This window comes from Rossellomorea sp. NRS-1567 (assembly GCF_050467885.1).
GTDB classification, from domain to species: domain Bacteria; phylum Bacillota; class Bacilli; order Bacillales; family Bacillaceae_B; genus Rossellomorea; species Rossellomorea aquimaris_C.
Window position 1 is genome coordinate 56,639 of record NZ_JBITPL010000025.1, and the last position, 115,343, is coordinate 171,981.

Below are 115,343 nucleotides of genomic sequence, written 5' to 3' on the forward strand. Positions count from 1 at the left end.
CTGACTTAAACATTAAAGATAAAGATCTTAAAAAAGCATTTGATCAAGTGCTGAACCCTGCGGCTGCACCTGAAGGCGGAGAAGCTCCTGCTGTACCTGAAGGAGAAGAAGCTCCAGCACCTGCCGAAGAGTAGACCAAAAAGGCCTGACGGATCCACTCCATCAGGCCTTTTTATTCTCTATGATCAAGACGTAAGTTGACGTCTCCGCTCCTTCTCCTCTTTCATACGATGAATGTAGACTTCTCCTTCTTTCTCTATCCACTCATCTTCCATATTCTTTTCTTCCTTAGCTGATTTAATCGTCATAAAGGCACTCCCGAAAATCCCTGCTACAACCAAGTACATCCAAATAGGTAGTGTCATTTGCTTCATCTCCTTATAGGTTTGTCCTCTTTATTAACACTATATGTAGTGAAGAGATAAAACATAACTGGATTTAATCTTTTATTCTACTAAAAAGACCCCGCTCCTTTATCCGGGGTCTAACAGGTTACCTATTTATGAAAAGTCGGTTTATAGAATGAACGATTATCAAGGGCAAATACTCTTTCTGTATACTCCCCTGGTTTCACCCGTTCCAATGCACGATCCAGCATATTCATCTTTGCATCCACGTTATCGATGTAATGCAGGATTTCAGCTTCACGAATGAGCGGCGGCTTAGGACTACCCCATTCCGCTTTTCCATGATGACTCAATACGAGATGTTGAAGGATCATCACTTCTTCCCCTTCAATTCCAAGCTCATCTGCAGCTTTTCCAATCTCGTTCACCATGATCGAAATATGACCGATCAGATTCCCTTCAATCGTATACGTAGTAGAGGTTGGACCTGAAAGCTCTATGACTTTGCCTAAATCATGAAGAATGACCCCGGCGTACAATAGGTCTGAATCCAGGGATGGATACAGTCCTGCAATGGCCTTCGAGAGGTCCAGCATCGATACAACATGATACGCAAGGCCTGACACAAATTCATGATGATTCTTGGTAGCCGCCGGATATTCCAGGAAAGGCTTCTGATATTTTTTAATCAAGTGCCTTGTGATGCGTTGTATATTTGGATTTCTCATTTCAAAAATATACTGAGTGATTTTACTCGTCATTTCCTCAATGCTTACTGGCGCCGTTTCCAGGAAGTCCGAAATGGCATAACCATCTGCCGGGGAAGCCGGGCGAATCTGCTTGATCTTGAGCTGACTCTTTCCACGATAACTATGTATGTCTCCAACAACCTGTACGATTGTTTCAGGTTGGTATGCCTTCTCATCCTGCTCAGAAGCATCCCAAAGCTTAGCTTCCATGTTTCCACTCTTATCTTGCAGAATCAGCGTTAAAAACGGCTTACCTGTATTTGTCGTGCCTTTGGTCATTTGTTTAATTAATAGGGGTAATTCGATTGTTTCTCCGACATTAAATTGGGTAATCCCAGACATCTCTTCTCCTCCGTCCAACTATATTAGTAGTAGTTTCAGTATATCATATTTCGATAGAGTACAGGGGTGGAAAGGGTTGGAGCGTGATGCGGGCCAGGATTGTGCCAAACGATGATCAAATTCCAGAGGTCCGTCCCTCTCTTTCCACAACAAAAAAACCGCCCCCACCCGGAGACGGTACTAAAGCCTAATTCACCAATGCTTTTTTTTGTTTCTTGCTAATCCAGACTTTCGTCGCTACCAGTCCTACGAGCATAATGAATGCTCCGAAGAAGTAGGGAATATGTATATTCCACTCAAACAGTGTCCCGGCAAGTAACGGTCCAGCGACATTACCAAGACTGAGAAATGAGTTGTTCAGCCCCATGACGGTCCCCTGTCGTTCTCCTGCCAGTTTTGAAATAAGGGAATTCAACGATGGACGGAGCAAGGAGTTTCCGACAAAGAAAACGGCGGTTGTGATCAAGACCCCTACAAAGTTAGTGGCAAATGTCATGATGACAAATCCCAGTGCACTGAGGAGCAATGAGCCGGTTACGACCTTTTCCTCACCGAAGATCTTCGTCGCCCTTCCCACACCCACTCCTTGAACAAGAGTACCGATGATACCAATGATCAAAATGATGATCCCGACTTCCTGTGGACCATAGCCATATCGTTCAAGTGCATAGTAGCTGAAGATTGATTGGAAATTCGCCAATCCAAAGCTCATGATGAATACGAGTACCAACAGAAACCCGACCGGACTCATCACCGCATTCTTCATGACCACGAAGCGGTTTTCACGTTTTTCATTCGGGTCAAAGGTTCTTTTTTCCTTTGGATAGGATTCCGGTAATATGATGACCGAAACGATTGCTGCAATGGAGGCGGCGATCCCTGCAAAGATAAATGGATAGGAGAGATTGATTTCTGCCAGCCATCCTCCGATTCCAGGCCCGATGACGATTCCAAGACCCATGGCGGCACCAAGGATCCCCATCCCTTGCCCCCGATTGTCCTCATCCGTAACATCTGATACATAGGCCATGGCAGTCGGCATTAATGCTGAGCCGAAAACGCCTGCCAGGATCCTGGACAGAAATAGCATCCATAATCCTACAGCAAAGGCAAAAATGAATTCAGCTATGGCAAACCCTATCAGGCCGATGGTGATTAATGGTTTCCTCCCGATTCGATCAGATAACCGTCCCCAGATAGGAGCAAATAAAAACTGCATAAAGGCAAATACAGCCACCAACGCTCCAAGCGTTTGAGCATTGGCGTTGAATTTTTCGACGTAGAAAGGAAGAATGGGGATGACCAGCCCGATTCCAACCATGACGATAAATAAGTTAAAGCTCAGTAGTGCCAGCGGTCCCCGATTTCGTTTGGACCCTTTTGTTTTTGTCATACTATGTGTTCCTTCTTTCTGACTTTCATTTCATTCCCGTGCTCGTGTAAACAAACTCCTTGTAGTATTGTAACGAATCTGAGAAATTATTGCCAATTCAAATTCTTTAAAGAATCATGCATTTCGGATCGATTCCTTATCCATTCGCTTTAACACGATCATTTCATCCTTGGTAAACTCATTTCTTATATGAGAATGGCAGGTGAAGAACAGAGTCTGATGGTTCGTTGCCATTTTCCTCAACAGCTTTAGAAATGCGTTCGTTCTTTCCCGATCAAAGTTGACTACGCCATCGTCGATCATTACCGGCAATGGGTACTTGTCCCGGAAAGATTGAATGAGGGCAAAGCGAATCGAGATGTATAACTGTTCTTTCGTTCCTTGACTGAGTTCCACTGCATGGAAAACTGCACCGTCCTTCCTCTCTACCCTGATCATCTCATCATCCCGTAAGAAGATCCGTAGATAGTGCCCTTCCGTCAGCTCTCTAAAGTTCTCCTCTGCAAGCTCCATCACTTTAGGCATCTTCGATTTCTGGTAAAGATCCATTGTTTTCCTTAAGGCCACTTGTGCTAACGTATATTTGGACCAGTCATACGCAAGTTCTTGAAGCTCAGCCTTTTTGCTTTGAAACTCCTGAAGGATCGTGGAGTAGCTCTTTCCTTCCTCCAGCACTTTTATTTCATACGAAATGGTAGCGAGCTCTTTTTGATGAGCAGAGAGCTCAGTTGAAAGCTCTTCGATTCGTTTCGATACCCATTTTAATTTTTTTCTGCTATCTTCCTCTGAATCAAACCGAAGAAACGTGTTGAGTGTTCGTTCGGTCAGCCTCGTTTTCATTCCATTATATTGAGCCGATAGGTCCATTCTCTCTTCGGCGTGAAGTTTTTTTTCTCGAAATTCCGTTTCTTCCATGCACCCTGCAGATTGGAGAAGCGTTCCAACCTCTTCACGGATCTTTCCACCTTCAATTCTGAGCTTCTCTATCTCGAAAGAAAGAGGCTCGAGCTCCGTTTGGATGCTATTGATTATGAGGGTTTTCTTTTCAATATCCTGCATGATTCCCTTCAGTTTAATTATGGCCTCATCCACTGTGGTAAACGTGAGAGAGTGTCGGTGGAACCATTCCTGACAATGGTCCCTATACTCATTCAACTTTCGGACCACATATTCTTGTTCTTCTTTAAGTTGGATATAAGCCTCATAATTCGAGACGGTCTCTTTCATTTTGACAAACGCATCAGGCAGCCACTTCCAGTGAAAATCAGAAGGTAAACAGAGCTCTGATTTCAGACCGGATATCCTCTCATCTCCTGAAACAATTTCTTTCTCTACTTCCTTCTGTTTTGCATGGAGCTTCTGGAGTTTTGCCTGTTGCTCTTCTAATGAAAGAATTCGCTGCTTCCACTCGTTCCTCAACTCCATTTGCTGCTTTAGGCTTTGCTCAGCCCTATCCAAAGAGTGAAATTCCATTTGACCTTCCGGCTGAAACTCTTTTGCTCGTGCTTTAGTTTGTTGAAGGATGCTGGATTCTTCTCTCAGATTACCCCTCGCCTGCATTCCCGATGCACCTACTACAATGAGAAGAAGCAAGCTGATACCGATAATGAGCCCATTTCCGTTCACGATTGCCCATGACCCAATCCCGAATAAAAGAAGGAGTGCTGCACCCATTAAGAAGAGCTGCCGGGAGAAGGAGGACTTTTTTCTGATGAAACGTTCTTCAGCCTCTTTCACTTGCAGGCTCATCCAATGTGCCTGGTCCCGTGAAGCTTGCCGGGAAGATTCCATTTTCACCGTTCTTTGCAATTCTTGATACTCATCTTCTTCCATCAGCCGGTCCTCTAAGCTATCACACTTCCTTTCGATGTTGTGAAGTTCTTCTTCTTCCTCTTGGTAATGCTTCTGAAAGCTTTCCCGTTCATGAAGGAGCTTTGATTGCTGATCCAGTGCGTTTTGAATACGGTCAGACATCATTAAGCTAGTATCCAGGGCCGGGATGTCCTCCATCTCTATTGTTAATCCCAATTCACGGATCGTAGCGTTGATCTTACTACGCACCGTTTTCAGATCTCTGCTCCGTTCACTGCTTTCTTCTTTCCATTTCATATAAAAAGACTGTTGAGACAATATCTTTTCTATAAAAGGAAGGTCTTCAACCAGGGAAGGATCAATCACTTCTGACTCTAATTTATCATGCAGATTTTCTTGTTTCGTCACCAAGGTTTCAAGATATGCCGACACTTGTCTTTCTTCCGTTTTAAGTTCGTTTAAACGCTCTAATCCTTTTGCAGGAAACTCAATTGTTTCCAATTGGGTAAGCCTCTCCTCCACTCCTTTGAAGCTAGTGAGTGCTTCCCAGTTTTCATTAACTGAAATCAGGTTCTCTTTCTTTTCAGCAAGAGATGCCTTTTCGGTCTCTAAGGATGAAATCCGGGTTTCTAACGATTTTTGCTTTGCTATGAGAGGACGGTATTGATCATTTTTTTCTTTTCCTTCCTTTACTTGTTTTTCAAGGAGTTTTAATTGTGTCAACACTGCGTTGATCATCGGCTTTCTTCCCGATTTCTTAAACAGCTGTTCCCTTTCTTTCTGCCAATTCTGTTCCATCTGTAACAGGAGGTCCGTCCCTGTAGAGCCTGCAGAGAATAGGTAGCGGTTCAGTTCATCTTTTTTGAGGCGCTGAATGTTTTGCAGGCCTTCGAGGTTGAATGAGAATATGTTTTGGTAAGTTGTCCTGTCCATATTTCCGAGCAGGTGTTTAAGGGTTTCTTCTCCTTCGGTTCTTCCGTCCTCGAATTGAACGGTCACGTCCCCTGTGGCCTTCCCTTTAACCCGCTCGATAGTGAGGAGTCCTTGTCCTTCCATGCTGCAAAGAATTCTCCCCCCATACTCTGTAGTAGATTTCGGTTCATACCTGAGAAGGGATTGCTGCTTCGTCGGAAACCCGAACAAAATGCTATGTATGAACGACATAATCGTTGATTTACCAGCTTCGTTTTCCCCATAGAATAATTGAAGGTCACCCATCGTATAGTGCTTGTTTTCTATTTTTCCGTATCCATAAATATGAAGTTCGAGCAGTTTCACCCCATTCACCTCCACGATCAGCCTTTATCTTGTAACAAGTGCTCTGTTTCTTCTATTAAAGATTTCTTCTCTTCTTCCTTTAAGGGATCCAGAAAGCGGTAAATAGAAGGGTGCTCAAACAGTTCTGCCAGGGCATCCTTCCATTCTTCTTCACCCATGTTTTCCAGAGTCTCCATTACTTCCTGTTTGAATGGATCCTGTTCCATTCCACGACTTGCTTGTGTATGATTCCATCGTATTGAATGAATCCACTTCAACCCCCGGTGACTCTCGTATTCTGACTGCAATGCTTCCAGTAGATCACCATTTTCTATTTTGCCAGCCATGTCTTGAGGGAGTGATTCATCATCCGTCAAGATCACCTCAATTAACACATCCCCTTCTTCAAGAGATTCCAGAGCTTGCTGGATACGCTGAAAGATTTCCCCAAAGCGCTGAACACCCTGAAGGGATACGGTGCATGTCTTCCACATCAAGTCGTGAGTCGGGATAAATGTTAATTCTGTATGGTGATGATCAAGCACCACTTCATAGCATCCTTTTTCACCTGTTTCTTTTCGATGTCTTCCCTGGATGTTACCTGGATACACGATGTAGGGCTCTTCGTGCAGAATCTGCCGCTCATGGATATGCCCCAAAGCCCAGTAGTGATAATTCTTCTCCAATAGTTCCCTTACTGCAAAAGGAGCGTACGTTTCATGTGAAGAATGCACACTTCCTTCGCTTCCATGGAGGATGCCTATCGTATAGCGGTCAACGGAACGTTTGGGATAATCAGCAATCCTTCTCTCCTGGATATGTCTTGTACCATAGCTGAATCCGACTATATCCACAGTTGTCCCATTCTTTACAGTAAGCTGTTTCGCTTCTGTTTCTGTGTTAAAAATATGTATGTTATCCGGCATATCGAGCTCTAATCGAAAGCTTCCAAGATGATCATGATTCCCGTGAACAACGTATACAGGAATGTTGTTTGAATGTAACAGCTTGAATTGCTTCAATAATTTCGCCTGCGCACGAATGCTGCGATCTTCTTCGTCAAACAGATCCCCGCTGATAATCATGAAGTCAATTTGTCTATGAATCGCTTCCCTTACCACTTTTTCAAAAGAGGCAAAGGTACTATTATGTATTCGTTCGAACAATTCTTTCGGTAAATGTTTTAGTCCGATAAAAGGACTATCAAGATGTAGATCTGCTACATGAAAAAACCGGATCTTCCCCATGAAGTTCCCTCCCTGCACTACGAATATACGTTCTTATATTCTTTCATTATATCCTAAAACCGGCGATAATTTCAGTATATATTCAACATTTCACGCGATTCATAGAGAAAGACTGCCCCGGACGACGGAGACAGCCTGCTCTTACCTATTATTTTTTCGATGTGATATCGATTGCTTTTTTAATATCTTTATATGAATTAGATTTTCCGTATAGGAGCACTCCTCCGCGATACACCCTTGCTCCAAATACTCCAAGAATAATGATCGTCACAAGGAGGACCACAATTCCTATAACGGGTTCATACACTGGAAGATTCAGCATCCCTACACGAAGGAACATAACCATCGGTGTAAAGAACGGGATATACGAAGTGATCGTGACAAAACTGGATTCCGGATTTCCAAGACCGAACATGGAGATGAAGAATCCAATCATGATCAGGAAGGTCATCGGCATGATCATCTGCTGTACATCTTCGATTCTACTGACAAGAGATCCCAGTAATGCAGCCAGCGTTGCATACAGGAAATACCCTAATAAAAAGAATAAGACCGCATATATGATGACACCTACAGATAGAGATTCAAATCCGAATCCTTCAAAGAAACCCCCGACCAGTTCATCTTTCTTTTGAATCATTGTAAAATAGCCTACAGCCAGGATTACGGCTAACTGTGTTAACCCTGCGAGGCCGATTCCAATAATTTTGGCAAACATTTGTTTCACCGGGGAGACACTCGATATGAGGATTTCCATGACCCGGGAGCTTTTCTCTGTCGCGACTTCCATGGCTGTCATGTTGGCGTAAGCGATGACAGAGAAATAAATAAAGAATAATAGAACATATACAATACCCCTTGCCTGACTTAGTTCTTCTTCAGACTTGGCTCCTACAACAAGGGCTTCCTTCTCAAAGGCAACAGGAACGCTAAGAAGTGCCAGCTCTTCACCGGAAAGCTCCAGAATACTTGCAGCCAGTGAAGACTTTACATTTTGCAGGGCGATTTGTAATTCCCCGGTCACATTGGACTCTGATAACGAATTGGATTTATACAGAGCTTGTGGAAGGCCTTCAGCGCTTTCACTCAAAATGAGTAATCCTTTTATTTCTTCAGATTCTATTTTCTTTTCGATTTCTTCCATCGATTGAGTGGCAGGTTCAAGCTCAATCTCGCTATTCATGATCTCCAGCTGTTGCACAAGCGGATCATACAGCTTGCCCGTTTCGTCCTGAACCGCTATCTTACTCGTGTCATCATCACTGAAGTTCGATATGATACTGTCAAAATTGGCCAATAATACAAGGGCTGCGGCAATGATGACGGTGGATATGATAAAAGATTTAGCCTTAAGCTTAGATAAATAAGAGTGACTAAGGATCAAGAAGAAATTATTCATAAGAAGTTCCCACCTTTTCTATGAAGATATCGTTCAGGGAAGGTTCTTCTAATTCGAACTTACGAAGGAATCCCTTTTGAACAACATCATGAAATACCCCCTGGGCAGCAGCCTCAGACTCGACCTGAAGAAGCACTCCTTCCGTTGTTTCTTTCAGCTTCGTCACTCCTTTCAAATCCTTCAGATATAGAAGATCAAAATCGGAGTGAATCACCACATTCTTCTTCCCAAAAGAACGCTTGATCTCCTTCAAGCCACCATGCACGACGGGACGCCCTTTATGCATGATGCACAGGCTTTCACAGAGCTCCTCCACATGCTCCATGCGGTGACTGGAGAACACGATTGTCGTTCCATTATTCTTGATTTCCCGGACCGCATCCTTTAACAGTTCAACATTAACCGGATCGAGACCGCTGAACGGTTCGTCGAGAATCAGTAAACTGGGCTTATGAATAACCGATGCGATAAACTGTATTTTTTGCTGATTTCCTTTTGAAAGTTCTTCTACTTTCTTGTTGACGTTTTGAGGAACATTGAATCGTTCCAGCCAGTAATCCAGTTCCTTCAGGATAATCTTTTTCTCCATCCCACGAAGACGGGCCAGAAAGACGATCTGATCGCTCACCTTCATTTTCGGATATAGTCCTCTTTCTTCAGGCAGATATCCAATTTCCGGACTTGTAGAATAATCGATCCGTTTCCCTTTCCACGTAATCTGCCCTTCCGTTGCATCTAACAACCCTAACACCATTCGAAATGTCGTCGTCTTCCCGGCCCCATTGGCGCCCAGGAACCCAAACATTTCACCCGGTGGGATGTTCAGTGACAGCTGATCAACTGCTGTAAATTGTCCAAACCGTTTGGTTACCTGTTGTATATTCAAACCCATTTCAGCATTTCCCTCCCATACCCATAAAACGAGCATCTTTTTTCTCTCTAGTACTCTACGATTCTATCCAAAAAAGGTTTCATTTTCCATCCTTTTTTCTTTATCAAACTATTTAGACTTTCCAAAAAAATGATAATATGAAAAAATAAAAGAGTACATGAATTCTATACAAAGGGGTATATCACAATGAAAGTATACAAATTGACGGTTTTTGAAAAAGACGGAAAAAAGATTCTGGATGAATCATTCGAAGCTTCATCCGACAGCGACGCAAAGAAAATGGGAGAATCCATGTTAGAAGAAAAGGGGTACTCCGATCATACTCATCGCTGTACTTCTCCTCTGGGGAAACTGTTGTTGTTTCATGTGTAAGGCTTACATCCTGCATTGCGGGTCACGTCAAGTGGCTTGTAATGCATTTTTAAATTAAAAGGCTGAATGTATAATAAAAAAGAACCAACCCCTTCAGGTTAGTTCTTTTTAACTATTATTCTCCCTTAAATTCAGGTCTTCTTTTCTCCACAAATGCGCGAATGCCTTCCTGGTGATCCGAGGTTTGGCGCATGAGCCATTGCCCTTCTTTTTCCAGATCAAGTGCCCGCTGAAGTCTTTCTTTGTTTAATGTGACATATACATCTTTCGTTTTCAGCATCGCCTTCGTCGGTGCACTTAATACTTGTTTTGTATAGCGTTCTATGCCTTCTTCCAATTTTCCTGAAGGAATCGCTTCGTCAACCAGTCCCTTCATAAGAGCCTCTTGCCCTTCCAATACTTTACCGTTCCAAATCAATCGTTTCGCTTTATGTGTTCCCAGGCGCTCCTGCAGAAGAAAATGACTTCCACCATCCGGAATCAGTGCGATGCCGATAAAGTTCATGGCGAGCTTGCTGTCTTCTTCACACAAAATATAGTCGGAGCAAAGCGCCAGGCTGAAACCAAGACCTGCAGCAGCACCATGTATACCTGTTAGAACAATTTTCGGCATGGTGTAAAGCGTCATCACCAGTTCACTGATGGTATCCATAATACTTGAGAACTGTTCTTCTCCGCTTAATGAAAGCATGGATTTAATATCTCCTCCAGAAGAAAACCCCTTTCCTTCCCCTGTCAGGACCAATAAAGAAATCGATGGGTCATTTTTCACTTCTTTTAACGCAGCCAGGAGCTCTCCCATAAGCCCTGCATCCAACGCATTCAGAGATTGAGGCCGGTTCAGCTGAAGCCTTGCCACCTTACCTTCTTTATGTAATTTTACTGTTTCGTATTGATTTGACACTGTCAAAAAAATCCCTCCCCTTTCTTCTAGCATAGCGTAATATCCTATTTTTAGGAATCATTATTTTGAATAGTATAATAATTCAAAAGAGAGGTCGACTTCGTACCGACCTCTCATACGATTTATGTTTGTTTCATTTTAACCTGTACTTGATCCCGCAAGGCTCTCTTCAAAAATTTACCTACTGACGTTTTGGGAATCTCATCAAGGAACAGTATCTCATCCGGCAGCCACCATTTGGCAAACTGTGGTTTCAGAAAGTCCATGATTTCTTCTTTGGACACATTTCCTTTTCCCGAGTCTCTTAACACCACACAAGCGATCGGGCGTTCCTGCCATTCTTCATGGGGAACGGCAACTACCGCTGCTTCGAAGATATGTTCATGTGCCATGAGGGCATTTTCAAGGTCTACAGAAGAAATCCATTCCCCACCTGATTTGATCAAGTCCTTTGTGCGGTCAACGATTTTAATGTAGCCCTCTTCGTCGATGGTGACCACATCACCTGTATACAGCCAGCCATCACGGAATGCTTCCTGTGTTCTTTCATCTTCATAGTATTCAGAAGCAATCCAAGGACCTCTCAGGGCAAGCTCTCCCATTTCCTTTCCATCCCAAGCCACTTCTCCGTCTTTCCCGACGATTTTCATGTCTAGTCCAGGGACGAGAATCCCTTGCTTTGCTTTCAGATCAAGCTTTTCTTCTGGGGAAAGATCATCATGATAGCTTTTCGAAGCAGCAATCACGGCAAGCGGACTTGTTTCCGTCATTCCATATGCATGCATGAACGGAATGCCGAATTTCTCTTCAAAGGTTCTAATCATTCCTTTAGGAGCCGCAGAACCCCCGCATAGAACGGAACGAAGGCTGGAGAGATCATATTCATTTTTCTCTAATTCATTGAGCAAGCCAAGCCAAATGGTCGGGACCCCTGCAGAGATGGTTACCTTCTCATCCTGCATTAACTGAGCCAGCAATCCAGGAGTGAAATATGGTCCAGGAAGAACCTGCTTCGTCCCGAACCACACCGAGGCAAATGGAAGTCCCCATGCATTCACATGGAACATCGGTACGACAGGCAGGGCCACGTCTCTTTCACAAACACCAGTGGTATCAGCAAGCCCCAGCGCCATGGCATGCAGGACGATTCCACGATGAGAATAAATGACCCCTTTAGGATTTCCGGTTGTGGCTGAGGTGTAACACATCCCGGCAGGAGCATTTTCATCAATGTCAGTACGGAATTGGAAAGCAGGGTCGCCTTCCTCCAGCAATCTCTCATAATGATAAACCGGTTCCAAAGTGGTTTCCGGCAAGTCTCCATCGGTCATTACAATGAACGCTTTGACTGTCGGTATCTGGTCTTTGATTTTTTCAATGAGCGGTACGATGTCTGAGTCGATGAGCAATACCTGGTCCTTGGCATGATTGATGATATATACGATGTGCTGAGGTGATAAGCGAATGTTGATCGTATGTAGGACAGCCCCACTACAAGGAATCGCAAAATAGGATTCAAGATGTCGATGGTGGTTCCAGGCAAGTGTCCCGACCTTATCCCCTTCTTCAACCCCAAGTTTTGATAGGCTGCTTGCAAGTCTTCTTGTTCTTTCTCCCCACTGTTTATACGTGAAGCGGCTTATTCCGGACTCAGTACGTGAAACAATTTCTTTGTTAGGAAAATACTTTTCGGCTCGTTCAATCATTTGTGTCAAAAGCAGAGGTGTTTGCATCATATTCGATCTCTCCCCTCAATATTAGTAAGCGTTTACAAAAATATTTTCTGAATTTCTATGTCTACCTTACTAATTCGACCTTTTCAGATGTAATCCTTTAAGTATTGTTGAAAAATTCCGTTAGTCATTCATATAGCAACACGTCCTTAAATATAAATAAAAGCCGTCCAGAAGTTCTCTGGACAGCTTGTTATTATGAAAATAAGTCATTGAGGATCTTGATCTTCTTATCGGTATATTCTTTGAATCCCAGGTTGTAGGCGTTTGGCTCTTTCGGATTGGCAAAATGCGTGATCTTTCCGGTCTTCGGATCGATGAATTTACTCGCAGCGCCACAGCCGATGCCAATGATGGTTTGGACCTCTTCCATGATCATGATGTTATAGAGGCTATCCTGCCCCGGGAGAGCATAGCCGACATTTTCGAGGTTACCCAGAATGTTCTTCTGACGATATAAGTAATAGGGATCATAACCGTGTGCCTTGGTCCACTCTTCAGCAAGGTCCATCATCTTCTCGATTTCCACCCGGTCTGCCACTTTATACTTATCTTTATTCTTCGTCATTTCAGACGCGCGCTTGAAGGACAAAGTGTGGACGGTCAACGATTCAGGCATGAGCTTTTCGGTTTCATCCAGTGAATGCTGAAGTTCTGGAAGCTCTTCACCCGGTAGTCCGATAATGAGATCCATGTTGATGTTGTTCATTCCCATGTTGCGGGATAAATGAAATTTATCAATGGTCTCTTCCACGGTGTGATGACGGCCGATCGCTTTTAATGTTTCTTGTGTATACGACTGAGGATTGATGGAAATACGGTCGATATTCCATTTCTTTAGTACCTCTAGTTTATCTGGGGAAATTGTATCCGGTCTCCCTGCTTCTACCGTCACTTCCCTTACCGCGTCCACATCGGGGAATGATTGATACATTTCTTCATATAGGGCATCCATTTCTTCTGCCGTGATGCTTGTCGGTGTACCTCCACCATAGTAAATCGTCGTAATCTTGACATTATTCTCTTTGAGCCAGCGTCCCATTTCCTGGATTTCGTAGTGAAGCCCGGCCAGGAACGAATCGACCCTACCTTGTTTACCGAGAATCGCGTATGCAGGAAATGTACAATACGCACATTTGGTAGGGCAAAACGGGATTCCGATATAGATGCTCACTTCATTCTGGAGATCATAGAGATCCGGCACAACCGATAACTGACGGTCCACGATGTTTTGCATCAGCTGAATTTTTTCGTCGGTAATGAGGTATTCTTCCTTCAATTTCGCTTGAATCTCCTCCTGGGGAATCCCTAGCTGAGTCTGCTTATGTAAAAGCTTGGTAGGACGGATCCCCGTTAAGATCCCCCACTTTTGCCTGATTCCCGTCAGGTCTTGAAGTACATTCAGATACACATGAGATACTGCTGTTTTCAGCTGTTTGAAACGTTCCTTTTCATTTTCATATGATGTCCAGCCACGTTCATAGGCCGCAGTGTATGATTCGTCAGAAGACGGCTTTGTCAACACGGCTTTCGCTTCAATCTTTTCTTCTATTGAAAGTTCTATTTTGACTTGAAGATCCATGTCGTCACAACGGCCAAAGTGAATCACGGATTCTTCAAAAAATAAATTCGCAATCAATCGCAGGGGGCGCTCAAAACGCTCATCCTCGATTCCTTTTATCAAAACATTCACGTTCTAATCACCTTCCACCAAATCTAATAAGCTTTTATAAGTGTACAGAATGGGGTGGGAATGGTCAATGGTAGGCAGCCCCACTGAAATAAATACAGCGAGCCTGGGACAAAACTAAAATGCCACGATATAAAGACGAACAATAGAAGTGTAGGTTCTTAATACCGCTAATGATTTCCGTGCAAGACTACGCTTTCCGCGGGTAGCCCGTGAGCCTCCTCGGCAAGCCTGCGGGGTCTCACATAAGCTACTTTTCCCGCAGGAGTCTTCGTCTTGCACTCCAATCAACCGCTGGAAACAGCTAAAATCAAATGTACCGAAATAAATAATAAACCCGAACAAATCTGCCTTCTGAGAAGCAGATTTGTTCGGGTTTTACTTAGACTAAAACACTTTTGTCCCGGCCTCGTATCGGTTTATGATTTAATGATGTTCATTTTCTTCAGGAAAGGAATCGGGTGCTGCTTGCGGAATAGTTCTGTAACAAAATACGGGATGCCTTTTTCGCTTTGGCTCCGTGTAATCCAGTTCGCTGCATCTCTTACCTGTCTTGGGGCATCTCCCATAGCAACTCCAAGACCACAGCATTCCAAGGAGTCGATGTCATCCAGCCCCGATCCGACCATCACGATTTGATCCTTCTTCACTCCGAGACGTTCAGACAGATACATCAACCCTCGAAGCTTTGATACGCCCCTTGGCACGATATCCAGTTTATAGTCGGATGTCGGAATGGCGTCCACTTCTTCATACATTCCTTTTAAAGAAGCGACTACGTCCCACACATCTTCCCGATGCTCCATGACAACAGATATCTTCGGAACCGACATTGGATTCTCTAAGAGATGATCACTTACACGATCCACAAACTGCTTACTATAAAGTAATTTTGACTCCCTTTGCCAAGAGACTTTGGCCATATCCCTTGCCTGGGAATTGGCTTTGCCAATGATTGACCTCTTCTCATGGGATAGAGCTACTTGGCTTGAGAACCCTTCAAGAAATTGAGCAATTTCATACGTAATGTCCTCGGCAATCTTTTTTACATACATCGGTTTTTCAAGCTCCCCAGCAATGTAGGCACCACTATGTGTGACTAGCGGGGTTTTGAGCTTAAGGGCTTTGGCTACTTTCTTTGCTGAAGCAAAGCTTCTGCTTGTAACCAATGTGACCGGTACACCTTTATCTTGAACGTACTCAATTGCATCCTTTGTTTCCTTCGCAATTTTTCCGTTTTCATTTACAATCGTTCCATCAATATTTAACGCTAACATTCTATAGATTATCATTGGTGTCCCCCCTATATGTTGTCTACTCCCTTTCTTTACTTTTATGAAGGAGGGGAGACAAATATGACAAGGGGTGGGAGCAATTCGGAAATTATATGGAGCAGCTGGTAGAACTCAAAAAAAAAGACTAACCCCCGATCCGGAGGTTAGTCCCTTTGGTATCCATATTATTTCTGCATTGAACCGTAAAGTTCTTCAAGTGGTTTCATGATGACTTTGTTCAAGTCATTGATGACCATGCTCATGCGTTGCTCAGCTTCCATAAGCTTTGCGATTATTTCGTGTTGCTGAACAAGTTGAGCAGTCTTTTGAGCTTGCTCTACTTCTTCTTGAGAGATTTCTTCACCGCTCATTTGTTTTTGTTGAAGGGTCATTTGGATGTTTCTGAAGTTTTCAAACATCTTGCTAGCAGATTCGTCATTGTTTACTTCGTCATACATCTTCTTCAGTTCTAGAAATTCATCGCTTTGACGTAAAGCACTTTCCAATTCGTTCGCTTGATCGTATAAGTTAATAGCCAAAATACGTACCTCCTATAATTTCACTCTTTGTTTCCTACACCACTATAACAAACTATAGAGTGAAATTCTAGGAAGGACCCTTGAGCCTTGTTGAATTAAGAGATAAAGAGGGCTATGACCCCTTGAACGATTCCGATCACTCCTCCTAGTAATGCCCCTAAATAGGTAATCATTTTGAATTCACGACGGGAAATGCCGAGAACCAACTCTTCCAATCTTCCAACTGAAAATGATTCAACCTGCTCCTGCACAATATGCTGCAGGTGCATCTTCTCCATCAGGTTCGGAATCTTCTTCGATAAGAGGTCCGTCCCTCTATCCACCCATCTTGGAAGCTGCTTATGGAAGAAGGAATCCTTGTGAGGCTCAAGAAAGGTTCTGAGCGGCTTGGATAGGTGCCCTTCGATGTTGACGAGTTTGACCAGGGATGCCTGGACGGATTGAATCAAGTCTTCTTCCGGTAATCGATCGATGAACTCATTAAGCTGCATTTGTTTCAGTTTGGACCATTCTTTTGTCAGAAGATTGAACAGGATTTCCTGGGTTCCTTCATGCTTGATGAACTTTACGATTTCAGGCTGTACTTTGTCCGCAACAGACGTGTTGCCGAGGAACATTCCAAGCATGTTTCCGAGCATGCCCCGTTCTTTCAGAAAATCATCGATCATGATCTTCACTTTCATTTTCCCTTCAGGGCTCGTGAAATAAGTTTCCGCACGGTTTGCGATGAAGTCAACAAGCTTCGGAATGCTTTCTTCGACTTTTTCCTGCCACTTTTCAGGAAGAGCCTCCTCCAGCTTTTTAGAGGTGTAGGCTGCTTTCGTATCTTTCATTTTTACAGCTACCCACTCTTCAAGCCATTCATTAAGACGATCGGAGGATACAGGGATCTGCAGGATATCCAGCCACTCATTCACTGTTTTGTCCGATGTGAAGACAGGCTGTAATTCTTCCGCTAGCCAATGGGTTACATCCCTTTGAAAATCATCGTTCATCACTTTTTTTTGAAGACTTTCAGGAGTGATTAAATGATCGACCACCATTTTCCCGAGTTGTTTCGCTAATTCCCCCCGGCGTTTTGGGATCAACCCTGGTGTGAATGGTACTTTAAATTTTCCGATATAGTAAGCCCTATAAGGTCTGAATAACATTTTTATGGCTAATGAATTGGTGACTCCTCCAATGAGGGCTCCAATCAAAACCATGAACAGTATTAGGATGAAAGCATCCAGCATGATTGCACCTTCCTTTTCTACTTCTCTGTTTGAACATTTTTCCTGGGTTTACATAGAATGCTATATCAACATTAGCCCAATAAATCATTATAGAATCATTCGTACGGGTTATGCAAACGGGGAATAACTGATGAAGATAAAATGTTCATTTAGTTCGCATAAACATCAACATGATCATCATCACTTGTATATACCGAAGCAGATGATGAATCGATATCCTTTTCAACGAAACATGACGCTTAAATGTGGCAACTCTTCTCTTAACGTCATATGCAGGGAGGCATCCTCTGATTCTTTACAGATTATGTTAGAAACAAGCGATTCATTATTCTCCTCCATGCCAAATTTGGAAAATATATGGATATCCATCGATTCAAGGCATAGCGTCATTCATATAGGGCCGGTTGTTGCCCTATTAATCAACCAATTCGCTCTCAACACATTTCATTCTCACTCTTTAAAAGATTATTTTACAGAGTGTCAGACCTGGTTTCAACGAAAAGGTGGATTCTTTTATCTTATTCCGCTCTCTTCTTTTGTTAGGGACCTTCCTGAAGGGGTGGTATTTCTTGATCAAGACTGGGAGCTTAAACCACTTCCTGTTCCTCACGTCATTTACAATCGATGTCATTCAAGAAAGGTAGAAAGAACCCCTTCCTTTGAAAAAGCGCTCACTCAATCTGAAGAACGGAACATTCATGTTTTCAATTCCGGGTTTCTATCGAAAGACGAGGTTTACAATGCGCTGAAAGACAGCCCGCCCTTAGTACAACAAATGCCGAAAACCGTGCAGGGATTCCATTCATTGGAGGAAATGCTTTCCTTATATAAGGATGTTTTCGTTAAGGGGATAAACGGGAGCAAGGGACGTTACATTATGCGAATCCAAAAAAGAGAGAACGAGTTTATCATGTACCAGAACTCTTTCACATCACAGAGTCCACTTTCTTTCTCAACCTACTCTTCACTCTATAAGCAAATTCGATCCTGGTGCAACCCATCTTCTTATTTGGTTCAGGAAACCATTCCTTTTCTTACAGTGGAAGAGCAGCCATTAGATTTTCGATTTCTTTGCCACTTGAATGGAAAGGGAAATTGGGAAATCGTTTCTTCTGTTGCCCGGATTGCTTCTCGTGATCAATTCGTGGCAAATGTCGATCAGGGAGGACGAATCGCAAAGCCTCTTCCGATCCTTCAAGCTGTTTTTTCACCTAAGGAAAGCATTCGGGTCCTAAATGACATGAAGAAGTTATGTACGTCTTCTGCCCGACTCCTTTCTGACACGGTAGAAGGGCATTACGCCGAGCTCGGCATTGATGTTGGCATCGATGAAAGCGGGAAGCCATGGCTGATCGAAGTCAATTCCAAGCCTTCTAAACGAACATACTTGGAGAACGACCGGATTCGTCCGTCGGTTAAAGCACTCTATGAATATAGTTTCACAAAATGGATGAACAAGGAGGATTAAAACGATGAACCAATCATTGGGCATTATGACCCTTAATCCGCAAGTAACGAACAGCTACTTTCTTGGAATAGCGCAACAATCCCTCTCTTATCCTATTGATCTTTATCTGTTCTCCCCCAAAGGAATCTCTCCATTAAACGAAACCGTGGATGGATTCTATTTCAATAAAGAGTCACAATCATGGGAAAATGAAGCCTTTGAGATTCCAGAATATATTTACGACCGTACGTATTATCAAAAGGATATGCAGTCCCAGCAGGCAAAGGCCGTCGTTCAGTGGTTGAAAAATCAGGGACACATTCGATTTCTCGGCTATGGATTGCCAAACAAATGGCATCTATACGAAAAACTTAAAAAGACGCCCATCTCCCCTTATATTCCCGAAACGTATCTTCTGACCGATGGAAATCATTTATTAAATCTACTTACTGAACATAAAGATATAATAATCAAACCAGTCGATGGGGCTCATGGATTTGCTATTTATCATCTTGTGGAAAGCCAGGGGGGCATTGTCGTTCGAACAACGAAAAAGGAAGGGATCATGGAACAATCCTTCCAAAGGAAAGGAATCTTTATCAAGTGGGCGAACCGAATCCTTCAGCAGCATACATTCATTTGTCAAAAGCGGATTCTCAATCTGACGAAAGAGGGGGCTCCTTTTGATTTGCGCATCCTTTTGAATAAAAACGTTCATGGAGAATGGAGAGAATTTCAGCGGGCGATTCGAGTGGGGGAACAGCAGGCTATTCTGACCAATATCAGTATGGGGGCTTCATATAAATCATACAGTGATTGGAAGACTCTCCATGATTCCTCCTGGGACACTATAGAAGAAGAACTCACTGACATTATGGAGGAAATGCCTTTAATACTTGAAGAACATTTTTCAGCCCTGTTTGAAATTGGGGTTGATATTATGATTGCTGAGGATCAATCACTGTGGATTCTGGATATGAACTCCAAGCCGGGACATAAGGTGGTAGATGCATTGGGACAAGAGAAACTGCCATCCTTATACAATGCTCCATTAGATTATTGTGAGTTCTTGGCATCACAATCACTAACATCCTTAAGACGAGGTGATTTCTAATGCTTAAAACGTACAAAATAGAACAATTCCAAGATGAAGAAAGCCTTCTCTACCTCCCCTCTGGTTTTAAGCTGGAGGAAAAAATGTTCCCTCATACAGTGATCCTGGGAACTGCACGGCAATCCGCGGAATGTAAGCGACATCCGAATGGACGTAACGTCATTGGCATTAGCTCCGGCTTAGCGGGGAAGCTACATCTTCCTCCTAAAGTAAATTCCCTTTCCCTCTTTTGTAAAGAGGATTGTTTATATGTAGGGGTGCTCATTGGCATATTCACTTCAGGATTCACAAGCTTTAGCTTAAGCCCGATTGGTGAGCGGTCCTATTTCTTCAAAAAGCTCTTATCTGTTCAATCATCCCTTGGAGTCATTCCCTTTGTGTTTGGAGAGCGTCATATTAATTGGGAGAACGGACTGATAAAGGGATATTTTCACTTTGGAGAAGGATGGGAAATCGAGGAGATTCCTTTTCCCAATGTTATCTATGACAGACTACCGAACCGCCGCAGCGAAAAGCGGAAAACGTACCAGAGCATCAAAGAAAGACTTCAGAGGGAATACGGTATTCCCTGGTACAATCCAGGTTTTTTTAATAAGCTTGATTTGTTTGAACGACTGGAAAACGATTCTTCAGTCCAGCATCTGCTGCCGGAAACACATTCATTTCAATCATTTGACGAGATGGAAAGAATGCTTTCCTCCTATCATCACATTTATCTTAAACCGAAAAATGGCAGTCTCGGCAACGGCATCCACAAGATTACGTATAACCGCTCTTCCGAAGAATATTATTGCCGATTCAGGGATGGGGATCGTAAAAATCGCTTACTGAAATTTAAGTCCTTGGAGCAACTTGTCAATACGGTCTTTAGGAGTCGAAATCTTGATACTTTTATCGTCCAGCAGGGAATTTCCCTGTTGCAGGAAAATAACCGGCCAATCGACTTCCGGGTTCATACGAACAAAGGTGAGGATGGGACCTGGCAAGTAAGTGCAATAGCCGGGAAAGTGGCAGGATCAGGAAGTGTGACCACCCATGCGAATAACGGTGGAGAAGTGAAAATATTATCGGAGCTGTTTCCAGACGAAGCAGTTCGAGAAGTTATTGAAGGGGCGCTAAAGGAGGCAGCGTTAAGACTATCACATAGCATCGAACGGAATTTGGAAGGGTATATTGGAGAAATCGGCTTTGACTTCGGAGTGGACGAAAATCACCGAATTTGGATGTTCGAAGCAAACTCTAAGCCGGGAAGATCTATTTTTTCCCACCCCCATTTGAGGAGCTTTGATTTATTAACAAGAAAACTTGCCTTGTCATTCGGGATCTTTCTCACTCAGCAAAGCTTGAATCATCCTGAGGAAATGATTCCATGAACATCCTTTATGATCGGGTGAAGAAGACCTTTTTTCATGTGGAAGAATCCATCACGACCTATGGGTTTGCGAAGAATTCCTTTCTGCTTTCTTCTAAGGATTCAAAAGATTGCTATCAATTCACCATCTCACCCCATCATAAGAATATTCCGGCGGTCCCCCTTATCGGAATCGTAGCAAGTAAGGAGGAAAGGAATAAATACAAGGGGAATTTTGAATTGTTTCGATCGATTCAACTGGATGTTGAACAGGCAGGTGGAATCTGTTTTGTCTTCTCTCCCCAAGATGTTTTCGGTGATTCCATTTCCGGGATCATGTACAATCAGCCATTAAACAAATGGGTGAAATGCCTATTTCCCGTTCCAAACGTCATATACAATCGCGTTCCTTCGAGGCATGCTGAGCAAAATCATGCCTACGAGAAGCTCCTCCATTTTATCAAGGAACATAAAATTCCATTTTTCAACCCTCATTTCTTTAACAAATGGAAAATATACGAGCTTCTGTCCAACAGTCGTGAACTCGATCCATACCTGCCTCAAACTGAACTTGTCACAAATGAAGAGTCCTTCACCCACTTTCTTACGACGCATAAAAAAGTGTACGTGAAACACTCTCTCGCTTCACAAGGAAAAGGAATCAGACTCATCGAGATCGATGACAATGGACGTATCCTGTGCAAAAGCATTAAAAAAATGGAGAGGTTCTTAAACGTATCCCGCCTGTTTCAATCATACAGCGAATGGTTTAATAGTAACCAGTGGATCATGCAGGAAGCCGTCTCCTGTAAAACATTGCATGATCATCGTTATGACTTCCGTATTTTAGTCCTTCACACCGGAGAAGATTTTCGTTTAATAGGCATTGGCGTCCGCATGTCTCAGCGACAGGAAGTCACCACTCATGTACCTACCGGTGGGAAGATTATTTCACTTAAAGAAGTCGCAGATGCTCATACCAAAAAGGAAATCTCACGGATCGTTCAAACATGTGGGGAAGAGCTTGCTAAATCCTTTGGGTATGTTGGAGAGTTCTCCATCGACTTAGCTCCCCGGGAACATGGGGGATTTGTATTATTTGAAATCAATTCAAAGCCCATGAGCTTCGATGAAGAAGAAATTGAAAGCAAACGCCGAAAACAGCTTGTCCGCACATTCCTCACACTCAGTGCCAAAAATAACGAAGGTTGAATCCAGGTGGTTCAACCTTTTTCATTCTTACCGTAATGAATTATAGATAGTAGAAAATCTCGTAGCATGTTCCATTTCATCAGTCATGGCAATAAAAAGGGGCTTATAGGCTTGTTGATTGGGAATCTCCAGCAGCATGTCCCTGTAGAATTCTGCAGCCTCAAGCTCATCCTTCAGTGCCCTCAGGACTCCTTCTTTAAAAGTAGTAAACCCTACCTTCTCTTTCTTGTGCTCGTAATACTCCCCCGTTAATAAATAATGGAGGTATTGGAACATTTCATAATGCACTTTTTCATCCTTCCGGGCATGATCGATAAACTCTACATATAATGGATTATTCGTCCGCCCTTTTAATTCTTTATAGAAATAATAGGCTGTCCATTCATCACTTATCGCCTTTTGCAAATCACGAATAAACGAATTCATTCTTCGTCCCTCCTCTATCTCTTCAATAAATTCTATTAGAGGAGAATTCCATTTATGATACATTTAACACCCACACCTACACAGCATGTAGTAAAACGTTTACAATAATAGTGGAGGTGATGAAAAATGATTCAACATTTTCAATATAAAAGCATGTTCGAAAATAAACAGCTCCCCGGCTGGACGTTTTCCTTTTACTTCAGCGGGACAAAATATCAAGGGAATTACCATAAAGACGGTAAAATTGAATGGACCGGAGCCACTCCTCCGGCTGATAAGGAAGACTCCCTTAAGAAGCAGCTTCATGAACTGATGCTATTCCACGTTTATGATTGATGGAACGTACATAATTCACCTAAAAAAAAGAAATTAATGAGCCTTCATGTATAACTTCAGCTTCCTTTCCAAAACTAAAGTAAGGAGGCTGATGAGCATGAAAAAAGATGATCAATTCCTTCCTGATACCAATTACGAAGGAAAAGAAAAAGCATTTCTCGATGTGGACCGTTTTATCAACGAAGGCATGTCCGGTGGTTCCGTCCACATGAGGGAAAACACAACCAACATCGAAGAAGCAATCGAAATAACGGACTACGAAGAACCACCGAAATAGAAAAGCGGAGGGGGCTTGCCCAGAGGCGACAAGCATAAGACGAGAATGCCGGAAAGGCGCTCTTTGCCTTTTTGGCATTTTTGGCTAATGACCTCGAGCCTCTAGCCACCGGAGCTGGACAAATAGAAAAGCGGAAGCGCCTTGTTCAGCCCTGACAAGCATAAGACGGGCTTGCTGGAAAGGCGCTTTTGGCCTTTTTAGCAAGACTGACTTATGACCTCGAGGGGCTAGGCGCTGGAGCTGGACAAACAAAAAAGCTGCCAAAAAGGATCATGATCCTTCGGCAGCTTTTAGTATTTATCGACTTCTGACAAGCATATTGACGGCTTCTTGAATGGCTTCTTCTGCGTTGATGCCCTCTTCTTCCGATTCACGTATGCAGGCTTCCAGGTTCTTCGCAACGATGAGACCTAATGTACGATCAACGGCAGTACGTACGGCAGATAATTGAGTCACAACATCCTTACAATGTTTTTCCTCTTCCATCATTTTCAATACGCCGCGCACTTGACCTTCAAGACGTTTCATTCGATTCGTAACTTCTTTAGTATATTCCATTTAGGACACCCCATAATGATTTATTCATTCTTCAATAGTATTAAAATTAGCGATTTTTTGCAATCATGCACACTTTGATTAATCCAACTATTTCAGTACAATAGACATTATAACCTTTTTTACTATAATAATGAACAAAGAGGGATGACATGTTTACATCTTTACGTAAAAAATTTCCTGCTGCCATAATCCAAAACCATTATCCAACCAGTCTTGCATCCACAAAGATTTGGTTTGCAAATGAAGAAGAAGATGAATACATAGGCATTGATAGAAGTGAGATCACTCAAGAGGAAATGGAGTTATTACACTGCTTGTTCAAAGAAATCATAAGTCCATCCGGATCATTCAATGATTCTCCCGACTCAATGGAATGGTTCAACTTTTTATATAAGAATGGGCCAATGCCTTCAAATACAGACGGCGAATTCCGTATCATTCAATTCTCAATGAAGGAGAGTTTGGACCGGCTTCTGTTAACAGAGGCGTTCCAACATCTTTTGCCTCTCAACACGATTCTTGTATTACAAGATGATAACATGGGGTTGCTCATTGAAGGGAAAAATGAATGGAATTTGGATGAAGCGCAATTACTGTCGATTTCCCATGTAATTGAATCGGACTTCTTCGTCAGTCTTTCTTATTTCATAGGACAATTCCATGAGGTTCCACAATTCCCTCTCACCTTTAAATATGAGCGGGAATTGTTTTCATTCTCAAGAACCGTGCAGAAGCAGGCATTCATTCAATCCGTGGTGACGGTTCTGCCTGAATTTGCTCTGCATCATTTACCTCTGGAATGGAAAAGACAGATTTTCACAAAGGTGGCTGACACCTTTCAGGAAGATCCTGAATTGATTCAAACTGTTAAAGCTTTTCTCGAACATCAATCAAATATCAGTCAGACTGCCAAGAAACTATTTATGCATCGGAATAGCGTACAGTATCGAATTGATAAGTTCATTGAAAAAACCAATATTGATATTAAAACGTTTCAAGGTGGAATTTTAGCCTATTTCGCATGCTTGAACTTTCAATCTGACAACCTGCATAAAAAAAAATAATGAACTTTGTGCAGGTTGACCATATCGTTTTGAATCCGCTTTCTCTACAATAGGGCTATAGATGAAAACGATTGCATTTCAAGGAGGAGAAGGTAAAATGGCTGAATTAAAATTAGAAAATATCCACAAAATTTATGATGGTAAGGTTACGGCAGTAAATGACTTTAATCTTCATATTCAAGATAAAGAGTTTATCGTATTTGTAGGACCTTCAGGTTGCGGGAAGTCCACGACTTTGCGTATGATTGCTGGACTGGAAGAAATCTCTAAAGGAGATTTCTCTATCAATGGAAAGCGCGTAAACGATGTGGCACCGAAAGACCGTGACATCGCCATGGTTTTCCAGAACTATGCCTTATACCCACACATGAGCGTATATGATAATATGGCCTTTGGTCTTAAATTACGTAAGTTCGATAAACAAGAAATTGACCGTCGTGTTCAAGAAGCGGCTAAGATCCTTGGTCTTGAAGCACTGCTTGATCGTAAACCAAAAGCATTATCAGGTGGTCAGCGCCAGCGTGTAGCACTTGGCCGTGCCATCGTTCGTGATGCGAAAGTGTTCTTAATGGATGAGCCATTATCCAACCTTGATGCTAAGCTTCGTGTGCAAATGCGTGCAGAGATCGCCAAGCTTCACCAACGTTTACAAACTACTACGATCTACGTCACACATGATCAGACAGAAGCTATGACAATGGCAACACGCATTGTTGTCATGAAAGATGGAGTCATCCAACAAGTTGGTTCTCCTAAAGAAGTATACGATAAGCCTGAAAATGTTTTCGTAGGCGGATTCATCGGATCTCCTGCCATGAACTTCTTCCACGGATCCCTTGAAGATGGGAAATTCGTCATTGGAAATACGAAAGTTTCTGTACCTGAAGGAAAAATGAAAGTGCTTCGCGAACAAGGTCATGTAGGCAAGAGCATTGTTCTGGGAGTGCGTCCTGAAGATATTCATGATGAGCCACTTTTCCTGGATACTGCTCAAGGTGCGAAAATCACTGCGAAGATTGAAGTATCTGAGTTAACAGGTGCTGAAACAATGCTTTACTCTCAATTAGAAGGACAAGAGTTTGTAGCCCGCGTTGACTCTCGTACCGATATCGCTGCCGGTCAAACAATTGAACTTGCTTTTGATATGAACAAAGCTCATTTCTTTGATTCAGAATCTGAGTCAAGAATTCGATAAAATAAAAGCTTATATTTCTTCATTAAAAAAATGCCGCACTCATTCACGAGTGCGGCATTTTTTGCCATCGTTTAAAACTCTGTCAAATCTATGCTTTTCCCCTCTTCTTCCCCACATCGTATGCATGTGAAAAGATGAAGGCAAGTATCAGAGCAGCTGCTATTCGGAATGCCATCGGCTAATTGTACATGCTGGATATCCATATAGGCACTGTACTCATCATAAAAATCATAATATCTTCCCTGATCTGTTGTAGAGTCCCCGCACTTACGGCAAAGTCCCCTGTATTCAACGATCCCATTACATAATGCGCAAGCTTTCATGCTGTGTCACCATACTTTCAATCTAATTCATTGTATAGTGGTATCTTTTTTACAATCACGATGATTTATGTAGAAAACTTATAGGAAGTTAACAGGAATAAATTCCCTGTCATCACGTTGAATATATTGCCCCAAACAAACCATAATACCTAGTAACAAGGCAGTAACAAAGCATTCTCTTACTCCACTCGATGGGTTACGCCATTATTAGAATGGTCGCTCATGGAATAGCGGGCTGGTGCAAATCCAGCTAACCCAACCAAAAAAAAATCTTATACATTTTAAGGAGATGACAGATTATGCAACAGCAACAATCTCGCAGCAATTCATCTAACCAACTAGTAGCTCCAGGAGCTCAACAAGCAATCGACCAAATGAAGTACGAAATCGCTTCTGAATTTGGCGTACAATTAGGACCAGATGCTACAGCTCGTGCTAACGGTTCTGTAGGTGGAGAAATCACTAAACGCCTGGTTCAAATGGCTGAACAACAAATCGGTGGCGGGTACCAAAAATAATCAGCAATTTCATTTGGATAAAGCCCCCGGTCTGTTTGCCGGGGGTTTTCATTTTGGCTGTCTCTCCTATTTAAAAAGAACTGACTCTGGCAGGAGCCGACAATTCATACTATTTATTATGAACCATGCTTGCCGGATCGATCCACTTATCATACTCCTCTTCTGTCAGATATCCTGATTCGATGGCTGCTTCTTTTAATGTAGAGCCATTGTTGTGGGCTTTCTTGGCTATTTCAGCCGCTTTTTCATACCCTATATAAGGATTTAAAGCGGTTACGAGCATAAGGGACCTTTGAACAAAGTCTTCTATCACCTCTACGTTCGCTTCAAGTCCTTTCACACACTTATCATTAAATGACTTTATACCATCTGTAAGCAGGCGTACAGATTGCAGCATGTTATAGATGATGACCGGTTTAAATACATTAAGTTCGAAGTTTCCTTGGCTAGCGGCAAATCCGATGGCCGCGTCGTTCCCAAATACTTGTGTCACTACCATCGTCACTGCTTCACTCTGGGTGGGATTCACTTTACCCGGCATGATCGAACTTCCTGGTTCATTGGCAGGTATGGTTAATTCGCCAATCCCACTACGTGGACCGCTCGCTAACCACCTGACATCGTTGGCTATTTTCATCAGATCTGCTGCCAGTGCTTTTACAGCTCCGTGCACGTACACGATTTCATCGTGGGACGTTAGGGCATGAAACTTATTATCAGATGAGATAAACTTGATGCCTGTCTGAGCTTCTAATTGCCTTGCCACTTTGGCACCGAATTCCGGATCGGCGTTGATCCCCGTACCGACAGCCGTCCCGCCGATAGCCAAGTTGACTAATTGATGAACGCTTTCCCTCAGCATACTATAGGATTTCTCCATCATGGCGCGCCATCCGCTGATTTCCTGACCGAGGGTCAATGGTGTTGCATCCTGAAGATGGGTACGGCCGATTTTAATAATGTCACTGAATTGGTCTTCTTTTTCTCTTAGTGTCGCAGTGAATTCCTGAATGACAGGAAACAGCGTTGCTTCGATTTCCTGGTACGCTGCGATATGCATGGCTGTAGGGAATGTATCATTGGAGCTTTGGGACATGTTCACATCATCATTCGGATGGACTTTTTCATCCGATCCTTTATCTTTGAGAATTTCATTCGCACGATAGGAAACGACTTCATTTATGTTCATATTGGATTGTGTACCGCTTCCTGTTTGCCATACTACAAGGGGAAAATGGGCATCCCACTTTCCTTCGAGGATTTCATCACATGCCTCTCCGATTGCCTTCTTCTTGGCATCTGAAAGCTTACCAAGTGAGTGATTGACGACTGCGGCGGCTTTCTTTAACTGTGCGAAGGCATATGTAACCTCAATGGGCATTTTCTCTGTACCGATTTGGAAGTTTTCTTTACTTCGCTGCGTCTGCGCTCCCCAATATTTTTCCTTGGGTACCTTCATCTCTCCGATTGTGTCACGTTCTATACGATATTCCATTCTAGTTCCTCCCTTAAATGACTCATCTATTACCATATTTCCACTAATCAGGGTGATCTAACCTTTTTCAGAAAAGTTTATTAGTCTCACCTCACATTATGACCATAAACCTAAAAAAAGATGAATGAGCATGAGTCTCATTCATCTTTTACAATTTATTGTATTAAGTTCAGGAATTGTTTCGTACGTTCGTTCTTAGGGTGTTCAAACACTTCTTGAGGAGAGCCTTCTTCAACGATATACCCACCATCCATGAAGATGACTTTATCAGCTGCTTCTTTGGCAAATCTCATTTCATGAGTCACGACAATCATGGTCATTCCTTCTTCAGCAAGGTCCTTCATTACTTTTAGAACCTCTCCAACCAATTCAGGATCTAGTGCTGAGGTTGGTTCATCGAAGAGCATCACTTCAGGCTCTATCGCTAATGCTCTTGCGATTCCGACTCGCTGCTGCTGTCCTCCTGAGAGCTGGAATGGATAGTAGTCCACTTTGTCACCGAGTCCTACTTTTTCAAGCAATCTTATCGCTTTTTGCTTTGTTTCGGACTTATTGCGTTTTTGGACGACATTTGGTCCTTCCATTACGTTCTCCAGTGCGGTCATGTGGGGAAACAGATTATAGTTTTGGAACACCATGCCTGTTTTCCGTCTAAGTTTAATAAGCTCCTGCTTGGAAACCTTCTTATTGAAATCAACGGAAGTCCCGCCAATTGAAACGGTTCCGTCATTCGGTGATTCCAGTGCATTTATACAACGCAGGAAGGTTGTCTTTCCTGAACCCGACGGGCCGATAAGGACGATCACCTGGCCTTTATTGACTTCAACATTCATTCCTTTTAATACTTCTAATTGATCAAATCGTTTGGTTAATCCTTTGATGGAAATCATATTCAATCTCCTTTAATATTACTTGGCAATATATCGGTCCAGTCTTGTCTCGATACGCCCTTGAATGATGGATAGAATAAAGCAAATGATCCAGTACAGCAAAGCAGCCTCCATGTACATGAGCAGGAACTCATAGTTTGTGGCAGCGATTTCCTGTGCTTTTCTGAACATTTCCGTTACGAGAATTAAAGAAGCAAGCGAGGTATCCTTCACCAAACTAATGAACGAGTTCGATAGCGGTGGGATGGATACTCTGGTAGCCTGCGGCAGGATGATTCTCTTTAAGGCCTGTGAATACGTCATACCAATAGAATAACCCGCTTCCCATTGGCCCTTAGGAATCGATTGAATCGCTGCACGGACGATTTCAGAGGAGTAGGCACCTTTATTCAATGAAAAAGCAATGATGGCAGACGGGAACGGATCAAACTTTATTCCAAGTGTCGGTAAGCCGTAGAAAATAATGAACAATTGAACGAGTAAAGGTGTTCCCCTGATGGCAGATACATAGAATCGTGCAATTCCCCTTAGAATCGATACATTGGACAATCGGGCAAGGGCTGTAAGGACGGCCAGGATCATTCCTAAAGCAAAAGAAATCAGCGTCAGAGGGATAGAATAATACAAAGCTCCCTCTAGCATTGGAAGCAGGGAGCTTTGTAAAATATCAATCATTGCTTCAGGATCCTGGTAGATACTACTTAGGAGATACATCTTCTCCGAACCATTTCTCAGAAATCTCTTTGTACGTACCGTCTTCTTTCATTTCCTCTAACGCTTTGTTTACTTCTTCCACTAACTTGTCGTTACCTTTACGGAACATGAGACCACTTTGACCGGCATCTTCAGCTTCAGCCGCAATTTTGACATTGGCATTCGGCTGTTTCTTTAAATAATCCAGGATAGAGATTTTATCGTTCACTGTTACGTCCACTCTCCCTTGTTCAAGGAGTTGGATGGATTGTGACAGCCCCTCTACACCTTGGATTTCTGCACCATTTTTTTCAGCGATGTCGCGGTAGTTACTTGTCAGTGATTGAGCAGAAGTTAATCCCTTTATGTCTTCAAATGATGTAACGTCTTTATTGTCTTTCGATACAACCACTACTGCACTTGATTCAATATATGGTTTTGAGAAATCATATTTCTCCTGGCGATCTTCACGAATTCCCACTTGGTTTGCAATCATATCAAAACGTTTGGAGTTCAGTCCTTCAAACATTGCGTCCCACTGAGTTTCCTGGAATTTCGCCTCGACACCAAGACGCTTCGCTACTTCACGGGCAATCTCTACGTCAAACCCAGTCAGTTCCCCGGATTCGTCGTGGAATGTGAAAGGAGGATATGTACCTTCCGTGCCAACAAGTAATTCTCCTTCTTCCTTCACTTGATCGTAAAGTGAAGTTTCAGAACCTTCTTTAGAATCACCGCTGGAGTCTTCTTTATCATTAGATTGACCACACGCAGCTAATACCATGGATAAAGCAATTAGCATGATGATGGATAATTTCCATTTTTTCATTGTAAAACCCCCACTATTCTTATCGGATTTAAAACTATTACGAATGTCATCATAAAACGATACAAGGAATAAGTCAATACAAAAGTTTCAATTCGAGACTTTTTCATTCTCCACACTCATTAGTATGTATTCTCATAGGCTCAATCATGTAAAGAATAACGATTTTGCGATAAACTATTTCTAATGGGAAAAGGGAGGTCATAATGATGAAAATCGCTTTATTTGGAAGTACGGGGCGAGTCGGTTCTGTTGTCTTTCAACAAGCAAACTCCACACATGAAGTGAATCGCCTGGTTAGAAAATATAGGGATGGACAAACATCTGATATGGATATTGCTGGTGATGTATTGAATGAAGCAGATGTTATGAAAACCATAGAGGGGTGCGATGCGGTGATCAGCTGCTTGAATACGGATAAAAATGACGTACTTTCAAAGAGCATGCCCATCCTCTTAAAAGCAATGAGGCATCATGGTGTAAAACGTATCATTACCTGTGGAACAGCAGGGATCCTTCAAGCCCGAAAGGAATCCAGTCTGTATCGATTTCAGTCAAGTGAATCTAAACGAAGAAGCACGACTGCTGCCGAAGACCATTTAAGAGCCTATTTAATTTTAAAAGCTTCAGAAATGGATTGGACGATTGTTTGTCCCACTTATTTACCAGATGGAGAGCGCATTGGGGAATACCGGACAGAGGATGATGTCCTTCCCGAAGACGGAAAAAGCATCTCCATATATGACACGGGGGATTTCATCTACCAACAGCTGGAAGATGATCGCTATATCAGAACTCGCGTGGGGATTTGTTACTAAGTGTCGGGACGCAGATCTCTTGTCCCAAATTGACCAAAAAAAAGTAGGGACAGTCCCCTGTCCCTACTACCCATTATTTGAATATAGTTGAAATGATTTCGTCTGTTGTCATTCCGCTCTCGACTTCGAAAGTACCAGGGCGCAAATCATTCTCAAGTCCGCGCTTTTCAACTTCTTTGTAGAAGTCGAGGCCGCTTTTGATGATGTTTGCGTTTTCCAGGGCATTTCCGACATCAATACTTGTCATACCGGTAGAAACAGTCAATATGGTCTTGTAAACGACCTTATCGTCCGTTTTTTCCTCTTTCTTATCTTCCGCTTTCTCTTCCTGTTTCTCGGTCATGGCTGAAAGCTGCTTGTTCCACTCTGCTTCTGTATGTATAACAAAACCGTTTGAAGTCAGTTGTTTTACCATTTCTTCCTCTGAAAGCTTCTCCGTTTTAACGGTTTCCACTTTCGCTGTACTCTCGGCTTCCGAAGGACCAAACATATAAACGGCACCGATTGACGTCGTTGCGATTAAGAGACCTGCAGCAAAACTGCGCAATGAATTAGGTGTCACTCTCATTGTGCTACTAAGCTCCTTTCAGTCTTCCTTGTCATGTAAGGAGCAAGCATGCGCTCTACCGCATTCGGTGGGAGCTGTTTTTTGGATGCAATGCTTTCAATAGAATACCCTCTTTTATGTAAGTCAAGCATCTCACGCAGCATAAACCGTTCTTCCGATTCCGCTGGTGCTGCCCCAGACTGTTGTGCTGTAATTTCAGCATCTAATTGAATATTCCGTAACTGCTTCTCCAGGTCATGTACTTCATTCAATACTGAAATTGAAACATGCTCTATTTGTTGTTCAAGTTGCGAGTTGGATTGTGTCGTTTTAATAAACGATATAATGAGCAGCACGACGGCTGTCCCAAATAAAATGGCGATTGCCCATCCCATCATAGGATCCTCCCTTTATGAAACTTTTTTATCAATTAAATTATACATTGATTAAGAAAGAAATTCGATTTAAAACGACAAAATCCCACAAAAGTCCTGTTTTCTTTGCAGAAAATTGTATTTATGCAGAAATCACGGGGGTATTTGATTGTACCTCAGACTGTTTTTCTACCAAAAGAAGATAAAGGGCATCCGACTCCATTCGTCAGATGCCCTTCCCCCATTACCCTGCCATGTCTCCTTGTGATCCCTGCTGAAGCTGATACATTTGATAATAACGGCCTTTCTGCTTCATCAGTTCGTCATGATTGCCCCTTTCCACAATTTCTCCCCGATCCAATACAATTATTTGGTCGGCACTCTTAATCGTGGATAGTCGATGTGCGATGATGAAGGTCGTTCTGCCCTTTTTCAAGATTTCCATCGCTTCCTGAATGACTGCTTCCGTCTCTGTGTCAATGCTCGACGTAGCTTCATCCAAAATCAGGATCGCTGGATTAAAGGCAAGGGCCCTTGCAAAGGAAATCAATTGACGCTGCCCTGAAGAAAGGGTGCTTCCTTTCTCGATCACCGGTTCGTCATAGCCGTTCTCCAGGTTTTTGAACACTTTTTCAGCACCGACGGCTTTGAGTGCTGCTTCCACCTGTTCCCTTGAAATTCTGGGGTCATTCAAGCTTACATTGGATGCGATGGTTCCCGTAAACAAATAAGGGTCCTGCAAGACAATTCCCATATGCTCACGAATCGTTTGATAGGGAATATCTACAATGTCTTTTCCGTCAATCAGGATTTTCCCTTCATTGCTATCGTAAAAGCGGAACAATAGATTCATGATTGAGCTTTTCCCTGAACCTGTGTGCCCCACCAGGGCAACGGTTTCGCCTTTGCTTGCGGTAAACGTGATATCCTTCAGCACATATTCATTTTCCTTGTATCCAAAGAAGACATGTTCAAAGCTGACATTTCCGTCATACCTGCTCATTTTCTCATCTTCAACCGGGGTTCCGGTCTCTTCCAACAGTCGAAAAACCCGTTCCCCTGCTACAAGTGCCTGCTCAAGGTTTGCCAGCTGATTGACGATTCCTGTCACTGGCTGGAACAATCGGTTGATGTAATCGACGAAGGCATAGAGCACTCCCAATGTGACAACCGATCCCACTCCCATAGAAGCGCCTCCGAAATACCATATGAATGCGACAAAGGTGATGTTTCTCAGTACCCCGACCAGGTTGTGGGATGTCATGGAATTCAAGCTCAAGAGTTTATTTTGATACTTGAAATGCGTCTCGTTCAACTCTTCGAATTCTTCATTCGTTTTCTTTTCTCTGCTGAAAGCCTGAATGATATTCATACCCTGGATCGACTCATTGATCATGGCATTGATATCACTCACTTTCGATCTGATGATATGATTGTATTTAGACGCATAGATACGATACAGGTACGTCCATACAACCAGGATCGGAATCAGGATCAAGCAAATGGCTGCTAATTTTGCATCAAGTATAAAGAGTGCGATGTATATTCCAATAATGTAAATCGTACTGGAGAAAAAGGTTGATAAGACTGTTACATACAGATCCCGGATTGCTTCAGTATCGTTTGTGATCCTCGCTACGACCTTTCCTGCCGGCAGATTATCAAAATAGCGGATCGGAAGCTTCTGGATATGCTGGAACACATCATTACGCATTTTTTGAATGACCCGGTTTGCTGCCTTTTGCAAATAGTATCGCTGACCGTATTGGAAAAAGGCAGCGACTACAAGCAGCCCAAAATAGAAGGCAATCAATTTTATGATCTTCGGGATTTCAGGATTATAAAAACGCAGCAGCTCTTCTCCGGTCAACTTCTCGGCGGGATAAGCGGCCGACTCATCGCCTTTCGTGATCGTCATTTCACCTGAATTGACCGACCTTTCTCCGTCGAAGGAGACGGTGGAAGGAACGAAATAAAACTCTCTCCCGACCTGTAAGATACGGATATCATCTTTTCTCGTCTCCCCTTCTGAAAAATATTGTTCACGTTTATACCATTTCCCCTTATAGGATACAGCTTCTTTCCCCTCCACCGTTTCATACCAGGTGGATTCGATTCCAAGTATATGATCATCGATCAGTTTCTTCGCAATAAAGGGACCTGCAAGTTCAGCCGCTACTGACACACTCAGCATCAAAAGGGCAGCAATGATGATTTTTTTATAAATAAGGGCATACTCGGTTAGTCTTCTTCCGACGTTCATGCGCCCACCTCCTCGCGTGAGGAATCTTCAACTTGTTGGCGATCGAATTGTTCTTTATACCAACCACCATTTTCAAGGAGTCGTTCATGCACCCCTTCTTCTACCACTTTCCCATCTTCAAACACGATAATCCAGTCTGCATGCTGAACGGCGGAGAGACGATGAGTCGTAATAATCGTTGTTTTCCCTTCACGTTCTTTTCGTATATTGTCAATAATCTTCGCTTCTGTTTTGGCATCAACAGCCGATAGCGAGTCATCCAGAATCAGGATTTCCGGATTTTTGATCAGCGCCCTGGCAATCGAAATCCGCTGCTTCTGACCACCTGACAGGGCCACACCCTTTTCTCCTACAAGAGTGGTCAATCCGTCCGGAAGCATTTCAAGATCTTTTTTGAAATCAGCCAGTTCAATGGCTTGTTCCAGGTCTTGCTCAGTCGCATCATGTCTTCCGAACAGAATGTTTTCTCTGACGGTCCTTGAGAAAAGGACATGATCCTGGGGCACGTAACCGATCCAGTCCCTAACCTGCTGGATGGTCAAGTCACTGATCGGGACCCCTCCAATGGATAAAGACCCTTTTCCGGCAGGGTATTCCCGGAGGAGCTGCTTGATTAAGGTTGTTTTTCCGCTTCCTGTCTTCCCGACAATTCCAAGGGTACCTCCTTGTTGGATGTTCACATTGATATCGGAAAGGTTCAGTACATTTGAGGATGGGTATTGAAAGTCCACTTCCTTAAATCCGATATGCTCAGGTGAATCAATCCATTTAGGGTTCTCAGAGTCTTGAACGTCCTGCACATAATCAAGTGTCTCTTGAACCCGGTCAAGTGATGCATTCCCGCGCTGCATGATATTGATCAACTCTCCGATGGCAAACATCGGCCATATCAGCATCCCGAGGTACACGTTAAAGGAAACAAGCTCTCCCAATGTGATCGATTGGTGAAACACAAGATATGCTCCATAACCAAGTCCGATCAAATAGCTCAACCCGACAAGGACTTTGATTGTTGGTTCAAAGAGGGAATCAATCTTTGCCACTCCGATATTCTTGTTATAGACGTCTTCAGTCATATCAGCGAAACGCTTCTCATCCGCTCTTTCCTGTACATACGCACGAATGACACGGACACCTGCAATCGACTCAAGCACTTTATCATTCAAGTCACCGAATGAATCCTGGGCTTCCGTGAATCGCTTATGAATTCTAGCACCGTACACCTTCATCAACATAGCCATGATCGGAAGCGGCAATATCGCTGCGATAGTCAATTTCCAACTGATAAGAAATCCCATTGTGAAAAGGATCGTTAACATAAAGACACTGGAATCGATTAGTGTCAAAACCCCGAAACCGGCTGTAACCGAGATGGCCTTCAGATCATTCGTTGCCCTTGCCATTAAATCTCCCGTACGATTCTTTTCAAAAAAAGTCGGAGTCATCTTTAATAAATGTCCCATAAATTTACCGCGAAGCTTACGCTCAACGAGAAAGGCCCCGCCAAATAATTGATACATCCATACATACGTCATTGCGTACGAAATGAGTGCGATTCCGGAGATCAGCCATAGATATTTCACGACGACTTCCCATGTCATCGCACCCAGGTGAATGTCATCAATGGCATTACCCACAAGCTTTGGTGGAATCACATCAAGGATTCCGACAATCGTCAATAAAACGATCGCCACCGTATATCTCTTCCAATTTTCAATAAAAAACCACGATAATTTCTTAAAAATACTAAACATTCCACATTACCCCCTCTTGTTGACTTTCTTCACTATCCGCCTTCTGTCTCCACAGCAGACATCATCTTCTTCATTTGAATGATTAACATAATCATTTCCTCCTTATGAAATTAAGTTTTGATATGTGATCAAGGATGGTCCTTGGGTACACCGAAACGAAAAAAAAGACAGACGCCTAAGGCATTTACCACAAGATCCGATAGGGATTCCTTCCGAATCCCCACCAATCTGTTGCGCCTTAAAAACGTCCGTCTTTGTTTTTGGACATAGAAAAGCACAGATTATATGCATAACCTGTGCCATTAATATTCATATGACAGAATGATTAAGGAGTTACTGGTTATGTGATGATATGAAATTGGTATTGAACACTGCTGATACTCCATGTATTGTATACACTTTCATCATCACAAACCCTCCATTCATTTTTATTATTTATTCCATTAATAACCATACTATACGCCGATAATTGTGTCAATATTATTTTTATTGAAAATTTTCCATATACTATATGTTTTTCCACAGTATAAGTGAACCACAAAGGCAGAATTATTCCACGACGACAGCCGTTCCGTAAGCAATAATTTCAGAAGCATTTTGCATGACCGCTGACGTTTCTAAACGAACGGCAATAACAGCATTGGCACCTTTTTGAGAAGCTTCTTCCATCATACGATCAATCGCTTGCTTTCTTGCTTCCTCCATCAACTCACTATATTCGCTTATTTCTCCGCCAATGATGGTTTTAAGACCGGCAATGATGTCTTTGCCAATATGCTTCGCTTGGACGGTACTTCCCCTTACAAATCCTCTTAATTCTTTTACTTCCTTACCCGGTACAAAATCGGTTGTCACTATAATCATGATTCCCTCTCCCCTGCCTTGAATTTTGTCCAAATCTTCTTTGCAAATATGAAATAAAAGATGAGTGGAAATGGACACTGAATCAATCCCCAGATCCCCCAGAACCAATAGTTATGTCCGTTCTTCCGGGCATCGATGAACAGGTAAATACTTTGAGTCAGAAGAATCGGAATGACAAGTGGTAAGATATAGAGCTCTTCTTTTGTCATGTCCTATTCACCTTTTTCGTATATGTTATGCCAGTAAAAATCGAGGCTCCCACAAAGATGGCAACTTGAAGGAGAAGAAATAGAATCGGCATTTGAAATAACGTAAGGGAAAACACAGTCAAGATACAACAGGCCAGAAGAAGAAAGATGGTGAGATCTCGTTTAAACCTGGCTTTAAGCTCCACCTGCTGATCCTCTACTAATTGCTCAAACCACTGCAGGGACGGGGTGCTTTCGTCAATGTCTTCATCAATTGACTGGAATCCGTCCTCCAGTAATTTCTTTAATTCATCGCTATGTTCCTGATGGTTGTTCATCTATTTTCAACTCCTTTCTCAGCCGGATGATTCCATGATGAACACGTGATTTCACTGTCCCAGGTGGTATTTCTGTCAATTGACCAATCTCTTCATAGGAATAACCGTAGTAATGTTTCAGGATGATAGGGAGCCTGATATCTTCTGATAGAGTGGACAAGGCTGCCAGCACATCATTCCATTCTTCATTCCTTGACTCCATCTCCCATTTTAATTTTCTAACGTTTACTTCTTCATTCTGCCAGTTCTGTTCTCTTTTCTTTTTACGCTGCAGATCAATATAACGATGGGTTGCGATGGAAATCAGCCATGATGAGAATTTTGATTTCCCATTGTATTGATGAATCTTCTCTACACATTTTGCCATTGTATCCTGCGCAAGCTCCTCTGCCTGATCCCGATTCATTGTCACTTTCATTAAGTATTTCACTAGAAAAGGATAATGTTCTCGAAAAAGAATGGCAAAGGCTTCGTGATTCCCTTTTTTCGCCCGTTTGATCAGATCTCTCTCTTCCATCCTTTACTGTCCTTTCTTTCCACCCCAGCCTGCGAGTTCATTTATAAGACGCACAACAGGAAGAATCGTTCATAAAATCATTATACTTTTTTTGAAATACTTTCATTCTTTTTCAAAGGCTCTTTTCGTAAAGTTTGTTGCTATTGTAGAGGAGAAAGCAATAGTTGATTTCCGCTCCAGGATGCTCGCTTTCCGCGGGGCTGGCGGTGAGCCTCCTCGGCTCCGCCTCCGGGGTCTCACCTGTCCAGCTATTCCCGCAGGAGTCGAGCATCCTTCCGCTCCAATCAACTTTCTGAGCATGTATCCTTAATGAAAAACAATAAAAACAAAAATTTTAGCAAATAATCTTATTTAAGGTCAGTAGAGATTGATTCTCCTTATAGGGAAGATGGATTATTTTTTTCTAGTTACATTGTTTTCTTGTACACCTTGAAGCTCTGTCATGAAAATCATGTTAAAGATGGTGAGGGGAACTGCGCAGACTCCTGCGGAAGTACGGGCGTGCCGAGACCCCGTTCGGCTAGACTGAGGAGGCTCGGCCGAACGCTAGCTGCAAGCGGAGCAGTTCCCCTCACCATCCAGCATAAACTGGTTGACAGAGCCCTGCAGATTTTAAATTAGAAAACAACAATCTTTGCGAATAGAGCTTTTTCAAAATAAAAAATCCCCCTCTATGAATAGTCCTTCCCTATTCATAGAGGGGCTCTCACTTAGCTATTTAGAGCGGCAGGCTGAGCATTGTTTTCCTCTTTTACATATTTAGGAAGAATGATGGTGTAGAAGATACCTACAATGATTAAACATCCTCCAACGAGCCAGTAGAGCATTTCAACGGTTACGACGGTAGGGAATGTCAAAGCAATCACTCCAAGGGTAATGGATTGTGACAGCATCATAAGGGGATTGATCCATCCTTGCACCCTGCCCATCATTTTCGGATCGATGATGCTCGGCATCCATCCACCGATTGCAATGTTCACAAGGGGTAAGCCCAGTGCGGCGAAAAAGATGATCGTAAGGAAAATCCAAGTCGAAGGGGCAAAGGATGCTGCGATTATAAACGTCCCGGATATCACCAGCCCTGCAACAATCAACACATGAAATTTAAACTTCTGAGATAGCATGGAAGAGAATATACTGCCGATCAAAACACCGGCACCGAATGCGACACCTAATAAAATCGAATATTCTTCATAAGACTCTGGGGCTAATTTATATTTCAATATAAAAATAGGAATGACCGAGAACCCGCCGTTCACAATTCCAAATACGACAAATCCTCCAATCAAGGATAATAGCAGCTTGTGATTCAGGATATAGTTCATCCCGGCTGTAAAATCTTTCGTCACAGACTGAATGTTCAAGTCTTTCCACGTATGCTTGCCGTTTGGAAGACGAACCTCTTCTGGAATGATACATTTCCTGATCAAGATGGCAGAAATAACGAATGTAACAAAATCGACTGCGATTGCACCATAGATCCCGGCCGTCCAATATACAAAGATGGCAACAGCATTTCCAAGTAACATAAACAAGCTCATCACCATTTGATTCAAGCCGGCGGCCGTTGAATAATCATCTTTTGAAAGCACTCCTTGCAGTATCCCCTGTTCAGCTGGAAAGAAGAACTTCTGGACGCCGCTTCTTAGAAACAGGATGGCAAATATGAGGGGCAGCCAGCCGATGTAGATGGCCCCGAATAATAAAAGTGTAAGGAACGCACTGATCGTATCACAGTGGTAGGCAATTTTCTGCCGGTCCATTCTGTCAGCGAATACTCCAACAAGAAAGAAGACGAGAAGAGTGGGTAATGAGTACATCATTTCAGTCAGGGAAGCATACACAGGTTGCTCGGAAAACCGGTCCAGTAGATAAAACATAAAGGCAGTCAAACCGATCACACTTCCCATATGCGAAGTGAAATTAGCAAAGAACAACTTTAGAAAAATTGGATTCTTAAAGATTTCAATCATTTTTTTCATGAATATCCGTCTCCCATCAATGATTAACTATCTTTATAGTATAGTGAATACCCGAAGAACATGAGGGTCTATTGGTGGTTTTTTCCTCCGTCTGTGGTCGGATAGGGAATGGGAGTAATCCCTCCCGGATAGCAAAAAATTCAGGAGAAGCCGTTTCGCCGATATATTTAGAATTCCGCCGTTAAAATGGTGATTTCGCCGTTATATCCAGAATTTCGCCGTTATCCCCTCAGCTGATCATAAATCCTGTCTTTAACAAAAAAAATAGCCCAAAGCCCCAAGGCTCCAAGCTATTCTAATACCTAAAATCATTCAAACGTGCCCTTCACAACCGCTTCCCCGTTCTCTACCATCAACTTACCTTTGGCAAACACCGTGTTCACTTCAAGCGTATCCTTATCCAGCAGCACCAGATCAGCGTCCTTTTCTACCTCAACGTGACCTTTTTGCTTAAACTTCAGGATTTTGGCAGGGTTTGATGTTATGACTTTAATGGCTGTTTCTAACGGAATGCCTTCTTCCAGAACAGCGTCCTTTACTTCACTATATAGACTCGACACCTGGCCAATCTGTAATCCGATCAGTTCTCCGTCCCCATCAAAATTAGGTAAGCTTGCTTGTCCATCGGAGGTGTATGTGATTTGCTCCACCGGTACACCTGCATCGAGCATGCGTTTTAGCGCTTTACTGCATTTCACTTCGCCATCTTCAAGAAACTGGGGAATGGTACTGGTCGTAAAGTCTACATAACCACCTCTTTGAGCGTACTGAATCCCAGCTTCAAACAGATGGGCATTTCGATTGATATGGGTTGGATAGAATTGTTTAATCGGAATATCTGTTGTATCAACTATCTCCTCGAGAAGCTTTAAATGTTCATGACTATCTCCTACATGAACATTGACTATTCCGGATTTACCGGACAGCATGCCCCCGATTCGGGCAGCAGAAGCAATTTTCGTTAATTCGTTTACTGTGGGTTGAGATGAGCGATGGTCAGCAATCGCTACTTCACCTACTCCGATGATGCGGTCTACTAATATAATATCGTCCTCGATTTTACCGGTAAGAGTTTTCAAGGGCACTTGATAAGAACCGGTCTGCGCGTAGCAGGTAATCCCCTCTTCTTCAAGGCCCTTTGCTTTCGCCACAAGGCTCGCCATCGTTCTCGTCGTTCCATCTGTTCCAATCACACCAACAAGAGTCGTGATACCGGCAAGTGTGGCCTGAGTCAGTTGAATTTCCGGTGTTCTCGTACGAAAGCTGCCCTCGCCGCCTCCGCCCATAATATGTACATGCGAGTCTATAAAACCGGGAACAACATATTTACCTGTTGCATCCACAATCTTTATATCCACAAATTGATGAGGAGGTTCAATCTTATCTTCAATAAAACCTATTTTATTATCTACTATCAATATATCCTTTTTCCCTAAAAATTCTGGAGCATATACTTCTCCGTTTTGAATTAATGTCAGCATGATGTTTGCTCCCTTCACTTCTTATTTATATAATCGCGCCGAACCTTACAACAAGGTTCGGCACAATCAATCAAATCAGAAACCGATGAGTGTTGCCGTTATCACAAAGATCGATGACAGAACGAATAGAATGAGCATGAATTTAATAATGAATTTAGCCCATATACCCCAATCGACACGGGCAGCTCCAAGTGTTCCGAGTAAGGCAGCTGAGGTCGGAACAAGAATATTGGTTAATCCATCTCCTAATTGGAAAGCAAGGACCGCTACTTGACGCGAGACTCCAGCAATATCTGCAAGTGGAGCCATTAAAGGCATTGTTAGAGCGGCTTGACCGGAACCAGATACAACAAAGAAGTTGAATACAGACTGGAATACATACATACACCAGGCAGAAATGGCTTCAGGGAAATCCCCGACCACTTGTCCTGCTCCATATAACATCGTATTTAATACAGAAGGTGCGTCAGGTGAATCTCCACCAAGGATAATGACGATTCCTTTTGCCATACCTACAACTAATGCAGCCGGCAATAAATCCTTCGCTCCATCGATGAATCCCTCTGCTATATCATCCCATGACATTCCATTCAATTTAAATAGAACGCCAATGATTCCTGCAACTAATCCAATCGTAAAGAATTGGCTTGCAATCTCCGGGATATAGTAAGCGTGTTCCACCACTCCCCAAATGATCCAGGCAATACCTGCTGCAACCGTTAATATGACCAGTGAATGCCCCAAAGTGAATTTGGTATTTAGGTCTTGTACTCTGCCTTCTTTACGGAAGTATTCATCAGAAGAATAAGAAAGACTTCGTTTAGGTTCCTTCCGAATCGCTTGGGCATATCTCCATGTGTAAATGATCCCCACAAGTGTAAAGACAATCCACATAACAATACGGAAACCTGCTCCCGAAAGAACCGGTACACCTGAAACACCCTGGGCGATGGCCACCCCGAATGGGTTCATCCATGAAGTGGCAAAACCGATTTGAGTCGCCACGTAGGTAATCATGATTCCAGTGATGGCATCATATCCAATCGCAATCATGATTGGAACGAGAATCATGGCAAAGGCGATCGCCTCTTCCCCCATACCGAACACGGCTCCCCCTAATGAAAATAAGAAGAACATAATAGGGATGATGAGAGATTCTTTTCCTTTCGTTCTCTCAATGACCTTGAGGATACCTTCTTCAATGGCCCTTGTCTTCATAATGATACCAAACGCTCCACCAATTATTAAGATAAAGGCGACTACACCTACAGCGGATCCCCATTTATCCCCTGATACAAGACCTTCAAATACATAATTAAGGAATCCGATTCCGCCACCTGCCTCGAAAAGACTGGTTCCTTCTCGAATTAGATTTCCGTCATCATCCTTTAAATAACTGAAAGAATCAGGATTTAATACCGTTTTCGTTTGTTCTTCTCCATCCTGCATGAACGTGATTTCTTCTGTCGTGAATTGCCCCTTTGGTACGACATACGTTAAAATTGCGGCAGCCAGTACAACGAAAAAAACAATTATAAATGTATGCGGCACCTTCCAGGCCTTTTGTTCTTTCTCCATTTCTTTCCCCCCGTTTGACAGTATGATTTACTTCACAAATGTACATGCAAGTTCCGTGCCAAACAATAATTATCTGAAAATACAAACTTTTGGTGCGTTAATGGTTATTATCGGTTAAAATACACTTAACGATTAAACCATTTATAAACCAAATAAACCATAAGGGGGAAACATATGAAACACGAATTAATTCTATTAGCTGGAACTAAGGAAACAGAAAGAGCTCTTAAGGAGCAATTAAAATCCGTTTTCGGAGAACTGATCAATATTACGAGTTATTCTTGTGATGAAGGGATTCCTACATTTTTCACCAATGAATTGATTGTTTATTCTTCTGCGCTGATCGCACCAGAAGTGAAGGAATATATCGATTTCGGCTCATGCACCATCATTAAAGCACGTCGAACCGTCAATTACGAATACATAGATCGTATTTTCGAATTACCTCCGGGAAAAAAGATACTATATGTGAATGATTTCATTGAAACAGCCAAAGAAGCAGTCTCTACCTTGAAACGGTTAGGAATAGATCATGTCGATTACATTCCATACTCGCCAACTGCAGACTACCCTAGACAAATTGACATTGCCATTTCACCTGGAGAAACGGCAAGCATCCCCCCTTCCATTCCCAGCAAAATCGATATAGGTGTACGCCTGATCGATTTGAATACCATTATGAAAATCATCTACCACTTTCAATTGTCAGAGCAGTTGACCTTCGATATCACCGATCGCTATACAAGAAAGATCATCGAGCTCAGTCAAAAGCTGGGTGCCATCAATCGAAGGGCGAAAACGTTAAATAAATTTTTAAATAAAGTAGTGGATGGTGTAAATGATGGGATCCTTGCCTTTCAGGAAGACGGAGAAATTACCGTATTCAATGAAGTGCTTGAACGAATGGTTGGAATTACAGCTACCCATGCGAAAGGAAAAAAACTAAACAGGGTGTTCAAGAATATCGAGCTCAATCACTTTTTGACGTCGCAACAGGATGAAGATCAACAATATTTCACTCTCCGTCAGCAGAATGTGATGGTCTATCGTTTCCGTTTGAAGGCAGAGGGAGTCATTGTCGCAACGTTTAAAGATATGGAAGAAACCATCGAGATGGAAAAGGTTCGAAAACGGGAGCTGCAGCGGATAGGATATATTGCCAAATACACATTTGACAGCATACTGGGGGAAAGTGCCCTTATTAATGAAACCAAGATGATCGCCAGAAAACTCGCAAAAAGTGAGCTTCCGATTTTAATTTATGGGGAAACCGGTACTGGAAAAGAACTGTTCTCAAGTGCCATGCATAATGATTCGTCCCGAAAGAACAGTCCGTATCTTGCTGTAAACTGCAGCGCATTGCCTGAAGATTTATTAGAAAGTGAATTATTCGGCTATGAGGACGGAGCCTTCACCGGCGCAAAAAAAGGAGGAAAAAAAGGATTATTTGAACAAGCAGACGGGGGTACCCTGTTTCTTGATGAGATCGGTGATATTAGCCTAAAGCTTCAAGCGAGGCTTTTGAGGGTTCTACAGGAGATGGAGATCAGACGGATTGGTGGAAACAAGAACATTCCTGTTGATGTCAGGATCATTGCCGCTACGAACAGGGACCTCCAAACCTTAATAATGGAAGGAACATTTCGTGAAGATCTCTATCACCGTTTGAAAGTCCTATCATTGCAGCTGCCTAGCCTCCGGAATCGAAGCGAAGATATCCCCCTTCTCATCGAGAATTTCCTTCGTATGGAACATAGCAAAATCACTGCAATCGACGAGGCTGTATTAAATGCATTGAAGAAAGCACCTTGGAGCGGGAATATCCGTGAACTTAAGAATACACTTCTTTACATGATCACCGTTGCAGAACAAAATCGGTTAACTGTTCATCAATTGCCGAAAAATGATAATAATTTCTTGGAAAAAGAACATACTAAAGGTACCTTTTCCCTTCCTGCTATCTCAATGTCCAAAACCGGAGAGTATGTAAAAATCCTTACCGCGTTAGTTGAATTTTTCGAAGAAGGAAAGCGAGCCAGCAGACAAAAGATTTATTCTTCCCTGCAACGAAGCTCCACTCCTTTATCCGTTCAACAAATTCGGACAAGATTAAACGAACTCCAAGATCTCGGGTATGTAGTGATCCAGAGGGGGAGAATTGGAACAGAAATTACGCCTGAAGGATTAGCCTGGTTAAATAATAATGTGGAGTAGGTTTTAACTATCCTTTAACAGGGTAACTTTACATTAACCGGTTAGAAATACAAAACATATTTCATTGATACTATAAGTCGAGGTGATATTTAATGGTACGTACAATCTTAATGGTCGTTGGAGCAATTGTTGTCATTGGTTGGATTATCAGCATGCTGTAATCAGAACCATTTAAACTAAACATTATTCTTGCTATTATATGATTTTAATCAAAAAGAAAGAGCAGAACGGATCTTCCCCCGTTCTGCTCTTTCTTTGATTAGCTCTCTTCGCAAAGATTGTTGCTTTCTAACATAGGAGCTCTGGCAACCAGTTTGCGATTAAATGAAACAATATTTCTATTATACAAGCTATAATATACTGCACTTTAATAATGGTCTTTATATTATCCTGTAGTAAGTAATCCAGACATAGAAAGTTGATTGGAACGGAAGGTGTTCGACTCCTGCGGGAATAGCGGGAAAGTCCGAAAAGCGGAGGGGCTTTGCCCAGGGGCGACAAGCATAAGACGAGTCTGCCGGAAAGGCGCTCTTTGCCTTTTTGGCAGACTCGTCTTATGACCTCGAGCCCCTAGGCCCTGGAGCTAGACAGTTGAGACCCCACAGGGCAAAGCCCGAGGAGGCTCAACTCACGCCCCGCGGAAAGCGAGCACCTGGAGTGGAAATCAACCACTACTCGCTTTTTCAAAAGCAATAAATTTTACGAAAACAAACTTTTGTTTAAAACAATTGTTGAATCACTTTTAAAATGGTGTTTATTCCATTCATCGTTTTCCTGAAAAAGATTAAAAAGCTTAATATTGGGTAAATAATAGATATCCTATTGATGAGGTGATTTTGATGTATAAACATATTTTGTTAGCTTATGACGAAACCGATGGAAGCAAGAAAGCATTGGATGAAGTACAAAAATTAATTAAAGGTTCTATAGATACACAATTAACCGTACTCCATATATCAGATGAAAAGGTAGCAAATGAAAGTCATGACAACTATACCCCTACCCATGCATTAGCGGATACGTCACCAGGGTTTGATAACAATTACATGGGGAATCTGTCGGTTTCACCCGACAACAAGGTTCATACTTCGGAGGAAGAACGTCATGAAATTAAGACACCCTCCTCTACACATCACTTTTTAAAAAATGCGAAGGAAAAACTTTCTCCTTACGGTATTGAAGCAAATTATATTCACCTATCGGGTTCAGAAGCAAAACGCATATGTGAATATGCCAAAGAAATTCAGGCAGATCTGGTAGTAGTCGGGAGCAGCCGTAAATCCGGCATGAAAAAATGGGTGCTAGGAAGCGTCAGTGAAAAAGTCACTCAAAACTGCGAAACCAGCGTCCTGGTCGTAAAATAAATGGAACGAACGGAGGGACGGACCTTTTAAAGGTCCGTCCCTCCGTTATGTATTACTTACCCGTTAACTCATCAAAACGGTTATGGGCATTCTTTTCGTCAAAGCTGCTGTATATCCGGTAGTCCTCGAAATCCAAAATTCGGAAGTGCTGACTGAAAAGGTTTTGCTGAAGAATGTATTCATCATTCTTCTTTATATCTTTCCACCAGACCTTCCCGTCCAACGTTTTCTCCTTCCGATAATCAATGCCTTCCCGAGCAATGGTCTCTATGATTTCAAGGGGCTCCCCCCCAAGACTGGTGGTTAAGGTTTCACTATCTTTAAACAATGCACAAATGGCAATGACCGCGGTCCAGCCGGCCATGACTCTGCCTTTTTCAATTTGAACCAGGGTTTTTTTGGATAATCCGATAATGTTCGCCATCTTATCCTGTGTATAACCTGCCTCTGTTCGTATTAGCCTTAATTTATCTGAAATGATTAGAACGATCTCTTCTTTTGTCATCGATTCACACCTTACTTCTTTTATAGTGTAATATTACACTAATTTGATCTCCATTTTCAAGTAAACGTTTCGATCAAACCCATCGATTTTTGTATCACCCTGTTTATTTTACTATACTTTAGGTGAAGAATTGACGCATTTGACTTAAACGGAGGGAGAAACATGACAAAACGCATCATTGTCCTTATTAGGGAAGACCTTCGGATTCACGATCACCCTGCTCTCTATAGAGCTTCTCAAGAAGGAATGGTGATTCCTCTATATATCCTGGATGAGGAGACCTCTCACTCCCCCTCTGGAGAAGCTAAGAAGTGGTGGCTGCATCAGAATTTAGAAGCCTTTCAAACATCCCTTCAATCGATTAACGGACGACTTTGGGTAGATAAAGGAAAAGTAGCAGATCTTCTCCCACAATGGGTTCAGAAAACAAATGCACAGGGAGTCTACTGGAATAGAGTCTATGATCCAAGAGCCTATGAGGAGGATCTCGCTTTAGCCCGTTCTTTGTCCTCAAAGGGGATAGATGTTCAAACATTCGAAGGGACACTTCTTCTTCCTCCTTGGAAAATTAAAAAGGATGACGACACCCCTTATAAAGTGTACTCAGCATTTTATAAATCATTAAGGAAGGAGAAAATCCCGAAACCTCTCCCATCTGTGAAGAAAATGGAGGTCCCGGACCTCGATGTGGAGGGTCTATCCCTGGACGATTTAAGTCTCATGCCCTCTATTCCCTGGTTTCACATCATGGAAAGCATTTGGGACCCCGGCGAAGAAGCTGCTATACAAAGGTATAATGCCTTTGTTAAAAAAAGCATCAAGGACTATTCGGAAGGAAGAGACTTTCCTGCAGAAGGCCATCACTCCACCTTATCCCCTTACTTAACTCTTGGGGTCATATCGGTGAGAAGTTTGTATCATTCGCTCCTTGAAATGGAAGAAGTGCAGGTTGAGCCCTTCATTAAACAATTAATTTGGAGGGACTTCTCCTACTCCGTCCTGCTTCATTTTCCTGAGTCCACCACACGACCTGTAAATGAGAAATTCAAGGAGTTCCAATGGCAGAAGGAGAGGGAACAATTGGATAGATGGAAAAGAGGAGAGACAGGCTATCCCATCGTCGATGCAGGAATGAGAGAATTATGGGTAACGGGGTTCATGCACAACCGTGTCAGAATGATCGTCGCATCGTTCCTGACCAAGCATTTGCTGATCCCTTGGCAAGAAGGCGCAAAGTGGTTTTGGGATACACTGATTGATGCAGACCTCGCCAATAATTCAATGGGCTGGCAGTGGGTTGCAGGCTCCGGCTTTGATTCAGCCCCCTACTTCCGTATTTTCAACCCAACCCTCCAAAGTGAAAAATTCGATAAAGAAGGCACTTATATCCGGATGTGGGTACCTGAATTAAAAGACGTTCCCAATAAACATATCCACAAACCTTCAGAAGCTTCCGTGGATATTCTGGAAGATGCGGGGGTGATCCTGGGAGAACATTATCCCTATCCAATCGTCGAACATAAAGCAGCCAGGAAAAGGGCTTTAGAGCGCTATGATGAAATAAAATAGATATAAAAAATCGAGTCTATGGCCTTTAAAGGCCATAGACTCGATTTAATGTAAACGAAAAGAGACTATGCCTCTCCTCTTTGTTCCTTGATCGTACGTTTCTTTTCAGATTCTGATACAAACAACGCACACGCTGCATCTCCTGAAATATTGATGGAAGTCCTTGCCATATCAAGCAGGCGGTCAATCCCCAGAATTAATCCAATTCCTTCTACCGGCAGGTTTACACTGCTTAAAACCATTGCAAGAAGGATCAATCCGACTCCAGGAACCCCCGCTGTACCGATACTGGCTAAAACAGCCGTTAGTACAACCGTAATCAATTGTTCCAATGATAAATCAACACCATATACCTGAGCGATAAAGACGGTTGCAACCCCCTGCATAATCGCAGTACCATCCATGTTGATGGTAGCTCCTAATGGTTGAACGAAAGAGCTAACTGATTTCGATACGCCTAAACGTTGTTGGGCAACATCCATTGAGATGGGAAGCGTCGCGTTACTGCTTGACGTACTGAATCCGACGCTCATCGCAGGACTGAAATTCTTAAAGAACCAAAGCGGATTCTTTTTTGCCAACAGGAGGATCGTTCCACCGTAGGTAACGATGGCGTGAATGATCAATGCTGCAAGGACGACAACAAAATAAAGCCACATCGCCTTCAAGGCACTCATACCTTGACTTCCGATTGCAGAGGCGATCAATCCGAACGTTCCGTATGGAGCGAATTTCATTACGAGTGTCACAAGGTACATCATAAGATCATTACCTTGTTCAACAAGCTTTAATATTCCTTTTGTTTTATCCCCTAAAGTTGTTAATCCAAATCCAATAAAGATGGCGAATGCAATGATTTGCAGCATATTTCCTTCAGTCATCGCTGTAAGTGGATTTTTTGGAATAATGTTCATGAGGGTCTCTCCCACTGGAGGAGCATCTTCCGTTTCAAAGCCTTCTGATTGTGTTTTGTCGATTCCCTCTACCATACCGGGATCAATGACATAAGCAAGGGATAAACCGATCACGATGGCAATACAGGTAGTCAATAAGAAGAATACAATGGTCTTCAACCCTATTCTCCCCAGTTTCTTAGGGTCACCCAGACCTGCAGATCCAAGAACGATGGATAGAAACACAATGGGTACAACAAGCATACTGATGAGGTTAAGGAATATCTTCCCTAACGGAGTAAACAAATAAGGATCTAATATATCAAATGTATCTTTAGCAAAAATATTAAGCAGTAATCCCACAATCGCCCCTAGTATTAAGGCAATAATAATCTTAGTTGTTAAATTAAATTTCATAGATGTACCTCCCCTATCTAAATACAAAATAATTAAAAGATGTTTACCCTTAATTACTTTTAGCAAAACTATTATTTTTTAAATTTTTCTATTATCTCTTCCTGAACGCCTTCCCATCCATTTTTTTCACTGCTTCTTCATTCTCCATTTCCTATTATACTGATTTTTTTAATAATTGAAGAAGATTAAGGGTGAATTAAAACATTTTTACTATGTTTCTCCTCACATCCCACACAATATGTGGGAGTTGAATGATTCTATATGACTACAGATCAACTTCCAATCTTTTCTTTTTTACATTTAATGATTAAATGCTACGTGATTGGGTAAATAGTAATAACAGCATGAAAATAGAAAGGAACATACCTAAAATGAATAAAACAGTCTATTTTCTTTCAAGTAGTCAACAGCGCAGCTTGATAGCTGAAGGGTGGGCCGAGAAGCTCAATGTGTCAGATTGGTCTTTCAAAAGTGCCGGATGGGTTACTGAGAATCGTGCTGAATTCAGCGTTTTAGCAATGAAAGAGTTATGTATTGACATTAGTACATTCCCACTTACACGCATTGAGATGAATGAACTTGGTAACGCTTCTGTTATTGTTGCGATTCAGGATACTGAATTTGATGATAAGATAGAGATTCCTTCTGAATTAGAAGATAAAGTCATCTATTGGAATTTGCCTAATCCAAGGAAGCGTTCTGCGACACTTATTGAGGAATGGGTACACTATCAAGAAATTTGTGATGAAATTGCCATGCGGGTGAAAGATTTGGAAAACCTTCTACCACAACTACATTAAGAGGACTGATTACAACTGACATTGTATTGTAATCAGTCCCTTTTTTTTTATGTGAAATACTCGAGCTTCGCTTTTGGAAAATGTTTTTCCATGTAGGCATACAGATGATCTTTCATTTCCTGCTCTTCATCCTTCTGATAGATATACTTGCCAATCCCGTATTTACCCCATTTATATCGCCGTTCTTCCTCATTAAGTTCAAGCTTTGTCATCGGATAATTTTTCTCAATGACTCTTTTAGCCGGTTTTGTGAAACGATGTTGAATGAATTCAAAGGTTAAATCCTTTTTCGCTTCTTCCGGCAGATGAGCTTCCAAATGTTCAAACATTTGCCTATATCCTTCCTGCCATCCTTCATGGATATAGATAGGTGCCACAATAAACCCTAATGGATATCCTGCTCTCGCTACCTTCCCCGCTGCCTCTAGGCGCTTATCCAGAGGAGATGTACCAGGCTCAAAATTCTTAATCACATAATCGGCATTGATACTGAACCGGAATCTGGTTTTTCCATTATGCTTCGCATCAAGCAGATGGTCGACGTGATGGAATTTCGTCACAAAACGAAGCTTGCCATGCTCGGATTCGCCAAAATGCTCGATGGCTCGTTTTAGGGTATGAGTGAGATGATCGATCCCTACGATATCTGACGTACATGCAGCTTCAAAGCGTGTGAATTCAGGAGCTCTTTCTGCAATATACTTGTCCGCCGACTCAAATATTTCATCCACATTCACATACGTTCGTATATATGGTTTACTCCCCATCGTTGTTTGAAGATAGCAATAGTGACAGTGCCCCATGCACCCTGTTGCAAATGGGATGGCATATTCAGCAGACGGTTTGGATGTATCGAACTTTAACGTTTTTCTCACTCCGACTACTAATGTTGATTTTGCAATCCTGTATTTCTGAAAATGGTTGTCACCTGGCAAATTACGAACCTGGTTATGCGATGTTGTGTACCTGATTTCCACATCCATTTTTTCAAATTTTTCTTTGAGCTCTTTACCCAGTGGATATTCCAAGGCATTCGGTTCAAAGTAGACCAATTGTGGCACGAACGGTTTAACCATGATTCATCCCTCCTACAGGTCTCCAAATGATTGAGTATAGGCTTGCTCCGCTTCAGCTTCTGAAGAATAAACTGCCATTTCATGTGTTAATGGATAATAGGTTTCATACAAAAATAATGCCAGTTCGTTCGGATTTTCCGGATCATGTACTACGGCTGCTTCCTGCACGTTGGCGACACTTTGTGTATGTGGATTGCGATAAATCACATATACGACATCGCCCGCTTGATAGGGCATATATTGATCATTCAGTTCCATTCTTTTCACCTTTTCCTAAACGTCATTACTATCATCTTTTGTTATCTCACTGATAAATATGATGGTAAAAGATGTTTATAAAAAGCTCTTTTCGTAAACATTGTTCCCTATTTACACAGAGAAAGTACGGCCGGTGAGTATCCTCGTCGCTCATTTCGGGTCTCTCCCACTGATAATGTACAGATTCTAATAAAAGTAATTTTATCTCCTTTAAATGAGTGATAGCACGAAAACATGGACCGTTCCTTTCCGCTCCAGCCACTTGCTTTCCGCGGGGAGGAAGTCGAGCCTCCTCGACGTTCCGTCTGTGGGGTCTCGACTTTTCCTCTATCTCCCGCAGGAGTCAAGTGTCTTCCGCTACAATCCACTCTGTGCTACTACATTCTTACTGCCTATAAGTATAGATAGACAAACACAAAAAGCTCCTATTGTATATAAGTTGAGCGTTTGATTCAAAAATAAACTATCTAAAAAGGAGTAAAAGAAAATTTTATGGTAACTCATAAATCGGTAGATCATTGAACTATACTTCAATTGAATCAAACAATGTTCCCACAGTAAATAACTTCTTATAGAGAAAGCAGTAGTCTGTTTTACATAGGTTGCTATTGTCACTTTTAAGCTCTGTCACGAAATTCCCTTATAGATGGTGAGGGAAACTGCGTAGACTCCTGCGGAAGTACGGGCGTGCCGAGACCCCGGAAGCGAAGCTGAGGAGGCTCGGCCGAACGTCCGCGGAAAGCGAAGCAGTTCCCTTCACCATCCAGCACACACTGATTGACAGAGCCAAAGCAGGTCCAATTTTAATAAACATCAATCTTTGCGAAAAAACCTTATAAAAAAACTTCTCCTGCACCAATGATGCAAGAGAAGCCTGATTTAGGAAATGCCATAAAATTCGGTTGTATTCTTTAACAGTTGCTTATATACTTCTGCTTCTTTGAAACGTTTTATTTCGGCGATTTTTTCAATGGACCGATGCATGATTCCGGGATGGGTCATCCTTCCCTGAAAGACGCCTTCAAAACGCCAAGGACCATCTGTTTCAACCATAAGTTTCTCGATTGGGTACTTCTTAACAAGCTCTTGTATCTCCTGCTCATAAAGGACATCAGGGGTGATGGAGATGGAATACCCATTTTGCATCATTCTTTCAATGGTCTCTTTATCTCCTTTAAACCAATGAAAATGTGCTCTTGTTATGGAGTGCTTTTCTAACAGGTCACAAACAATGGGTGCATGCTCATACACCGCATGAAGGATGATCGGTTTGTTGATCCTTTTTGATTGGATCATAAACCGTTCCAAGAGATCGATATACGGCTCCACTTCAACTTCAGGATGTTCTTCCATTTTATAATAAGGCAACCCTACTTCTCCAATTGCCACTATTTCCTGTTGATGCAGCTCAATCAATGATAGAAGCTCGTCGACTTCTCTTTCTGAAGGCAGTTCCTGCTCCGGATGGAAACCTGCAGCCGGTTTGATCCTTGCATCTCTTCTTGAGAGATCTATGTTTGTCCTTGACGATTGAAGATGGAACGATACAGATATGAGCGCTTCTACAGAATACAGTTCAAGTTCCTGCAGAATCTTATCACGCTCATATCCTTCGTATAAATCCAAGTGAATATGTGCATCAATCAAGGATGGTTTACACATATTGAGAAAGCTCCTCAAAAATGCTCGTTTTCCATTTCAGAAACTCCTCCGATAAGAGGATCTCTTTGTCGCGGGGACGGGAAAATGGTACTTTGAACTCCTTCTGCACCCTGGCTGGCCGAGTCGATAATACAATGATCCGGTCTGACAGGAACAGGGCTTCGTCGATATTGTGAGTGACAAATAGAACAGAACTCAAGTCTTCCTCCCAAATGGAAAGGAGCCATTTCTGCATATCCAATCGTGTGAATTCATCAAGGGCCGAAAATGGCTCATCCAGGCATAAAAAGGATTGAGGACTGACAAGGGCACGAATAAACGCCACCCGCTGCTTCATCCCACCGGATAATTCATCAGGATACGCATTCTCATATCCCTTTAGGCCTGCCCGTTCAATCATGCTCATTGCTTTATCCCTATCTTTCTTCCCATGTAACTCCTGGCCAAGCATCACATTCTCAATCACGGTCCTCCACGGCAGGAGGGACGGACTTTGAGGCATATAACTGATGGTTCCTCTTTGACCATTTATCGATTTTCCATCTAATTGAATATCCCCTGAATCGGGTGTGAATAACCCGCCGATCACGTGAAACAGCGTGCTTTTCCCACTCCCGGAAGGACCGAGGATCGAGACAAACTCACCTTCTTCAACATGAATGGAAAGCTCATCGAGGATCAACTCCCCATCAAAGTATTTAGACATATTTTGTATGGATAAAGTCGTCACGTTATCTGTCCTCCTTTCGGTTCCACTTAATGGTGATTTTTTCTAATAACAAAATGATTCCAAAGAAAACCAGGCTGAGCAGCATAATCATAAAGATGGCTACAAATACCCTGTCTGTCCTGAAGGAAGAAGAGGCAAGAGTCATATAGACACCGATCCCTTTCTGGGCACCTAACCATTCTGAAATCACCGCCCCCATCACACTATAGGTAGCTGAAATTTTCAATCCTGAGAAGATGGAAGGAAGTGCATGGGGCCATTCAACTTTTCGAAAGATTTGACCTTTTGTGGCTCCCGACATTTTCATGTAAAGGATGTACTCTGCGTTTGTCTGCCTGAATCCATCCAATGCAGAGACCGCTACCGGAAAGAAGCAGATCAAGGTAATGACAATGATTTTCGGCAATAGTCCAAATCCAAACCAGATAACAAGTAAAGGAGCCAAGACGATAATCGGAATATTTTGAGACAAAATCATAAGTGGATATATCGCTTCTCTTACCTTGGGCAGAAGGTGCAGACCCATTGATGTCCCGATTCCAATTGTACATCCAATCACAAACCCTCCGATCGTAAGGAGAGTTGTCGAAGCAAGGTGTCCTGTAAACGTGGACCATGAGGCGACTCCTTCCGCCCATATTTCTGAAGGTGAAGGCATTAGCCATGCCGGCACCTCAAATACTCTAATGGTGAATTCCCAAATGATGAATAAAAGGATGATGACCAAGAAGGGTCTCCATCCTTTCGATATCCATGCTTTCATCCTTTATACTTCTCCGTCAATTGATTCATTTCAATCCCGGCAGGCTGATATAATACCTTGATTTGAGAAATGACGTTTGAGCTGCCCATTTCAGTCATTCGTTCATTCATTTGTTCAATCACCTTAAATAAGTCAGATAGATTCCCTTCCATGGTCGTTTCTAAAGGATGGACTTCATAACGGACACCTGATTTATCAATGATCGCGATGGCTTCATCCACGTATGGTATAACATCTTCACCATTTTGCGTCTTCGGAATAATTTGTATGCTTACGAGTGCGTTCCCCATTTTGTTCACCTCTTATTTTGGTAAGAATTCGTTTGTGAAAGCTTTTTTACTGTCCAGTTCCTTATCTAATAAATCGTTATCATACATCCATGAAGCATAGTTTTCCCAAACCTCCAGCTTCTGCTCTCCCCATCTGTCAGCGTCATCCTTGTATTTAGGAGCCAGCCATTCCTGACTCTTCATGACTAATTCTTTATCAAGATCCGGAGCTTCATCTAATAGGATCCCACCGGCCTCTTCCGGATTGTCGATTGCAAACTGATAGCCTTTTGAAGAAGCTGATAAAAATGATTTAACCGTTTCAGGGTCTTTTTCAATCATCTTTTCATTCGTCGTCAAGACAGGAGTATAATAATCCAGTTTTTCAGAGTAATCCTTTACGTACATCATATTCAAATCCTCACCGCGAAGCTCTGCTTCAATCCCTGTCCATCCATAGTAGATCCACGCAAAATCAACATCCCGTTTCACGGCAGTAAAGAAATCTGTATCTCCCATGTTTACAAAATCCACTTTCTCTACATCTGCGTTTTCTTGTTTCATAATCGACGTCATGACGGCTTTTTCTACAGGTGATCCCCATCCTCCATAACTTTTCCCTTCAAAATCCTTTGGAGTCGTTATACCCTTATCCTTAGGTGAAGCAAACCCGGATGTATTATGCTGTATGACCGCAGCTATAGATACGAGTGGTACGTCCTGTACCCTTGCTTGCGTGACACTTTCCTGGTATCCAACCCCGAACTCAGCTTTACCCGAGGCAACGAGTTGATCTGCCCCTGCCTCACCAGGTAAGATGATATCCACATCCAGCCCCTGCTCTTCAAAGTATCCCTTTTCTTTCGCAACGTATAATCCAGTGTGATTGGTATTCGGTGTCCAGTCCAGTACAACCGTAACCTTTTTAAGACCTTCTTTCTGTTCTGATTTATTTCCTCCACCACTGCAAGCAGTTAAAAGAAAGACAGAACAGATGATATACATCCATTTTTTCATCATGATTCCTCCTCAAATCCTTATATGTAGTTGTAACGTTTATACTTATTCTTCACTTAGTAGAGAGAATGAATGTAAAACACCTTAGACCGTCAGGACACAACAACAAAAAGCGCCCCAAGCTTCAGCGAGGGACGCATTGTTAAACATGATGATGTAATGTTTAAGAGAATGTTTCCTACGCTGGTATCAGCCAGTTCAGGTTCAAAGGGTCAGTATCTTATCAGGATACAATCTCAACCGGCCACACCGGTCCCCCTACACTTGTACTATAAAATTAAACGTTATCTTCTTCCCTACTTTGCCACAGAAAAGGTGGATATTCAAGCATTTCCTCTTAAATAGACTTACATTTGAAAGACCCTCTCATAATCACCGGAATTTAACAGCCTATTAATGAACGGGATGTATGTAGATACAACGTGTGAATACCCTTTTTGATTGTAAAAAAAGGTGTATTGAAGAAGAAAGATAATGACTAAGAATGGCATCAGTTCCTTTTCTTCCTGAGTTAAAGTTCCATCGGACTGATAGCCCTCCATAAAGGTATGGATACATTCAATTTGCTCATCCTCACCCTGCTTAACCTGGTCTTTGAGCATCCCTGCAAGAAAGTAACAGACATCTGCTATGCGGGGTGCTTTTCGTATCCTCTCGAAATCTATGATACCTGTCACCCTTTCCTCTTTCACGAGAATATTACGCGGATGACAGTCGCTATGGACGAGTTGATGGGGCAATTTGCTATAGGAGAAAGACCAATCATTCAGCCTGCCAAGAAAACCTTCCCGCCACCTTTCTATCAATGTTGAATCCTGCACGCTTATCCACTCTCTCAAATGTGTTTCAACTTTCCATTCTTCTACCTCGAATTTACAGACGTATTGTTTTAGACTGCCATGGAGTTGGGATAGGTATGTACCCACCATTTTCAAAGAAGTTAAGGAATAGACTTGTACCGGTACCCCCTTCAGCGCTTGATACAGAGAGTAGAAAACTTGATGTTGTCGTACATATGGCTGATGCGAGACCGTTAGCAGTGGCCTTTCGACAGGAAGTCCGTTTTCCAATAAAAAAGAAGTTAAGAGCAGCTCTTCTATTCGCTTCTCCACTGAAGAGTTCAATCTCTTTTTTAAATAAAATGTCTTCTCCCGACTCTTCACCTTATAAACATTGTGATGATGGCCCACGGTCTCTATGGAGGAAGGGGGAACCTTCCAGTTCAATAATAGATCATGAAGAGGTTGAATCATTTTTAATTCCTTTCGAAACATAGTAATATACGTTTAGTATGACTATGAAAGAATGTCTACATACCATATGAAAAGAGGTTGCATCGATGCAAAGAATACAAATGACGGAAGACTTATCATTCTCAAGAATCATTCATGGGTTGTGGAGACTTGCAGACTGGAATCAATCAAAGGAAGACACCCTTTCTCTAATCCAGCACAATATTGAAAACGGAATCACAACTTTTGATCACGCAGATATTTATGGCTCGTATACATGTGAGGCGTTATTTGGTGAGGCTCTCAACCTACAGCCGTCCTTACGAGCAAAGATGGAAATTGTGACAAAATGCGGTATTGTCCTGCCTTCCGACAATCGTCCTGAACATAAAACACATCATTACAACACGAGTAAAAAGCATATTCTGGCTTCTGTTGAAAACTCCCTGCAGAACCTGAAAACGGACTACATCGATTTATTATTGATTCACAGGCCAGATCCGTTTATGAATGGAGAAGAAGTGGCGGAAGCCTTCACTCAATTGAAAGAAGAAGGAAAGGTCCGTCATTTCGGAGTATCCAACTTTAAAGACCATCAATGGAATATGCTTCAATCCTACTTACCGTTTCCATTGATCACCAATCAAATCGAATTATCTGCATACAATTTAGAAAACTTTGAAGATGGTACGTTAAACCTTTGCCAAGAGAAACGTGTCGCGCCGATGGCCTGGTCACCACTTGCAGGCGGGGCGATCTTCAGAGGAAAAGATGAGAAAGCCGTTCGCCTTCAACATACTTTGAAGAAGGTACAAGAAGTAACAGGTGCAAAGGGAATTGACGAGGTTCTATATGCATGGCTTCTTAATCACCCGGCAAACATTATGCCTATCGTCGGTTCAGGTAAAAAGGAACGCATTCAACATGCGATCGACTCTATGTCGATTACATTAAATCACGATCAATGGTTTGAAATCCTGCAAACCTCTATGGGGCATGATGTTCCTTAAAGCTTTCAACAACAAAAAAAGACGATCCTTTTCTAGTAAAAGGTTCGTCTTTTTTTATTGAGCTATATCTCCACCAACATAAAATTCCAGATAAACATCTTGTAATTCATTCATTGAAAGCTCATAAAGCTGCTTTCCAAAATATTTATATACGCCAATCCTTAATAATTGTTGAATATAGAAGTCTTTTTTTAATTCGGGTGTCTTTTGTTGCTGTGATTTATTTTCTTGATGTAACATGTTCATCCCTCCAGTTGAAGATATACCCCACATCTGGAGTGAACTAAACATCCCCTTACACATTGGAAAGAAAAGGAGAAAGAAAAGCGAGAGCTGTTACGTACAAACGTGATGATGGCCCTCTGTGACACTTTTTCCCTCAACTTGAATCGTAGAATGATGAATGCCAAATTCCTCTTCAAGAAAGGCTGAGAGTCGTAATAGAATTATATCCCGATTCACTTCGTTTCCTACCACTACATGGCAGCTTAGTGCTGTGAATCCCGACGTGATGCACCATACATGAAGATCATGTACTTCAATGACTCCCGGGATGGCAGCCAGGCTATTCTTCACATCTTCCGTATCGATCCCTTTTGGTGATCCTTCCATTAAGATATGAATGGAATCCTTCGTTACTCTCCATCCCGAAATGACGATTAGGATGGCAACCATGACAGATGCAATAGGATCCGCCAAGTTCCAATTAAAGAAATAAATCAAGAGTCCGGCTGCAATGGCCCCTACCGACCCCAACATATCACCAAGTACATGAAGAAAGGCACTTCGAACATTCAAGTTATGTTCCGTATCCCCTCTCATTAAAATCCATGCCACGATAATGTTTACAACCAGACCTATGATGGCGATCACCATCATACCTGGTGAAACCATAGGAGTATCTATAAAACGATGATACGCTTCCCAGAAAATATAGAGGGAAACGAGAATCAACGTGATGCCATTAATGAACGCCGCCAGTATTTCAAATCGCTTGTACCCATACGTCTTCCCTTTATCCGATGCCTTCTCACCTATATAAAAGGCTGCCAGACTAAGACCTAAAGCGGCTGCATCACTAAGCATATGTCCCGCATCGGAAAGAAGAGCAAGGCTATTTGTGACGATTCCCCCTATGACTTCGACGATCATAAAAGTAAATATAAATAGGAAACTGATTAATAATGCTTTCTTATTCTGATTATGTCCATGACTGTGGTCGTGACCCACATGACATCCCTCACTTCCGGTCTCTGACTCTTAATAACCTTAGACCATTCAATGTTACGAGTAATGTTGCTCCCATATCGGCAAAAATCGCGATCCATAACGTAAGCCAGCCGGGGATGACAAGTAATAAAGCAAGAAGCTTGATCCCAATGGCAAACGAGATATTTTGTTTGATGATGGTAAGCGTTTTTCGACTTAAGCGGATGATATATGGCAGTTTTGTAAGGTCATCGTTCATTAACGCAATATCTGCCGTTTCCAGTGCTGTATCGGTTCCTGCCCCACCCATGGCGATCCCTACATTTGAGGTTGCAAGTGCAGGGGCGTCATTGATACCATCCCCAACCATGGCGACCTTTCCATACTTGTTCATATAGCGTTTGACAAAGTCTAATTTATCTTGTGGCAGCAGGCCTGCTTTAATTTCTTTGACCCCTATAGTTCTCCCGATCGATTTCGCCGTATTGTGATGATCTCCTGTCAGCATCACCGTTTGTTCAATGCCCAAATGATGAAGGCTGTCGATGATTTCGCGACTTGTTTCCCGCACTTCATCTGCCACGGCTACAAGAGCTAATGGAGTATCATCGATTCCGAACACCATGACCGTTTTCCCATCTCTTTGAAGGTTTTCAATTCCTGTTGAAGGGGTATTGGCGAAAAGGCTTTCCACTCCAAGGAAGTATCTATCCTCACCGATTCGGCCACTGATTCCTTTACCTGTATGGGATTGGAACTCAACCACTTCACAATCCCCATAGTCAATGTTCAGCTCTTTCGCCTTTTTCAGAAAAGCGTGAGCAAGTGGATGCTGGGAATGGTATTCAAGTGCTGCCATCTTCGTCCACAACTCTTCTTCCTCTGCATCACCTATTAGGATGACATCAGTCACTTCGGGTGTTCCTTTTGTGAGTGTACCCGTTTTGTCAAAGGCGATGGCCTTTAATCTTCCTAATTCTTCTAAATACACCCCGCCTTTTATGAGAATGCCATTTTTCGCAGCGTTTCCTATAGCGGTTACGATCGCCACAGGAGTCGAAATGACCAAGGCACATGGACAACCAACCACTAAGACAGATAGTCCCTGATAGACCCATGTCGACCATTCCTCTGCAAACAGCAGCGGTGGAATGATAGCCACAAGTAAAGCGATGACCATAATAATCGGTGTATAATATTTAGCGAATACATCCACAAACGCTTGGGAAGGTGCCCTCTCACCCTGCGCTTCCTCAACTAAATGAATAATTTTGGCGAGAGTCGTGTCTTCTATCCGCTTCGTTACCTTAACCTTTAAATACCCTTCTTCGTTTAACGTTCCTGCAAATACAGCATCGCCATGAAGCTTTTCCACAGGGACCGATTCTCCTGTGATCGCCGCCTGATTGACAAAAGACGAGCCCTCAACAATATCTCCATCCATGGCAATCTTCTGACCAGGCTTCACGATCATCATGTCACCGACCTCAATCTCCTCTGCATCAACTAACAGCTCTGCTCCATTCCGGATGATAAGGGCTTGTGGTGGCGCAATATCCATGAGTGATCGAATCGACTCACGGGCCTTATCCATGGAGTACGACTCCAGCACTTCACTGATGGCGAACAGGAGAACGACAATGGCTCCCTCACCCCATTCACCAATAAACGCTGCCCCAATAATGGCAATCGTCATTAAGGTTCTCATATCGAACTCTAATTTGAGTAAGTTTTTGAATCCTGTTTGAAATAATCGAAATCCCCCTACAACGATGGCTGTTGCAAATGAAAGAGTAGAAAGGATTTGATGGTTATCAATTTCTGTAAATGGAAAGGAATAAGCAAGAAGGATAAAGAAAACCGAAAAAAGTAGATGCTTATATTTCATGTAAAAAGGTTCTTTCTCTTCCTCTTGTTTTCTCATTCCGTCGTCTGTTAAGCGAAGTCCTTCAAATGCTCCTGCTTTTTCCACCGATTCCTTCGTGGTTTCTCCGTATACGGTAATCTTCGCTGCTCCAAAGTTCACTTTTGCATCTACCACTCCGTCGAGATGCTGAACGTTCTTCTCGAACTTCGCAGCGCAACCCGCACACGTGAATCCTTCGACCCGGTAGGTTTGTTTATGGGCTGGTTTACCGGTCACGATCCTCCACCTCCACTTGATGAGTCAACGCAATTTCAATTAACTGTTTCACATGATGGTCGTCTAATGAATAATAAACGAGCTTGCCTTTTTTTCTGAATTTGGCTAATCCCTGCTTTTTTAATAAACGCAAATGATGGGATGCGGTCGCTGTTGAAGCATCCACGATATTTGCCACATCGCATACACATAGTTCTTCTTCGATGGTCAGTGCATAGGCAATTTTCGCTCTTGTTTGATCAGAAAGTGCTTTAAAGATTTCAGCTACCTTAGTGGTATTTTGTGATAAAATCATTGATTTTAAGCGATTGACCTTTTCATCTTCCACACACGCCACTTCACAAACATCCGTCTCTTTCATCTCGTCACCCCTCTAACATTCAAATACTCTTTTGAATATAGTATAGAAGAAATGCCAATAATGTTCAAACATTCTTTTGAATGAGAAGAAATTTCATGTATGAATTGGCTGATGGGACGAATTCCAGGCACTAAAAAAGCCCTGGTTTATAACCAGAGCTAATGAAAAATACGTATTAATTTTGTTGAAGCTTTTTCCGATCACGTTTCATAAAGAGATCCAGTGTTACCCAGAAAACAACAGATGAAATCGCAAAGATTGCAATTGCAAAGTAAATCTCTTCTGTTTTCCAGTCTAATCGTGGAATAAGCAGGCCAAGTACGCCTGATAATATATAGTAGCCACCTATTAATTGCAGATATAAACGTCCTGTTTGAGTTTGAATATTTTCCAGATAGCCTTTCCCTGCTTTGCCAAAGAAAATAGCTATTCCTCTTAAGATGACATAAACCGAAAAGGCAATGATAAGGGCTACAACAAATCCTTGGTTAAACACGTCTGCCATAATCGTTCTCCTTTCCAACTATCCATTGATTCGTATCCTTGTTTTGTCCATTTCTATTCTTTATGATGAAATTGTTATTTCTAACAATAACCGAATGACCTACACATTGCAACGCACTTTGGATACGGATAAGAATGTGATACTTTTAAAAGGATATACCCATTGCAACCGGATTTCAAGTGCTATCTTGCTTCATTTTTTTACGGAACCATGACTTTTCTATTCAGGAGGTGTTTGAAGCTTAAGAAGGGTCCTTTTGATTCATTCCCTTTCTACAGCTTCTGCTCATTGGACATTCTACTTAATTTATTTCTCGTTGCTGTTTTAATTGCGCTGACTGCTTTCTTCGTTGCATCAGAATTTGCCATTGTCAAGGTAAGAAGCTCTCGTATCGATCAGCTGGTGTCTGAAGGAAATCAAACGGCCATTGCTGCTAAAAGGGTCATCTCCCATTTAGACGAATATCTTTCAGCCTGTCAATTAGGCATTACCATCACAGCCCTTGGACTCGGCTGGTTAGGTGAACCGACCATTGAAACGTTGCTTCATCCCGTGTTTGAGAAGCTAGATTTAAATACTTCCGTTACAAGCATCATTTCATTTGGACTCGCATTTTCCGTCATTACCTTTTTGCATGTGGTGATTGGAGAATTGGCACCGAAAACCTTTGCCATTCAAAAAGCAGAGAAAGTCACTCTATTATTTGCACGACCATTAATATGGTTTTATCGACTAGCTTATCCATTCATATGGACATTAAACGGCTCTGCCAGGGTGTTCACCGGGTTATTCGGTTTAAAACCCGCTTCTGAACATGAAATTGCCCATTCCGAGGAAGAGCTTAGAATCATTCTTTCCGACAGCTACAAAAGTGGTGAAATCAATTCATCCGAATTCAAGTACGTAAACAAAATTTTTGAGTTCGACGAACGAATCGCAAAAGAAATCATGGTTCCGAGAACGAATATCGTGACCCTATCCTCGGATTCCACCATTGATGAAGTACTCTCCATCATTAAAGAGGAACGCTATACGAGATATCCTGTCGTGGAAGGGGATAAAGATAATATCCTCGGTATAGTGAATGTGAAGGAACTGCTGACAACACTCGTGAACCACAAAGAGGAACATGAAGACTTAACTTCCTTTATCAAGCCTGTGATCCGCGTCATCGAAACCATCCCTATTCAAGCCTTACTCGTCAAACTTCAGAAAGAACGGTCGCCGATGGCCGTACTCCTGGATGAATACGGTGGAACTGCCGGTCTTGTCACGGTCGAGGACATCATTGAAGAAATTGTCGGAGAGATAAGGGACGAGTTTGATATCGATGAAATTCCTGAAGTGCAGAAGGTGAAGGAAGATCATTATATCTTTGACGCCGTGATGCTCATTGAAGATGTGAATGACCTTCTTGGCATCTCCCTTGAAGAAGATGAGGTCGACACAATCGGAGGCTGGTTCCTGACTCAGAAATACGAAGTGAAGCTGAATGACAAGATCGAGGAACAAGGATATTGCTTTAGAGTGAAAGAAATCGATGGTCATCATATTCAATATTTAGAGGTTACAAAAATGGCATAGCAGCCAAGATGAAGAGAACGAGTCGAATTAATGGCTCGTTCTTTTTCTCTTAGTGAATGAAGTTTATCCAGAACGTCGGCATGCAAATCCCACTCTCCGCGAAAACAGATTTCCCTTTAGAATAAATCCTTTCATAAATGGAAAAATAACTTCAAACATTTATGAGAGGTGAGTTATGACTAGCATCATTGTTGGATTAATCCTACTTATGGTCTTGGCGTATTTAGGCTGGTCAATCATTTGGATCGCTCCCCTGGTTGCCGGTTTAGTGGCACTAATGAGTGGTCTCGACCTGCTTCCTGCGTATACAGAAACGTATATGACCGGGTTTGTGGATTTTGCTAAAGAATGGTTTCCTGTATTCCTGTTCGGAGCCATTTTCGGAAAACTAATGGAGGATGTAGGGGCTGCCCAATCTGTCGCATACAAAATCACCAACATAATAGGTAAAGACAGGGCCATACTGGGCGTGTTGATTGCAGCTGCCGTTTTAACATATGGCGGTGTAAGCTTATTCGTTGTTGTATTTGCGATATACCCTCTGGCTATTGCCATGTTCAGGGAAGCGAATATCACACGGAAGCTATTGCCGCCAACGTTCGTATTAGGGGCTTTCACCTTTACGATGACGGCCATTCCCGGTACACCTCAGATTCAGAACTTAATACCGATCGATTATTTTAAAACCTCCCCCACTGCCGCTCCGATCATTGGTATCGTCGGCGGATTAATAATGGCGGTTGGAGGGTATTTTTATTTAAGATGGCGTCAAAAACAATTTACAAGTAAAGAAGATACGTTTACCGAGCCTAAGGGTGGAAACGATGTGAAGGAAATTAACGAATCGGAGCTTCCTAACTTTTACTTATCATTTCTTCCCCTTGTCATTGTCGTCGTTACACTGAATGTCTTTAAATGGAACATCCTGACCGCCCTGCTTGTAGGAATACTTTCGATATTAATCATAAACTTCAAGCATTACAAAAAATTCATCCCTGCCGTCAATGGCGGAGCAAAAGGTTCAGTCATGGCAGTCATTAACACAAGCGCTGCCGTTGGTTTCGGAGCAGTTGTCACAGCCGCACCCGGTTTCAAGACGTTAACGAAGCTTATTCTCGGCATTAAAGGGAACCCCGTCATATCTGAAGCCATAGCTGTTCAAACTCTTGCAGCTATTACTGGATCTGCTTCAGGAGGAATGGGGATTGCCCTCGAGGCTTTGGGAGATAAATATTATGAGCTTTCTCAAACGAGTGGCATCAGTGCAGAAGCATTCCATAGAATTGCTTCCATTTCATCAGGGGCATCGATTCTGCCTCATAACGGTGCCCTCCTGACCTTATTTGCCGTAACAGGGCTAACCCATAAAGATTCGTATTTGGATGTAGCTGTGGTCGGGTTGCTTATTCCTACGATTGCAGAAATCGTTTCAATCATCCTGGCCAATCTGGGAATTTATTAATTAGAGGAGGAAAAGAAGATGGTAAATGATAAAGTTGTATTCATTACAGGTGCTGCAAGGGGAATCGGGTTTGAAATCGGGGAACACTTTGCTCAAAATGGTGCTAAAGTTGTTCTCTCAGATATCAATCAAGAAGGACTGGATGAAGCGGTTGAAGAATTGAAAGACAGAGGATTCGATTGCCTGGGCATTAAATGCGACGTTACCAGTGAAGAAGAAGTGAAAGCGGGAATTGATAAAACAGTTGAGCACTATGGCCGCATAGACGTATTAATCAATAACGCAGGTATTCAACACGTAGCTCCAATTGAAGAATTTCCTATCGAAAAATTCGAACTCCTGATCAAAATTATGCTGACCGCTCCCTTTATCGCAACAAAATTTGCTTTCCCTCATATGAAGAAGCAAAAATTCGGTCGTATCATTAATATGGCATCCATTAATGGACTGATCGGTTTTGCCGGAAAAGCGGCATACAACAGCGCCAAGCATGGTGTCATTGGTCTGACAAAGGTATCAGCATTAGAAGGTGCCGAGCATGGGATTACCGTCAACGCCCTATGCCCCGGATACGTGGATACCCCCCTGGTCCGTAACCAGTTAAAGGATATTTCAACGACCCGTGGTGTGGAGCTTGAAAAAGTATTGGAGGATGTCATTTATCCTCTTGTTCCACAAAAGAGATTATTATCAGTAGAAGAAATTGCAGACTACACCATTTTCCTATCCAGTGACAAAGCAAAAGGTGTAACTGGTCAGGCCGTTGTCTTAGATGGCGGATATACTGCTCAATAATAAGCACCCGAAAAATCGGATCAGGAAACTGATCCGATTTTTCTTTTTTGTTTTGCCCCTAAACGACCCATTTCTTCATAATCCTTTTCATTGTAAAATAATGTTATAGACATCGCATTTTTAAAAATGATTCTGATTTTAAAGGAGAAACTATGAAAATCTATTGGCAAATAAGTTATTTTGTAATAGGGTTACTTATTTTCAGCTATGGGATCAGCATGTCCATCAAAGTGCAATACTTAGGGATCCATCCATGGGATGTGTTAAACATTGCCTTATTCGAGAAGTTCGGCTTAACGATTGGAACGTGGAATATCATGGTCGGTGCCACCTTGATTGCAGGCACCCTGGTTTTGAAAGGGAAGTATGTTCGAATCGGAACGATCCTTAACGGAGTGATGGTTGGCATGTTGGTCGACTTCTTTCTATTTTACGACCTGCTTCCGCCTCAAACAAACCTAGTCGCAGATATCCTGATTCTCTTATCAGCGATTATTTTAATGGGGGTTGGCGGGGGATTATATTCAGCGGCACACCTTGGTACAGGTCCGCGGGACGGGTTTATGCTTACCATTTCGGATTTAACTAATCTTTCAATCAGCAGAGTCCGGATCATGTGTGAGTGTGCGGTGTTACTAATCGGACTGCTTCTTTCCGGTCCAGTCTTCGTTTTTACTTTTATTTATACGTTTATTCAAAGTCCCATCTTTCAAAAATCCTTTTTATTTTTCACCGATAGACTCAATACCCGTTTCACCAGAAATAATGTAAGTATGTAAAAAGGACAAATGCCTGAGGCAGTTTGTCCTTTTCTACGTTATGACATCTCGCATGCCACTAAGCCGTATTGTTGATGGGGATTTAATTGCTTTATAAACTGAAATAGTTCCTGCACCTGTTCATTGTCCATATCCCGCTTATAGTAGTCTTCCAAGACCGGCAGCATTTCATCCGGGTACATCAAACAGGTATGACTTCCCCAGTCTGTCTGCCTGCCTTCTATTTTATTATAGTAAATGCCATCCAACAGGGAGAAGAAGAGTTCATACCCTTTCGGAAAAAACGGACTGATCCTTTTCGGGTAATTATGATTCCAGTCTCCCCCTTCATAATGAAATGTCTGGTCTGTTAAATCACCGATAAAGACTTCAACATCTGCCATTCCCGTCTCCTCCTAAAGTTTAAAATAACCTCTCTTATTATCGTATAAGCCAGTCCATCTATTTAGAACCCCTTTAGCTTTTTACAAAAATAGCAGTTCCAGGATTTCCTGGAACTGCTCTGCCCAATTACAAATATTTTCGTTGCACGCTTCGCCCATCATACGTAAATAACATATCACGGTTCTCCACATGCGTTTCGATATGGACCGGTCTTCCCCAAAGCTGATGCAGATAAGGTAAAACCTTTTCTAAATACTTAATATCTAGTTCCACGTCTTCGAACCAGTGCTTCAAATAAAGCTCCCCGCTCTTCATATAATCCCCATCATTCACGGTGATGTATGGGAACCCTCCATTGACCCTCATCCCCACCAGCTGGTCCCGTACATGAGTCCATTCTTTATCGACGATTTTGTAGTCCTTTCCTTGCTTCTGGAATAAATACATATCTTCTCTCGTAACAAGATCCTTCGTTAAATAGTTCCGTAAGAAGGAAATGTCAGACTCAATCTCACGAACCTCAAACATTTTTTCACGGCCTGAATTTGGTTTCACCCCACGCTTTTTCATTTCATCCGTCGGGTTGTCGAAACGATCTTCAATATCTTCGAAAATCTTCAATCCTAAATAATATGGATTGATCTGCGTACGGGAAGGCTGTACAACACCTGCATTCAGCTTAGCAAACTCAATGGACTCACCACTCGTCAAATCCATTTCTCGGATGATGCGCTGATGCCAATACGAAGCCCACCCTTCATTCATGATTTTCGTTTCAAGCTGCGGCCAGAAATACAGCATTTCTTCCCTCATCATCGTCAATATATCCCGTTGCCAGTCAGACAACTCCCTGCTGTACTGCTCAATAAAGAGAAGAATATCCTTTTCAGGCTGTGGAGGGAACTTCTTCTTCACCTTTTTCTTCTCTCTGCTCTTCGGTTTTTCATCCAACGACCACAGATCATCATAAGGAGTCGCATGACTCACTTCTTCCTCCACCCACTCCACATCGTCCATCGTCCACGACAGCTTCGGACGCATCAATGACGGATCAATATGCTCATCCACGGCAAGCACGGCATCGAGGAAGTTTTCAACCTCCTGCTTCCCATGCTCGATCTCATACCTTCGCACCCGTTCCGCAGTAGCAGCCATGCTCTCTACCATATCCCGCTTCGTATTCTGAAATCTCACATTATTCTTAAAGAAATCACAATGAGCCAACACATGGGCAACAATCAACTTATTCTGAATAAGTGCATTCGAATCCAATAAAAAAGCATAACAAGGATCCGAGTTAATCACGAGCTCGTAAATCTTACTTAAACCCAAATCATATTGAAGCTTCATCTTATGAAATTGTTTCCCAAAACTCCAGTGAGAAAAGCGGGTCGGCATCCCATAAGCACCGAATGTATAAATAATCTCAGCAGGACAAATCTCATAACGCATCGGATAAAAATCAAGACCAAACCCGGCTGCAATCTCAGTAATTTCCCCTATCGCATTTTGCAACTGCCTCTGTTCCTCTAAATTCATCGTCATCCCCCTCTTTATACTCTTATCTAAATGTATGAAAAGAAAAGGGATTTGATGAAAAGAAAAGCGGAGCCGGGTTGGTCAGGTCCGACAAGCATAAGATGAATCGACCGGAAAGGCGCACTTTGCCTTTTTGGTCGATTTAGCTTATGACCTCGAGGGACTACCCGGCGGAGCTGGACAATAAGAAAAGCGGAGCCGGGTTGGTCAGGACCGACAAGCATAAGATGAATCGACCGGAAAGGCGCACTTTGCCTTTTTGGTCGATTTAGCTTATGACCTCGAGGGACTACCCGGCGGAGCTGGACATGAAGAAAAGCGGAGCCGGGTTGGGCAAGCCCGACAAGCATAAGCTGAAGTCGACAAAAAAAGCTGCTCCCGATCACAAGATGGGAACAGCTTTTTCTTAAATGTTATGTCCTTATATTCTTTTGAAGCAGCATAACTGGAATAAGAGTGCCCAGCAGTAAGACTGCTGATAGTGAGAAAATCATTGAAATACTTAGTACTTCAAGAAGAAGCCCTACTCCAACAGAGGATAACCCAAACAGCAATGTGGTTAACGCTCCTTGAGCAGCATAGATTTTCCCGAGCTCTTCAGGTGGTGCACTTTCCTGCAAATACGTCTGAAGAACGACATTTTTAATTTGATCAAACAAACCGAACACAAAGGATAAAACGAGTGCAAGGAGCGCAACCTTATTCCAGGCAAACACGAGTGTCACACTTGACGTAAAGACCATGCAAATCGGGAGCCATCTATGCCTGTGTTTTGAAAACAAGCCGTGGAGCTTAAAAATCAAATACGAGGCAAGGACCAAGCCGATAAAGAAGCTGGAGTTGATGAACCCCCACCATTCTTCTCCTCGCTGCAATTGCAGATCAACATACAAATACAAAACAGCCGCAATCCAAACAGTGCCTGAAATCGACTCTAACCCATAGATCCAAAACACGGGAACTAATCCCTTTCTCTTTCTAACTTCTGACCACCCTTCTCCAAGCTGCTTCCACCAAACTTTTCTCACTTCTAAGCTCGTACTTGGAATAACAGGGAGCTTCAGCATGAAGAGAGTACTGGCGAGAAACAAAACAATGATCACGATAAAAAGATTCGTAACATTTATGAGCGATAGCAGGATTCCGCCTAATGCCCAGCTTGAAAATTGTATCGTCTGATCGACGGTGGATAAAAAACCGTTCGCTCCCATCAACTCTTCCCGTTTCACAAGAAAAGGCACATACGAATTCCTGGCAGGCAATGCCCATCCATCTAAAAATGAAATAATACTCGCACACCCTAAAAAGAACCACACATTTTCAATATTGAGTACCATTAACAAGAGGAAGAAACATAAGAAGAATGTTTTTCCCATTTGAGAGTAGGCAATTAAATTCTTCATTTGCGTGCGATTCAACAGAAGAGGTGCCGCCATGCTGCTTATGAATCTCGAAAACGTAATCACCAAAGGAACGGCCGTCATATAAACAGCAGAACCCGTTATATTGTATACAAGGGAGATTAACCCTACAATGTACAAAATATCTCCCATATTTGCTAACGCTTGACCGAACCAAAGATTTCTAAATGCAGTGGAATGCATATCTTTTCCTCCCTCTATTCAGTTTTTATTTAGGTGAGAAAAGATGGCATCACATTGGAACAAAGAACCCCTTTCAAAATCAAAAATAAATTATGTATAGGTTTATTTTAGCAAATGGTTTCAATTTTTGCAGAGAATACTTTATTTTATAATCAATACGGCGTAGCAGTTACATGATTTAGATATTACACGCACAATCCGAACAAAAAAAGCCTTCCTTTAAGAAGACTTTATCTGTTACACCTATTCCTGCACCGTAATGTTCAGTATTTTTTCATTATCAAGATCGTGTACGACGACTACAAGTACCTTCTTCTCTGCACTGTTCTCTTGAACGGTAAATTCAAATGAGTCGGCCACTTTGTTTTCCGTCATTTTCTTTCTACCCTGGTATTGATAATCCTTCACAGGCTGACCGGGGTAGTCCTCTTTAATGACGGCTGTGGCAATCCGGCCAAATTTTTGATAATCCGTTGGTTGAGCATTTGCATGATTTGAAAATAAAAGAAAAAATACGGTTGATGCGATTACTATTGCTTTCTTCATTATCATCACCTCTGTTTCGTTTCATTAATAGGATGAATTAAATTTACTGATTTATTCACCCAATAGTAGGAAAACAAGCATTTGCAACATAACCAACTTTTACAGAGAGATAAAAGCGGTTTTCTCCATACAATATGATTACCCCTTCAAAAGGAGGGAAACCAAGTGAACAAAGTCGATTACGATCGGGCCTTGTATTACACTCACCGATCAGAATGGGATAACCTGTTGATCCTCATGGTGAGAACGAAGGATGACCTTCTTTCGAAAAGAATTGAACACTTCTTACATGCGTATCATTTTTCTAATGATTACACGGTTGTAGAGCGTAGCCTATATACGCTATTACGATATATTGAACATGCAAACTTCACCTATAGTGTCGAGCAACCACTTGAGGAAACCTTTGCAGAGATGTAACAAAAGAGAATTCCACCTACGGCTGATCCAATTAGTATGCGCTATTGGATCAGCTTTTATTATTTTGGTATGTATAGAACCATTAAAATTGAATCCAATCAAAAAAAACCGGCACAATGCCGATTTCCTCGATTAAGACGAAATTTCACTTTTCACTAGCTCAGCCGCTTTCACATACACCTTCAGTTCCCTCATCAGATCATCGACTAATTTAGCAGGTTCTTCTAAGAGTCCGTCCCCTTCATAATCAAAGCAGTGTGGATCAAGGATGAGCTGCTTCGGAATGACGTTTGCATACACTCCACGGCCGACGATGCGAAGGTTGTTTAAGCAGTTGATCCCGCCTTTACCTCCACCCGCACATGCAAGAAGTGCCACTGGCTTGTGGGCAAATTGTTCGCTGCTCAGGAAATCGAGGGCATTTTTCAATGTCCCGCTCATACCGCTGTGATATTCAGGGGAAGCTAAAATGACGGCGTCTGCTTCCTTCACTTTTTGTTTAAGTGATTGAACGGTTTTAAGCTCTGATTGATCCTGCTCTCCGGTGTACAGTGGCAGTGATCCATCACTCAAGTCAATAAGATCACAATCATACGTCCGGGCAATGAATCGTGATGCAATTCCAGTACGCCCGCGTTTTCTTGGACTTCCGTTAATAATTACAATACTCATGGTATAAAAATCCTTTCCGGTTTAGTTTGATGTCAATTGATGTTTAACGGCATACAAAGCCGCTTGGGTTCGATCAGTTACTTCCAGCTTGGAAAAAATGTTTGAGATATGAGTCTTGACGGTTTTTTCCGTTATATAAAGGCTGGAAGCAATCTCTTTATTACTCTTCCCTTTCGTCAGCTCAATCAAAACATCCTTCTCCCGTTTAGTGAGCTCATGGATTTTGTGGGGTGGCTCTTTTCTGGAGATCCGGGTAAGTAAATGGTTGGTTGCCTTAGGATGAAGAGAATTTTCCCCGGACAAAAGCTTTCGGATGCTATTCACTAATTCATCGGGTTCAATATCTTTTAATTGGTACCCGGCTGCCCCTGCTTCTATGGCAGGAATCACGTGATTTTGATCAGAAAAGCTGGTAAGCATCAGAATTTGAATGGCGGGATGATTCTTCTTTATTTCCTTTGTTGCTTGAATTCCGTCCATGACCGGCATCATTAAATCCATCAAGATGATATCCGGTTCAAGTGTTTCAGCTAACCGGACGGCTTCTGCCCCATCCTTCGCTTCTCCCACGATATCCAGGTCCTTTTGTGTTTTTAAAAAGAAGACAAGACCTCTTCGTACGACGTGATGGTCATCGGCTATTAACACTCTGATCATGCATGGCACCTCCTAATACGGTATTTGAACGACAATCGTCGTTCCTTTCCCAAGTCCACTATCTATCGTTAGTTCCCCGCCAATGCTTTTCACACGCTCTCTCATACCTTGGATCCCCACTGACGGCAGGGACTGTTTCCTGTCATATTGAAATCCGTATCCTCTATCTTCAATCGTTAATCGAATCGATTGAGCTTCACTTTTTAATGAATAGAATATGTTCTTTTCACCCGAATGTTTTTTACAATTATTCAATGCTTCCTGACTGACACGCCACAATACTTCTTCAATTTTAGAGCTTAGGCATAGGACTCCCTCTACTTTCAATTCAAGGGTTAAACCGAGCATGTCTGCGTATCCTTTAGCCGCTTCCACCACTCCGTTTTCCAAACCATGGGGTCTTAATTGCCAAATGAGGGCACGCATTTCTGATAGCGCTTCCTGGGCAAGACTTTGTATGGTCTTGAAGGTGTCCTTTACTTCCTCTTCCCTGGTCATCTCAGCTCCGCCTCTTGCCGTTAACGTAAGGGAAAACAATAGTTGGTTCACAGAGTCATGAAGATCTCTTGCCAATCGGTTCCTTTCGCCAATAAGAGCGACTTCCTGCTCCTTCTTAGTCAGCATAATTCGCTTAATGGCCGAACCGATTTGAAAGGCAACCGATTCCAGAAGAGCCAGTTCATCTGTAGAAAAGTGGGTCTTATTCGGAGCTGCTACATTCAGTAACCCAAAGGATTCATTCCCGGACTGAAGAGGGACTGTTGCATGATACGTTATTTCATCCGTATCTCCTCTGTTTTCTTCGATGGCCTGCTCGATCCGCTGACATTCGATGATATTGGATGCTTTCGTCAGCTTTCCATTTCGAAAGCGATTGACACACCAGCAGCCGCCCACTTTCATCAGTTCACATTTCCGGTCAGATAGTGACTTTGGGAGATTCTCATAGGAGACAAGCTCGTGACTTCCTTCCTTTTCAATAAAGAAAATCCATCCCGTCGTGAAGCTTGTTCCTCTGATCAACTTCTTCACTGCCCCTGAAAGCATGGAAGAAAGCTCTGTTTCATTGTTCAGCAATTCGGCTATCTCTTTTAAAAGCCCGATATTTGAAAGGGATTCTTGATTCATCTTCATCGTCCTCTCCGATCCTTCACTACTATTATATAGATTTTACACAAAACCGGTATTCTCAAAAAGAATGAAACGTTCTACGACCTTTGACTGAAAACATATGTTCCACTCCCAAACAAAAAAACAAGAGATGCACCAACACATCTCTTGTTTCGTATTAGACAATACATTGCTGCAGTAAAGCCTTTAAGCCTCTCCTACAGATGAACTTACCATCGTTTCCACTTTCGCCATGATGGCTTCTTGCAGAGCATGTAATTTATTATCGCTATCGCACTGCGTCTCACCAATCACGCTGAAGTAGAACTTGATTTTCGGCTCGGTTCCAGATGGGCGCAAGCAAATCCAGGATCCGTCTTCAAGGTAGTATTTTAAAACGTTGGAAGATGGAAGGTGAATGGATGTTTCTTCACCTGATTGTAAATCGACTTTCTTACTTACTTTATAATCTTCCGATGAAACGACCTGCATACCTGCCACTTCTTTCAAAGGCTCGTTTCTGAAGTCCTTCAGAATCCCCTGAATTTGTTCAGCGCCCTCTTTTCCTTTAAGAGTTAAACTCTTTAATCCCTCTTGATAGAAGCCATGCTTTTCAAATAAATCATTCAGTACATTATATAGGGTTTTGCCTTGCTTCTTATAGAAAGCTGCTGCTTCTGCTGCCATCAGCACGGCTTGAATGGCATCTTTATCCCGGGCGAAGTCGCCGATTAAGTACCCATAGCTTTCTTCGTAACCAAATAAGAATGAGTATTCGCCTGTTTCTTCATACTTCTTGATTTTTTCACCGATAAATTTGAAGCCTGTCAGTACATCTTCCACTGAAGCTCCGTAATGTTCTGCTACTTTACGGCCTAATTCGGATGTAACGATGGTTTTGAATACTCGTCCATTTTCAGGAATCATATTCTTTTCCTGTTTACGTGCCAGAATATAATCCAGCAGAATCGCACCTGTCTGGTTTCCTGTGAGAAGGATATACTCTCCTGATTCACCTTTAACGGCTACACCTAATCGGTCTGCATCTGGATCTGTCGCAATCAGGATATCTGCGTCGATTTCCTTCCCGTCACGGATGGCATATTCAAAGGCTGCTTTATCTTCCGGGTTCGGGGATTTCACAGTCGTAAACTGAGGATCTGGAATGGCCTGTTCCTTCACAATGTGAACAGACTCATATCCTAAAGCTTTCAGACCCTTTTCAGCCATCTTTAAGGCTGTTCCATGTAATGGAGAAAATACGATTTTCAGGTCGACTTCCTTGGCGATTTGCGGTTTTTCAGAAATCGAAATCAGATGTTCCAGGTAAGATTGATCGATCTCTTCGCCAATCATTTTAATCAGGCCGGATGATTTCAATTCTTCTTCTGATTTCACTTCAATTTCCAGCTCATTTTCCACTTCATTCACTTTATCGATAACGGCATCGGCTACATGTGGAGGCAGTTGAGCTCCATCTTCACCGTATACTTTGTACCCATTATATTCAGGGGGATTATGGCTTGCCGTGACCACGATTCCAGAGAATGCCTTTAATTGTCTAAGGGCAAATGAAAGCTCCGGAGTTGGTTTCAGTTCGTCGAACACATATGTTTGAATACCATGTGTAGCCAATGTCTTAGCTGATTCCATGGCAAATTCAGGAGATTTATAACGGGAATCGTAAGCGATTACAACTCCGCGCTTTTTAGCCTCTTCACCTTGTTCTTCTATGTATCGTGCTAATCCTTCAGAGGCCTTTCTAACTGTATAAATGTTCATTCGGTTGGTTCCGGGACCAATTTCTCCCCTCATTCCACCAGTACCGAATTCCAGGTTTTTGTAGAATGCGTCTTCTAAGGTTTTCTCGTCGTCTTTCAATGCTCCTAAAAGCTCGTTGATCTCTTCATCCAGATGCAAGTAGTCGCTCCATTTTTCCCAAGATGTTTTCCAACTCAAAACGATCCCCTCCTAATGCTGTATAATAATAAATTCTATCACATATTGTAGAAATCCTGCTAAAACAATCCGTCACATGTCGACAAGATTCGTTCAGACCTTATTTTAGCATAATTTTTCTAAAAAGCATTTGTCTTTTTCCTCAAAAAAGCCTCGCTGAACACTTCAGCGAGGCTTTTACTTTATTACTTCTTATAGTTCACTCCATACACATCATGGCGGCGATCTTTCAGCTGGCGGACCGTACCCGATTGACGCTGGCGTCGCAGCACTTCGAGATCGACGTCTCCGATCATGACCATTTCAATGTTCGGATTCGTCTCTCCGACAATTCCATCACGGGCAAACTCAAAGTCGGACGGAGCAAAAATACCTGATTGAGCGTATTGAATGTCCATGTTTTCTGTCTGTGGAAGATTACCGACTGTACCGGAAATGACCGTATAAATCTGGTTCTCCACAGCACGGGCCTGTGCACAGTATCTGACACGGAGATACCCTTGACGATCTTCTGTACAGAATGGAGTAAAGATGATCTTCGCCCCTTTGTCAGTTGCGATACGGGCAAGCTCAGGGAATTCGATATCATAGCAGATTTGAATCGCGATCTTCCCGCAATCCGTATCGAATACCCTTACGGAATCTCCCGGACTGATTCCCCACCATTTTCGTTCATTTGGTGTGATATGAACCTTGTACTGTTTCTCGATCGTTCCATCACGACGGAACAGGTAGGCGATGTTGTAGATTTCATCGTCTTCTTCCTTGACGAAGTGAGAACCCCCAATGATATTCACGTTGTAACGAACCGCAAGATCCGTGAATAATTCAATATAGTCCTCAGTGAAATCTGTCAACCTTCTTACAGCAAGGCTCGGTGACTGGATGTTCAAGAATGACATGAGCTGTGTGGTGAAGATTTCAGGGAACACGACGAAATCAGATTTTGCATCTGATGCTACATCTGTGAAGTATTCAACCTGGTTCGCGAACTCTTCGAAGGAATTGATTTTACGCATCATGTATTGAACAACACAGATTCGGACCGGATAACTTGTTTTGAAATGCCTCTTGCTGGACGGACGGTAATCGACGTTATTCCATTCCATTAGTGTGGCGTACTTATGGGACCGCTTGTCGTCAGGCAAATAATTAGGGTTGATCCGCATCAGGGTGAAGCCATTCAGAAGCTGGAATGAAAGCACGGGATCATAGATCTTATGACGCCCCACTGAATCCACGTACTCTCTTGGTGACATTTCTTCAGAGTACTTGTGATAATTCGGGATGCGTCCCCCAATGATGATACTCTTTAGATTCCACTGCCTTGCAAGGTCCTTTCTTGCTTCATACAAACGGTGACCTACCTTCATGCGTCGGTAATCCGGATGAACCATCACTTCGATTCCATAAAGGTTATAGCCATCGGGATTGTGATTCGTTATGTAACCATTATCCGTTACATCATCCCAAGTGTGGCGGTCGTCATACTCGTCAAAATTAATGATCAGGCTTGAGCATGATGCGATAATTTCCCCTTCTAATTCGGCGACAAGCTGACCTTCCGGAAACACGTCCAAATGACTTTCCAGGTGCTCAACTTTCCAGGGGTCCATCCCTGGAAAGCAGACAGACTGCATGTTGATGATATCTTGAATGTCCTTATGTTCCATTGGACGAATGATCATTTTCTTTTCGAACTGTGATAAGTCTAGTTTTTCTGCCATCTATGATCTACTCCTTCATAAAATACCTGAATTATATACCCTTATAGTGCACTGTTGAAACGAAGTTCATGACAGTCCATCCCTTTTATTTTAGCAAAGGGGGGTGTATGAATTGAAGAAATTTGATTTGGCCTTAATTATTCTTAAGTTAGCCAGTAGTGGTTGATTTCCGCTACAGGTGCTCGCTTTCCGCGGGGCGTGAGTTGAGCCTCCTCGGGCTTTGCCCTGCGGGGTCTCAACTTTCCCGTTATTCCCGCAGGAGTCGAGCACCTTCCGCTCCAATCAACTTGGTTATTATTTATTTCATAGATCTTTAACACCAAACAAACATTACAAAAAGTGTCCTTAAAAATAGAAGCACCCGATCATATGGGTGCTTCCTTCCGTTACCCTTTAAAATAGTAAGCCGTTGCTTCCCAAGCGTTTAAAGTAAACTCATCTTTTTCATGCTTTTCTTCGTTTGTTATGAGGATTTCAGCCTGATTGATATCAAAAGAAGCGACGTTATCAATGACTTGTTTTTCTCCGGATACATTGCAAAGAACCAGGATCTTCTCGTTTCCATAGGCTCTCGTATAGGCATATACGGAGGGATGATCTGCATAGTGAAGCTCGAAGGATCCGTATGGGATAATTTCATGCTCTTTACGAAGAGCGATCAGTTTTTGGTAGTAGTAAAAAATGGACTCGGAATCATTCAATGCTTTTTCTGCGTTTATTTCTTTGTAGTTGGGGTTAATGGCGATCCATGGATTTCCTTCTGTGAACCCGCCATGGTCCCCGCTGTTCCATTGCATAGGGGTTCTTGCATTGTCTCTTCCCTTTACATATATGGACTTCATGATTACTTCCGGATCCATGCCTTTTGCTACTTTTTCACGGTACATGTTGAGGGTTTCAATATCCTTGTACTCTTCAATGGAAGAGAATCGGACATTCGTCATTCCGATTTCTTCCCCTTGATAAATGTAAGGCGTCCCCTGCATCAAATGAAGAAGTGTTGCCAGCATTTTCGCAGATTTCTCGCGGTACTCTCCATCGTCACCAAGTCGTGACACAATCCTTGGCTGATCGTGGTTGTTCCAGTACAAACTGTTCCAGCCCTTCCCGTGAAGTTCTGTCTGCCACTTCGTTAAAATGGTTTTCAATTTTACAAGGTCGAAAGGAATGACGTCCCATTTCCCTCCTGGACCCGAGTCCACATCCATATGCTCAAACTGAAATACCATATTCACTTCATTGCGGTCTTCACCTGTGTAAAGGACGGCTTCATCCGGTGTCACACCAGGCATTTCACCAACCGTCATCGCATCATAATGAGAGAGAACCTCTTGATTCATTTCCTGGAGAAATTCATGAATACGGGGACCGTTCATAAAGTACTCATGACCGGAAGCATACGTTTTGCCTTCTGGACTCGGCGCATCTGGAAATGTTGGCACTTTTGAAATGAAGTTGATGACGTCCATACGGAAACCATCGATCCCTTTATCCAGCCAGAATTTCATCATGTCATAGATTTCCTGGCGCAGCTTCGGATTCTCCCAGTTTAGATCCGGCTGTTTTTTTGAGAAAAGATGCAGGAAATATTCCTCTGTCGTTTCATCATATTCCCAAGCAGAACCGCTAAATACAGACTCCCAGTTATTCGGCTCTTTTCCCTCTGTTCCTTCACGCCAAATATAATAATCACGATATGGATTGTCCTTTGATTTCCTTGATTCCACAAACCAGCCGTGCTCATCGGAAGAGTGATTCACCACGAGATCCATCACAAGCTTCATATCACGCTGATGCATTTCCTCAAGCATTTCTTCCCAATCATCCATCGTGCCGAACTCGTCCATAATCTTTTTATAATTGCTTATATCATAACCATTATCATCATTCGGAGATTCATACACAGGAGATAACCAGACAACATCAATGCCCAGTTTTTTCAGATAATCCAATTTTGAAATAATTCCTCTGATATCCCCGACGCCGTCCCCGTTTGAATCCATGAAGCTGCGAGGGTAAATTTGATAGACGACCGATTCTTTCCACCATTGTTTCGTCATATGTGTTTTCCTCCTGTTAGATCGATTCAAAGATTAGAACGCTCTCTGCAAGCGTTTGCACAAATCGTTAAAAAAATATCATATTTCTTCATAAAGATTTCTCATTTTACATTTATAATAATAACATACTATAATTTGATAGAATATACGTAGAAAGGAATTCTATATGAATAAAAAAGCAGATTCTCTGTTATTCCTGGCATGGGCTTCCTCTCTTGTGGCATCTCTTGGGAGTTTATATTTCTCTGAGATCATGAAATATGAGCCATGTGAATTATGCTGGTATCAGCGTATCTTAATGTATCCGATGGTCATTCTATTAGGAGTGGCTTATGTCCGCAAAGATTTTCAAGCGGCATTATATTCTACTATTTTATCCGGAATCGGCATTCTCGTTTCCTTATATCACTACTCTCTTCAAAAAGTATCATTCCTATCAGAGAGTGCACCTGCCTGCGGACGTGTCCCGTGTACGGGCGAATACATCAACATGTTCGGCTTTATCACCATCCCATTCCTGGCATTGACCGGTTTCATCATCATCTTTATCGCAAGTGTATTGGTACTAAAAGCATTAAAGGAGGACAAATAGATTGAAGAAAATCATTATATTTCTAGTAGCGATCGTCGCATTATTTGCTGCCATCGCTCTCATCACAAGCATGCAAAACAGTCAAAAGGCAGAAGGAAATAAGTTTAAAAAAGCGAATCTTAACCCCGCCACCGTCGAACTACTGGACGATCCCAACTATCAGAAAGTGATCCTGCCAGAGGAATTGGAAGAGAAATTAAAGAATAACGAAGATGTCACTGTGTATTTCTACAGCTCATCGTGTATTCATTGTAAAAGGACTACTCCTGTACTTGCTCCACTTGCCGAAGACATGGAAGTCGATATGGTTCAGTACAATCTACTTGAATTTGAACAAGGATGGGATCAATACCGAATTGAATCCACTCCAACACTGGTACATTACGAAGATGGAAAAGAAGTGGCGAGAATCGTAGGAGAACAGCCTGAAGAAGAATTCAAGAAGTTTTTTGAAGAGAACGTTACGAAAGAATAATCAAGCAAAAAAAGAGGGGCTGACTTTTCCACGAGTCAGCCCCTTTCAAGTGAGGAGGAATTTCAAGATGAAGACACTTGAGTATCTTCAGGATTAACTTATTACAAGCTATTTTCCCCTCACTGGAATCTTCTAAACATTTTTATACGAATTTTCTAAAGTATCAAACTTTTCCCGCCGTGATTTTTCTAAACGAGCAGCTGGTTATCCGCTCTCGAATAAATACTTAAGCTATGTTTACAATCCGATTCTCCACTGAATTGATCATAGGACAGCGGGAAAAACATACCAAAGCCCTGAAGAATCTCAGCATTGTGGTAAAACATTTCTTCATATACATCTTCTTTTGATCCACTCTCGACAATGGAAATCAAAGTTTGTAAGCTTGAAATCACCTGAAACGCTTCTTTGAGGGTTCCGAAGTATTCAAAGTTTCTCGTCGTCGTATGTAATACTTGCATATCATCAAATTGCTCAATTTCATCATCTGTGAAATAATCAGGGAAAATAGTGCAATACATGTACTGTATGAGCTCTTGAATTTTGTCTTCCTGTTCATGTGTTGATGCTAGTAAAACTTTCACCGTCATAACCCACCTTTGTAATGGTTGTAATCTCTCTGTAATAGATATATTAAGGATAACATAGAAGTAGAACCCACTGCGTGGTAATTATACCCATGATTTGGGTTGAATAGGTGTTAAATTAGGTTTAAATACCCACACATGTATAAGATTTTTGTCATTTGAAGGAGTTTTTTGATGAAAACACAGAAAAAAGGAGAACTATTTGAACTAGTCATCCCAGATAAATGGAAAAATGTAACGATTGAAACAATTCTTAGAAATCACTGGCAAGCACCTAAGAAACTGATTCATTCCTTGAGGATGGCGGGTGATATTAAAGTGAACGGGGAATCGATTTCCTGGACCCAGCCCCTTTCTCCGGGAGATACGCTTCAGCTTCATTTGTTTAAAGAAGTAGAATACGATGTCCCCCCGACCTACGGAGAGATCGATGTGTTATTTGAGGATGACCATCTGATTGTCATCAACAAACCTGCGGGAATTGATACTCACCCAAACCATCAGGAGACAGATTCCCTTGCAAATCTGGTGGCCTTTCACTATCAAGCCCGGGGAGAAAGCTGCCGCGTCCTGCACATTCATCGTTTGGATCATGATACATCGGGAGCGATCATCTTCGCCAAGCACCCGTTAAGTAAAGCGATTCTTGACCGCCTTCTCACTGAGAGGCAGATCAAGCGTACATACCGCGCTCTCGTTCATGGTCGATTGAAGCAGAAAAAAGGCACCATCTCTGAACCGATCGGCAGGGACCGCCATCACAATACTAGAAGAAGAGTTTCACCTTCTGGTCAGGATGCAGTCACCCACTACAAGGTGCTGGAGTATAAAAATCCTTATACATTAGTGGAGGTCCAGCTTGATACGGGACGTACCCACCAGATTCGCGTCCATATGAGTCACATCGGTCATCCTTTGGTCGGAGACATATTATATGGAGGAAAGCCGATTTTCAAAAGGCAAGCGTTGCATGCTGCACGGATTTCATTTCCTCATCCCCTGACCGGCGAATGGATTGAGTGTGAGGCTGATTGTGCCGATGATGTTGGGCTGTAAGAACAAAAAAAAAACGAGCCGCTCTCGAGCGACTCGTTTTGTTATATGTTCATTATTTCAATCCGTTTTTCACCGCTTCAGCGATTTGGATCGTACGGCGAGTTTGGTGTTTCACTGCAGGCTCTACGGATTCAACCATATTGCCCTCTTGATCGACCGTTACACTCGTTCCGTATGGGTTTCCTCCTGTAGTAAAGCTTGATTGGTCTGTATATCCAGGAGCTGCGATGATTGCACCCCAGTGCATCATAGTTGTGTATAGAGCCAGTACCGTCTGCTCCTGTCCACCGTGTGAGTTGCTTGCAGATGAAGTGGCACTTACTACTTTATTTGCAAGTTTTCCGTTGAACCAAAGACCTCCAGTAGTATCCAGGAAGGCTTTGACTTGAGAAGGAACGTTTCCGAATCGTGTTGGAACATTGAAAAGGTAAGCGTCTGCCCATTCAAGATCGTCAAGTGTCGCAACAGGTACGATATCTTTTGTTTCATTATAGTGCTTTTCCCATGCTGGATTAGAAGCGATCGCTCCTTCAGGGGCCGTTTCTTCAAAACGAAGTACCTTCACTTCAGCGCCTGCTTCTTTCGCAGCCTCTTCTGCCCATTTTGCCATTTGATAATTTGTTCCCGTTGAACTGTAGTACATGATTGCTAATTTTACGTTAGACATAATCAAAATCTCTCCTTTAAATATGGTTTATATAGTTAAAAAGTGAAACACCGAATCAGACTGCAGGTAAATCAATCAACATTCACCTGCATTATTCATTTGCTGACTAATGAAAAGTAGTGATGTTGGATTGCATGCCGATTCTCTATGTTGGATTTCCACATCAGATAATTTCTATTGAAAAAACTTAACTAAAATAAAAGTGCGTCTATAGAAAAAGATCCTGCCCCTACCAGTGCTACTCCAAGAGCAACAACAATAAGCATCACATTATATTCTGTCCCATTTTGTGTTACCCAATAACCATTTGGTCCGTGAACTTTCACGATCGCTACAATCATCGTTCCAATGATAAGTAACGCTGCTAATGGCGTCAGGAAACCTGCTGCGAATAGTAATCCCCCTGCAACTTCAGAAAGTCCTGCAAATAATGCCATCGTTTTTCCCGGCTTGATTCCAATGGACTCAAAGAAACCACCTGTTCCTTGTAGTCCATGACCACCAAACCAGCCAAATAATTTTTGTGCTCCGTGAGCAGCGAATGTTAGCCCCACTACTAAACGAATGACCAATAAACCGAACGCAGCTAATGCTGTCACCTTACTTCCTCCTTAATGTTTTCCCATCGAGATATAGCTTCAAACATTTCAAATTCAATTATTCTCAAACCATTTATCTTGAATTTGAGATATATGCGTAAAAAAATGAGTACATGTTATCTCGAATGCATTTATTTTGATTTCGAGATAATTGTATAATACTCTTCTCGTCCCTGTCAATAACTATTTTACAACTTTTTAATAAAGAGTACCTGAAAGCAGGAGGGCAAAAATAAGAGGTCCGTCCCTCATTTGGAGGGACGGACCTCTTATTTATATATCGATCAGAAATCGAAGTTGTCCGGATCTGGCCCGAAGCGTTCGTCGAGATTCAATCCGTTGATTTGGTTCATTTCTTCCAGTGATAGTTCGAAGTTGAATAGGTCTGCATTTTCTTTGATGCGTCTTTCATGCACGGATTTAGGAATGATGATGACATCATTCTGAAGGTGCCAGCGCAGAATCACTTGAGCAGCGGATTTTTCATGCTTTTCAGCAATGTGATTCAGTGTTGGTTCATCCAGTACACGCCCTTGAGCAATTGGTGACCATGCTTCCACGGCAATATTTTGTGATGCACAGAATTCTCTTATTTTTTCCTGATTCAGACGAGGGTGTAATTCGATTTGGTTTAATACAGGCTTTTCATTGCTGTTCTTCATCAAATCTTCAAGGTGATGCTGATGGAAGTTACTTACACCGATTGATTTCACTAAGCCTTCGCTATGCAGCCTTTCGAGTGCCTTCCATGTATCATTGTACTTTCCTTCTACCGGCCAGTGAATTAAATATAGATCCAGGTAGTCCATATCAAGCTTTTTCAGGCTGGTTTCGAATGCTTTCAATGTCGTATCGTAGCCTTGATCACCATTCCATACTTTCGATGTAATAAACAGTTCCTCTCTCGCTACTCCACCTTCTTTCACACCTTGACCTACACTTTCTTCATTGTCGTAGATCGCCGCTGTATCGATGGAACGGTACCCTGACTCAATCGCTGTTCGAACGGCCTGTACCGTTTCAGACGGATCTTTCATTTGGTAAACTCCTAAACCGACATAAGGAATTTCGATTCCGTTATGTAGTGTCTTCGTGCTCTGTAAGTTTTTTAACATATTGCATCCCTCCTGATTTCCTATTTTACAAATCCACTCAGCTTTTTGCTAATATTATGATTGTGAAATTCGTTTTTTTACTAGATTAAGGTCCGTCCCTCACCGTGAGGGACGGACCTCTTTTGATCACCGTCCGATAAATTGCTCTCTTCTCTTCCCAATAAACGAGAGCTTATGAAGGGGGCGTGTCATGGCCACGTATTGGAGCTTTATGTCGAGTTCGTTTTCGGGGTTGAATGCTTCATCCACCGCTGCGATGATGACGACATCGAATTCGAGTCCTTTTGACAGATAAGATGGGACGACGACGATTTGATCTTTCGGGATCGATTCCCGTTCTTCTAATAATTTCACTTTCCCGGGCTGCCGGTCTTGAAGGATTTCGCTGATTTTCACACAATCCTTCATGCTTTTTCCGATCACGGCGAAGGTTTGGAATCCTTCTTCCCTTCCAGCATCCACCTTCTCCTCGATAACGAAAGCCAATTCTTCCAATTCCACATACTCATCGAAGCTGGGAGAATCTCCGTGTCTCACGACTGGATTCACTTTAGGAAAATCATAGGGTAGGAGATTCAGCAGTTTATTCGCTTCCTCCATGATTTCAATCGTGGTTCGATAGCTTTTTTGCAGCTCGGTATAGGTAGCCCTCGGAAACACATCTCTATACACCGGTTCCCATGACTGAAGTCCACGATAGGAGTGAATCCCCTGGGCAAGATCCCCCACCAGTGTAAACATGTCGGTTTCAAGTGCCCTCTTCAACGAATAAAGCTGCAAATAACTATAATCTTGTGCTTCATCTATCACGATATTTTTTGCTTTATAAAATTTATCGATTCCAAACAAGTGAGTTTGCAAGTAAAGAAGGATGGCTAAGTCTTCTACCTCATACTGTTTCTTCTTCGCGTATTTCAACGTATATTGACTAAGCTGTTCTGCCTGCTGCATGCTTAGCTCACCTTTAGAGTAAGAAGCCAGCCGTTTCGGATCTGAGAATAATTCCATGAAGTATTGATCCAGGTTTTTCTTTTCAAACTGCTTCATGTAGGCCGTAACGCTTGTTCGGATCGCCTTCTTAATTTCTTCAACCCGCTCACTTTTCTTGTCCAATGCTTTTGACACATAATCCTTCCGGTTTGCTGCCTGTGTCCTTTGAAAAAGAGCTGTTTCGATCCGTTCATCGAAAAACTTCTCTACCTTCTCCACCATCTGCTTCTTGTTCGTCCGAACATAACTCTGTAAGAGAGCCTTTAGCTTTTCCATCCGGCGATAGATTGGCATATACGTATATTCATCTTTAAAAAGATGAGTGAATTTTTTTGCCGAGTAGAGCTTGTATTTATCAACATAGAAGTCCTTTGATGTATAAAAGCGCTGTTCAATTTCTTCTATATAATAATCAAGAATTCTCCTGAATGCTTTGGAGCCTTTAAACCCTGATATCCAGGAGGCAGTCTCTACTTCTTCACCGTGGGTTTCAATTAACTGAATGAGCTTGTTATCTTCTACTAATTTCAGCTTTTTCTCTAAGCAGGTCATGACATAATCCGTGAACGTCGTTTGCCTTACCCGTTCAACACCGAGTTCCGGCAGGGCTTCTGAAATGTAGTCGATAAACAAATTACTTGGTGCAAGGATCATCAGTTGTTTCGGGTCAAAATGCTGTTTGTAGTTGTAAATAAAGTATGAAATCCGGTGAAGGGCGATGGTTGTCTTTCCGCTTCCTGCCGCTCCTTGAACAATGATGGGCTTGTTTAAATCGGCACGGATGATCCGGTTTTGTTCTTCTTGTATCGTGGAAATGATTTCAGTTAAACGATTGCTGGAGCTTTTAGCTAATGAATCCTGAAGCAGTTCATCAGTGGTCGTTAAATCTATATCCCTGATTTCTTCTAACCAACCATCCTCAATCATGTACTGACGCTTTAATGAAAGATCTCCTTCATATGTCTCGTCTTCCGCTTCATACGAAACATCACCGATTCTTCCTTCGTAATACAGGTTTGCGATGGGAGACCGCCAGTCCACGATGATTTGTTCCTGATTCTCCCTCTGATACAGGGAGGTCTTCCCAATATAGTGCTTCTCCACCTTGTCCGAACCCTCATGTTGAAAATCAATCCTGGCAAAATACGGTTTCGTTTTCGCTTTCGTTAGGGACTCCAGTTCTTCTTTGGACATCTCAAAAAAGCTTGAGTTCGTCAAGATATCGATGTAAGCAGCACTCGACTCGCCCCAATCAATATCTCCAAAAGCTTTTTCCATGTTTTCCTTATACTTTTCCTTACTCGTCTGGGATGTGCTGATGACTACATCAATGTAACGCTTCGTAAACTCCAGGCGTTCTGATTCAGTTGAAAAATCGGGATGAATAGTTGATTCCTTCGTCATATATTTCTCCTTCCAAATGTTAGTAGCCGCAATGGAGAAAAAATGTCATACCACTTCCACCAAGGTAATGACTCTGGGTGAATGCGCACGTTTATATCGAAAAGCGGAGGCGGCTCGATCAGGCCCGACAAGCATAAGATGAGTCTGGCGAGAAGGCGCTTTTTGCCTTCTTGCCAGACTTAGCTTATGACCTGGAGGGCCTAGCCGACGGAGCTAGACAATATTAAGACATATCGAAATCTGTAAAAATTATGTAGGCGTTTGGGAGCAGGAATACATATTATCAGATAATTAGGAGAATATCAATATACAATTCAAAACCCAATACCCTGAACCAAAATAGTAATCAAAAAAAACCTCCACCTATAAAGATGAAGGGTCTTTCAAACGATCCACAGGAAATACAATCTGAAAACTCGTCCCCTGGCCAACTCTACTATCAACTGTAATGACGCCTCTCATCGCTTCAATGATGCGATAGGATACCATAAGCCCAAGACCAGTCCCTTTTTCCTTCGTAGAAAAATAGGGTTCTCCCAGTCTTGCCTGTTGTTCAGAGGTCATCCCGATTCCAGTATCAGTGATGGTGATGCTGACGTTCCCTTTCTGAACCTTCGAAAGTATCGTAAGGGTACCTCCTTTTGGCATGGATTCGATCGCATTTTTCATGATGTTGAGAAATGCTTGCTGAAAGCTCCTTGTATTCCCGACAATGGTGGCGTCCATGATGCTTTTATGTACGTCCACCGATTGCTGGTTGCTCAGGGGCTCTACCATATCAACGAGCTTATTGAGTTGTCCCGAAATCGAGATGTTCTCTACTTGATCAGGGTCCGGCTTGGCAAACGTGAGATAGTCATTGATGATATCTTCTGCCCGGTTCAGTTCTGATGATGCGATCGCTAAGTATTGCTCTTTTTTTCCAACTGGAAGATTTTCTTGATTGAGCAGTCTCAGAAACCCTTTAATAACGGTTAAAGGATTCTTCACTTCGTGTGAAATGCTGGCTGCGAGTTGAGCGAGCACTTCCATTTTCTCTATCTTCACGAGTGCTTGTTTGATTTGAATCTGTTTAAGCAATGTTTCACATATGTATGTCAGGATAAGCATCCCCACTGAAGGGAGTAAGATGAAATTAATGAGATAGCTTTCATCCATCACAAACACGGTCATGGCATTGGCAATAAGGGCCGCCACTAGGGAATGAACGGTAAAGAGAATCACTGAGAATATGATTTTCTTGCGGCTCGTTAACCGGTCAAAATCGAACCACTTCATCCCGATAATCGTCAAGAGGTAGATCACCGCATATATAACAAATGCTACTATACTCCAACTATATATCATTGTCCTGGATAACAATAAAACAACTAAAAGTGCGAGCCCCGTGTATGGTCCTCCATACATGATTCCGAGTACAAAAGGAATCATCCGCAGGTCATGAACACAGTATGGATTTTGATAAATCGGGGAAAGCATGCACAGGATAATGGCCATACTCAAAGAAACAAGGGTAGCTAACCTTGTATACCACCCATGTATCATCTTTCTTTCAATAAGGAAAAAAATTAAAAAAATACTCAAAATGATATAAAAGAAATTGTTAATAACATCCTGATTAAAGATAATCATACTTACCCTTTGACCTTTCACAGATATTGTCTACTTTATAGAAATTCTACCATACTACTATAAATATCGTTACAATTATATAGGTAATCGGGCATTTATATAAGAGAACTCTCCTGTACATGTACAGGAGAGTCATCAATTTACACAGTTTTCAATTGTTCACCAAGATATTTTGCCAACTCAAGCATCCCGAATTGTCCGTACTTCGCCTCGGCATCCTTGTTGTAATTTGTATTGGTGTTCACATCATACGTGTAGAGGATGCCTTCTTTGTCTTGAATGAATTCAATCCCGGCAACATCGATCCGGTTTTCTTTTAAAAATGCTTCATAAGACGAAAGGATGCCATGGGAAAAGTTTTCCCTGATTTGGAATTTAGGCTTCTCCTCTTGCTCCCCAACTGGACAGAATAAATCATCTACCTGGCAGACATCGGCCGGACATAATTCAAATCCTTTTGACGTATCCACCCTCACAGCATACAAGAATTTGCCGCCAATGAATTCACAGCGTGTGATCGAAGAGTCCGGTGCTTCAATGTATTCCTGGATTAGCGTCGTGCCATCAAGCGGTTCTTCAAATGCATCACTGTAGACATAGTTTTTCAGTGAGTCGACTGAATGAAACAACTGAACACCCAATCCTTTCCCTGCACGATTATGCTTGGTGATGAAGGATGTCTTATTGAGCTTTTCCGCGGCTTCTATGATCTGCTCTTTTCCAACGGCTGCAATGGTTTTCGGTGTCTTGATGCCGGCAGCGTTCAAGGCCATATACTGATTCACTTTACTCACTTCCAACCGGAGGGCACGGCTCCCGTTCAGTACCTTTCTTTCATATCTTTCCAACCATGAAAGAACGCTTTCCGTTAACTCAGGTGCAAAACGATGGTTTCTGGTATGGGAAGACGCACTGATCCGGTTATAAAAAACACCTTCTGGCGGCTCTGATGATAAATCGACGAGTCCTTGATCGAGGAACCATTCCTCATAAGGCAATTGAAGCTCGTCAAGACGAGTCGTTAAATGATTGGTCCATTCACTATTTTCATGAATAATATGAATTTTTTTCACGATCATTACCCCATTTGTCCGTAGGATTTTTTAAAAAATGGTCGTACAACACAAAGTAATCCTACTATAAAAGTAGGATTTAGGTCAATGATCATGAATTTATCTTGGCTTTCTGTCGGTTCTCATCTGAATTTTCATACCACTTTTTGTGAGCTGATCGATTGTTTTCGGGAAATCATCGCTAGAGGAAGGGCTATGATCGTCCTTCAAGATATCCCTGATTTCCTGTAAGACTTCAAGGTTCGTCGTTTGCTTCACTTTGTATTGCTGCTCTCCGCCTTTCAAGCGGTTGACCACCTTTATCATCAGAAAAATGCTCATGGCCACGAGAAGAAAGTCTACAAGGGCTTGTAGGAACTTTCCCAATTCAATCACCTCTGCTCCAATTCGAAGGTGCAGGCCTTCTAAGTTAATGCCGCCAAATAAAATTCCGATTGCCGGCATCATCATGTCTTGAACGAGAGACTCCACAATCTTGCCAAACGCTGAACCAATGATGACTGCAATCGCTAAATCAATTACATTCCCCCTTGAAATGAATTGTTTAAATTCAGACCACATGATGAATTCACCTACCGCTTCATTACTCTTAACATATGGCAGAAACAAGTGAGTTATGAAGACAAGGGCAAAAAAGCTACATAAGATATTTCCAAGCAATGGCAAGCAACACAATAATAGCGACTACCCCCATTAGGATGATCAACATTTTTTCTTCTTTATTCCCTAACATTCTTATCGCCTCCTCTATTTCATAAGGAACTTACACGGTCCCTCTTTCAAATAATTTTGTTTCGAGTATCACGGGGCGAGGGTCCGTATTTTCAAGAAATAGTTTAAACGATTCTTCTCCCACTTTTCGTATCGGTACTTCAAAGGATGTAATGTCCAGGGCATCGGCAATAGGATGATTATCAAAGCTTAAGATAGCCAAATCATCGGGTATCCTGATCCCTCTTTTTCCTGCCTCTGTCACCATACCGGCTGAAACCTGATCACTCGTTACGATAAGGGCTGAAGGCTTATCTTTCAGCTGTTCCCATGCCTTCACCACGTCTCTTCCATCCTCCAGGTGATAGCAGTCATTGAAGATCCATTCTTCTCGCACCGGATTGCCCGCAGCTTCTGAGCTATCGTAATACCCCCGGATTCTCTCTTCACTATTCGTCCCAAACATTCGATGCAGGCATAGACCTATCTGGGAGTGACCTTTTGAATAAAGATACTCGAGACCATTCCTGATTCCTTGATAGTGATCGATATATATTTTCTTACACGAGTGACCGTACACATTTTCACAGAAAACCACATTGGCATTTTCCATGAACGGAGTGAGAACATCCAGTGAATTTGACCGTGAAGTTAAGATCAACCCGTCCACTTCCTTCATTTGCAGACGATGAAAGGCATCAAGTTCGGCTCCCTTGTCATAATTCGTTTGAAAAAGTTGAAGATGATATCCATGCTTTAACGCCTCCCCTGCAATACCTTGAAGAATTTCTCCGAAGTAAGGAAGATTCAAATACGGCAAAACAACTCCTATGCTATAGGTCTTGCCTTTTGATAAATGGACAGCATTTGCGTTTTTTATATAATTTAGTTGCTCGACGGCCTCGAGAACCTTCTGACGTTTTTCTTCTTTTACATAAGGGTGTTCATTTAATACCCTTGAAACCGTTGAAACAGATACTCCCGCAAGCTTCGCGATACTGCGAATATTTGTCATCCCCATACACCTCATTAGATCTTCTGAATGGCCCACTGCCCGAACTCAAATAAAACGCTTGCTCTGAAACGCGTTTCACACTTTAGAGTTAATCATGCAAGGGGTCACATCGGGATTTCCTACCCCTAAAACATGATAAGGAGGCTATACTATGTTTGGTATTTTATTCTTACCCGTTCTGTGTATCATCATCATCGGAGGAAGCTACGCCGCATTAAAGCCCATCCATTTCTATACTCCCCACGATCAAAAGGATCCATTTGAGCACATATACAACCGTAAACTCAACTAGTTCACCTGCCTGCCTTCAATGAAGCAGGCTTTTATTTTACCCATTTGACTGCCCACCCCTGGACGGCCTCCATCACGGGCTCCAGTTCACTTCCCTTTTTCGTCAGGCTATAAAGGACTTTGACCGGCTTTTCGTCGAGAACTTCCCGATAAACGATTCCGTTTTCCTCCAGCTCCTTTAATCTATCGGTTAACACCTTTTGACTGATATTCGGTATTTCTGCATTTAAATCTTTAAAACGGCACGTTCCTTCAAATAATACCTTTATGATCATCCCGACCCAGCGCTTGCCTAATAATTCAAAGGCAGCAGCATATTTCGGGCAAAGTTTTGTTTCCATATAAGTTTTCACATCCTAAATCGTTATCCCTTGACGCATACTAAAACGTCGGTTATATTGTTCATATTGCTTTACACTTACAAAAAGTAAGTAACATACAAATATATACCATATTATAACACTTTTTTAAACATCAAGGAGGCATTATCATGGATAATTTCTTTCAAGTCGTCGATGAACGACGCTCAACGAAAGTATACGATTCTCAAGTGGAGATCCCCCGTGAGGAATTAGTCAGCCTGCTCGAAACTGCAGGAAAAGCACCATCTGCCTGGAATCTTCAACAGTGGAAATTCCTGGTGTTCGATCATAAAGAAGTTCAAGAACGCTTACTTCCGATTGCATATCATCAACAACAAGTACATGATGCTTCTGCAGTCGTGGCTATACTTGGTGACCTGGAAGCCAATAAAAATGTCGACCCTGTCTTTGATCCTGCCATTGAAAAAGGTGAAATGACGGCGGAAATCAAAGAGGTACTGAAGAAACAAATTGACGGTGCATACAGCCGTGAAGAATATCCAAGAGACGCCGCTTTCAGTAACGCTTCCTTAGCCGCTATGCAATTCATGCTTGCTGCAAAAGCGAAAGGCTGGGATACTTGCCCGATTGGAGGTTTCAATCCGGCAGCTCTCGTTTCCGAATTCAATGTGTCGGACCGTTATATCCCGATTATGCTGATTACAATCGGAAAACCACTTCAAGAAGCACGAAAATCAGATCGTTTAGATATCCGCAACTTAATTGATTGGGCGGAATAAGCCTATGAAAAAGCCGCATCCTTAGGGGATGCGGCTTTTTCAGTCTGTTAAAAGAGTACGCTTTTTTCAATCTCTTTCATTTCATAGAAGTAGCCTTTTTTCCTCATGAGCTCATTAAAACTTCCTGCTTCTACAACCTTCCCTTGATCCATGACGACAATTTGATCCATGCTTTCAAGACCGGTTAAACGATGACAGATCAGAATCATTGTGTCTCCACCGGCCGTTGTATAAAGATGGTCAAAGATCTCTTTTTCCGTCAAAGCATCAACCGAAGAAGTCGGTTCATCCAGCATCCATAAGGGTGACCCCTTCAACAGAGCCCTTGCAATGGCCAATCGTTGCTTTTCTCCTCCAGATAGATTCTCTCCTTTTTCCAGAACAGTGTCCTCTAACGAAAAGTGGCGCAACTTTACTTTTTCTAATGCCGATTCCAATTCCCCGTCTGTAAGATCGTCTCGCACCAGTAAAAGATTTTCCTTTATTGTGCCGTAGAAGAAATGATTCTCTTGGAGAACCACATTGGCATGCTTCCACAATGACTCTTTATCGATATCTTTAATTGAAGCATCATTCACAAAAATCGATCCATGATCCGTTGAGTAAAAGTTTAATAACAATTGAAGCAATGTTGATTTTCCTGATCCCGAAGGTCCTACAATCGCTGTTTTCAAACCTGCAGGCAGCTCAAGATCCACACCATCCAATGCCTTTCTTTCATCTCCCTCAAAGGAAAAGCTTACATCCTTCAGGCGAAAGGACGGAGCTTCTCCGTCAAGATTCCCGCCAAATGAAGGTCCGTCCCTCTCGATGCTCTCTTCGGGAATAACAGAAGAGAGCCTGGCTGCCGCTCTGCGGGAATCTTCATAGTGTGTAGGGAGGATTGCCATGGGTGTGGCGTTTTCGAATACGGTTAATGAGATCATGACAAGCATAGCAAGGTATATTCCATCCAGTTGACCTGCTCCTACCGAATAGGCCCCTACAGCTAAAACGATCCATGAAATAAGAAGCGAAACCAGGATATTGGTTGAATGACTAAAGAGGGAATGGATATTCTCTCGTTCCTGCTCACTCACATAGCTTGTTGATGCATGAACGAGACTCCTCTCTTTATCCTCCAGTCTTTGATAGATTTTCAGGTCTTTGAATCCATGAAGAAATTCCGTTACCTCAGTAGACAAGTCCCCTCGACTTTCTCTTAAAGTCATTTCAATCTTTCTCTGTTTTAGAGCGAAATAAGCAGGAACGATGAATCCCGTCAGCAGAAGGCCCATGAGAAGAATCAATGCAACAGAAACCGAATAAAACATCGTAAATAAAATCGTACTTAAGAACACCATCACCAGAATAATCGGCGGATAAAAGACCCTAAGAAAGAAGTTCTGGAGGCTCTCTACGTCTCCGACAATTTTTGAGAGAAGATCTCCACTTCTGTATCGCCCGAAAATCCCCGGTGCTAACGGCTCGATTGCTTCATAAATCGAGACCCGTAAGTTGGCCAGAATCGTGAATGTAGCACGATGAGAAAAATAACGTTCAGCGTAACGGCTTAGCGCCTTTGTAAAACCGAACAGCTTCAAGAGCGCAATCATCACCGTCAGAGCGTAAAGAGGTACTTCCAGAGCCGCTTTAGAAATTAAATAACCACTGGAAGCAAATAATCCGACAGAGGTCATTCCAGCCAGGAAGCCAAATAGAATGGAATACACTATATCCTTCTTTTCCTTCATCATCAGCTTTATGACAAATCCTAACTCTTTCATCCTGTATTCACTCCTTGCTGTGCAGTCACCATCTCATGATAGCGTGAAGAGGACTTCATTAACTCCTCATGATTTCCTATGCCCGCTAATTTTCCGTTTTCCAAAAACAGGATTTGATCCGCTTCACGAATCGTATGCAGGCGGTGAGCCACTGTGATCACCGTTGAATTTATGGATAATTCCTGAATGGAGGCTTGAAGGATTCCCTCGGTTTTAAGATCCAATCCCGTTGTCGGTTCGTCAAAGAGAATGAGAGAAGGTTTTTTGAGAAAAGCCCTGGCTAAGGCAATACGCTGCTTCTCTCCTCCGGACAGTCCTCTCCCCGCTTCACCGATCGGTGTGTCATATCCTTTATCGAGACCGGCAATCATTTGTGAGATTCCTGCTTTTTCAGCAGCGTATTCGATCTCTTCCCGGGTCACGCCCTCTTTTCCTCCAACCGCAATATTCTCTGAGATTGTCCCTGAAATTAAATACGGGTTCTGTGAAATATAACTCAAATGATCAAACCAGTCACTTTCCCTATATTCACTTCTCGAGTGTCCATCAATCACGATGTCTCCTTCAGAGGGATCAAGAAGTCCGGCTAAAAGATGAAGGAGCGTTGTTTTCCCTGCTCCGCTGTGACCGACAATCGCCACTTGGCTGCCGGGAGGAAAGACCGCCGAAATGGATTGAAGAACAAATCCCTTATCCCCGTAGGAAAACCCGACAGTACGCAATTCCATTGTGGCAGGAGTCCCAATTGATTCGAGTTCCTTCTCTCCCCAATGCACAGGTCGATCTTTTTCTTCCAGCTCCTCCATGACTTTTTTCGCGGCCCCCATACTTCCTCGGCCAGTATGAAAAGCTTGCCCAAGCTCTTTTAGTGATAAATAGAATTCCGGTGCAAGCACGAGAACGAAGAAAGCGGTGAAGAATGAAATACTTTCAAAGACGACTAATCTGAGCCCTACTTCCAGTGCAATCAGTCCAATACTTAACATAGAGATAAACTCAAGCATCAAGGAAGATAAGAATGCTGTCTTTAACACTTCCATCGTGGCTTCACGAAAGTCAAGACTGGCAGAACGGATCCCGTCTTTCTGTTGTTCCCCTCTTCCAAGGAGCTTCAAGGTAGTCAATCCTTGCAGTGTATCGAGAAATCGTCCGGAAAATGCCGTCAGCTTATCCATTTGCTTCTCTGATTTGTTTTTTGTCATGACTCCGATAATCGCCATAAACAAAGGAATGAACGGAGCCGTTATGACCATGATCAGACCGGTATAAATATGCTCAGTAAAAATAGTGATCAACAGGATCAACGGGACAATGCTCGTTTGAATTCTTTGTGGTACGTACTGACTGTAATACCCATCCAGCCCATCGACGGCATCCATCATTGTACTGACCTTTTGTCCAGACTGCCCTTGAAGGGAGGCTTGCAGTGGATTCTTTGCCCACTTATTCAAGAGCCGTTTCCTCAAGTCGCTCTTTACCTTCGTAGCCATCCTGATTCCTGTTCGTCCATTCACATACGACAGGACCGCTCTCCCCACTAAAATAATCAGTAAAGCACCAAGCATTGGGAGAATGTCTTGAAATTCTGCCCCTTTTATAAACATTTTATCTACAATGCTTACCAGCAAGTAAGCTTGTCCAATCACGACTCCCCCCATTAATAGGGATGTTCCATAAAGTGTCATCATGGATGATTTTTGCTGCTTAGCCAATTTATTTAGTTCTTTCATACCTCTTCTCAACTCCAAGGTCAAAAGTTAGTGAAATGTTTCACAAATTAATAACTCTATTATAGTAGACTTGTTCCCTTTATGCATCTTTTAGGATTGACCTTTTTGTGACAATTCCAGAACAAAGGTAGTTTTGAATGGGGTGTGAGTGGATATTCCAAATAAAAGTCTGCTCGATTCATAGGAAATATGGATACTTCATTTTGAAATCTACTTTTTCAAGGGATTTGTGGCGGTCATGGTCTGGTATTTCATTGATCTCCTTACTAATCCGGCCGAAATCACCAATAATCCGGCCGTTTTTCTGAATAATTCGGCGGAAATCATCAATAATCCAGCCGATTCTGGTGATAATCCAGCCGTTTTCTTAATTAATCCAGCCGTTTTACAATAATTGTAAAAAAGAGTACAAAATAAATTCAAATTAATAAAAAGAGAGAGGCACATCCTTAAGGGAATGACCTCTCTCTTTGTTCAGTTATACTCTCGGCACATCATATCTTCAATAAATCCTTCGTCACACGCTGGATAATCTCCGGCAGTACTGAGAAGGTGTAAGGTTTATACACTCTCTCAGTCCACTGATGTCCATCCTTTCCATAAACTCCGATATTAATAGAAGGGATGTTAAGCTTTCTGATCATGTCGATGGGAACAGGATACAACTGATCGATCAGCGGCAGGTTCTTTTTGAATACGTCAATATCCTCGTCTTCTTCATGAAGAGAGAGAAAACTGCCATCTGCGAGATAAGGGAAAAACCGTTTAATGACAAATTCTTCGCCGGTTTCTTTGGCTATATCGTTTAAGCATGTGCCTAACGCTTCTCTTACTCTCTTGCCATACTCATTTTCTTCATTCACAAAGTTATGAGGTAAAAATGGCGGTGCGAAGAAAATGATCACTCTTGGCGTTCGATCGGGATCCAGATGCTGCAGTGCTTCCACCATGGCATACGCAATCGTCCTTCTGTCTTCTCCCTCCATATCATAAAAGACCTTTTTCATGACAGGATCCGGATCGATGCCTCTTTCCTTCAGCCAGAAAATATACTCCCGTAACGTCAGAACTTCCACTTCCCATGAAAACTCCCTTTCCGGGAAACCATGATAGCTACGATATTGCTCAAACTGTCTTTTACTGCGTTCTTCCAATTCACTAACTGCCTTTAATGCTGCCTTCTTCATATCGTAGAGAACTTCCCGGGCAGTTCTCTCATATACAAAATAGTTAAAGTATAGAGAAGCGCTCAGTGGGGTTTGAACATTATACGTATGTTTGTCATCTTTGAAATACAGGCAAGATGGAGGCAGGGTGAATTCACCTGGTATATCCTCCAGGTAATCTAAGTTCTGATTGATTTCAAGGTTGATCTTGGAAGCAATCACAGTAGGATCGATGGAAGTCAGCACATCCCCTACATGCGCTTCTCTTCCATATACATAAAAGCTTGGCAGGAGCTTTCCTGCAGCACCAGTGTAAATATATCGTTTACAATCCCCATCATAGATCGGAGAAATGAAATCGGTATTGATCGCTGCCAAATAATCAAAGCCCTCTTTTTTCAAACGATAGAGATCACTTAAAGCTGCAATCATTCCGGCATGTTCACTTTCTTCATCACCATTAAATAGGAAGAGTAAATGTCCATCTGGCGTTTCCTGTCCCGTATAGTACAAGAGATTCGCCATGTGTACGGCAATTCCGCTCTGCATATCCAATGCCCCTCTTCCAAACAGCCAGTTTCCAGAGAGGGCATCCTCTCTCACCTTTTCCTCTCCTTCATAGTCCATAAAGAACTTCTGAAGAAAGTCGGGATCATGAGCCATATCCTGCAGTGCACCATAATCATCGGTTTCCACCGTATCATAGTGGGCATGGAATAATACGGTTTTAGAAGAAGTGCCTTTTACAAGGGCAAATACGTTTTTCCTTCCAATCGGGTCATTCGGGACTTCTTGCAGCCAGACCTGATCCGGATGCTCTTGAAAATAAGGGAATGAAGAAATCACTTCATATATAAATCGGGCTTTCTCACTTTCGCCTATTGTTCCGTTATAACTTTTCAGAGCGACTAAGGATCGTGTGATGTAGTCAATCTGCTGGGAGATTGACTTGTTTTTCAATTGAGTATACACGTTAGTACCGCTCCTTTCCGTAAGAAATGTCACTATTGCGTGGTAAATCGTTTACGTCATGCCATTATAGACACTGATTCTCTATAATTGATAACATCTTATCGAAAATGAAAGGGGTTTGGAAGGGGTTTCAGGATTATTTCTTAAAAAAAATTCCTATCTTTCTATTGAAATTCGATCTAATACCGAATAATATAGAAGTTGCGCGTTTTTAATGTTCGTTTTTATTGGAGGTATTACGATGTTTAAATTAAAGGAACACGGCACTAATCCTAAAACTGAAATATTGGCAGGAATTACAACATTCCTAACAATGGTTTACATTGTCGTTGTCAATCCCATTATTTTAGCCGACGCAGGTGTCCCATTTGATCAAGTATTCTTAGCAACCATTATTTCAGCCGTAGCCGGAACGTTATGGATGGCCTTGTTTGCAAACTACCCGATTGCCATCGCACCAGGGATGGGATTGAATGCTTACTTTACCTACTCTGTAGTAGGAGCGAATGATGACATTTCTTATATCGTTGCATTCTCTGCCGTTTTTGTAGCAGGTATCATCTTTATCATTCTTTCATTAACACCATTCAGAAAAAAATTGATCGAAGCCATTCCACAAAATCTAAAGCACGGCATCACCGCAGGAATCGGTTTGTTCATTGCTTTTATTGGATTAAGACTAACAGGATTGATCCAAGCTCACCCAACGAATTTAGTACAGCTAGGGGATCTTCATTCATCTTCAGCGATCTTAGCGTTAATCGGGTTGGCTGTTACCCTTATCCTTATGGTGTTACGCGTCCATGGAGCATTATTTATCGGAATGATTGTCACTGGACTCGTTGCCTTCTTCACAGGAGAGTTATCATTTAAAGAAGGATTTGTGGCTCTTCCACATCTTCCAGAAGGACTGATCGTAGCAAATCCTCTTACGGCATTTGCTGATGTCTTTCAATATGGACTATATGCCGTTGTGTTCTCATTCTTACTTGTAACCATCTTTGATACAACGGGAACGATGATCGGAGTGGCTCAACAAGCAGGTCTTATGAAGGGCAACACGATGCCTAGAGCCCGTGAAGCACTACTGGCGGATTCCATTGCTACAACTGTTGGGGCGATGTTTGGGACAAGTCCTACGTCCGCTTATATTGAATCTTCAGCTGGTGTCTCTGCTGGGGGAAGAACAGGATTAACGACACTAACTGTTTCGGTACTGTTTATTGCCGCTGCTTTCTTCGGACCACTCGTGAGTGCAGTCTCAGGAATCTCAGCTATTACAGCTCCTGCCCTCATAATAGTCGGAAGCTTGATGATGGGAAGCATCTCTCAAATTAATTGGGATCAGTTAGACGAAGCCTTCCCAGCATTCCTAATCATTCTAAGCATGCCGTTAACCTCAAGCATCGCAACAGGTATTGCATTAGGATTCATTTCGTATCCATTACTTAAAGTTGTGAAAGGACAATGGAAGCAGGTGCACCCACTCGTGTATATCTTTGCTGTCCTGTTCTTCTATCAGCTGGCATTCCTGCCTCATTAACTCGGGTATAGATACTCGAAAGACCGTTCACAATGAACGGTCTTTTTGTGCAGCAAATTCAGCTGGTTGTGTCCATATTCTCTTGACGCTTTTTAGATTTTTGTCATCAAAAGTTAAACAATATATATCCGGCATTTCAAGCCTTCTCCAAAATCGTATATCATATTGATGATCAAAGTAACTCATGATCAAAACCATAATATTACCGTGTGTTCCAATCACAACGTTTTTCCCATTATATTCTTCAATGATCTTAAATATCCCTTGAACGCCTCTTTTTTGAGCGGTGAGATTCGACTCTCCGCCTTCCAAGGAAAAAGCAGGATCCTCCCACAACAATGAGATTGCCTCTTCAAAGTTTTGAACAGGTTTTCCAGAGAGAGTTCGTTCTCTCAATTCTTCATATAAATTGATTCCCTGCCCAATATGGTCGGCTGTCCCTTCAACGGTTTCCACCGCCCGTTTATATGGACTGGAACATACTGCATCAATCTTTTCCTTCTTTAATAATTCCGTTACATGCTCAGCATCCACCTTACCTTTGTCTGATAAGGGTCTGATTAATTCCTCGGGGGTGTATTCCGAGTGAGCATGCCTCACCAGATACAGTTGAGTTATTGCCAACTTCATTCACTCCTTCTTATTTTCCGGCCACAAAAAAAGAGCTGTCATGCAGAACAGCTACCCTTATTTCCACACCGCGTCCAATTGACCAGCATAAAATGTAATCGCCTTTTTATAAGCTTCAATGGTGGAGTCTTGTGACGATTCTCCAATGCATGTCAGCAGCAGCTCCATTGCTTGACTGTGTTCGTTCAAATTATAGAGGGTCATGGAATAAAAGACCGTCAACGCTTTATTTTCAGGAAATCGTCCGATACCTTTCTTGAAAACCGATTTGCTTTTTTCATACTCTCCCAATGTCCGATATGTACTCCCTAACCCAATATAGGCGCATTGTAAATCTTTATCATCCAGTCCCAATTGAATCGAATTCTCATAATAAGGAACGGCTTCGCTTTCAAGTCCCATTGTGTCATGGCTCCATGCACATTGGTAATGTAAAAAACCATTATCTGGTTCTTCCACAATCAATCGCTTCCATCTTTCAATGGAAGCTGCGTATTCTCCCGACTCTCTCAATGCAATGGCTTCTTCTATTTTTCTTTTCATTATACAGTCTCCTATTTATTCGGGAATGAACTCCATCAGCCAGGAATCATGTTGTTCGCCTTCATGAAGCTCATGCTCCCGTAGTATTCTCGCTTTACTATATCCACATTTCTCATAGCAACGGATGGCTCTGGTGTTCCAGGTCATGGGATCCACCACGAGGCGGTGCACTCCCTCTTTCTTGAGCAAGTACTCTACTACAGCTCGAATGAGTTCCGTCCCTACTCCCCTGTTCCAATATGTCGCTTCTCCGATGAATTGATCCGTACCGTAAATCACTTCATCTAAATTTGTGTAACCATAACGGATCATTGTTTCTTCATCGAGCTGATAATACTGGAGGTAACCGATTTCATTCCCCTCATACTCAACGAGACAACCTAAGACGTCCCTCTCAGCAAGGAATTTCTCCTCGACCATCTGAAGAGTGAAGGGGCGGTCCCTCCCTTCATAAAACTCCAGTACCACTGGATCCTGCAGCCACCTTGCCAACGTGTATTTATCCCCCTCCTCTAACCGACGGATATATAAATCCCCACTCCTGACATTCATACACACACCTCCCATAACTCTCCTCTTCCTCTATACATTCATCACATATCAGAAAAAACCCTTTTTTTATTTGAGGGACGGACCTCCTTGGATATACGACAAGTTTGTGAACTGCTTCACAATTATGTATTTTATGTTGAATTCATGAGTAGAATATCTTTGTGTTTCATGTTATTATTAGATTGTGAATTAATTCACAATAAACTCACTAATACTCTTACAACTCCATTACTTTCTTTAAAAAACTGAACATTGATTTGAATCATGCAAACAAAAAACTCGTGGATAGGTGATGACGTATGACAATCAAATGCACAAACAAAGTAGCTTTAATCGGTACAGGATTTGTTGGCTCAAGTTATGCCTTTGCTCTTCTCAATCAAGGTATCGCACATGAACTTGTGATGATTGATTTAAATAAGGAGAAAGCTGATGGAGATGCACGTGATTTAAATCATGGTCTTGCTTTCGCTTCTCCTATGAAAATATCTGCAGGGGATTACAGTGACTGCAAGGATGCTGACTTGGTCGTGATTACGGCAGGAGCGAACCAGCAGCCGGGTGAAACCCGTCTGGACCTGGTGGAAAAGAATGTGAAAATCTTTAAAAACATTGTAGACTCCGTCATGGATAGTGGGTTCAACGGCATTTTCCTTGTAGCGACGAACCCTGTCGACATCTTAACGTATGCAACGTGGAAGTTTTCCGGTCTGCCGAAAGAAAGAGTCATCGGATCAGGAACGATCCTTGATACAGCCAGACTTCGTTACTTAGTCGGAGAGCATTTTGATATTGATACACGTAATATCCACGCCTATATTATGGGAGAACACGGCGATACGGAGTTTCCCGTTTGGAGCCACACGACTGTAGGAGCGAGTCATTTAAGTGAGTTGATTGATCTCCACCAGGATGATGTGCAGAAACAACTCGACGACATATTCGTCAATGTAAGAGATGCAGCCTATCACATCATTGAACGAAAAGGCGCAACCTATTACGGCATTGCCATGGGTCTTGCCAGGATTACCAAAGCTATCTTTAACAATGAAAATAGCATTTTAACCGTTTCTGCCCTCCTTGAAGGAGAATATGATCAAGAAGACATATACATCGGTGTTCCTGCCATTATTAATGGCGAGGGTATCAGAAAAGTCGTCGAGCTTCCGTTAAATGATAAAGAAAGAACTCAATTCGCTCACTCTGCAGAGACGCTAAAAAACGTGATGAAAAAAGCGATGGATTCTTGATTTACTCCCTTCGTTAAAATGAATAGACACGCACGCCCATTAGACCTCCTCATATGATAAAGAGAATTCTTTATGAGGAGGTTCTTCTATGTACGATCACAGACAACTATTCCCTGGTTTTCCTGGGGGAGGTAGCGGGTTCCCCGGCTTTCCTGGTGGAGGTCAAGGATCGGGCGGCGGTTTTCCAGGCTTTCCAGGTGGAGGACAAGGCGCACCAAGCTCACCACCACCTACAGGCGGGCAAGGCGGACAAAATCAACCACCACCCGGACCACCACCGAACTTCCAACCACAAAAAACGGTCATGCAAGGAACACAAGGTGGACCAAGTGTCTTTGCAGTAGACCCGGGTGCCATCAGAAGATGTTTATTCCGTTACACGTATATTTGGTTACGAAGAGATGCTTTCTGGTTTTATCCTGTCTTTGTTGGGCGCCGTTCCATTGCCGGGTGGAGATGGATCGGATTCACATGGGTGTACTTCGGCATCGATTTAGATAAAATTGAATCCTTTACTTGCGTGTAGGTTTGCTCATGTATTCATATCCTTACTATAGAACTGGCAACACCAATGGCACGATTACTGTAACTGGTGAGCATACACTTTATGTGGATCCCGATCAAGCCATAGTCTCGATCGGTGTTGTCACTAAAGATGAAGAACTTGAAGCGGCACAAAACCAGAACCAACAACAATCCACTCAAGTCGTTCAATCACTATTAAATAACGGTGTGTCACAAAAAGATATCCAAACCTCGACCTATCAAGTATTCCCACAATACAATTATGAGGACGGGAAACAAGTTTTTACAGGATATGAGGTTCGCCAAGTATTTCGCGTTACTATAAAAGATATTGAAAAAGTGGGTACGATTATGGATGATGCCATAAAGACCGGAGCGAATCGGGTAGAAAACATTCAATTTGTCAATTCAAATCCTATTGAATCCTATCAGTTAGCCCTTTCTTCCGCATATCAAAAGGCATACCAAAAAGCATTCACATTATCGAGCCAATCGGGGCAGCAGCTCAATCCCCAGCCAAAGTCCATCACAGAGCAATCAAGCCCAATGGTCACCCCCTTTGTCACAACCGGGTTTGTGAAAGCCGCTGAAGAAAGTACAGCCGTCCAACCAGGACAAATCGGCGTCACAGCCATCTTGACAGTAGAATACCAAACCCGATAAACAACAAACTGCCAAAGTATTGATATACTTTGGCAGTTTGAATAAAGTTGAGAGGGACGGACCTCCGGGATTGGTTGAAATTTTTTTAGATTGAAAAATTTTCAGTTTATAAGTGTGTACTTTAGCAGACTTATAGTAACGACTTGAGGTCGATGATTTCCACTCTACTTGCCCAAGGACTTCGATTTACGACCGCATGCTTCCATGGCCGTTAAAATGGCTCCTTTAAAATTATTCTTCTCCAGAGCTGATACCGCTTCAATCGTTGCTCCTCCCGGTGAGCAAACGGCATCCTTCAGTTCTCCTGGGTGAGTACCCGTTTCGAGAACCATTTTGGCTGCTCCAAGTACAGCCTGCGATGCGAGCTGATAGGCCTGCTTGCGGGGAATGCCTTGCAGAACCGCTCCATCAGCCAGTGCTTCTATAAACATAAACACATACGCGGGAGAAGATCCGCTCACTGCCGGAATGGCATCCATCAAGTTTTCCTCTACCATTTCAGCCTTTCCGAAGCTTCCTAAAATGGCTTGTACATCTGTAAGATCTTCTTCCGTTACTTCATTATTTACACAATAGGCCGTCATACCTTCTCCTACAAGAGACGGGGTATTAGGCATGGTCCGGACAATCTTCATTGATTTAGAAAGCCGACTCTCCATCCAATCAATGGTGATGCCCGCAGCAATGGTAATGATGATGGCATCCTCTTTCAGGGAATCCTTTATCGATTCGATAATGCTCCGATATTGGTCTGGTTTCACTGATAAAAACAAAATATCCGAAAAGGCTGCTACACTTATATTATCACTGGTAACCCCCACTCCAAATTCCCCTGCTACTTTATCCAGCGTCTCCTGAGTTCTAGCGCTGGTTTTAACCGAATGATGATCCACCAAACCTGATTTCAATATTCCGCCCATAATCGCTTGTGCCATATTTCCGCATCCAATAAATCCAATGGTTTTATCCATTTCTTCACCTCATAAATTTGTATGTAAACAGTCTTTAGCATCATACCAAATTTATCTCCTCATATAAAATTAAACGTCATTAAAAAAGGCTCGAAGGAGAAATCCTTCAAACCTTTCCATCATTCCACCAGCTTCCCGCAATGGGGACAAAGAGATTTTTGATAATCCTTTGGAATCTTCCTGTGACAATGATTGCATGTCTTCATATACTCAGGTTGATCAAATAAATCCTCAGACATCCCATATCCACTCTTAAAGGTGGTTCTCATAAGACGGACTAATAATCCGATGATCACACCTGTAATAAGCAGTGCCCAAATCATTTTGCCCTCGCTCTTTCAAAAATTTCATCGTAGTCCAGGTCGACGATTGGTTCATCATGGAGCAATCTGTCCCTGATCTGTGAAAGAAGCGACTCCTCGACCTCCGATAAATTCTCAAGGTCCCATTTTTTATGGAAAACAGAATACAGTGTTAGATCCCTGAGCAGGAGGAAATGGGGGATTCGTTCTACCCACTCTTCTTCTAAATCACACTCCGTCAAATATCCTTTTAAAAATGAAACGAGAAACATACCGCCAAATTGGTTGCGGATATCCAAGTTCTCATTCCTGAGCTTCCACCACACAGAATAGTATAGAGGGATGGCCACGTCACTTATAAAAAAGAACTGTGTACTATCTTCAAAGTCAAACACATGAAGATCGCCCTCATGGTAAAAAAAGTTCCCCGGATGTATATCTGAGTGTATCAGGCCAAACGAATCTTTTGTTTCCCCAAAACTTCTTATGGTCTCCATGTTTTTTTGACCAGTATCAAGTATGTACCTGTCTTCCACAGATAAATATTTCTTATAATCCAGCACATCGTCCTGATCCCAACGAAGGCGGTGAATTCCATCCTGCCCGTATCTCTTTGTTACCCGGTGCATATGTCCTGTCATTTTCCCCCATTTATAAAATAGTTCTTCATCGAATAACGGCTCATTCACTTTCACAGGACTTCCTGGAGCTTTATCAAATAAGCACACATAGAAATACGAATCTCCTGATTGGATGACTTCTACGAGCTTACCATTATCAGAGTGATTGACTAATGATACATTCACTCCGTGTTTATGTAAGTAGTTCATCCATTTCAGTTCAGCTTCCACTTCTCTTTCTGACCGATGAGAACTGTGAGTGAGGCGAAGAATATACGGTGTGTCTCCCTTATGAACCTCATACACATAATTTTCAAAGTCTCCGAGTTTCTTCGCTTGAGCAGTATTGCACCCATACCGTAAGGCACCTTCAGCCAATAGTTCCTCTGTAAAAAGTTCTTCTATCCACTTTTCCATCGTACCTTCTCCTACTCTATTTCAGTATTGATTTCCTATCTTGAAAGGGCCACTCTGTAAGGAAACAGCTCTGCTGTCATGATTCCTTCTTTTACCGCAGGATCTTCCTTCATGAACGCTTCGGCCTTTTCCGTATCTTCCGCTTCAAAAATAACGATTCCAAAAGCATTTTCTTCTTCATTCAATGTTCTGCCCGCAAGGATTACCACCCCTGCTTCCTTGAATCCTTTAAGCCTTTGGAAGTGATGTTGAACAATATCTTCATCCGCGGTCGTCCAATTTTCTTCCTTATGTAAACGCGGGACAAGCTTTAATACATAGATAAATTCCATCTGAATCGAACCTCCTTCTATTTTATATATACTACCTTTCACATCAGGATTCCTTTATCTTGAAATACAAAAATAGCTGCTGAGTCTGCTCAACAGCTTGCATCATAATGAAATCAATGCTTAAATAACCATTCATCCATCGTCCGTATGATTTCATCTTGCTGATCCCTTGGGGAAATATATGCTTCAAGATCCCCTTTTTGCTTCCCGTACATTCCGAAGCCTGCATGGTTTCCTCCTTCGATTTGGTGGAAAACCGTTGATTGGGGCAATATTTTTTTACTTTTTTCAATATCATCCTCTGTAGTAAGCCCATCATTCTCTGCATAAATACTTAGAAAAGGAACATCGCTTTCAGAAAAATCAGTTGAATTTGTTGGATAAGAGGCGAAGAAAATCACCCCTTTTATCTCATCTTGATGATCATAGGCGTATGTAGATGCGGCTACACCACCCAGTGAGTGACCTGACACATACCAATTAAGCTCCTCATCAAAACTGTTTATGATTTTTTCAGATTCACCTATACCCAAAAAAGCGATATGAAAGGGCATCCTTGGAATGACGACTGTGTACCCCTTCTCAGAAAGTGACTTCCCTAAATACCCATAAGCCTCGACTTCGACCTTTGCTCCTGGATATAGAATAAGGCCCTTGCTGTTAGATTCCTCGGGATTAAAAATAAGCCAGTCTTTTTTTTCTTCAATTAATGGATCCTCTTCGATTTTGATTGTTTTTATTAATTCTTCTGTGGCTGAATACGTTTGTTCTGACCAGAAGTAAAATCCAAGGCCACCTATTAGAACAACTGCAAGAAGAACAATGGCAGTCCATAGGAGTATCTTTTTCATAGGGATCACCTTTTTTACTTTTAGTATACTCTACACTACAACTCTTTTCTTTTATGAATGCTCAGTTAAAAAAATGAGGATACGTATGAATATCAGATGTTTTCACAATATGAATTTCCTTTCTGACATTAATGGAAGCATAGAACACCTCATCGATTGCCGTGAATCCCTCTTTTCGCATTTCTTGCCGAACCCATTTTTCCTCCACGTTTAATTTTTCTAAAACACCCGTATGCAGTACCCCATCTACAATAAGAGGAAATGCAAGGCTCGTCCGCTTCATCACTCCCGCATCCTCCACTGTAACCGTTTGTTTCGGGGGAATCTTATTTATCGATAAACTCCCATTCGATTCGATGATTCCAATCTCCACATCTTGCAATGAGAATACTTCTTTCTCCCGAAGAAGCATCAGAATATTATCAATCGTATAACCCGTTTTCTTTAAGTCGTCTTTTAGAACCTGACCGTTTTCAATGACCACAGTAGGTTCAAATGAAAGCAATTTCCCAATTTTTCGTGAAGAGATTTTCATTTTGGTCAAGATCTTTTGTAATATGCCGATCAGAATCATTGCGATGATGGTATGGATATGTTTGATGTCAGGATCCGCAATATCCGCTCCTACGACAGAACCAAACACGAGGACCACTAAAAAATCAAATACCGGCAATTCCCCAATGGAACGTTTCCCCATATATAATGTGACAAAAATCATAAATGGAAGTATCGTAAAGATTCTTAACGCCACGATACCTAAGTCTTTAAAATCAACCATGAATTAATCAAATCCTTTTGAGTCTGATAGGTGTAGTTTCCCCTATCACAGAACAAACATGAAGGTTGTTTGCATTTGAATATAAATAAAAAGAACCAACCATGCAGGCTGGTTCTTTTACTCATTTATCTTCTGGAATGTAATGTCCTTTTCTCTCATCAAATACTGCAAAGCTGTCCGGAAGGTGAGGAAGCTTTTAATTCCTTGGAGTTCTCTCACTCCTGAATTGATCATCACTTGAGTAAGGGCAGGAGTAAACCCTACGAAGAGTGTTTCGATTCCCATTAATCCAATTGCCTTGGCCATGTTATGGATATAGGTACCGAAGATATCAATTTCCCCGATTTCTTTTTCTGAAATCGCAGAGAAATCTACAATGATTGTGTTAATGTCTCCTCCATAAGAGACGTCCAATATCTTTGTAATGATCGTTTCAAAGCGCTCCGGACTGAGTCTGCCCGTAATGGGGATCAGGATCGTTTCAGGGACGATGGACGGGATTATGGGTGCTGAGATCTCCATGATGAGCTGTTCTGATTGAACCAGCTGCTCTTTTAATTCTTTAATTTCATTCTTTAGTTGTTGAATTTCCTGCTTTTCATCTGTCATGATAAACCTCACCGCTTATAGAATGTTTTAAAAGTACCTCTCTCTATTCTAGCACTATGCATACAGAATAACCTAATATTTTCATATGTAAGTAGATAAACAGATGACAGTGAAAAACCAGCCTCATCGGCTGGTTTTTCTCAAGCGAATGCTTTTTCCTGCTCATTGTGGAAGAAACTTTTCATGGCATGGAATACATCGGCTTTTTGTTTGAGAATGTAATAACGGAAATCGTCGTTTTTAATATTTTTGTAGGCTGACATCAAGGTGGAGTGGCGGTTATACTGATTCACTTCCCCGTATCCGAACATGCTGGATACTTTCATTAATTCTTCTACAAGCTTGACGCATCGGACGTTATCAGACGTCAGGTTATCTCCATCAGAGAAATGGAACGGATAAATATTATAGCGGGTTGGAGCGTACTTTCCATCGATGAGTTCCAACGCTTTGCGATAAGCAGATGAACAGATGGTTCCTCCACTTTCTCCTTTCGAGAAGAAGTGTTCTTCTGATACCACTTTGGCCTCGGTATGATGTGCAATGAATTCAATTTCTACGGTTTCATACTTTGTTCTCAAAAAGCGTGTCATCCAGAAGAAAAAGCTTCTTGCCATATATTTCTCCCAAACTCCCATGGAACCACTTGTATCCATCATGGCCAATACGACCGCTTTGGATTCAGGCTTTAATACTTCATTCCACGTTCTGAACTTCAAGTCTTCGGTATATATCGGATGAAAGCTTGGTGCTCCTTTCATGGCATTCCTCTTAAAGGCAGACATCATCGTCTTCTTTTTATCTATATTCCCCATTAGGCCTGTTTTACGGATATCGTTGAATTCAATGTGCTCGACGGTTTGAACATCTTGCTCCTTCTTCTTTAGGTTCGGAAGTTCCAATTGGCTAAATAAGGCTTCTTCAATCTCAAGCATCGACACTTCTGCTTCATAGTAATCTTCACCGGCTTTATCTCCGGCCCCTTGACCTTTTCCAGGACCCTGCTGCTGTGGTGAGCCGTCTCTTGCAATGACGTCTCCTACCTTACTTTCACCGTCACCTTGCCCGACGTGCTTATTCTTATCATAGTTATAACGAATTTTATATTCATCTAAAGAACGAATCGGGATCTTGACGACGTCTCGACCATTGGACATGACAATGTTTTCTTCAGTAATCAAATCTGGTAAGTTATTTCGAATCGCATCCTGTACTTTCTCTTGATGTCTTTGTTGATCATCGTGACCTTTGCGGTGGAGGGCCCAATCTTCCTTGGAAATGACAAACTGATGATTATCCATTTGACTCAAATTATTCCCCTCCTTAAATTTTTTTCACATTTTTTCAATCTCCTGCATACACTATGTTGACTGTCTAAACTGCATGTATCCCATGAAGTGAAACGGGGATTACTCTATCCTATGCAGAAGTATTGATAAATTTACAAATAATTTCGACAATTAAACGTTCTTTTACGGTTGGACGAGCCTATTTTTCTGACAGGTTGTGGAGGTGTCCGTGAATGACAGATTTCCTCAAAAAAAATAACCAGGCGGAATCACCTGATTAAGCTTCTTCTTCATATTGAGCCGGGTCTGATACTCGATTGTGTATCTTTAATTCGCCACTGGAACGTAATTTTTCCATCTGCTTCCCTAGCTTAATGACTTCCTCCATATTGGAGGCCATGCTTCCGTTAAGAGGTTCTGCTTCTTCTCGACGCTGAGGTTTAGAAGACATCCTCTTCACCCACTTTCATTTAAGATAATGGGCCCAGCTCTCTATCTATAGACTAATATATTCAGAGTTTTCCGTCAACTATTACTTATTCCTTGTCTTTTTCTTTATATTGAACAGGATCCGGCTGCTTTTTGTCCTCTTTCAGCTCTTCATTCGTTCTTAACTTGTCCATTTGTTTTCCCAACTGCTCCATCTCTTCCATATCAGATGCCATGGAGCCATTTTCAGGTTCATAGTTTTTATCCAGTTCATGTTTGTTTTTGCTCATAACTTTCACCTCTTGGCTACTACTTTTCCCTTTACCAGAAAAAATAAACCACATAGAAAAATCGGGAAGTGTGCTTGGCACCTCCCGATTTCTTTGTTTTTATCGATTCAACAGGCTGCCCACATAGCGCAGTAATTCATTGGCGGATGTTGAGTTGTAGCCATGTTCATCGATGAGGCGGGCAACCACTTCGTTGACTTTCTTCAGCTGCTGTTCGTCTGGCGTTTTTGATGATGTCGTGATTTTCACAACGTCCTTCAAGTCAGCGAATAGCTTCTTCTGAATGGCTTCTCTCAAGCGATCATGTGAATTGTAGTCAAATCGCTTTCCTTTACGGGCATAGGCAGAGATACGGATAAGGATTTCTTCACGGAATGCTTTCTTCGCATTTTCTGAAATACCGATTTGTTCTTCAATGGAACGCATCAGCTTTTCATCCGGATTGATTTCTTCACCTGTCAATGGATCATGAAGCTTTGCCTTATTGCAATAAGCTTCAACGTTATCAAGATAGTTATCCATAAGCGTTTTCGCAGACTCTTCATATGAGTACACGAAGGCTTTTTGAACTTCTTTCTTGGCGATATCATCATATTCCTTACGGGCGAGGGAGATAAAGTTCAAATACTTATCACGAAGTTCATTCGTAATTGATGGATGTTGATCCAGTCCTTCTTTCAATGCCCGAAGAACGTCTAATGCGTTAATGGTCGGAATCTCTTTTCGAATGATCGTAGACGAGATCCGGTTAATGACATAACGCGGATCGATTCCGCTCATTCCTTCATCCTGGTATTCCTTCTTCATTTCATCCACATCTGCGGAGTTAAAACCTTCGACATTTTCACCGTCGTATAAGCGCATTTTCTTGATTAAATCAATATCACCGCGCTTTGGTTCCTTCAATCGGGTCATAATGGTGAACATCGCCGCTACCCGTAACGTATGAGGAGCCACGTGGACGTTCGACACATCACTTTCATTGATCATTTTCTCATATATTTTCTCTTCCTGGGTGGCTTTCAGGTTATAAGGAACCGGCATGACGATAATACGTGAGTGTAAGGCTTCATTCTTTTTATTTGCAATGAAGGATCGATACTCGGTTTCATTCGTATGGGCCACAATCAGCTCATCAGCCGAAATCAGTGCAAACCGCCCTGCCTTGAAGTTTCCTTCCTGAGTAAGGGATAATAAGTGCCATAAGAACTTTTCATCACACTTCAGCATTTCCTGGAATTCCATCAATCCACGGTTTGCTTTATTTAATTCCCCGTCAAATCGGTAAGCCCGTGGATCTGATTCAGAACCAAATTCGGCAATCGTGGAGAAGTCGATGCTTCCTGTTAAATCGGCAATATCCTGTGACTTTGGATCAGATGGACTGAACGTACCAATTCCGACACGTTTATCTTCAGAGAAAAAGACTCTTTCGACCTGAACGTCTTCTATGCGGCCATGATATTCTTTCTCCAAACGCATAGTATTTAACGGAGAGAGATTTCCTTCAATGCGAATGCCATACTCGTTGTAAAAATCTTCGCGTAAATGTTGAGGAATCAAATGCAATGGATCTTCGTGCATCGGGCAGCCTTTGATTGAAAAGACGCCTCCTCTTTCAGTCCGGGAATATTGCTCCAACCCGCGTTTCAGCATGGAAACAAGGGTTGATTTCCCTCCACTGACCGGCCCCATCAGTAACAAGATCCTCTTCCTGACATCTAATCGCTTCGCAGCAGGATGAAAGTATTCTTCAACGAGTCTTTCCAGCGCCTCTTCTAAGCCAAATAATTGATTGCTGAAGAATTTATACTTTCTTTTCCCCTCGACCTCTTCAACTCCGGCATCCTTGATCATATTAAAGACTCTTGAATGAGCGGATTGCCCAACCCAAGGCTTCTCTTTCAGCAGGTCTAAATACTGAGCAAACGTCCCTTCCCATTTCAGTTTCTCTTCTTCTTCTCGGTAATGTTCGATTTTTTTTAAAATATCCATAAGGACCTCCCCCTGTCGCTTAATGAGAGACGATTAATATACTCTATGCGCTTGTTCACCTGAACATGTTAACAAGATATATTTATTACAGACAAAGGTTCAGTATTCACTATAAACAGTAGGATGAGCCTTTTAGAATAAAATGGTTTCATTACCATTTCGTCAAGCTGTCACAAATCAACAAAAAATTAACCGATTTCATTCACATCAAATTAAAAATAGGCTATACTAAAGACAGACTGTGGAATAAGTGAAACTGGGAGGTTACCAAACATGGGTACTATAATGATTATAGGTGTATCTTTAGCGTTCTTAGTAGCGATTTTCACTGCTGGATATGATGATAAACCGGGTTCAAACTAATCCATAAAAACCGAAAAAGAACTGACCTTACCAAGGTCAGTTCTTTTTCATTTGACTAGATTATTCCTGAGAATCCTATCTCTTATTAAAGCCTTTTTTCTCCACAAATTCCTTCATATACATCCTTTTCTTACCGGACAGCATGTTGGCCATTTGCTTGGTCCAGCGATCTGATCGTTTGCCGGCCGTTCGTGCATGATAATAGGAAGAAATGGTTTCATCATAACGATTGAGTTCCTTTTTCATGGATTCTTCATCACTTTGGTAGGAATCCTCATGGTAAATGGCTTCCATAGGCAACCTCGGCTTTACATCAGAATTTCCTTCAGGGAAGCCGACTGCCAAACCGAATAAAGGAATGACCCGATCAGGAAGTTCCAGCAGTTCACTCACTGATTCCAGATCATTTCGGATTCCCCCAATATAGCAAATGCCCATTCCCATCGATTCTGCGGCAAGAGACGCATTTTGGGCCGCCAGTGACGCATCAATTAATGCCACCATGAATTTCTCCGTGCTTTCAAGTGTTGGAATGACAT

The 115,343-nt window shown here is 42.3% G+C and carries 115 protein-coding genes, 1 pseudogene and 1 riboswitch (2 of these 117 running past the window's edge); of the genes and pseudogenes, 32 read left to right on the plus strand and 84 right to left on the minus strand.

The features are described 5' to 3' along the window. On the plus strand, positions 1–134 hold the end of the coding sequence (locus tag ACIFOD_RS18410) for a peptidylprolyl isomerase (RefSeq protein WP_430315815.1). 823 nt of this gene lie to the left of the window's left edge; 134 of the gene's 957 nt are visible here — the last part of the coding sequence; its start codon lies beyond the left edge, outside the window; it ends in the stop codon at positions 132–134. A gap of 51 nt (positions 135–185) precedes the next feature. Here ACIFOD_RS18410 and ACIFOD_RS18415 read toward each other — a convergent pair whose 3' ends face one another. The 7 genes and pseudogenes from ACIFOD_RS18415 to ACIFOD_RS18445 form a co-directional block, all read right to left on the minus strand. Next, positions 186–365 (minus strand): sporulation YhaL family protein, encoded by a 180-nt coding sequence (locus tag ACIFOD_RS18415; RefSeq protein WP_430315817.1) that lies wholly within the window; start codon positions 363–365, stop codon positions 186–188. Between the two features lie 131 nt (positions 366–496). Then, a complete protein-coding gene (gene yhaM, locus ACIFOD_RS18420; RefSeq protein ID WP_113971256.1) occupies positions 497–1,438 on the minus strand; it encodes a 3'-5' exoribonuclease YhaM in 942 nt (313 codons plus the stop codon). Positions 1,439–1,625: 187 nt separating this feature from the next. Next, a pseudogene (locus ACIFOD_RS18425) lies at positions 1,626–2,840 on the minus strand (MFS transporter); the annotation flags it as partial. 105 nt (positions 2,841–2,945) lie between these two features. Next, a complete protein-coding gene (locus tag ACIFOD_RS18430; protein WP_430315819.1) occupies positions 2,946–5,921 on the minus strand; it encodes an ATP-binding protein in 2,976 nt (991 codons plus the stop codon). A 17-nt stretch (positions 5,922–5,938) separates the two neighbouring features. Next, a complete protein-coding gene (locus ACIFOD_RS18435) occupies positions 5,939–7,147 on the minus strand; it encodes a metallophosphoesterase family protein (protein ID WP_430315821.1) in 1,209 nt (402 codons plus the stop codon). A 148-nt stretch (positions 7,148–7,295) separates the two neighbouring features. Further along, positions 7,296–8,546, minus strand: coding sequence for an ABC transporter permease (locus tag ACIFOD_RS18440; RefSeq protein ID WP_430315823.1), 1,251 nt, complete (start codon positions 8,544–8,546; stop codon positions 7,296–7,298). Beyond that, complete coding sequence (locus tag ACIFOD_RS18445) at positions 8,539–9,438, minus strand: ABC transporter ATP-binding protein (RefSeq protein ID WP_430315825.1); 900 nt, start codon at positions 9,436–9,438, stop codon at positions 8,539–8,541. The genes ACIFOD_RS18440 and ACIFOD_RS18445 overlap by 8 nt, the downstream gene beginning before the upstream one ends. Positions 9,439–9,624: 186 nt before the next feature. Between ACIFOD_RS18445 and ACIFOD_RS18450 the strand changes: the two genes are divergently transcribed. After that, the gene (locus ACIFOD_RS18450) at positions 9,625–9,810 is read left to right on the plus strand and encodes a YhzD family protein (RefSeq protein WP_113971251.1); all 186 of its coding nucleotides are present in this window, start codon (positions 9,625–9,627) and stop codon (positions 9,808–9,810) included. Between the two features lie 115 nt (positions 9,811–9,925). On the opposite strand, the gene ACIFOD_RS18455 is transcribed toward ACIFOD_RS18450, so the two are convergent. From ACIFOD_RS18455 to ACIFOD_RS18480, 6 genes are all read right to left on the minus strand, one after another. Next, positions 9,926–10,720 (minus strand): enoyl-CoA hydratase, encoded by a 795-nt coding sequence (locus ACIFOD_RS18455; protein ID WP_397553271.1) that lies wholly within the window; start codon positions 10,718–10,720, stop codon positions 9,926–9,928. Between the two features lie 116 nt (positions 10,721–10,836). Next, entirely contained in the window at positions 10,837–12,450 is a 1,614-nt protein-coding gene (locus ACIFOD_RS18460; RefSeq protein WP_430315827.1) for a long-chain fatty acid--CoA ligase, read from the minus strand. Between the two features lie 193 nt (positions 12,451–12,643). Beyond that, a complete protein-coding gene (locus tag ACIFOD_RS18465) occupies positions 12,644–14,140 on the minus strand; it encodes a coproporphyrinogen III oxidase (RefSeq protein WP_430315828.1) in 1,497 nt (498 codons plus the stop codon). Between the two features lie 416 nt (positions 14,141–14,556). Further along, on the minus strand, positions 14,557–15,429 hold the full coding sequence (locus tag ACIFOD_RS18470) for an HAD-IIB family hydrolase (protein ID WP_430315829.1): 873 nt from the start codon (positions 15,427–15,429) through the stop codon (positions 14,557–14,559). A gap of 167 nt (positions 15,430–15,596) precedes the next feature. Continuing rightward, positions 15,597–15,950 (minus strand): YlbF family regulator, encoded by a 354-nt coding sequence (locus ACIFOD_RS18475; RefSeq protein ID WP_397553267.1) that lies wholly within the window; start codon positions 15,948–15,950, stop codon positions 15,597–15,599. A 95-nt stretch (positions 15,951–16,045) separates the two neighbouring features. Continuing rightward, on the minus strand, positions 16,046–17,155 hold the full coding sequence (locus tag ACIFOD_RS18480) for a DUF445 domain-containing protein (RefSeq protein ID WP_430315830.1): 1,110 nt from the start codon (positions 17,153–17,155) through the stop codon (positions 16,046–16,048). A 334-nt stretch (positions 17,156–17,489) separates the two neighbouring features. On the opposite strand from ACIFOD_RS18480, the gene ACIFOD_RS18485 reads away from it, so the two are divergent. The 4 genes from ACIFOD_RS18485 to ACIFOD_RS18500 are packed head-to-tail and all read left to right on the plus strand — an operon-like array spanning position 17,490 to position 22,309. Further along, positions 17,490–18,653, plus strand: a complete 1,164-nt coding sequence (locus ACIFOD_RS18485) for a YheC/YheD family protein (RefSeq protein WP_430315831.1) — start codon at positions 17,490–17,492, stop codon at positions 18,651–18,653. Positions 18,654–18,657: 4 nt separating this feature from the next. Beyond that, positions 18,658–19,746, plus strand: coding sequence for a YheC/YheD family protein (locus ACIFOD_RS18490; RefSeq protein ID WP_430315832.1), 1,089 nt, complete (start codon positions 18,658–18,660; stop codon positions 19,744–19,746). Further along, a complete protein-coding gene (locus ACIFOD_RS18495) occupies positions 19,746–21,119 on the plus strand; it encodes a YheC/YheD family protein (protein WP_430315833.1) in 1,374 nt (457 codons plus the stop codon). Before ACIFOD_RS18490 ends, ACIFOD_RS18495 begins: the two co-directional genes overlap by 1 nt. Then, complete coding sequence (locus ACIFOD_RS18500) at positions 21,116–22,309, plus strand: YheC/YheD family protein (protein WP_397553262.1); 1,194 nt, start codon at positions 21,116–21,118, stop codon at positions 22,307–22,309. The genes ACIFOD_RS18495 and ACIFOD_RS18500 overlap by 4 nt, the downstream gene beginning before the upstream one ends. 27 nt (positions 22,310–22,336) lie before the next feature. On the opposite strand, the gene ACIFOD_RS18505 is transcribed toward ACIFOD_RS18500, so the two are convergent. Then, on the minus strand, positions 22,337–22,735 hold the full coding sequence (locus tag ACIFOD_RS18505; RefSeq protein ID WP_113971242.1) for a ferritin-like domain-containing protein: 399 nt from the start codon (positions 22,733–22,735) through the stop codon (positions 22,337–22,339). Positions 22,736–22,861: 126 nt separating this feature from the next. Between ACIFOD_RS18505 and ACIFOD_RS18510 the strand changes: the two genes are divergently transcribed. After that, positions 22,862–23,071: a YheE family protein gene (locus tag ACIFOD_RS18510; protein WP_113971241.1), complete on the plus strand. Its 210-nt coding sequence runs from the start codon at positions 22,862–22,864 to the stop codon at positions 23,069–23,071. A 97-nt stretch (positions 23,072–23,168) separates the two neighbouring features. Then, positions 23,169–23,348 (plus strand): hypothetical protein, encoded by a 180-nt coding sequence (locus ACIFOD_RS18515; RefSeq protein WP_430315834.1) that lies wholly within the window; start codon positions 23,169–23,171, stop codon positions 23,346–23,348. A 297-nt stretch (positions 23,349–23,645) separates the two neighbouring features. Here the strand turns inward: ACIFOD_RS18515 and ACIFOD_RS18520 are convergent, their stop codons facing one another. Next, positions 23,646–23,906: a metal-sensitive transcriptional regulator gene (locus ACIFOD_RS18520; protein WP_113971239.1), complete on the minus strand. Its 261-nt coding sequence runs from the start codon at positions 23,904–23,906 to the stop codon at positions 23,646–23,648. A 149-nt stretch (positions 23,907–24,055) separates the two neighbouring features. On the opposite strand from ACIFOD_RS18520, the gene ACIFOD_RS18525 reads away from it, so the two are divergent. Continuing rightward, entirely contained in the window at positions 24,056–24,970 is a 915-nt protein-coding gene (locus ACIFOD_RS18525) for a PucR family transcriptional regulator (RefSeq protein ID WP_430315835.1), read from the plus strand. A 97-nt stretch (positions 24,971–25,067) separates the two neighbouring features. After that, a complete protein-coding gene (locus tag ACIFOD_RS18530) occupies positions 25,068–26,165 on the plus strand; it encodes an ABC transporter ATP-binding protein (protein WP_430315836.1) in 1,098 nt (365 codons plus the stop codon). Positions 26,166–26,236: 71 nt separating this feature from the next. Here ACIFOD_RS18530 and ACIFOD_RS18535 read toward each other — a convergent pair whose 3' ends face one another. Further along, the gene (locus ACIFOD_RS18535; RefSeq protein ID WP_142675614.1) at positions 26,237–26,488 is read right to left on the minus strand and encodes a hypothetical protein; all 252 of its coding nucleotides are present in this window, start codon (positions 26,486–26,488) and stop codon (positions 26,237–26,239) included. 299 nt (positions 26,489–26,787) lie between these two features. On the opposite strand from ACIFOD_RS18535, the gene ACIFOD_RS18540 reads away from it, so the two are divergent. Then, positions 26,788–27,006 carry an alpha/beta-type small acid-soluble spore protein gene (locus ACIFOD_RS18540; RefSeq protein WP_034763234.1) on the plus strand — a complete coding sequence of 73 codons (219 nt, stop codon included), beginning with the start codon at positions 26,788–26,790 and terminating at the stop codon, positions 27,004–27,006. Positions 27,007–27,115: 109 nt separating this feature from the next. Here ACIFOD_RS18540 and fumC read toward each other — a convergent pair whose 3' ends face one another. The 4 genes from fumC to ACIFOD_RS18560 all read right to left on the minus strand — a co-directional run bounded on the left by fumC (position 27,116) and on the right by ACIFOD_RS18560 (position 30,913). Continuing rightward, positions 27,116–28,501, minus strand: a complete 1,386-nt coding sequence (gene fumC / locus ACIFOD_RS18545; RefSeq protein WP_430315837.1) for a class II fumarate hydratase — start codon at positions 28,499–28,501, stop codon at positions 27,116–27,118. A gap of 155 nt (positions 28,502–28,656) precedes the next feature. Further along, positions 28,657–29,391, minus strand: coding sequence for an amino acid ABC transporter ATP-binding protein (locus ACIFOD_RS18550; RefSeq protein ID WP_430315838.1), 735 nt, complete (start codon positions 29,389–29,391; stop codon positions 28,657–28,659). A gap of 18 nt (positions 29,392–29,409) precedes the next feature. Then, positions 29,410–30,105: an amino acid ABC transporter permease gene (locus tag ACIFOD_RS18555; RefSeq protein WP_113971234.1), complete on the minus strand. Its 696-nt coding sequence runs from the start codon at positions 30,103–30,105 to the stop codon at positions 29,410–29,412. Next, the gene (locus ACIFOD_RS18560) at positions 30,089–30,913 is read right to left on the minus strand and encodes an amino acid ABC transporter substrate-binding protein (protein ID WP_397553256.1); all 825 of its coding nucleotides are present in this window, start codon (positions 30,911–30,913) and stop codon (positions 30,089–30,091) included. The genes ACIFOD_RS18555 and ACIFOD_RS18560 overlap by 17 nt, the downstream gene beginning before the upstream one ends. A gap of 206 nt (positions 30,914–31,119) precedes the next feature. Between ACIFOD_RS18560 and ACIFOD_RS18565 the strand changes: the two genes are divergently transcribed. Continuing rightward, the gene (locus tag ACIFOD_RS18565; protein ID WP_430315839.1) at positions 31,120–31,728 is read left to right on the plus strand and encodes an NAD(P)-dependent oxidoreductase; all 609 of its coding nucleotides are present in this window, start codon (positions 31,120–31,122) and stop codon (positions 31,726–31,728) included. Positions 31,729–31,801: 73 nt separating this feature from the next. On the opposite strand, the gene ACIFOD_RS18570 is transcribed toward ACIFOD_RS18565, so the two are convergent. From ACIFOD_RS18570 to yfcC, 11 genes are all read right to left on the minus strand, one after another. Beyond that, positions 31,802–32,296, minus strand: coding sequence for a hypothetical protein (locus ACIFOD_RS18570; protein ID WP_397553254.1), 495 nt, complete (start codon positions 32,294–32,296; stop codon positions 31,802–31,804). Continuing rightward, entirely contained in the window at positions 32,293–32,670 is a 378-nt protein-coding gene (locus tag ACIFOD_RS18575; RefSeq protein WP_430315840.1) for a hypothetical protein, read from the minus strand. The genes ACIFOD_RS18570 and ACIFOD_RS18575 overlap by 4 nt, the downstream gene beginning before the upstream one ends. A 223-nt stretch (positions 32,671–32,893) precedes the next feature. After that, a complete protein-coding gene (locus tag ACIFOD_RS18580; RefSeq protein WP_430315841.1) occupies positions 32,894–34,912 on the minus strand; it encodes an ABC transporter ATP-binding protein in 2,019 nt (672 codons plus the stop codon). After that, a complete protein-coding gene (locus ACIFOD_RS18585; protein ID WP_397553251.1) occupies positions 34,909–36,666 on the minus strand; it encodes an ABC transporter ATP-binding protein in 1,758 nt (585 codons plus the stop codon). The genes ACIFOD_RS18580 and ACIFOD_RS18585 overlap by 4 nt, the downstream gene beginning before the upstream one ends. A 549-nt stretch (positions 36,667–37,215) precedes the next feature. Next, the gene (locus ACIFOD_RS18590; protein ID WP_397553250.1) at positions 37,216–37,530 is read right to left on the minus strand and encodes a YbjQ family protein; all 315 of its coding nucleotides are present in this window, start codon (positions 37,528–37,530) and stop codon (positions 37,216–37,218) included. Next, entirely contained in the window at positions 37,527–37,739 is a 213-nt protein-coding gene (locus tag ACIFOD_RS18595) for a sigmaY antisigma factor component (protein WP_397553249.1), read from the minus strand. Before ACIFOD_RS18595 ends, ACIFOD_RS18590 begins: the two co-directional genes overlap by 4 nt. Beyond that, the gene (locus tag ACIFOD_RS18600) at positions 37,736–38,056 is read right to left on the minus strand and encodes a YxlC family protein (RefSeq protein ID WP_397553248.1); all 321 of its coding nucleotides are present in this window, start codon (positions 38,054–38,056) and stop codon (positions 37,736–37,738) included. The genes ACIFOD_RS18595 and ACIFOD_RS18600 overlap by 4 nt, the downstream gene beginning before the upstream one ends. Next, entirely contained in the window at positions 38,034–38,573 is a 540-nt protein-coding gene (gene sigY, locus ACIFOD_RS18605) for an RNA polymerase sigma factor SigY (protein WP_397553247.1), read from the minus strand. Before sigY ends, ACIFOD_RS18600 begins: the two co-directional genes overlap by 23 nt. A gap of 710 nt (positions 38,574–39,283) precedes the next feature. Then, positions 39,284–40,555 carry an MFS transporter gene (locus ACIFOD_RS18610; RefSeq protein WP_397553246.1) on the minus strand — a complete coding sequence of 424 codons (1,272 nt, stop codon included), beginning with the start codon at positions 40,553–40,555 and terminating at the stop codon, positions 39,284–39,286. A gap of 308 nt (positions 40,556–40,863) precedes the next feature. Then, entirely contained in the window at positions 40,864–42,036 is a 1,173-nt protein-coding gene (gene iadA, locus ACIFOD_RS18615) for a beta-aspartyl-peptidase (RefSeq protein ID WP_430315842.1), read from the minus strand. 75 nt (positions 42,037–42,111) lie between these two features. After that, positions 42,112–43,614: a putative basic amino acid antiporter YfcC gene (gene yfcC / locus ACIFOD_RS18620; RefSeq protein WP_430315843.1), complete on the minus strand. Its 1,503-nt coding sequence runs from the start codon at positions 43,612–43,614 to the stop codon at positions 42,112–42,114. 174 nt (positions 43,615–43,788) lie between these two features. Here yfcC and ACIFOD_RS18625 point away from each other — a divergent pair, with 174 nt between their 5' ends. Together ACIFOD_RS18625 and ACIFOD_RS18630 are read left to right on the plus strand one after the other, a co-directional pair. Beyond that, on the plus strand, positions 43,789–45,828 hold the full coding sequence (locus ACIFOD_RS18625; RefSeq protein WP_430315844.1) for a sigma-54 interaction domain-containing protein: 2,040 nt from the start codon (positions 43,789–43,791) through the stop codon (positions 45,826–45,828). A gap of 839 nt (positions 45,829–46,667) precedes the next feature. Beyond that, a complete protein-coding gene (locus tag ACIFOD_RS18630) occupies positions 46,668–47,192 on the plus strand; it encodes a universal stress protein (RefSeq protein ID WP_149155054.1) in 525 nt (174 codons plus the stop codon). 52 nt (positions 47,193–47,244) lie between these two features. Here the strand turns inward: ACIFOD_RS18630 and ACIFOD_RS18635 are convergent, their stop codons facing one another. Next, positions 47,245–47,697, minus strand: coding sequence for a helix-turn-helix transcriptional regulator (locus ACIFOD_RS18635; RefSeq protein WP_430315845.1), 453 nt, complete (start codon positions 47,695–47,697; stop codon positions 47,245–47,247). 162 nt (positions 47,698–47,859) lie between these two features. Here ACIFOD_RS18635 and ACIFOD_RS18640 point away from each other — a divergent pair, with 162 nt between their 5' ends. After that, the gene (locus ACIFOD_RS18640; protein WP_430315846.1) at positions 47,860–49,266 is read left to right on the plus strand and encodes a cryptochrome/photolyase family protein; all 1,407 of its coding nucleotides are present in this window, start codon (positions 47,860–47,862) and stop codon (positions 49,264–49,266) included. Between the two features lie 65 nt (positions 49,267–49,331). On the opposite strand, the gene ACIFOD_RS18645 is transcribed toward ACIFOD_RS18640, so the two are convergent. Next, entirely contained in the window at positions 49,332–50,576 is a 1,245-nt protein-coding gene (locus ACIFOD_RS18645; protein ID WP_430315847.1) for a dicarboxylate/amino acid:cation symporter, read from the minus strand. Between the two features lie 371 nt (positions 50,577–50,947). Here ACIFOD_RS18645 and ACIFOD_RS18650 point away from each other — a divergent pair, with 371 nt between their 5' ends. Then, on the plus strand, positions 50,948–51,376 hold the full coding sequence (locus ACIFOD_RS18650; RefSeq protein WP_397553240.1) for a phosphatase: 429 nt from the start codon (positions 50,948–50,950) through the stop codon (positions 51,374–51,376). Positions 51,377–51,423: 47 nt separating this feature from the next. Here ACIFOD_RS18650 and splB read toward each other — a convergent pair whose 3' ends face one another. The 8 genes from splB to ACIFOD_RS18690 form a co-directional block, all read right to left on the minus strand. Beyond that, positions 51,424–52,452, minus strand: a complete 1,029-nt coding sequence (splB, locus tag ACIFOD_RS18655; protein ID WP_397553239.1) for a spore photoproduct lyase — start codon at positions 52,450–52,452, stop codon at positions 51,424–51,426. 12 nt (positions 52,453–52,464) lie between these two features. Continuing rightward, positions 52,465–52,710 carry a transcriptional regulator SplA domain-containing protein gene (locus ACIFOD_RS18660; protein WP_397553238.1) on the minus strand — a complete coding sequence of 82 codons (246 nt, stop codon included), beginning with the start codon at positions 52,708–52,710 and terminating at the stop codon, positions 52,465–52,467. 879 nt (positions 52,711–53,589) lie between these two features. Then, positions 53,590–54,372, minus strand: a complete 783-nt coding sequence (locus tag ACIFOD_RS18665; protein WP_430315848.1) for a TatD family hydrolase — start codon at positions 54,370–54,372, stop codon at positions 53,590–53,592. Then, the gene (locus ACIFOD_RS18670) at positions 54,365–55,102 is read right to left on the minus strand and encodes an ABC transporter ATP-binding protein (RefSeq protein ID WP_430315849.1); all 738 of its coding nucleotides are present in this window, start codon (positions 55,100–55,102) and stop codon (positions 54,365–54,367) included. Before ACIFOD_RS18670 ends, ACIFOD_RS18665 begins: the two co-directional genes overlap by 8 nt. A gap of 1 nt (position 55,103) precedes the next feature. Then, positions 55,104–55,865, minus strand: coding sequence for an ABC transporter permease (locus ACIFOD_RS18675; protein WP_430315850.1), 762 nt, complete (start codon positions 55,863–55,865; stop codon positions 55,104–55,106). Further along, positions 55,862–56,155 (minus strand): thiamine-binding protein, encoded by a 294-nt coding sequence (locus ACIFOD_RS18680; protein ID WP_430315851.1) that lies wholly within the window; start codon positions 56,153–56,155, stop codon positions 55,862–55,864. Before ACIFOD_RS18680 ends, ACIFOD_RS18675 begins: the two co-directional genes overlap by 4 nt. A gap of 12 nt (positions 56,156–56,167) precedes the next feature. Beyond that, complete coding sequence (locus tag ACIFOD_RS18685; RefSeq protein ID WP_430315852.1) at positions 56,168–57,151, minus strand: ABC transporter substrate-binding protein; 984 nt, start codon at positions 57,149–57,151, stop codon at positions 56,168–56,170. 158 nt (positions 57,152–57,309) lie between these two features. Then, positions 57,310–57,421: riboswitch (TPP riboswitch) on the minus strand. Between the two features lie 77 nt (positions 57,422–57,498). Next, the gene (locus ACIFOD_RS18690; RefSeq protein WP_430315853.1) at positions 57,499–58,425 is read right to left on the minus strand and encodes a phosphotransferase enzyme family protein; all 927 of its coding nucleotides are present in this window, start codon (positions 58,423–58,425) and stop codon (positions 57,499–57,501) included. Positions 58,426–58,490: 65 nt separating this feature from the next. Here ACIFOD_RS18690 and ACIFOD_RS18695 point away from each other — a divergent pair, with 65 nt between their 5' ends. Next, positions 58,491–59,393, plus strand: a complete 903-nt coding sequence (locus tag ACIFOD_RS18695) for an aldo/keto reductase (protein WP_430315854.1) — start codon at positions 58,491–58,493, stop codon at positions 59,391–59,393. Between the two features lie 54 nt (positions 59,394–59,447). Here the strand turns inward: ACIFOD_RS18695 and ACIFOD_RS18700 are convergent, their stop codons facing one another. The 5 genes from ACIFOD_RS18700 to ACIFOD_RS18720 form a co-directional block, all read right to left on the minus strand. Continuing rightward, on the minus strand, positions 59,448–59,633 hold the full coding sequence (locus ACIFOD_RS18700) for a Fur-regulated basic protein FbpA (RefSeq protein ID WP_430315855.1): 186 nt from the start codon (positions 59,631–59,633) through the stop codon (positions 59,448–59,450). Positions 59,634–59,729: 96 nt separating this feature from the next. Next, positions 59,730–60,623 carry a cation diffusion facilitator family transporter gene (locus ACIFOD_RS18705; protein ID WP_430315856.1) on the minus strand — a complete coding sequence of 298 codons (894 nt, stop codon included), beginning with the start codon at positions 60,621–60,623 and terminating at the stop codon, positions 59,730–59,732. A 10-nt stretch (positions 60,624–60,633) separates the two neighbouring features. After that, complete coding sequence (locus ACIFOD_RS18710) at positions 60,634–62,748, minus strand: heavy metal translocating P-type ATPase (RefSeq protein ID WP_430315920.1); 2,115 nt, start codon at positions 62,746–62,748, stop codon at positions 60,634–60,636. Next, entirely contained in the window at positions 62,735–63,106 is a 372-nt protein-coding gene (locus tag ACIFOD_RS18715; RefSeq protein WP_397553228.1) for an ArsR/SmtB family transcription factor, read from the minus strand. The genes ACIFOD_RS18710 and ACIFOD_RS18715 overlap by 14 nt, the downstream gene beginning before the upstream one ends. Before the next feature lie 175 nt (positions 63,107–63,281). Then, positions 63,282–63,611 carry a hypothetical protein gene (locus ACIFOD_RS18720; RefSeq protein WP_397553227.1) on the minus strand — a complete coding sequence of 110 codons (330 nt, stop codon included), beginning with the start codon at positions 63,609–63,611 and terminating at the stop codon, positions 63,282–63,284. A 288-nt stretch (positions 63,612–63,899) separates the two neighbouring features. Between ACIFOD_RS18720 and ACIFOD_RS18725 the strand changes: the two genes are divergently transcribed. The 4 genes from ACIFOD_RS18725 to ACIFOD_RS18740 all read left to right on the plus strand — a co-directional run bounded on the left by ACIFOD_RS18725 (position 63,900) and on the right by ACIFOD_RS18740 (position 68,231). Next, entirely contained in the window at positions 63,900–65,195 is a 1,296-nt protein-coding gene (locus ACIFOD_RS18725; protein ID WP_430315921.1) for a hemolysin family protein, read from the plus strand. A 175-nt stretch (positions 65,196–65,370) separates the two neighbouring features. Continuing rightward, positions 65,371–66,657, plus strand: a complete 1,287-nt coding sequence (locus tag ACIFOD_RS18730; RefSeq protein WP_397553226.1) for a GntP family permease — start codon at positions 65,371–65,373, stop codon at positions 66,655–66,657. A gap of 18 nt (positions 66,658–66,675) precedes the next feature. Next, the gene (locus ACIFOD_RS18735) at positions 66,676–67,452 is read left to right on the plus strand and encodes a 3-hydroxybutyrate dehydrogenase (RefSeq protein WP_113969445.1); all 777 of its coding nucleotides are present in this window, start codon (positions 66,676–66,678) and stop codon (positions 67,450–67,452) included. Between the two features lie 152 nt (positions 67,453–67,604). Further along, the gene (locus ACIFOD_RS18740) at positions 67,605–68,231 is read left to right on the plus strand and encodes a YitT family protein (protein ID WP_397553224.1); all 627 of its coding nucleotides are present in this window, start codon (positions 67,605–67,607) and stop codon (positions 68,229–68,231) included. Positions 68,232–68,269: 38 nt separating this feature from the next. On the opposite strand, the gene ACIFOD_RS18745 is transcribed toward ACIFOD_RS18740, so the two are convergent. From ACIFOD_RS18745 to ACIFOD_RS18760, 4 genes are all read right to left on the minus strand, one after another. Continuing rightward, positions 68,270–68,614, minus strand: a complete 345-nt coding sequence (locus ACIFOD_RS18745; protein WP_397553223.1) for a hypothetical protein — start codon at positions 68,612–68,614, stop codon at positions 68,270–68,272. Positions 68,615–68,741: 127 nt separating this feature from the next. Continuing rightward, the gene (locus ACIFOD_RS18750; protein WP_428973520.1) at positions 68,742–70,154 is read right to left on the minus strand and encodes a SpoVR family protein; all 1,413 of its coding nucleotides are present in this window, start codon (positions 70,152–70,154) and stop codon (positions 68,742–68,744) included. A 413-nt stretch (positions 70,155–70,567) separates the two neighbouring features. After that, positions 70,568–71,758: an MFS transporter gene (locus ACIFOD_RS18755; RefSeq protein WP_430315857.1), complete on the minus strand. Its 1,191-nt coding sequence runs from the start codon at positions 71,756–71,758 to the stop codon at positions 70,568–70,570. Positions 71,759–72,001: 243 nt separating this feature from the next. Then, positions 72,002–72,304, minus strand: coding sequence for a DUF3889 domain-containing protein (locus ACIFOD_RS18760; RefSeq protein ID WP_181778108.1), 303 nt, complete (start codon positions 72,302–72,304; stop codon positions 72,002–72,004). A gap of 165 nt (positions 72,305–72,469) precedes the next feature. On the opposite strand from ACIFOD_RS18760, the gene ACIFOD_RS18765 reads away from it, so the two are divergent. Continuing rightward, positions 72,470–72,724 carry a YhdB family protein gene (locus ACIFOD_RS18765; RefSeq protein ID WP_397553219.1) on the plus strand — a complete coding sequence of 85 codons (255 nt, stop codon included), beginning with the start codon at positions 72,470–72,472 and terminating at the stop codon, positions 72,722–72,724. A 132-nt stretch (positions 72,725–72,856) separates the two neighbouring features. On the opposite strand, the gene ACIFOD_RS18770 is transcribed toward ACIFOD_RS18765, so the two are convergent. The 6 genes from ACIFOD_RS18770 to ACIFOD_RS18795 form a co-directional block, all read right to left on the minus strand. After that, the gene (locus tag ACIFOD_RS18770) at positions 72,857–73,396 is read right to left on the minus strand and encodes an NADPH-dependent FMN reductase (RefSeq protein WP_397553218.1); all 540 of its coding nucleotides are present in this window, start codon (positions 73,394–73,396) and stop codon (positions 72,857–72,859) included. A 21-nt stretch (positions 73,397–73,417) separates the two neighbouring features. Beyond that, the gene (locus ACIFOD_RS18775) at positions 73,418–74,053 is read right to left on the minus strand and encodes a response regulator (protein WP_397553217.1); all 636 of its coding nucleotides are present in this window, start codon (positions 74,051–74,053) and stop codon (positions 73,418–73,420) included. A 12-nt stretch (positions 74,054–74,065) separates the two neighbouring features. Next, complete coding sequence (locus ACIFOD_RS18780; RefSeq protein ID WP_430315858.1) at positions 74,066–75,181, minus strand: GAF domain-containing sensor histidine kinase; 1,116 nt, start codon at positions 75,179–75,181, stop codon at positions 74,066–74,068. Between the two features lie 189 nt (positions 75,182–75,370). Continuing rightward, on the minus strand, positions 75,371–77,122 hold the full coding sequence (locus ACIFOD_RS18785) for a phospho-sugar mutase (RefSeq protein ID WP_430315859.1): 1,752 nt from the start codon (positions 77,120–77,122) through the stop codon (positions 75,371–75,373). A 185-nt stretch (positions 77,123–77,307) separates the two neighbouring features. Next, positions 77,308–78,849: a GNAT family N-acetyltransferase gene (locus tag ACIFOD_RS18790; protein ID WP_397553214.1), complete on the minus strand. Its 1,542-nt coding sequence runs from the start codon at positions 78,847–78,849 to the stop codon at positions 77,308–77,310. 386 nt (positions 78,850–79,235) lie between these two features. After that, positions 79,236–80,909, minus strand: coding sequence for a glycoside hydrolase family 13 protein (locus ACIFOD_RS18795; protein WP_430315860.1), 1,674 nt, complete (start codon positions 80,907–80,909; stop codon positions 79,236–79,238). A gap of 166 nt (positions 80,910–81,075) precedes the next feature. On the opposite strand from ACIFOD_RS18795, the gene ACIFOD_RS18800 reads away from it, so the two are divergent. Together ACIFOD_RS18800 and ACIFOD_RS18805 are read left to right on the plus strand one after the other, a co-directional pair. Beyond that, positions 81,076–81,501, plus strand: a complete 426-nt coding sequence (locus tag ACIFOD_RS18800; protein ID WP_430315861.1) for a disulfide oxidoreductase — start codon at positions 81,076–81,078, stop codon at positions 81,499–81,501. A gap of 1 nt (position 81,502) precedes the next feature. Beyond that, positions 81,503–81,976 (plus strand): thioredoxin family protein, encoded by a 474-nt coding sequence (locus tag ACIFOD_RS18805; protein ID WP_430315862.1) that lies wholly within the window; start codon positions 81,503–81,505, stop codon positions 81,974–81,976. Between the two features lie 188 nt (positions 81,977–82,164). On the opposite strand, the gene ACIFOD_RS18810 is transcribed toward ACIFOD_RS18805, so the two are convergent. Continuing rightward, positions 82,165–82,560 (minus strand): YhcU family protein, encoded by a 396-nt coding sequence (locus ACIFOD_RS18810; protein WP_430315863.1) that lies wholly within the window; start codon positions 82,558–82,560, stop codon positions 82,165–82,167. Positions 82,561–82,737: 177 nt separating this feature from the next. Here ACIFOD_RS18810 and ACIFOD_RS18815 point away from each other — a divergent pair, with 177 nt between their 5' ends. After that, positions 82,738–83,619: an RluA family pseudouridine synthase gene (locus ACIFOD_RS18815; RefSeq protein ID WP_430315864.1), complete on the plus strand. Its 882-nt coding sequence runs from the start codon at positions 82,738–82,740 to the stop codon at positions 83,617–83,619. Positions 83,620–83,671: 52 nt separating this feature from the next. On the opposite strand, the gene wrbA is transcribed toward ACIFOD_RS18815, so the two are convergent. The 8 genes from wrbA to ACIFOD_RS18855 all read right to left on the minus strand — a co-directional run bounded on the left by wrbA (position 83,672) and on the right by ACIFOD_RS18855 (position 92,825). Continuing rightward, positions 83,672–84,286 carry an NAD(P)H:quinone oxidoreductase gene (gene wrbA / locus ACIFOD_RS18820; protein ID WP_113969462.1) on the minus strand — a complete coding sequence of 205 codons (615 nt, stop codon included), beginning with the start codon at positions 84,284–84,286 and terminating at the stop codon, positions 83,672–83,674. 191 nt (positions 84,287–84,477) lie between these two features. Continuing rightward, on the minus strand, positions 84,478–84,885 hold the full coding sequence (locus ACIFOD_RS18825; protein WP_397553208.1) for a DoxX family protein: 408 nt from the start codon (positions 84,883–84,885) through the stop codon (positions 84,478–84,480). Between the two features lie 284 nt (positions 84,886–85,169). Further along, entirely contained in the window at positions 85,170–86,000 is an 831-nt protein-coding gene (locus ACIFOD_RS18830) for an aldo/keto reductase (RefSeq protein ID WP_430315865.1), read from the minus strand. Between the two features lie 126 nt (positions 86,001–86,126). Continuing rightward, positions 86,127–88,394: an RNA polymerase recycling motor HelD gene (helD, locus tag ACIFOD_RS18835; RefSeq protein ID WP_430315866.1), complete on the minus strand. Its 2,268-nt coding sequence runs from the start codon at positions 88,392–88,394 to the stop codon at positions 86,127–86,129. A 363-nt stretch (positions 88,395–88,757) separates the two neighbouring features. Continuing rightward, the gene (locus ACIFOD_RS18840; RefSeq protein ID WP_430315867.1) at positions 88,758–90,026 is read right to left on the minus strand and encodes an ATP-binding protein; all 1,269 of its coding nucleotides are present in this window, start codon (positions 90,024–90,026) and stop codon (positions 88,758–88,760) included. A 140-nt stretch (positions 90,027–90,166) separates the two neighbouring features. Beyond that, positions 90,167–91,099: an ATP-grasp domain-containing protein gene (locus ACIFOD_RS18845; RefSeq protein ID WP_430315868.1), complete on the minus strand. Its 933-nt coding sequence runs from the start codon at positions 91,097–91,099 to the stop codon at positions 90,167–90,169. Positions 91,100–91,198: 99 nt separating this feature from the next. Continuing rightward, complete coding sequence (gene mscL / locus ACIFOD_RS18850) at positions 91,199–91,660, minus strand: large conductance mechanosensitive channel protein MscL (RefSeq protein WP_427600037.1); 462 nt, start codon at positions 91,658–91,660, stop codon at positions 91,199–91,201. Between the two features lie 202 nt (positions 91,661–91,862). Further along, a complete protein-coding gene (locus tag ACIFOD_RS18855) occupies positions 91,863–92,825 on the minus strand; it encodes a LacI family DNA-binding transcriptional regulator (protein ID WP_397553202.1) in 963 nt (320 codons plus the stop codon). A 151-nt stretch (positions 92,826–92,976) separates the two neighbouring features. On the opposite strand from ACIFOD_RS18855, the gene ACIFOD_RS18860 reads away from it, so the two are divergent. Then, positions 92,977–93,117 carry a hypothetical protein gene (locus ACIFOD_RS18860; RefSeq protein ID WP_430315869.1) on the plus strand — a complete coding sequence of 47 codons (141 nt, stop codon included), beginning with the start codon at positions 92,977–92,979 and terminating at the stop codon, positions 93,115–93,117. Positions 93,118–93,148: 31 nt separating this feature from the next. On the opposite strand, the gene ACIFOD_RS18865 is transcribed toward ACIFOD_RS18860, so the two are convergent. Next, complete coding sequence (locus ACIFOD_RS18865; protein ID WP_428973502.1) at positions 93,149–93,457, minus strand: winged helix-turn-helix transcriptional regulator; 309 nt, start codon at positions 93,455–93,457, stop codon at positions 93,149–93,151. A gap of 143 nt (positions 93,458–93,600) precedes the next feature. On the opposite strand from ACIFOD_RS18865, the gene ACIFOD_RS18870 reads away from it, so the two are divergent. Then, positions 93,601–94,218, plus strand: coding sequence for a nitroreductase family protein (locus tag ACIFOD_RS18870; protein ID WP_430315922.1), 618 nt, complete (start codon positions 93,601–93,603; stop codon positions 94,216–94,218). Between the two features lie 47 nt (positions 94,219–94,265). Here ACIFOD_RS18870 and cydC read toward each other — a convergent pair whose 3' ends face one another. Both cydC and cydD read right to left on the minus strand, forming a co-directional pair. Next, positions 94,266–95,984 carry a thiol reductant ABC exporter subunit CydC gene (cydC, locus tag ACIFOD_RS18875; protein WP_430315870.1) on the minus strand — a complete coding sequence of 573 codons (1,719 nt, stop codon included), beginning with the start codon at positions 95,982–95,984 and terminating at the stop codon, positions 94,266–94,268. Then, on the minus strand, positions 95,981–97,714 hold the full coding sequence (gene cydD, locus ACIFOD_RS18880; RefSeq protein ID WP_430315871.1) for a thiol reductant ABC exporter subunit CydD: 1,734 nt from the start codon (positions 97,712–97,714) through the stop codon (positions 95,981–95,983). Before cydD ends, cydC begins: the two co-directional genes overlap by 4 nt. Before the next feature lie 238 nt (positions 97,715–97,952). Here cydD and ACIFOD_RS18885 point away from each other — a divergent pair, with 238 nt between their 5' ends. Continuing rightward, on the plus strand, positions 97,953–98,108 hold the full coding sequence (locus ACIFOD_RS18885; protein ID WP_430315872.1) for a hypothetical protein: 156 nt from the start codon (positions 97,953–97,955) through the stop codon (positions 98,106–98,108). A 100-nt stretch (positions 98,109–98,208) separates the two neighbouring features. Here ACIFOD_RS18885 and ACIFOD_RS18890 read toward each other — a convergent pair whose 3' ends face one another. Then, positions 98,209–99,852 (minus strand): M20/M25/M40 family metallo-hydrolase, encoded by a 1,644-nt coding sequence (locus tag ACIFOD_RS18890; RefSeq protein WP_430315873.1) that lies wholly within the window; start codon positions 99,850–99,852, stop codon positions 98,209–98,211. A 241-nt stretch (positions 99,853–100,093) separates the two neighbouring features. Between ACIFOD_RS18890 and ACIFOD_RS18895 the strand changes: the two genes are divergently transcribed. Then, entirely contained in the window at positions 100,094–101,395 is a 1,302-nt protein-coding gene (locus ACIFOD_RS18895) for an NCS2 family permease (RefSeq protein WP_428973496.1), read from the plus strand. 27 nt (positions 101,396–101,422) lie between these two features. Here ACIFOD_RS18895 and ACIFOD_RS18900 read toward each other — a convergent pair whose 3' ends face one another. From ACIFOD_RS18900 to ACIFOD_RS18910, 3 genes are all read right to left on the minus strand, one after another. Further along, a complete protein-coding gene (locus ACIFOD_RS18900) occupies positions 101,423–102,013 on the minus strand; it encodes a histidine phosphatase family protein (RefSeq protein ID WP_430315923.1) in 591 nt (196 codons plus the stop codon). 69 nt (positions 102,014–102,082) lie between these two features. Beyond that, positions 102,083–102,568 (minus strand): tetratricopeptide repeat protein, encoded by a 486-nt coding sequence (locus ACIFOD_RS18905; RefSeq protein WP_430315874.1) that lies wholly within the window; start codon positions 102,566–102,568, stop codon positions 102,083–102,085. Positions 102,569–102,583: 15 nt separating this feature from the next. Beyond that, complete coding sequence (locus ACIFOD_RS18910) at positions 102,584–103,120, minus strand: GNAT family N-acetyltransferase (RefSeq protein ID WP_430315875.1); 537 nt, start codon at positions 103,118–103,120, stop codon at positions 102,584–102,586. A gap of 299 nt (positions 103,121–103,419) precedes the next feature. Between ACIFOD_RS18910 and ACIFOD_RS18915 the strand changes: the two genes are divergently transcribed. From ACIFOD_RS18915 to ACIFOD_RS18925, 3 genes are all read left to right on the plus strand, one after another. Beyond that, the gene (locus ACIFOD_RS18915; protein ID WP_430315876.1) at positions 103,420–104,370 is read left to right on the plus strand and encodes an L-lactate dehydrogenase; all 951 of its coding nucleotides are present in this window, start codon (positions 103,420–103,422) and stop codon (positions 104,368–104,370) included. Positions 104,371–104,458: 88 nt separating this feature from the next. After that, complete coding sequence (locus tag ACIFOD_RS18920; RefSeq protein WP_430315877.1) at positions 104,459–104,896, plus strand: hypothetical protein; 438 nt, start codon at positions 104,459–104,461, stop codon at positions 104,894–104,896. A gap of 8 nt (positions 104,897–104,904) precedes the next feature. After that, a complete protein-coding gene (locus tag ACIFOD_RS18925) occupies positions 104,905–105,558 on the plus strand; it encodes an SIMPL domain-containing protein (RefSeq protein ID WP_430315878.1) in 654 nt (217 codons plus the stop codon). A 164-nt stretch (positions 105,559–105,722) separates the two neighbouring features. Here ACIFOD_RS18925 and proC read toward each other — a convergent pair whose 3' ends face one another. From proC to nfsA, 12 genes are all read right to left on the minus strand, one after another. After that, positions 105,723–106,529, minus strand: coding sequence for a pyrroline-5-carboxylate reductase (gene proC, locus ACIFOD_RS18930; RefSeq protein WP_430315879.1), 807 nt, complete (start codon positions 106,527–106,529; stop codon positions 105,723–105,725). A 119-nt stretch (positions 106,530–106,648) separates the two neighbouring features. Further along, entirely contained in the window at positions 106,649–106,852 is a 204-nt protein-coding gene (locus tag ACIFOD_RS18935; RefSeq protein ID WP_430315880.1) for a hypothetical protein, read from the minus strand. Then, the gene (locus ACIFOD_RS18940) at positions 106,849–107,868 is read right to left on the minus strand and encodes a phosphotransferase enzyme family protein (RefSeq protein ID WP_430315881.1); all 1,020 of its coding nucleotides are present in this window, start codon (positions 107,866–107,868) and stop codon (positions 106,849–106,851) included. Before ACIFOD_RS18940 ends, ACIFOD_RS18935 begins: the two co-directional genes overlap by 4 nt. Positions 107,869–107,903: 35 nt before the next feature. Next, positions 107,904–108,200, minus strand: coding sequence for a YciI family protein (locus tag ACIFOD_RS18945; protein ID WP_430315882.1), 297 nt, complete (start codon positions 108,198–108,200; stop codon positions 107,904–107,906). A gap of 113 nt (positions 108,201–108,313) precedes the next feature. After that, a complete protein-coding gene (locus ACIFOD_RS18950; RefSeq protein WP_430315883.1) occupies positions 108,314–109,051 on the minus strand; it encodes an alpha/beta hydrolase in 738 nt (245 codons plus the stop codon). A 61-nt stretch (positions 109,052–109,112) separates the two neighbouring features. After that, the gene (locus ACIFOD_RS18955; protein WP_430315884.1) at positions 109,113–109,829 is read right to left on the minus strand and encodes a DUF421 domain-containing protein; all 717 of its coding nucleotides are present in this window, start codon (positions 109,827–109,829) and stop codon (positions 109,113–109,115) included. Positions 109,830–109,946: 117 nt separating this feature from the next. Further along, a complete protein-coding gene (locus ACIFOD_RS18960) occupies positions 109,947–110,438 on the minus strand; it encodes an STAS domain-containing protein (RefSeq protein ID WP_397553186.1) in 492 nt (163 codons plus the stop codon). 140 nt (positions 110,439–110,578) lie between these two features. Continuing rightward, on the minus strand, positions 110,579–111,739 hold the full coding sequence (yhbH, locus tag ACIFOD_RS18965) for a sporulation protein YhbH (protein ID WP_430315924.1): 1,161 nt from the start codon (positions 111,737–111,739) through the stop codon (positions 110,579–110,581). A 265-nt stretch (positions 111,740–112,004) separates the two neighbouring features. After that, positions 112,005–112,178, minus strand: a complete 174-nt coding sequence (locus ACIFOD_RS18970) for a multidrug ABC transporter ATPase (RefSeq protein WP_397553185.1) — start codon at positions 112,176–112,178, stop codon at positions 112,005–112,007. Positions 112,179–112,263: 85 nt separating this feature from the next. Then, the gene (locus ACIFOD_RS18975; protein ID WP_397553184.1) at positions 112,264–112,446 is read right to left on the minus strand and encodes a hypothetical protein; all 183 of its coding nucleotides are present in this window, start codon (positions 112,444–112,446) and stop codon (positions 112,264–112,266) included. A 99-nt stretch (positions 112,447–112,545) separates the two neighbouring features. After that, the gene (locus ACIFOD_RS18980) at positions 112,546–114,441 is read right to left on the minus strand and encodes a PrkA family serine protein kinase (protein WP_430315885.1); all 1,896 of its coding nucleotides are present in this window, start codon (positions 114,439–114,441) and stop codon (positions 112,546–112,548) included. 438 nt (positions 114,442–114,879) lie between these two features. Next, positions 114,880–115,343 carry the 3' portion of an oxygen-insensitive NADPH nitroreductase gene (nfsA, locus tag ACIFOD_RS18985; RefSeq protein ID WP_430315886.1) on the minus strand. It continues 286 nt past the right edge of the window, so only the last 464 of its 750 coding nucleotides appear in the window; its start codon lies off the right edge, out of view; the stop codon is at positions 114,880–114,882.

Coding starts and splice junctions, on each gene's coding strand:
- cydD (WP_430315871.1), bottom strand. CDS start 97,714: ATGAAAGAACTAAATAAATTGGCTAAGCAGCAAAAATCATCCATGATG.
- fumC (WP_430315837.1), bottom strand. CDS start 28,501: ATGGAATATCGTATAGAACGTGACACAATCGGAGAGATGAAGGTACCC.
- ACIFOD_RS18630 (WP_149155054.1), top strand. CDS start 46,668: ATGTATAAACATATTTTGTTAGCTTATGACGAAACCGATGGAAGCAAG.
- sigY (WP_397553247.1), bottom strand. CDS start 38,573: ATGGAAGAGAGAGATCTGATCAAACGGGCGAAAAAAGGGAATCACGAA.
- ACIFOD_RS18470 (WP_430315829.1), bottom strand. CDS start 15,429: ATGATAATCTATAGAATGTTAGCGTTAAATATTGATGGAACGATTGTA.
- ACIFOD_RS18415 (WP_430315817.1), bottom strand. CDS start 365: ATGACACTACCTATTTGGATGTACTTGGTTGTAGCAGGGATTTTCGGG.
- ACIFOD_RS18575 (WP_430315840.1), bottom strand. CDS start 32,670: ATGGGATGGGCAATCGCCATTTTATTTGGGACAGCCGTCGTGCTGCTC.
- ACIFOD_RS18635 (WP_430315845.1), bottom strand. CDS start 47,697: ATGACAAAAGAAGAGATCGTTCTAATCATTTCAGATAAATTAAGGCTA.
- ACIFOD_RS18600 (WP_397553248.1), bottom strand. CDS start 38,056: ATGAACAACCATCAGGAACATAGCGATGAATTAAAGAAATTACTGGAG.
- cydC (WP_430315870.1), bottom strand. CDS start 95,984: ATGAAAGAGTTAGGATTTGTCATAAAGCTGATGATGAAGGAAAAGAAG.
- ACIFOD_RS18885 (WP_430315872.1), top strand. CDS start 97,953: ATGGTCTGGTATTTCATTGATCTCCTTACTAATCCGGCCGAAATCACC.
- ACIFOD_RS18935 (WP_430315880.1), bottom strand. CDS start 106,852: ATGATTTGGGCACTGCTTATTACAGGTGTGATCATCGGATTATTAGTC.
- ACIFOD_RS18625 (WP_430315844.1), top strand. CDS start 43,789: ATGAAACACGAATTAATTCTATTAGCTGGAACTAAGGAAACAGAAAGA.
- ACIFOD_RS18750 (WP_428973520.1), bottom strand. CDS start 70,154: ATGAATTTAGAGGAACAGAGGCAGTTGCAAAATGCGATAGGGGAAATT.
- ACIFOD_RS18480 (WP_430315830.1), bottom strand. CDS start 17,155: ATGGTTTTGATTGGAGCCCTCATTGGAGGAGTCACCAATTCATTAGCC.
- ACIFOD_RS18780 (WP_430315858.1), bottom strand. CDS start 75,181: ATGAATCAAGAATCCCTTTCAAATATCGGGCTTTTAAAAGAGATAGCC.
- ACIFOD_RS18435 (WP_430315821.1), bottom strand. CDS start 7,147: ATGGGGAAGATCCGGTTTTTTCATGTAGCAGATCTACATCTTGATAGT.
- ACIFOD_RS18695 (WP_430315854.1), top strand. CDS start 58,491: ATGCAAAGAATACAAATGACGGAAGACTTATCATTCTCAAGAATCATT.
- yfcC (WP_430315843.1), bottom strand. CDS start 43,614: ATGGAGAAAGAACAAAAGGCCTGGAAGGTGCCGCATACATTTATAATT.
- ACIFOD_RS18950 (WP_430315883.1), bottom strand. CDS start 109,051: ATGAAAAAGATACTCCTATGGACTGCCATTGTTCTTCTTGCAGTTGTT.
- splB (WP_397553239.1), bottom strand. CDS start 52,452: ATGGTTAAACCGTTCGTGCCACAATTGGTCTACTTTGAACCGAATGCC.
- ACIFOD_RS18585 (WP_397553251.1), bottom strand. CDS start 36,666: ATGTTTAGTATTTTTAAGAAATTATCGTGGTTTTTTATTGAAAATTGG.
- ACIFOD_RS18450 (WP_113971251.1), top strand. CDS start 9,625: ATGAAAGTATACAAATTGACGGTTTTTGAAAAAGACGGAAAAAAGATT.
- ACIFOD_RS18540 (WP_034763234.1), top strand. CDS start 26,788: ATGCAACAGCAACAATCTCGCAGCAATTCATCTAACCAACTAGTAGCT.
- ACIFOD_RS18590 (WP_397553250.1), bottom strand. CDS start 37,530: ATGATTATAGTGACAACCGATTTTGTACCGGGTAAGGAAGTAAAAGAA.
- ACIFOD_RS18685 (WP_430315852.1), bottom strand. CDS start 57,151: ATGAAAAAATGGATGTATATCATCTGTTCTGTCTTTCTTTTAACTGCT.
- ACIFOD_RS18640 (WP_430315846.1), top strand. CDS start 47,860: ATGACAAAACGCATCATTGTCCTTATTAGGGAAGACCTTCGGATTCAC.
- ACIFOD_RS18490 (WP_430315832.1), top strand. CDS start 18,658: ATGAACCAATCATTGGGCATTATGACCCTTAATCCGCAAGTAACGAAC.
- ACIFOD_RS18555 (WP_113971234.1), bottom strand. CDS start 30,105: ATGTATCTCCTAAGTAGTATCTACCAGGATCCTGAAGCAATGATTGAT.
- ACIFOD_RS18740 (WP_397553224.1), top strand. CDS start 67,605: ATGAAAATCTATTGGCAAATAAGTTATTTTGTAATAGGGTTACTTATT.
- ACIFOD_RS18940 (WP_430315881.1), bottom strand. CDS start 107,868: ATGGAAAAGTGGATAGAAGAACTTTTTACAGAGGAACTATTGGCTGAA.
- ACIFOD_RS18515 (WP_430315834.1), top strand. CDS start 23,169: ATGAAAAAAGATGATCAATTCCTTCCTGATACCAATTACGAAGGAAAA.
- ACIFOD_RS18770 (WP_397553218.1), bottom strand. CDS start 73,396: ATGAGTATTGTAATTATTAACGGAAGTCCAAGAAAACGCGGGCGTACT.
- ACIFOD_RS18760 (WP_181778108.1), bottom strand. CDS start 72,304: ATGAAGAAAGCAATAGTAATCGCATCAACCGTATTTTTTCTTTTATTT.
- ACIFOD_RS18955 (WP_430315884.1), bottom strand. CDS start 109,829: ATGGTTGATTTTAAAGACTTAGGTATCGTGGCGTTAAGAATCTTTACG.
- ACIFOD_RS18595 (WP_397553249.1), bottom strand. CDS start 37,739: ATGACAAAAGAAGAGCTCTATATCTTACCACTTGTCATTCCGATTCTT.
- ACIFOD_RS18905 (WP_430315874.1), bottom strand. CDS start 102,568: ATGAAAAGAAAAATAGAAGAAGCCATTGCATTGAGAGAGTCGGGAGAA.
- ACIFOD_RS18735 (WP_113969445.1), top strand. CDS start 66,676: ATGGTAAATGATAAAGTTGTATTCATTACAGGTGCTGCAAGGGGAATC.
- wrbA (WP_113969462.1), bottom strand. CDS start 84,286: ATGTCTAACGTAAAATTAGCAATCATGTACTACAGTTCAACGGGAACA.
- ACIFOD_RS18925 (WP_430315878.1), top strand. CDS start 104,905: ATGTATTCATATCCTTACTATAGAACTGGCAACACCAATGGCACGATT.
- helD (WP_430315866.1), bottom strand. CDS start 88,394: ATGACGAAGGAATCAACTATTCATCCCGATTTTTCAACTGAATCAGAA.
- iadA (WP_430315842.1), bottom strand. CDS start 42,036: ATGCTGACATTAATTCAAAACGGAGAAGTATATGCTCCAGAATTTTTA.
- ACIFOD_RS18525 (WP_430315835.1), top strand. CDS start 24,056: ATGTTTACATCTTTACGTAAAAAATTTCCTGCTGCCATAATCCAAAAC.
- ACIFOD_RS18665 (WP_430315848.1), bottom strand. CDS start 54,372: ATGTGTAAACCATCCTTGATTGATGCACATATTCACTTGGATTTATAC.
- ACIFOD_RS18535 (WP_142675614.1), bottom strand. CDS start 26,488: ATGAAAGCTTGCGCATTATGTAATGGGATCGTTGAATACAGGGGACTT.
- ACIFOD_RS18795 (WP_430315860.1), bottom strand. CDS start 80,909: ATGACGAAACAATGGTGGAAAGAATCGGTCGTCTATCAAATTTACCCT.
- ACIFOD_RS18980 (WP_430315885.1), bottom strand. CDS start 114,441: ATGGATATTTTAAAAAAAATCGAACATTACCGAGAAGAAGAAGAGAAA.
- ACIFOD_RS18550 (WP_430315838.1), bottom strand. CDS start 29,391: ATGATTTCCATCAAAGGATTAACCAAACGATTTGATCAATTAGAAGTA.
- ACIFOD_RS18650 (WP_397553240.1), top strand. CDS start 50,948: ATGAATAAAACAGTCTATTTTCTTTCAAGTAGTCAACAGCGCAGCTTG.
- ACIFOD_RS18460 (WP_430315827.1), bottom strand. CDS start 12,450: ATGATGCAAACACCTCTGCTTTTGACACAAATGATTGAACGAGCCGAA.
- ACIFOD_RS18505 (WP_113971242.1), bottom strand. CDS start 22,735: ATGAATTCGTTTATTCGTGATTTGCAAAAGGCGATAAGTGATGAATGG.
- ACIFOD_RS18510 (WP_113971241.1), top strand. CDS start 22,862: ATGATTCAACATTTTCAATATAAAAGCATGTTCGAAAATAAACAGCTC.
- ACIFOD_RS18915 (WP_430315876.1), top strand. CDS start 103,420: ATGACAATCAAATGCACAAACAAAGTAGCTTTAATCGGTACAGGATTT.
- yhaM (WP_113971256.1), bottom strand. CDS start 1,438: ATGTCTGGGATTACCCAATTTAATGTCGGAGAAACAATCGAATTACCC.
- ACIFOD_RS18755 (WP_430315857.1), bottom strand. CDS start 71,758: ATGCATTCCACTGCATTTAGAAATCTTTGGTTCGGTCAAGCGTTAGCA.
- ACIFOD_RS18560 (WP_397553256.1), bottom strand. CDS start 30,913: ATGAAAAAATGGAAATTATCCATCATCATGCTAATTGCTTTATCCATG.
- ACIFOD_RS18715 (WP_397553228.1), bottom strand. CDS start 63,106: ATGAAAGAGACGGATGTTTGTGAAGTGGCGTGTGTGGAAGATGAAAAG.
- ACIFOD_RS18910 (WP_430315875.1), bottom strand. CDS start 103,120: ATGAATGTCAGGAGTGGGGATTTATATATCCGTCGGTTAGAGGAGGGG.
- ACIFOD_RS18675 (WP_430315850.1), bottom strand. CDS start 55,865: ATGAAAGCATGGATATCGAAAGGATGGAGACCCTTCTTGGTCATCATC.
- ACIFOD_RS18690 (WP_430315853.1), bottom strand. CDS start 58,425: ATGTTTCGAAAGGAATTAAAAATGATTCAACCTCTTCATGATCTATTA.
- ACIFOD_RS18445 (WP_430315825.1), bottom strand. CDS start 9,438: ATGGGTTTGAATATACAACAGGTAACCAAACGGTTTGGACAATTTACA.
- ACIFOD_RS18580 (WP_430315841.1), bottom strand. CDS start 34,912: ATGAACGTCGGAAGAAGACTAACCGAGTATGCCCTTATTTATAAAAAA.
- ACIFOD_RS18530 (WP_430315836.1), top strand. CDS start 25,068: ATGGCTGAATTAAAATTAGAAAATATCCACAAAATTTATGATGGTAAG.
- ACIFOD_RS18485 (WP_430315831.1), top strand. CDS start 17,490: ATGTTAGAAACAAGCGATTCATTATTCTCCTCCATGCCAAATTTGGAA.
- ACIFOD_RS18865 (WP_428973502.1), bottom strand. CDS start 93,457: ATGGAAACAAAACTTTGCCCGAAATATGCTGCTGCCTTTGAATTATTA.
- ACIFOD_RS18815 (WP_430315864.1), top strand. CDS start 82,738: ATGAAAACACAGAAAAAAGGAGAACTATTTGAACTAGTCATCCCAGAT.
- ACIFOD_RS18800 (WP_430315861.1), top strand. CDS start 81,076: ATGAATAAAAAAGCAGATTCTCTGTTATTCCTGGCATGGGCTTCCTCT.
- ACIFOD_RS18790 (WP_397553214.1), bottom strand. CDS start 78,849: ATGGCAGAAAAACTAGACTTATCACAGTTCGAAAAGAAAATGATCATT.
- ACIFOD_RS18975 (WP_397553184.1), bottom strand. CDS start 112,446: ATGAGCAAAAACAAACATGAACTGGATAAAAACTATGAACCTGAAAAT.
- ACIFOD_RS18860 (WP_430315869.1), top strand. CDS start 92,977: ATGTTTGGTATTTTATTCTTACCCGTTCTGTGTATCATCATCATCGGA.
- ACIFOD_RS18895 (WP_428973496.1), top strand. CDS start 100,094: ATGTTTAAATTAAAGGAACACGGCACTAATCCTAAAACTGAAATATTG.
- ACIFOD_RS18440 (WP_430315823.1), bottom strand. CDS start 8,546: ATGAATAATTTCTTCTTGATCCTTAGTCACTCTTATTTATCTAAGCTT.
- ACIFOD_RS18565 (WP_430315839.1), top strand. CDS start 31,120: ATGAAAATCGCTTTATTTGGAAGTACGGGGCGAGTCGGTTCTGTTGTC.
- ACIFOD_RS18570 (WP_397553254.1), bottom strand. CDS start 32,296: ATGAGAGTGACACCTAATTCATTGCGCAGTTTTGCTGCAGGTCTCTTA.
- ACIFOD_RS18495 (WP_430315833.1), top strand. CDS start 19,746: ATGCTTAAAACGTACAAAATAGAACAATTCCAAGATGAAGAAAGCCTT.
- ACIFOD_RS18840 (WP_430315867.1), bottom strand. CDS start 90,026: ATGATTATCTTTAATCAGGATGTTATTAACAATTTCTTTTATATCATT.
- ACIFOD_RS18730 (WP_397553226.1), top strand. CDS start 65,371: ATGACTAGCATCATTGTTGGATTAATCCTACTTATGGTCTTGGCGTAT.
- yhbH (WP_430315924.1), bottom strand. CDS start 111,739: ATGGATAATCATCAGTTTGTCATTTCCAAGGAAGATTGGGCCCTCCAC.
- ACIFOD_RS18970 (WP_397553185.1), bottom strand. CDS start 112,178: ATGTCTTCTAAACCTCAGCGTCGAGAAGAAGCAGAACCTCTTAACGGA.
- ACIFOD_RS18745 (WP_397553223.1), bottom strand. CDS start 68,614: ATGGCAGATGTTGAAGTCTTTATCGGTGATTTAACAGACCAGACATTT.
- ACIFOD_RS18830 (WP_430315865.1), bottom strand. CDS start 86,000: ATGTTAAAAAACTTACAGAGCACGAAGACACTACATAACGGAATCGAA.
- ACIFOD_RS18945 (WP_430315882.1), bottom strand. CDS start 108,200: ATGGAATTTATCTATGTATTAAAGCTTGTCCCGCGTTTACATAAGGAA.
- ACIFOD_RS18855 (WP_397553202.1), bottom strand. CDS start 92,825: ATGACAAATATTCGCAGTATCGCGAAGCTTGCGGGAGTATCTGTTTCA.
- ACIFOD_RS18500 (WP_397553262.1), top strand. CDS start 21,116: ATGAACATCCTTTATGATCGGGTGAAGAAGACCTTTTTTCATGTGGAA.
- mscL (WP_427600037.1), bottom strand. CDS start 91,660: ATGTGGTCTGAATTTAAACAATTCATTTCAAGGGGGAATGTAATTGAT.
- ACIFOD_RS18645 (WP_430315847.1), bottom strand. CDS start 50,576: ATGAAATTTAATTTAACAACTAAGATTATTATTGCCTTAATACTAGGG.
- ACIFOD_RS18700 (WP_430315855.1), bottom strand. CDS start 59,633: ATGTTACATCAAGAAAATAAATCACAGCAACAAAAGACACCCGAATTA.
- ACIFOD_RS18775 (WP_397553217.1), bottom strand. CDS start 74,053: ATGATCAGAGTGTTAATAGCCGATGACCATCACGTCGTACGAAGAGGT.
- ACIFOD_RS18680 (WP_430315851.1), bottom strand. CDS start 56,155: ATGGGGAACGCACTCGTAAGCATACAAATTATTCCGAAGACGCAAAAT.
- proC (WP_430315879.1), bottom strand. CDS start 106,529: ATGGATAAAACCATTGGATTTATTGGATGCGGAAATATGGCACAAGCG.
- ACIFOD_RS18960 (WP_397553186.1), bottom strand. CDS start 110,438: ATGACAGATGAAAAGCAGGAAATTCAACAACTAAAGAATGAAATTAAA.
- ACIFOD_RS18920 (WP_430315877.1), top strand. CDS start 104,459: ATGTACGATCACAGACAACTATTCCCTGGTTTTCCTGGGGGAGGTAGC.
- ACIFOD_RS18660 (WP_397553238.1), bottom strand. CDS start 52,710: ATGGAACTGAATGATCAATATATGCCCTATCAAGCGGGCGATGTCGTA.
- ACIFOD_RS18720 (WP_397553227.1), bottom strand. CDS start 63,611: ATGGCAGACGTGTTTAACCAAGGATTTGTTGTAGCCCTTATCATTGCC.
- ACIFOD_RS18520 (WP_113971239.1), bottom strand. CDS start 23,906: ATGGAATATACTAAAGAAGTTACGAATCGAATGAAACGTCTTGAAGGT.
- ACIFOD_RS18610 (WP_397553246.1), bottom strand. CDS start 40,555: ATGAAAAAAATGATTGAAATCTTTAAGAATCCAATTTTTCTAAAGTTG.